Genomic DNA, 115,343 nt, shown 5'->3' on the forward strand with positions numbered 1-115,343 from the left:
CGGGATTGAGTTAAGGACAAATAACTTGACCAGATATCAAGCCAAAATCATTTCTTTTAAAATATTTTGAAATTACAAAAACAATTCATTACATTTGGGCATGACATTCGAAGAAGCCAAAGACAAATTCATTCATACCTGGGGGACACTGGCCACCCAGTGGGGTATCAATCGCTCGATGGCGCAACTTCATGCATTGCTGTTGATTGCGCCTGAAGCTCTGGCAACCGAAGACGTAATGGAACAATTGCAGATTTCGCGGGGGAACGCCAGCATGAACTTACGCGATCTGATGGATTGGGGGTTGATTTATAAACAGCTTAAACCAGGCGAACGTCGCGAGTTTTTCATCGCAGAGAAAGACATCTGGAAAGTAGCCCGGCAAGTGGCTAAAGAACGTCGTCGCCGGGAAATTACGCCTGTTATTGAGGTCTTAAATGAACTGAAATCGATTGACGCCGACACACCAGAAGCACACGAATTCCAGCGTGTTATGGTCGGTTTGAGCGGTGTTGTTGGTTTTGCAGATAATACGCTCAATGCCGTTATTAAAGCGGAGGAAAATTGGTTGATGGGTCAGTTTCTAAAGGTTTTTCGCTGATATTTTTTTGCTAATTAATTTCATTTATTTCTGAAAGTTTAGAATATATAAACTTATGAAAAAACTGATCATTTATGACGAAAGTTGCCCAATGTGTAAACTCTATACAAAAGGCATGGTGGCCGCCGATACCACCGGTTGCTTAGCTCGAATTGGCAGCGGTCAACTTACTCAGGACACAATATCCCGGATAGATCCTCAACGAGCCCGACACGAAATACCGCTGGTTGATCTTGACGGTGGTGAAACATTATATGGCGTGGACACCTGGATCTATGCCTTTGGGCAACGGAACAAACAGATCGAGAATTTATTGTCAATGCGGTGGTTTAAGACTGTTCTGCAGAAACTGTACGCGTTTATTTCCTACAACCGACGTATTATCATAACATCGGCGCCGGGTCGCTGGCAACTATTCGACCTTCAGCCAGAGTTTCGGCTAAGCTACCGTCTTGCTTTTATTCTGGTCGTTTTCGGGATTCTCACCGGCCTCTTCGTAACTGTCAATTTTCCGGTGTGGGCACCGGCAGTTATGATTCTAATCGTTGGTCAACTGATCGTCACCAGCCTGTCTCTTTTTAGTCTGCACGACGACAATTTTCTACCAACACTGCTGGATTATACGGGTCATCTAGGCATGAGTCTGTTGGTAGGCAGCCTAATTAGCGCTGTCGGTTTAACTGCTGGCTGGGCAGCACTCGTCCTAATCGGCAATGCATTAATTATTGGCCAGCACTTCATCCGAACGTATCGGCTCGGTCTCAGTCCCTGGCTGAGTGTTTGTTTCACGGTGTTGTTTTTCCTCTTGCTACGTCCATTATGAAACCTCCCAAAATCATTCTTGCTGGTGGCAGCGGCTTCATCGGTCAACTCCTGATTGAGCATTGGAAAAAGGACAGAATGGAGGCTTACTATGGGCGCATTTTTCCTGCGGATTGAAACCGAGCTGGTACTCAAAAGTCGGAACGAAGTACCACGAAAATTGCTGGATGCTGGCTTTACACTTAATTTCTCAAACGCAAAAGACGCCATTGTCGCGTTGACGTAATCACTTAGTCAAAAATTCCACAACCGCCTTCGCAAATTCGGGCGTACGCATAGCCCCACCATGATCGCCTGGGACGATGACCAGTTTAGAACCCGGCACGGCATCAACCAGAGTCTGCGGATCACCGTTGTCTTTGTCCTGATTTCCATTCACGACCAATACCGGAACCTTAACCTTACCCAGTTCCGCACGAGACGTAACGGGCTGGAACTCCTGCAAGCGAGCTAGTACGACCGTATCGGCGCCAGATTTTTTGGCGTAGTCGATGGCGGGTTGCAACTCGGGATGACTACCGGGTTTGGTCAGGGCTTCGTGGAAATTCTTGCGCCGAAACCAGTTGGGGTCTGAGAAATCGACACTGATCCCACCCATTACGGCCCGGTGCACCTGCTTGTCCATTGTTAGTAATTTTGCCGTCAAAATAGCCCCGCGTGAGTAGCCCACTACGTCGTAATTCGTCAGGCCGAGGTGTTTCATGAGCGCTATTACGTCTTTTAGTTCGGCATTATCCCGATAGGCTTCGGCGGTATGCGGTTTGTCAGACTGACCATTTCCACGCAAATCCAGCATAACCACTTTGAAACCAGCGTCGGCCAGCGCCTGCCGAACGGGTGCCCGTTTCCAGCTTTCGCTATTAGAGATGAAGCCATGTAACAGCACAACGGGCTTTCCTTCGCCCAAAACGTCGTAATGAATTTTGGTTCCGTCAAAGGATGTGAACAACGGCTCACGGGAAGTTTGAGCGCGGCTCAGAAACGAAAGCAACAGGCTGATAACAAATAGAAATAGTTTCATGCAATAGGCAAACTACGGGTAAGGCATATGGTAACCAAATAAGTCTAACCTTTCGGCATTCTACCGGGTTATCTTAGGTATAACGATCAACTCAACGAACATGGCAACGCTAGTAAATCACCAAAGCTCTGAGGATAAAGAGCTAATTGCTTCACCTATGGGGCTGATTGACGCCGAAGACTTCAAAAATCAAAGCACTCCTATAGATGCCCTGTTCCCCGAAAACGGGGACGACGACTCCGATGAAGAGTATATCGAGGAAGAAGACCTGAACGATGAACCCGTAGACGATGATGGTGATCCAACCGGCGAACATGATCATCATCAGGACGATAACTACGCGTTAGGTGGTCACGTAACCCGGTCGGGGTCGTAAATAGACTTGTAAGGTTTTTGACACCTTATAGGCCTGAAGGTTAAGCATTTAAAATAACAATAACATGAATTCTAATAACAATAGTGATTATAATCCAGCCGACGACGATAATCAGGGCGTTGCGCAATTATTAGCCCAGGCGGAAGAATCCAACGCGGGTATACCGCAGGCTACCTACATGAATCCAGTTACAGCGCAGGGCCCGGAGCCTGAAAAAGCCGAGGTTAACGATCATGACGATGTACCGTCAGATGGCACAACAAACGGCGTCAATGATGATATGCTGGAGGAGGAAGATGTAGAAGATGGTGATCTAAGTGAGGAAGAGGAATAGCGTATAATCAAAAATGATGAGTACATTTCGGTGAAGCATTGCCTAGCTTGCCTGACACCGCAGCAATAACCTTATGAATACCAATCAGTTAGCCCAACTTATTTTACGCCTTGGTTTAGGAATCAACATGCTCATGCATGGCCTCGTGCGTATACCGAAACTGGGCGAATTTGTAACCAAAACTGGAGCGGGATTTGCCAATACGATTTTGCCATCAATCCTGACAAAATCGTTCCTATATACGCTTCCATTTGTCGAGTTAGCTAGTGGTATCCTGATTTTGCTGGGCGGTCAGCTAGGTAAGTGGGGTTATTTTTTAGGCGGACTAACCATCGGTGCTCTATTATTCGGTACTACGTTAAAAGAAGATTGGGCTGGCGCAAGTACGCAAATGATATATGTTATAGCCTTTTATCTTGCTCTTCGCGGGCTAAATGAATCTGGGCGGGGCCGCTTTCGCTAAGATTTTTGGCTAGTCTTTGCAACCGTTGAAAACCTGGTGGACTCAATATAGGGAAACCAATCAAGTTAATAATGAGATCAACGTTGTTTTTGACTATCCTTTTCACTGGCAGTTTACTCACGTTTTCCGCTTGCCAACAAGAGAGTGTTCCCTCCCAGCCCGGGCTTCCTTATCAATCCTCCTTTCAACGCGACAGTGATGGATGGGTTGCCGGTATTACCGACTATGGCACGGCCCAGGATAGCATTATGGAATTTAGAGCGGCCTATAAGAGATTGCCCGCTCCATTGGATACAACCCGTAAATCCCTGATGCTGGAGAGCATGAATCGCAGTGACGATGCTTTCATGTTTATCAAAAAGAAAGTGACGGGTCTACAGCCCAACAACGATTATTCACTGCTTTTCGAGATCGAACTGGCGTCAAAATATGGCACTAATTCTATAGGTATCGGCGGTTCGCCTGGCGGAAGTGTTTATCTGAAAGCGGGTGCTTCGGCTGTTGAGCCGGTCAAGGAGTTGAAAGACGGGTTTTATTCGCTCAACGTTGATAAGGGCGCTCAAAATAATGATGGTACAGCGGCTATTCTGCTGGGAAACATTGGCGCCGGTGACGACGTAACAGATTATAAACTCATCACACGCACCAACACCGATAAGCCGTTCACAGCCAGGACGAATGCCCAGGGCGAACTGTGGCTGCTTGTTGGGACCGATTCAGGCTTTGAGGGACTTACGACTTTGTATTACAGCAGCATTAAAGTAACAACGAGAAGTATCAATTAACAGCAGGCTGACTGATTTATTCAACGTAGCGAATGCCATTACTAACGTAGTGGCATTCGTTGTTTACCGCTCGGAACATTTACCCAAAGACGTTACGTTGTTTCGGTCGAGTTGCCAGCAATTGCCGTAGACGTCTGCGTACTGAATCCGCAAATGAAATGATGTATCATCAACAACGGACTCTAGTAATTCTGCTACTCGTTCATTGTGAACAGTTGATAACAGGTTCACACTGTCACCAGATTTTAAGACATTACCTTTTTGCATACTTCCGTACAGGTAGCCATAATTAAACTGCTTACCACTGTCTTTTACAACCTTCAGCAAACGCTCTCGCAGTTGTTGCCTAAACAAAGTATTGTGATTGTCGAATAGCTTCCCCTGGTAATACACCTCTACGTTTTTTATAATGGCAGGCCCTACCCCATCATTCGCCAGGTTGAGAGAAAACTCGTCGTCAACATGGCTTTTTGGCGTCTGTAAATATGGCCACACGGATGCCTGCTGTTGCTCGCGGGCAATCTTCGTCTGAAAAATAGAAACAACGAGTGCGGCCAAACTCAGAAATGTAGCTGAAATACCGAGAAGAAGTTCAATGTTGATGCGTCGCCGAGGCTGGGCCATAAGTAAATAGGCTATACGTAATGAGATACCTGAAATAACGGAAACTTTACGATATTTGTCCAACCTGCCCGGAACGTACACCCCCGGCAGATTGTTAAAAATATATTGCAGCGGTGCGAAAACCACGCAATTAACCGAGACTATGAGTAAGGACGCGGACATTTTAGAAAGCATAACCAACGCCGAATATAAATACGGATTCGAGACGCTGATTGAGGCTGATGAGGCCCCTGTGGGCCTTGATGAAAGCACGATTCGTTTTATTTCCGCCAAGAAAAACGAGCCTGACTGGTTACTTGAAAACCGGTTGAAAGCTTTTCGGATGTGGCAGGAAATGACTGAACCCAAATGGCCGAATGTTAAATACCCCAAGATTGACTATCAGGCCATTAAGTATTATTCGGCTCCGAAACAAAAGAAAACTGTCAACTCGCTCGACGAAATTGATCCTGAACTACTCGATACGTTCAAGAGATTAGGCATTTCACTCAACGAGCAGAAGCGATTAGCAGGTGTCGTTGAGCAGGAAGGCGATCGGCCGCGTGTAGCTGTCGATGCCGTAATGGACTCTGTTTCAGTAGCCACCACGTTCAAAAAAGACCTTGCTGAACGCGGTATTATTTTCTGTTCCATTACCGAAGCCGTTCATGATCATCCCGAGCTGGTGAAGAAATACATGGGCTCGGTAGTACCCGCTAGAGACAATTACTTTGCAGCGTTGAATGCCGCCGTCTTCACCGACGGATCGTTCTGCTACATTCCCAAAGGGGTTCGCTGCCCAATGGAATTATCGACCTACTTCCGCATCAACGCGGCTGGTACGGGACAATTTGAACGGACGCTGATCATTGCCGACGAAGGGTCGTATGTGAGTTACCTTGAAGGGTGCACAGCTCCGATGCGGGATGAGAATCAGCTTCACGCGGCTGTGGTTGAGCTAGTTGCCCATGCCGATGCTGAAATCAAATATTCGACAGTACAAAACTGGTATCCGGGCGACAAAGAAGGCAAAGGTGGCATTTATAACTTCGTAACCAAACGCGGTATTTGCGAAGGTGCCAATTCCAAAATTTCGTGGACGCAAGTTGAAACGGGTTCTGCCATTACGTGGAAATACCCTTCAGTAATCCTGAAAGGCGACAATTCCATTGGTGAGTTCTATTCTGTAGCGGTTACGAACAACATGCAGCAGGCTGATACGGGTACAAAAATGATCCATATCGGCAAGAACACCAAGAGCCGGATCGTATCGAAAGGTATTTCGGCGGGTAAAAGTCAGAATTCCTACCGGGGCTTGGTGCAGGTCTTGAAACGTGCCGAAAACGCGCGCAATTACTCGCAGTGCGACTCGTTGCTGTTGGGCGATAAATGCGGAGCACATACATTTCCGTACCTGGAAGTGAACAATCCCACGGCTACGGTTGAGCATGAAGCGACTACGTCGAAAATTGGTGAAGATCAATTGTTCTACTGCAACCAGCGTGGTATCCCAACCGAGCAGGCGGTAGCGCTCATTATAAATGGGTACGCCAAAGAAGTATTGAACCAGCTGCCGATGGAGTTTGCTGTAGAAGCCCAGAAACTTCTGGCCATCAGCCTGGAAGGAAGCGTTGGCTAATTAACTTTTAAGTTTTTGATATATTGAAGCCTCTGCGGAAACGTGGAGGCTTTTTTCTGCACACTAAGACGATGTAAATTCCGTATTCATTCAAATACCCCACTCACCAATTCACCGATGTCGCTACGTAGTTTCTTACTCTGTTCATTATTTGGCCTACTGGCGTTTACGGCCACTGCCCAATCCCGACGACGGGCTCAGTTGACAACTCCTCAGAACAACGGGCCGGTACCAGTGGTATCCGCTCCGCAGACTCGTTTGCTGGAGAGTATGATGATGAACAGTTCGCTGATGAATCGGGCAATAAAGTATTCGATTTATTTACCACCCGATTATTACACATCAAATCGGCGGTATCCGGTAGTGTATTTGCTGCACGGACTGGGCGATAATGAAGGGAGTTGGATACAGTTTGGTGAAGCAGACCACATTGCCGATGCAGGAATCAGGTCGGGGGAGCTACCGCCGATGATTATTGTCATGCCTGATGCGGGCGTTACTTGGTATGTGAATGATTATCAGAACAAAGTTCGCTACGAAGATATGTTCGTGCAGGAACTGATTCCGCACATTGACTCGACCTTCCGAACCCGTACCCAGCGGGAATTCCGGGCCTTGTCAGGCTTGTCAATGGGTGGATTTGGTTCATTAATGCTGGCCATGCACCACCCGGAATTATTTGGTAGCTGTGCAGCATTAAGCGCAGCCGTCCGCACGGATGAAACCTTTGCGGCCATTCCAGAGGAACGATACAATACCGTTTATGGCCCCATCTTTAGTGGGCCTGCCAAGGGACAGGACAGGTTGACTGTTACCTGGAAACGCAATAGCCCGATTACGCTGGCTAAATCAGCACCAGAAGGTGACCTTGTTAAGGTTCGCTGGTATGTTGATTGTGGGGACGACGATGCGCTGACTGTTGGCAACGCCATGTTGCATCTTGCACTACTTGACCGTAAAATTCCACATGAATACCGCGTTCGCGATGGGGCGCATACGTGGTCATACTGGCGCACCGGCCTTCCGGATGCACTGAAGTTTATTGCCGTAAGCTTTCACCGTTAATTGTTATTACCCCGCTTCTGAATCGGAACAATCGCTTCGGTCTCATCCCACGCCAATGACATATCTATACCATTTGTTGCCGGTCTGAAACTGATATAAAACTGTTCGGCCATTGGACTGTGTTTTTGTGATAGGACCGGCACACGTAGTACGTCTTTCGTCTGGTCGTAATTAGTGCCCCATTGTCCCGTTTCGCTGTTGAATATAACAATCCAACCGTTCTGCGATGGGATAGTCCAAAGGGAATAACTTCCCTCATCTAAAGGTTGTCCGGCCACCACTACGTTCTGGTCGAAGTCAATTACAGTGGCTTCATTGGCGCCCGTACGCCACACTTTCCCGTAGGGCACCAGGCCACCAAAAATTTTACGTCCTTTCTTGTAAGGCTGGCAATAATCGACCTTAACCTTTAAACCATTTTGATCAATCTGCGCAATCGCTTCGGGACTGCTGGATTTGGTCCAGCTACGTAGCGTAAAGAAGCCAACAAGCACCACAGCGGCCAGAATACCGAGGATAATAAGGATGCGTTTCATGGGTATAAAGTGGTTTTAAACGGACAGCCTGCAAGGTAGGAAGATTTTGTAACTTGCAGGCTTTCTTAAGTTGCCCACCGAAGTATAATGTCTCGAATCGACTATCCACTCATTTACCCAGACCTTCGCAAGAACGAAACAGAACCATCTGGTGGCTACGTAGAAATGCACCTAACACACGCATCTCACGAAGCGACCCGAAACATTGAAACTGCAATTATTCTGGCCAGACAAGGTTTCAAGGTACGGCTTTTACCAATTGATAATACACCACATATCAAAAATCCGGACGCTTATTTTATTGATCAGGATATCATAGTAGAGTTTAAGCATAACTATACACCCACTGCTTCAGCGATCGAACGTGAAATACGTAATGCCAAAAAGCAGGCCGATTATATTTTGATCCACATAATGAGCAGTATTACAAAAGGAGAATTGATAAGAGGCCTAAAATTACAAATTCACCGGGCGGAGAATGTAATTGCCGTGTGGATGCTTCTGGAAGAGACATTATATCAATTTACGCCAACTGAAATTCGAGACGGCACGATTGAGTTAAAAATACAATGGGGTGACACGGCCGAACCGCATCACCCCAAGGAGGGGCCTGGGATCTCTCCCTGACCGCTACAAATTTACAATATATCTATAGGTAAAACTAGTGAAACCATATAAAAAATTATATGATTTCACTAGTTTTATGATTACTACGCCGTTTCTTTCTTCAACTTATCGCGCAATTGAAACAGCTCATCGCGAAGGCGGGCGGCTTCCAGGAAGTCGAGATCTTTGGCGGCACGTTCCATTTTGGACTGCGTCTCGTTGATAACTTTTTCCAGATCGCCTTTGCCCATGTATCGCACGACAGGGTCGGCCGCGATGCGAATTTCTTCCGGCTCTACATAGAAATGTTTTGCTTTCGAATCGGCCACTTTGGTCTGTCCCATAATGGATTCGCGCGACTTCAGTACGGTTGTTGGTGTGATGCCATTATCCGTATTGTACTCCAACTGAATAGCCCGACGCCGGTTTGTTTCGTCAATCGCCTTTTCCATCGATCCCGTAATTCGGTCGGCATACATAATCACCTTGCCGTTAACGTTTCGGGCGGCACGGCCAATGGTCTGAATCAAAGACCGGATGTCGCGCAGAAAGCCTTCCTTGTCGGCATCCATAATGGCTACCAGCGATACTTCAGGCAAGTCCAGACCTTCCCGCAGTAGGTTAACGCCCACCAGTACGTCGAAATTACCCAAGCGTAAATCACGCAGAATTTCGACCCGATCAAGCGTTTTCACTTCCGAGTGAATGTACCTTGTTTTGATACCAACCCGGTCCAGATACTTGGTCAGTTCTTCGGCCATTCGCTTGGTTAACGTAGTGACCAGTACCCGTTCGTGGTTCTTGATTCGGGCATCAATGGATTCGAGCAGATCGTCAATTTGGTTCAGGCTCGGGCGTACTTCAATCTCGGGATCAAGCAGCCCCGTTGGCCGAATAAGTTGCTCTACCACAACCCCCTCACTCCGACGAAGTTCATAATCCGACGGCGTGGCCGATACGTAAATCGACTGACCCGACAAGTCCTCAAACTCCTGAAACGTCAGCGGCCGATTATCCATCGCCGATGGCAGTCGGAAACCATAGTCAACAAGAGCGGTTTTTCGGGAGCGGTCACCACCCCACATCGCCCGGATTTGCGGAATCGTGGCGTGGCTTTCATCGACAACCATCAGGTAATCGTCTGGAAAATAATCAAGTAAGCAGAAGGGTCGCTGGCCGGGTTGCCGCTTATCAAAATAGCGCGAATAGTTTTCAATACCTGAGCAATACCCCAGTTCACGCATCATTTCAAGATCAAATTCAGTACGCTCCCGAATACGAGTGGCCTCCTGTTCCCGAAACTCGGACTCAAAGTAACGTACCTGAGCCACCATATCGTCCTGAATCTGATACATGGCACTATTGAGCGTATCACGACCCGTCACGAACAGGTTGGCCGGAAATATGGTGACCATATTCTCGCTGGTGATTTTCTTGCCCGTTGAGGGATCAATCTGCTGAATGGTTTCAATTTCGTCGCCGAAGAAAATAACCCGGTAGGCAAAATCAGCGTATGCTACGTAGAGATCGACGGTATCGCCTTTGACGCGGAAGTTACCGCGTTCAAATTCCCCTTCCGTTCGGCTATACAGAATGCTGACCAGTTGGTGCAGAAAGTTATTACGGCTCATCTGTTCACCAACCGCAATACGCACGACGTTACGTTTGAACTCTTCGGGATTGCCCATGCCGTAAATGCAGGAGACCGATGCGACAACGATAACATCCCGCCGACCGCTCATCAGGGCCGACGTTGCCGCCAGTCGTAGTTTGTCGATCTCTGCGTTGATAGCCAGATCTTTCTCGATATACGTATTGGTCGTGGCAATGAACGCTTCCGGTTGGTAATAGTCGTAGTAGCTAATGAAATACTCGACAGCGTTTTCGGGAAAAAACTGCTTAAACTCACCGTAAAGCTGGGCTGCGAGGGTTTTGTTATGGCTTAAAACGAGCGTTGGCCGGTTGGTTTGGGCAATGAGGTTGGCCACTGTAAATGTCTTTCCGGAACCGGTTACGCCCAATAACACTTGCGCGGGTTCGCCTTCGTTTACGCCCTTGACTAACTTTTCAATTGCCTTAGGCTGATCGCCCGTGGGTTGAAATTCCGAGGTTAATTTGAAGTTCATCGTATCGTTGTGAATCTGGACAATTTACGAAGATTTGGACTGGATTGCAAGAGCGGTTTTTAAAATAAACACAACGTCAACGTCCTCACTTGTTTGTCCAGAAACAGCCCAAATCCTTCCTGTTTTATAAAATCTCGTAAATGTGCCTGTGGCTCCCGAATCACATAATCAGTAAATTGCCTCCCGAATTTGACCTATTCATGGATAATAACTACCAACCTGCTGAGTATGTTGATTATGTGAAGAAGCAGCCCGTCTGGGTGTTTTGTCTGCTTTCGTTTTTCACATTTGGACTTTACACCATTTATTGGTTTTACAAATCCTGGCGCTTCTTTCGAGAGTCATATGGTTGGGACATCTATCCGGTTTGGAGGGCTATTTTCGCGGTGTTTTTTACGCACTCTCTATTAGAAACAATTAATGATCTTGCCATAGAGAAAGGCCACCCTGGCATCAGCAGTAACCCTTACGCAACAGGATACGTAGTAATAGCGATTGTTCAGCGACTATTGGACCAGACTATACCGACCTCCCTGGCACTGCTTCCACTCCTATTGATGCCGTTTTTATTTTTGATACCAACCGTTAAACAACTTAATTACCTCTACGAAAAAACTCATCCGAATGAATACCAGCCGGCATTTAGCCCAGGCGAATTGGTGGCGTTATTGCTTGGTGGTATCGTAATGGGTCTGGGCGTTGCTGGTACGTTACTGGGTGAAGTCTAAAATATACTACCCGATCATCAGATTGCAGCCGCGAACATCCGAATTGTCAAACCGACCAATCACCCGAAAGTTGCCCGGTCCTGATTCGATTGATTCGTCAGCATCGCCAATGTATTGCCCCAAGTCCTGGGTTTCGATAAATGAGCACGAGTCCAGATTGGCTAAATCCACTATGTTGATTCCGCCGGTGCGACGCTCGCCGTCACGGCTATACTCTTCGGGATACAGGAAAAACGGATCATTAATATCGCGCAGAAACACCCGTAGCGTCGAGCTGGGCCGAAACACGCCACTGCCCATCGAATAAGCCTGTGAGAGTAACTCCGTCATGCCATATTCCGAATGAACACTACGTATACCCAGGTGATTGGTCAGTATCTCGTGAACTTCTTCGCGCAGTAATTCCTTCCGCCGACCTTTCATGCCACCGGTTTCCATAACGATCAGATCAGGAAGTTTACCAAGGAACGTCAATTCACGAGTTGACTCTGCCCAATCCAGCAAGCCAAACGTAACCCCGATTAACAGGATCTTTTTCCCGTCGGGCTGCCGGGCGAGCTGTTGTAACCGCTCCGTCAGTTCATCGTAATTATGGAGAAAAAAGCCGCTTGTGAAGGCGTTCTCTGCGGATTTTGTTGCCTGATTTAAACCGGTTTGCTCTATAAATCGCTGAACCATATACACCAGCGATGAGTTATTTCGTTCAAGGTAAGACGGCAACAGAGCCAGGATATGAAAGTTTTGAAGTGGACCATATGTCTGTTCAAAAATCCGGGTACTGATGGCGTCGTACAGGTCCGCATCGGGCACGTAATGACGACTGGTTTGCTCTCCGGTTGTGCCACTACTGGCAAAAGTAAGTGTACTAGTACTGACAGGATTGCTTTCAACGTCTATACCCGTTAAAATGGCATGTTGTTTGAAAAACCCAATCGGCATGAACGGTACCTGGCGCAAGGTCGTGACCTGTTCTGGCTGACAATTCAGGTGACGCAGATAGTTGCTATAAACTGGATTAAAAGCCGCCTGGTACTGAAACACAGTCAATGCCAGCGACTCGAACGTATCGCGGTTGGGTGGACTTGAGCTGAGTGCCAGAATTTGTTGCCGGAGCGATTGGCGCAGTGCCGCTGCTCCGGTCGAGAGTGTTAATGAAAAAGACAAAGTAACAAAAGCGTTTATTGCACAACGAGTACAACAGTATGCGACGGCAACAAATTCAACCGTATCTTTTCGTAGTAGGAATAGCCTTGATTTTATCATCCTGCTTCACCGAGCCTAATTATTCAAACACACCCGAGATCGAATTCAAAGGTCTTTTCCGCTATCCGCTGGCGGCTGGCACCGGTGTTGGTAAACCAAAACGGGATTCTGTTGTGATTACGATTGGCTTTAAAGATGGCGATGGCAACCTGGGTACTAGTGCCTCATCTTACAAAGCCGACTCTATCCGTTACGCATCTAGTGGAAAATGGGGCAATTATGAAATAAAGACGTTTAGACTCGTCAATAAGCAATATGAAGAATATAGTCAGCCAGTTCTTCTGACGCTGATTTTTCCAAATCTGGCCGAAAATAAACCGAGCGGGCCGATTGAAGGCACACTGGATTTCAATCAGATTTTCCCGTATGGAACGAGGAACACAATTTATCCAACCAAATTTCAAATCAGAATTCGGGACCGCGATCTAAACGTAAGTAATGTTATTGAAACAGATACGCTCTGGGTTCCCTATCAGGATAGGTGAGATTCAGTCAACTGGCATTCAATACAATTCGGAACGTAGTACCTTTACCAACTTCCGAGCTTTTAACAAATAGCTTCCCACTGTGGTATTCTTCCACAATGCGTTTGGCCAGCGTCAGCCCTAATCCCCAACCACGTTTTTTGGTGCTAAAACCCGGCGAAAATACTTTCTGCATATTCGCTTTAGAGATTCCTTTCCCCGTATCGGTGATGTCGATAGCCACTTCCTGATGTGGTAAAGCCACTATATTTAGTCGAAGTTCGCCTACGCCTTTCATCGCGTCTACCGCGTTTTTGCAGATATTTTCAATTACCCACTCAAACAGTAACTTATTTATTCTGACCATCTTATCAGGCGGCAACTGGCTGGCAAGCGTCATTTTCACTTTTGTTGAAATGCGCTTTGCGAGGTAATCGGTAAACTGCTGGACAACCTCATTCAGGTTCTCCTCTTTCAGCGTTGGCACCGACCCAATACTTGAAAAACGGGACGTAATGGTTTCTAATCGTTGAACGTCTTTCGCAATTTCGTCGGTTATCGACCCATCAAACTGGTCAGGGTCAGAGCGCATATATTCTACCCACGCCATGAGCGACGACATCGGTGTACCTAACTGGTGGGCAGTTTCTTTTGCTAATCCAACCCAAACACGATTCTGCTCAGCCCGACGCGACGAACTAAAGGCTAGATACGCCAGCACCCCCAAAGCCGCCATGACGGTCAACAATGCATAGGGGAAATAGGCTAATTGACGCAACAGGCTGGAGTTGGCATAATAAACTAAACCCAATTGGCCATCACCCAGATCCACTACCAAGGGTTTATGCTTTTTGCGCATTTCCAGTTTTTTTCTTTGTAAAAATTGGTTTTTCTCTTCGGGCGTCAGCCCATCAGGAATATCATCAATATTTTTGCTAAAGGCCACTGCACCATCAGCATTAACATAAATGGCGGGAATTGTCGTGTTAGCCTGAAGAATCTGGTCGGTTACGAAAGTTAAATCACCAGCATCGGGGTGACTTGATCCGAATAAATAGCCAATCCCATTGGCGTAAAGTTGTACGTACTGTTTCTCCCGATCTTCCAGTTTAGTGATGAGTCGATCGGTGTAGAGCAGTGATCCTGTTCCTACCAACAACAGATTCAGGGCTACTATAATTTTCAGAATGTTATTCTGACTATAAATATCAAATGACTTTAGCATGTCTTCCTGCTGTTTATGCTGGCTATTGGCCGCCGACCCACCGTTGCATAAGAACAGCCTTCGTTATGGTACAAAAATAGGGGCATTGTCGGTTATAAGGTCATGCGTACTTTCGCCTAAACAACGTAGTAAATTGCCCGGTAGTAGAAAACAATCCCGATTACGTTCTATGAACGATAAAAGTGGTTTAAATGTGTAAAATCGAACGTCTACGCAACCATCAGCGTTCTAAATTCGAATAGGATGTAACAAAGAAAGACCTCAACTATTTGGACGTATTCTAAATAGAGAACGGTTTACTGAGCGAGCATGTATGTCCGGCAATTGTACCGTAATTTTGTATAGGCCATTGGCCAATTAGTGCGATTTATACCAATGTTAGACACCTTCAAAACGATTAGTTTATCTCACAAAACTGCACCCCTTCATGTGCGGGAACTAATTGCACTTAACGAAGACGAAGCAAAGCGATTGATGCTGAGGCTACGGGATTTTTTCGGACTGACCGACTTATTGGTTATCTCTACCTGTAACCGCACAGAGGTCTATTATGCTTGTGAACAGAATCTGAATGCCGACATTGCCCGGCTGCTACTGATTGAAAAAGGACTGACCGACACCGACAACTATTTGCCTTATTTCCAGTTTTTTGAGGCACATGACGAAGCCGTTCGGCACCTGTTCGAAGTTTGCGTTGGCTTGCATTCGCAGGTTGTAGGCGACATGCAGATTCCAAACCAGGTAAAGCAGTCATACCAGTGGTCGGCCGATTTAGATATGGCCGGGCCGTTTCTGCACCGGTTAATGCATACCATTTTCTTTACGAATAAGCGGGTAGCGCAGGAAACGCCTTTTCGTGATGGAGCCGCGTCGGTTTCGTATGCAGCCGTAGAGTTGATTGAGGAATTGGTGGGCGAACATCAGAACCCCAGCGTGCTGGTTATCGGCCTGGGTGAAATTGGTACGGATGTTTGCAAGAACCTGGAAGCTCGTAAGCTAACAAATATTACGCTTTGTAACCGGACGCAGGCCAAGGCCGAAGCGCTGGCTAGTCAGCATGGTTTTCGGGTAGCTGATTTTTCTAATTTAACCGATGAAATTCGTCGGGCCGACGTCATCATTTCGTCTGTTCTGCGCGATGATCCACTGATTACCCCCGAACTACTACGTGACGTCAACGTATTGACTTTCAAATATTTCATTGATTTGTCGGTTCCCCGTAGCGTTGATGCGGCCGTTGAGCAGATTCCAGGCGTATTGGTGTATAACATTGATAACATTCGCCACCGCGCCGATGAAGCCCTGAATCAGCGGTTGGCGGCTATTCCGAAGGTCGAAGCCATTGTGACACAGGCCGTAGCCGAATTTGGCGACTGGTCGAAGGAAATGGTTGTATCGCCAACGATCAATAAACTTAAAAATGCGCTGGAGCAGATTCGTCGTGACGAAATTGCCCGGCACATGAAGCACCTGACCTCCGATGAGTCCGAGAAAGTGGACAAAATTACGCGGGGCATTATGCAAAAAATCATTAAGCTTCCCGTATTACAGCTTAAAGCAGCTTGCAAGCGGGGTGAAGCCGAAACGCTCATCGACGTACTGAACGACCTGTTCGATCTAGAGAAGCAAACGACCGAAGAGCCTAAGCATTCATACTAATCAAGATTATCTGATTTCGAAACTCCCAAATTGGCAACGGTTTGGGAGTTTTTTCGTTTTTGTCTTGCTGGAGCATCAGTATAAAAAAGTATGTCCAAACTCATTAACGCCTTATTTCGCCTGTTTATAATAGCTGTGCTGGTGGCAGGATTGATTGCCATCTGGGAGCAAATTCGCGGCAACAGTGTGCTAAGCCGATTCCGGCGGAGCGATAATACTACACAAAGCATTGTTCTGAAGGAGATCACAGCCTTAGGCAAGCTGGAGTTGGTAAAATATACATTCAAAAACATCGTCGAGCACGAGCAGGTCAATACGTTTCTGCCTAATGCCAACGCCGTATTGATTGTAGAAGGGGAAGCCACTGGGTGCATCGACCTGACCCGCATTAGCCCGGCCAATATCACAACCGACGGTGATTCTGTTACGGTGCAACTTCCTAAACCCGAACTGTGCGGCTGGAAAATCAATCACGATCGCTCGCGCGTCTATGATACTCGCTTTTCGTTTCTGGACGACGCCCAATTGGTGAGCGATGCCTATCGTAAGGCCGAGCAGCAGGTTAAACAATCGGCCCTGAACGGTGGTATTCTGGACCAAACCCGTCGTAACGCCGACCGGATGCTACGTCCCTTACTGGAGCGCATATCTGGCAAGAAAATCGGGCTGACGTTTCAGGAATAGAGTTTGAGTTTACTGCCAATCACTAAAAAGAGGTTTGAACACAGAGCCACGGAGTACACAAAGACTATAGAATCGTATGCAATACTTTGTGTACTCCGTGGCTCTGTGTTTAAACCTCTTTATTTATCAAGCTTATACCATTGAACATTTTTCAGGGATTGACGCCGGAACGTATTCGTAGTGGCGGCTGTCTCAGGACCATAGTGCTTTTCGAGGTAATCCAGAACGACTTTTTCTGAGTCGCCTAAATCCCACAGTTTATGGTATTTCTGCATCCACCGGATACGGTCTACCCAGCCCGCCCGCGTGAAACGATGCTGCAAAATAAGCTTTGAGGAATGACAGGCTGTACATTGTGCCTTCACCATCATCAGACTCGGGTCATTGATCAACCCTGTTTCGGCGTCAATTTTCCCCGTATCGGCTACCGTTACTGAAGATACTGATGCTGTAGTCGAATTTTTTACTGGAGCCGTTCGAAAGCTAGCCAAACCGATCAGTATCGCTCCGATAAAAAATATAGTTTTTACTACGTTCATAACGCTAAATGCTAGTTTCTATACAGCCTTCACGGCAATTCGATGACAGGCATTATTGAGGTAACCGCCGGGGTTCCATTGGGGAATCACCATGGGTTGCATAACCCCATTGCTATCCGTAGCCCGCACCCATACTTCATAATAACCCGCCTGCGGGAATGTTACATCAGCCGACCAATTCTGCCAGGCCAGGCGATTTTTGGGGCGTTCTAGTTTGCTCTTTTGCCAGGTAGCGCCGTAGTCAATGGACGTAGACACCTCCGCTACGTTCCGGTCGCCAGCCCAGGCATGACCACGTAACGACAGCGTTTTTTTACCTTCGAGCAAGGCACCCGATTTAGGATACGTAATAAGCGACTTAACTGGCATCGACTCGATGATGCGGAAATTTTGGGGCGTCTCAGCAATTTTTTCACCGGGTTGCACGGGTCGAATCGGCATTCTGTAGCTATGCCCTTCCATTTTCGCACCATCATGCTCTTTGTTTCGTATGGCTATCGTGTGCAGCCATTTACCCGATACAGAGGCAGGCCAACCACCAATTACCAACCGAAGCGGATAACCATGCACCAACGGAATATCCTGACCATTAACGGCCCAGGCAATCAGGGTTTCTTCTTCAAGCGCTTTTTTAATGGGCACTCCACGCGAAATAGCCACTTTTGTAGGGTCCTGACTCAAATGAGGATCTTTGCCGTAATAACCGATATAAACCGCATCGTCTTTCAAGCCCACATCGGCCAGAATATCTTTCAGGCGAACACCCGTCCACTCAGCGCAGCTAACCGCCCCCTGATCCCAGGGATTACCCGTTGTTTGGGGTTCGTAGCCCGCCCGCCCATTGCCTCCACACTCAAGCACAAGCTGGTACGTGTACGGCTTAAATCGTTTTTTTAGCTCAGCCAGGGTATACGTTTTTTCGGCCTTTACCGACTCGCCTTTGATCGTGAGCGTCCACTTTGCCAGATCAATTGGCTCAGTTGGTATCAGACCGTTATTGCGGATAAACATCTTATCGACAGGCGTAATGGCATCGTCTAACAGATGAATGGGCGACTCAACATTCCAGGGTTTATCACCCAACACTTTCATCTCGGTGCTTTTCCCCTTGAGTGGGTCATACTCAGCATTTAAGCCCAATGGCCGATGATACCGAGGCATTTTATCGGCAAAAACGACATCGGTGCCTACCAGCGTGGTTAACGCGGCTAAAGCGCTTTTCTGGAGGAACCCTCGCCGATCATGAAGCCCATTTTTCATCATTCGTATAGTTTTCGTGTTCAGGCAAATTTTGCCACCAACATGACCAGCACATTGATAAATGTCTGTGGGAAAATCGCCCGTAAAAATACATCACAACCTACTTGCCTGCTAGAAAGAGTGGCGTTAATTATACAAACGGAACGAACGTCACTTTATGGCGAACTAGTAAAGCTAACTTAAATCTAGAACTGAATTTTTATAGTGGCTTACCAACTTATTAAACACCTTACTGGCGCCCATACCAGGCCAATCGCCTGGGCACGCATCATTAATTTTAGCGTAGGATAACTTTAGCGCCTGATCGCCGAACCGAATAATGTATTTATGTTTTTTTAAGTCAATATAGCCTGCCCAAAAGGCGTTTGTACCTATACGAGATGTTAACTATACCAATGGCTTATGAATACGACCCCGCCAATCGTCACGAATGGAGATTTATTGATTGCCGAGCCATTCATGGGCGACACAAACTTTGAACGTAGTGTTATTCTGGTTTGTGAACACAGTCCTGCCGGTACGTTCGGCCTGGTGCTGAACCAGCTTACTGATATTCATCTGGGTGATGTGATTGAGGATATTCAGCCCGACTTGCCCCTATTTGTGGGCGGTCCCGTACAACAAAACACGCTTCATTTTATTCACCGTCGCCCTGATCTGATTGATAGTTCGATCCGGTTACGCGAGGGGTTGTATTGGAGTGGTGATTTTGACGAAATCAAGCGAGCGATCAATGTGGGTACATTAAGCGAGCGTGATATTCGCTTCTTTATTGGCTATTCGGGGTGGAGCGAAGGCCAGTTAGATGCTGAGTTAAGCCAGAAAGCCTGGATTATCAGTTCAACGAGTGCCGACTTTCTGTTTGATACGCCAACGAAAGAATTCTGGCGGGGCGTTTTGAAGCGAATGGGCGGTGAGTATAAGTCTATTGCCCATTACCCGGTTGATCCGCGACTCAATTAGCGGTTCAATTCAGCCAGGCAACTAACCTTACCAACAACTTCTTAACATTTTTTAACCAATTTTGTGGGGCCTGGCGAATCGCCGGGCCTTATCTTTCGTGAATCCGTCCTAATCCAGTAGCGAAAGGAAAATTCAATCTGTTAACAGTCTAGTATGCATACGTACCGATTACTCTTTTTTGTTTTTTTCATAAGCGCGCCGTTGTTCGTTCGAGCGCAAAGTAATAATCCCGTTGGTGGTCACTTCGGCATAAAATTCGGTGCTACGTTCACGCAGGTGCATATTACCGGTACCAGTGTCAATATTCCCAAACGGGCGCTGGAACCCCATCTGGGCCTCATGTATCGGTATCGGTTGCATAAATGGGTACTTCAACCGGAGGCTCTGCTTGCCATTAAAGGCGGTACATTTCAACAGGAACAGACCGTTGGCGGCCGAACCACAACGAAAAATCCGTACTATTACGCCAGCCTCCCCATCTTGCTGGGTTACATTCCAACTGAAGGGCTGACCGTACAGGCAGGACCTGAGTTCAGTTATGCGTTAAGCACGGGAGCCATAGGCGGTCCATCTGCCCAAAGCGATGTTGGTCTGGCGGTAGGCGTACACTACGATTTCCTGGATATGCTCTCCAAATGCAGTTTGCATATTCGCTATATCTACGGTTTTACGAACGTATCACCAGAAGCCAGCGCGCTGTATTATAACCGAAACCTTCAGATCTCGCTGGTGTATAACCTGTACAAACCAAGAAAGAAATAAGTTACAGGACCTACGGGTTACAGTGGCTGACGCGAACTTATCATGCGTTGGTCACTGTAACCCAAATACCATAAACCGAACACCGTAAAAACATGCTTTCCGATTTCGGTATTATTCTGCTGTTTATTCTGGCTGCCTTCGCGTTCATTGCGGTGGTGTTATTTGTGGCACGCTTATTACGTCCACACCGGCCAAACATAGAGAAAAACAGTACATACGAATCGGGAGAAGAGCCCGTTGGTAACGCCAATGTTCAGTTTAACATTCGTTTCTACGTAGTGGCGCTGGTATTTGTGTTGTTCGACGTTGAACTGGTTTTCCTGTTTCCGTGGGCAACGGTGTTTGGTCAGGCCGCGCTTATCAAAAGTACCGATGGTTTATGGGGGTGGTTTGCCTTGACCGAAGCCTTTCTCTTTGTGGTCGTTCTGGCACTGGGACTCGCGTATGTCTGGGCAAAAGGCTATCTTGACTGGGTGAAGCCGCAGCCAAAAATTCCAACAATAGAAACGAAAGTCCCCACGCATTTGTATCAGCAAGTAAATGATCGATACAAACGTTGAGCTTATTCCCACTACGTTACTTATGGCTGCTATTGCTACTAAGTACCTCATTGCCAATCCGATTAGTTGCCCAAAAACCCACGTTTAATACGTATCGGATTCGGGTTGTTACGAAAGAGGGTGATCGTTTTAGAGGCCCAATGGACGATATTGACAATTCGTATCTCTATCTTAGAGACGAGCGTATTCCGCTTGCCCGGATTCGTAAGGTGGTCATTCGCAGCAATACGAATAAACCCATGTTGATAACGGGAGCCATTGTGGGAGCGCTGGCTATCGGTTATTTAGCGAATCAATCGTTACGTACCAATCAGACTCGAAGTCCCATAGCGCATGGTCTGACGGTCACATTTGCCGCTGCGGGTGGAGCCGCCGTTGGTTTATTGCTCGGTTCAGCGGCTAGTCGGATCAATCGCAAGGTAATTCGACCGGTGAACCAGGGTTCCCCGGAAACCAGTTTAGTTCGACAACTGGAGCCTTTTACATTACGTTATCAAGAGGACATACTTAACCGTCTGCCTAAAATTATTCAGTAATATGACAACTCAACCCTCCTCTGATAAAACGGGTGAAGCCAGCGTAATTATGCTGCAGTCCGAAGAACTCCTGAACTGGTCGCGGGAGAAGTCGATGTGGCCCCTGAGTTTCGGGCTGGCTTGTTGCGCCATTGAAATGATGCAGGCCTTTGCGGCCAATTATGACCTCGAACGATTTGGTATTTTTCCGCGCCCTTCGCCCCGTCAGGCCGATGTCATGATCGTATCTGGTACGGTCACCTATAAAATGGCCGACCGAATTCGGCGGCTTTATGAGCAGATGCCCGAACCACGCTACGTGATTTCGATGGGTTCTTGCTCGAACTGTGGTGGACCTTACTGGCAGCACGGCTACCACGTAGTGAAAGGAGTGGATCGCATCATTCCGGTAGATGTGTATGTGCCGGGCTGCCCGCCCCGCCCGGAAGCCCTCATTGATGGTTTTTTGAAATTGCAGGAGAAGATTCGAACCGAGCACCCGCTGCTGGGGACGAAAGATGTAGAGACGCAAACCAGCTCATTTTCAGCGGATGCAGCTATTCAATCAGACGATTTGCCAACTCCTTCCTGATGAACAGCCTGTCTCTCGCTTTCTGGCAAACGATTCGTTCAGTCCGGTTGCTGTGGCTGATGTATGGCATCACGCTGGTGCTTGGTTTGCTGGTGGCGCTGCCTTTCTATAACACCCTCAAAATTGAAGATCAGAATTCACTGGCCTTCATGAAGTTGCTGGACGGATTCGACTACACGGTTTATTCGGATTTCATGCAACGTAGCGAACGGGCTATTACCCCGCTCATGAGCGTTGGACGCTGGCTAGGTGTTCTGTACGTGTTCTTGAGCGTATTTTTTGCTGGCGGCATATTGGCTCAATTTGCGCAGTTGTCACAGCCATTCAGTATTGGCCTGTTCTGGCGGGGGTGCAGCCACTATGTTCGGCGTTTTCTGCAATTATTTTTTGTTACGTTGCTCTTTGTGCTGGTTGGCGGAGGACTTTGGCTGGTCATGGGTACACTCGCGGGTATTGCCTTGAGCGGTACGTTAACCGAGCGCGGTCTCTTCTGGATTGGCGCCCTGTTTTTTACTTTATTCGCGATGACGGCTACCTTCCTGCTTTGCGTTGGCGACTATGCTAAAGTGATCATGTTCCGCGAAAATGAGTCGAATGCTTTTCGAGCGTTTGGGCGAGCTGGCCGATTAGTGCTGCGAAACATAGGGAAGACATATGGCCTGTATGTTCTGTTGATTTTGATCGGAACAGCTTTGTTCGGCGTTTATTTTCTGCTCGACGAAGCCATTTTGATGAGTAACTGGTCCACTATTCTGGGTATGTTGATTGTGCAGCAGGGACTGATTTTCGCTCGTGTGGGATTGAAAGTATGGTCATTAGGCATTGCCTATGCCGTTTACGAAAGACTCCCCAAACCTGTTTTACCGCCAGCGCCCGTGGTCGAGCATATTCCTGAAAGTAGGAATGACGATGACCAGATTTTATTGTCAGAATAGCGTCTGCTTACGTTAAATTGCTTCTCCTGATGACAAACCGTAGTAATTTCCTCAAGCAAGCGCCCTTGCTGCTTAGCCTCGTTCTTCTTATGTCGCTGGCGTTTAAACAGGATGTACCACCCCGGTTGCACTTGTTTCTGCTCATTGGTCAGTCGAACATGGCGGGACGGGGTGTTCCCGACGCTGAAGATCAGCAGACTAATCTACGCATCTGGATGCTGACCAAAGAATTGAGCTGGGTTCCGGCCCGCGACCCGATGCATTTCGATAAACCAGCGGTTATCGGCGTTGGACCAGGTTTAACCTTTGCCAGACAATTGGCCAACACGTATCCAACCCTCAATATCGGTCTGATTCCAAGCGCCGTAGGTGGTTCGGGCATTGATGCCTGGAAACCGGGCGCTTACTATGAACCCACAAAATCCTATCCGTACGATGACGCGTTACGTCGGGCAAAAAAAGCGCTCGAAAATGGACAATTAGCCGGTTTTATCTGGCACCAGGGCGAATCGGATTCAACGCCGACCAACGCACCTGCTTATGGCGAAAAACTGACCGAACTGGTTCAACGATTCCGGAAAGACCTGAATGCTCCTCACGTACCGTTTGTCGTTGGGACGCTGGGCGATTTCGTTGTCAAGCGCAATCCAGAAGCGAAAACGATCAACGATGCCCTTCAGCAAGCTCCCAACCACAATCCTGATTTGTATTGTGTCGTCTCGTCGGGCCTGACCGATAAAGGCGATTCAACTCATTTCGACACCGCTTCAGCCCGTACGCTCGGCCGTCGATACGCCGATGTCTTTATCCAAAAGAAACTACTGACCGCCAAGCGTTGATTTTTTCTGTCAGGATTGACAGCCGGGCCTACGTTCGGATGAAAACTAAACATACTGTTTTATCCTCTTGATCCTGTCAGAAAAATGAAAATTCAGACAGGACCCAATCTTCTTTGGTCATTTCGTATTATTGCAGAATCGTTTAGTTTTTTACTCTCTGATTCTGCCTGATGGCTGTTCCTGCTCTTTCTGAAAAACAACAATCTGCCGCTGCCGGACTATTTGGCTTGCCGGTCATCGTGGCCGCATTAGGCTATTTTGTTGACATTTACGACCTACTCCTTTTTGGCATCGTTCGCGTACCAAGCCTAACTGATCTTGGCCTTACGCCAGAACAAATTTCGACCGTTGGTGCCAGCATTATTAACTGGCAAATGGGCGGTTTGCTGCTCGGGGGTATTCTGTGGGGTATTATTGGCGATAAGCAAGGTCGCTTGTCGGTTCTCTTCGGTAGCATCATTACGTATTCAATTGCTAATATCGCCTGCGGATTCATCAAGCACGTTACGTTTATGGACCCGGTCACTTACTATGCACTGATGCGGTTTGTAGCGGGTATCGGACTGGCCGGTGAATTAGGGGCAGGGATTACGCTCGTGAGTGAGATTCTACCGAAAGAAAAACGCGCCATTGGTACATCGCTCGTGGCCGGGATTGGCCTTTCGGGCGCTGTAGTGGCTTATTTCACGGTAAAATATTTCGATTGGCAAACAGCCTTTCTGGTAGGTGGTGGGCTGGGCATTGGACTCCTGTTGCTACGTGTGGGCGTGGTTGAATCGGGCATGTTCAAAAATGTGACGGAGCAGGAAAACGTGAAGCGGGGTGATTTTCTGTCCTTTTTCACCAATGCCGACCGGCTCAGTCGCTACCTCAAATGCATTGGTATTGGCTTGCCCACCTGGTTCGTCATCGGGATTCTGGCCACGTTCAGTAACGAGTTCGGGAAAGCACTGGGCATTGCTGAAGAAATTCAACCGGGCTTGTCTATTATGTGGTGCTACGTTGGACTGGCCGTTGGTGATCTGGTCAGTGGCTTCATCAGTCAATCAATGGCGTCACGCAAAAAAGCGGTGTCCCTGCTCATGGGGATTGCCCTCATATTCGGCTTAGTTTATCTCTATTTCGGGATCAAGAGCGCGACCGTTCTGTATGGGCTTTGCCTGGCCATGGGCTTTGGCATCGGCTACTGGGCCATGTTCGTGACCATCGGGGCTGAGCAATTCGGGACGAACCTCCGGGCGACAGCGGCCACCACGATACCCAATATGGTTCGTGGCCTGGTCATCCCGATGACACTAACGTATCAGGCGCTCAAACCCTCACTGGACATCATCAATGCCGGTGCCGTAGTGGGTTTAATCAGCTTCATTCTCGGCTTTTATGCTATCCTGACCATTCCCGAAACCCACGGTAAGGATTTGAATTATCTGGAAGAATAAAAGAGGATGGAGAGGGATACTAACCTATATTTCTTTCCCTCCTTTATCCCTCTCCCCTTTTTATGCAGACACTCTCCCCCACTTCATCCCGCGTTTCATACCGCCCCTTATTTGCCCTACCGGTGATCGTATCGGCGTTGGGCTTCTTCGTCGATGTGTATGATATGCTGATTTTCAGTATTGTGCGCGTCCCAAGTTTGCAGTCACTGGGCTTGTCAGAAGCCGATGTGTCGAAAGCGGGCACGTTTATTCTGAACTGTCAGCAGGCGGGATTACTGGTAGGTGGTTTTCTGTGGGGCGTCCTAGGCGACAAACGCGGGCGTATGTCTGTGCTCTTTGGCAGTATCATTACGTATTCGCTGACCAACATTGCCTGTGGGTTTGTACAGGACGTAAATACCTACGCTTTTCTTCGGTTTCTGGCTGGCGTTGGTTTGTCCGGTGAAATTGGAGCCGCCATGGTACTCGTTTCCGAGATTTTGCCCAAAGCGATACGTAGTTATGGTTCGTCCATGGTAGCGGGCATCGGCTACCTTGGCGCGGGGGTCGCTTACCTGACTGTCGAATATTTTAACTGGCGAACGGCATTCTGGGTGGGTGGCGGCATGGGCCTCGCTCTGTTACTACTGCGTGTAAGCGTTTTTGAATCGGGATTATTCAACCGGATGAAAACTGACCACAAAAGTGTCAGCCGGGGCAATTTCCTTTACTTTTTCAGTAGTTGGCCACAGGCGATCAAATACCTCCGCTGCGTATCAGTGGGTATTCCGACCTGGTTCATCGTTGGGATTCTGGCTACGTTCGCCAACGAGTTTGGGCAGGAATTGGGTATTGCAGAAGGCATAAAACCCGGCCGGTGCGTCATGATGATTTATGTGGGTCTGGCCGGCGGTGATTTGCTTAGTGGGCCAATAAGTCAGTGGCTGCAATCGCGACTGAAAGCCATTACAGGGCTCTTAATTTTTAGTGCGCTTCTCAGCGGGATTTACCTGTTTGGAGGCATTCACACCGCCAGTGGCATTTATACAGTTTGCCTGTTAGCAGGTTTCTGTACGGGATACATTGCCATGTTCCTGACGATGGTGGCCGAACTATACGGTACGAACCTTCGCAACACCGCTACTACGTCGGTGCCAAGCGTCGTTCGGGGTACACTTATTCCGATGACGTTGCTATTTCAGGCACTTAAACCGTCGATGGGCGCGCTAGTCGCGGCAGGGTTGCTTGGAGCTGTCGTTTATGGACTTTCGTTCTGGTCACTCAGCCAAATGGACGAGACATTTGGCAAAGATTTAGACTTCGTAGAGTGACGTTTAACCGCTCATCCTTTTCTTAAGCCGTTGCTCCCAAACGACAGCGGCTGGCAGTTTCATTGGCATCATTGGTTCGACAATAAAGGTTTTAAACTTAATCTTTTCAGACCAATGAAAACGTCCATCAAACTGATTGCCAGCGCATTACTATTAACAATAAGCCTATCTGTATCATCCTTTGGCAAGGGCCAGGATGACCACTTGACAAAGGCTTTTGTCGCAGCCATGTTTCCCGCGAACAATACGTCCAAGCTATGGCTTTGCCTGGAAAAATATAAGCCCGAAGAGAAAGTTACCCTCGAGGTAGTGAATGAGAAAGGTCAGGTTATGTTTCAGGAAATTGTGTCGGGCAAGAGCCGCAAGAAGAGTGCCATCCGTCAGCAGTTCGACATGAGCGAAATCCCCGACGGTACGTATACATTCCGTGTATCGGCGGAGAGCCAGAAGGAAGAATTTACGTTTAAACTAGCCACACCAAATCTGGAAGTCAATCAACCCATTCGGCTGGTTGCCATCAAGTAATTAGCTTTCCTGCGTACAGAAAAAGGCACGAAGCGAACTTCGTGCCTTTTTCTGTACGCACATTTTTTTGCTAACATTAGCCTGTCAGCCTCTTCAAATAATACTGGATTTGCTAATCTTTAAATGATTTTGCCCTAGACTAAGCCTATTTGGAGAAATAATTGCTTTTTTACAGGCTGATTTAACATAACAATTATAAGACTGTTCCGATGAACCAACTTGCCCTAACCGATTACGTTATTTTCTTCCTGTATTTCATTGGTGTCTCAAGCTATGGCTATTGGATTTATCGACGAAATCAAAAAACAAAGCAAGATACCAAAGACTTTTTCCTGGCAGAAGGCTCGCTAACCTGGTGGGCTATTGGAGCCTCGCTCATTGCCTCAAATATTTCCGCCGAGCAGTTCATTGGCATGTCGGGTGATGGCTATCGTTTTGGGGTGGCTATTGCTGTGTATGAATGGCTGGCGGCCATTTCCCTGATTATTGTAGCAGTGTGGTTCATTCCGATTTACCTCAAGAATCGTATCTACACGATGCCCCAGTTTCTGAGTACGCGCTACAACGAAACGGTGAGTTTGATCATGGCCGTTTTCTGGTTATTTCTCTACGTATTTGTCAACCTGACATCCATTTTATTCCTGGGTGCGCTGGCTATCAGCAGCCTGATAGGGGGAGATAGCTTTCACATCGTTATTATTTGCCTGAGCGTGTTCGCTGTTTTCATTACCCTTGGCGGTATGAATGTAATTGGTTACACGGACGTTATTCAGGTGTTGGTCCTCATCATTGGCGGTTTGGTTACTACCTATCTGGCCCTGCAACAGGTAAGCCTAACGATGGGACTGGACGGAGGCATTGTTTCAGGATTGGGTGCCATGTTTAAAGATGCCGATGACCACTTCCACATGATTTTCGAAAAACCGACTCCCGGTGCTCCCCAGGCCGATATAAAGCGGTATCTGACGTTGCCAGGTATTGCTATGTACCTTGGTGGCATGTGGGTTGTTAACCTCAACTACTGGGGTTGTAATCAATACATCACCCAACGCGCTTTGGGCGCCGACCTGAAAACTGCCCGTACGGGTATCCTCTTTGCGGCCATACTCAAAATTTTCATGCCGATCATTGTGATGCTGCCCGGTATTGCCGCTTACGTAATTCATAAAAACGGTGGACTACAGGGCGAAATGCTCCGTAATGGTGTTGTATCGGGCGATAACGCTTATTCGGCAGTACTCACGTTTTTACCAACAGGTCTGAAAGGGTTATCGGTAGCTGCCCTGACGGCGGCCATTGTGGCTTCGCTGGCGGGTAAGGCCAACTCGATTTCAACCATTTTTACGCTGGATATTTACCAGAAATACATCAATAAAAGCGCCAGTGAATCCCGTTCGCTCTGGATCGGACGAGTCACGATTCTGGTAGCCGTAGCCCTATCCATTGCCTTGGCCTGGGAGGACGCGCTCGGCATTGGTGGCGAAGGTGGTTTTACGTTTATTCAAAAATATACCGGCTACATCAGCCCCGGTATATTTGCCGTCTTTTTGCTGGGCTTCTTCTGGAAACGTACCACCGGTATAGCGGCCATTGCCGGTATTCTGGGTGGCTTCGGCTTTGCCGTACTGTTCAATAACTTTGCCCCCCGCCTGTTTGGTCCTGAAACGATTATGTATACGGCTTTTCTAAACAGTGATGGCGTGTATGAGATCCCGTTCCTGATTGCTATGGGTTGGGCGTTCTTTCTGACAGTTGCCATGATGATACTCATTAGTCTGGCCGGGCCAAAAATAAACCCCAAAGGATTGGCCATCGATGCGTCTATGTTCCGCCTGGCACCAACTAACATGGCTATGGTCGTAGTCATTATCATGCTGGTTTCCATGCTCTATATCCGATTCTGGTAAAAAAGAAATAAAATAAAACGCCGGAAGCAAACCAACAAGCTTTTGAATAAGGGTACGGTTTTCTTCCGGCGTTTCCTATGCGTACCCAATAACTCTCTTCACAATGCCCTCCTCCACTACGTCTGTATCACTACGTCCTTTATTTGCGTTGCCGGTTATTGTGGCCGCATTGGGCTATTTTGTGGATGTATATGACCTGCTTCTGTTCAACATTGTGCGGGTGCCAAGCCTGAAAGATCTGGGTCTTTCCGAAGCTGAAATATCACTGATAGGTGGCCGCATCCTCAATTTCCAGCAGGCCGGTTTATTAGTGGGTGGCATTCTTTGGGGTATTTTAGGCGATAAGCGTGGCCGATTATCCGTGTTATTTGGTAGCATTATTACGTATTCGCTTGCCAATCTGGCCTGCGGTTTTGTGCATGACCCACAGCTCTACGCCTGGCTTCGGTTTGTGGCCGGTTTTGGCCTGGCAGGCGAACTGGGGGCGGGTATTACGCTCGTCAGTGAAATTTTACCTCCGCACCTACGAGGGTATGGCTCCTCGCTGGTAGCCAGCGTCGGCTTGTTTGGCGCCGTCGTAGCGTATTTTACAGTGGCCCTCTTCGATTGGCGCACTACCTATTTGATTGGCGGTGGGCTGGGCTTAGGTTTGCTGTTACTACGTGTCAGCGTGCTCGAATCGGGTATGTTCAAACGCATACAGGGAGTAAACGTGTCGCGGGGTAATTTCTGGGCTTTATTCAAAGACAGGCGCTCTATCTTACGGTACCTCCGCTGCATGGGTATTGCGCTGCCAACCTATCTGGTTATTGGTATTCTGGCGACGTTCAGCAATGAATTCGGCAAAGCCGTTGGTGTGCAGGAAGTTATTCAACCGGGCCGTGGTGTCATGTTCACGTATATTGGCGTCGTAGTGGGCGATTTATTTAGCGGAATCCTCAGTCAATGGCTACAATCGCGCCGAAAAGCGATTGGCCTGATGATGGGCCTGACACTTGTTTTCGTGTCCATTTACCTGTTCGGCGGCATTCAGTCAGCCAGTGCATTTTATGGCGTATGCACGGCGATGGGTTTTGGCATTGGCTACATCGCTATGTTCCTGACGATAACGGCCGAGAGTTTCGGTACCAATCTCCGGGCCACCGCCACTACGTCCGTCGCCAATAACGTTCGGGCCACTACGTTGCTCAGCATTCCTGCGTATCAGGCCATGAAACCGTCCTTGGGTGTCCTTGAGTCAGCCGCCATTGTAGCGCTTGTCTGCTTTGCGCTGGCAGCCTGGTCGCTGGCAACGATGGAAGAGACATACGGCAAAGAGCTGGATTATGCCGATGTGTAGCGACTAGTTTCACTACGGCACAATTACCAATCTTTTCCCATTCGTTTCGCCTTGTTTCCAGGCACGTTCTACGTCTTTTAGGGCTACCGCTTCAGTCTCTACTTTCAGTTTTCCGCTCACGACCAGATCAAAAAGTTGCGGCAATATCTCCGTCGGCACTTTTTGCATAACCTCTTTTGAAATGCTGCCTCCACCAACGCCATACAGTTCAATCGCGGCACTTCGTAACGTAGCCGATGAAAGCTGGATGGTCGGGCCAGCCATTTCGCCCACCGATACGTAGCGTGTCCGATGCGCATCGGCATGTAAATCATTTCCCGTTAATATACCCAGCAAAATTTCGGCGGGGTAGCCCCAGGTATAGTCAATAATGACGTCGAAAGGTGTTTTTTTCTGTTCTGCTTTTAGCGCAGCCTGCAGGTCGGCATCCGATTGAACCAACGAAATAACCGTGTCAGCGCCTAGTTCGGGGAGCGTTGCCAATACGTCTGAATTTCGGCCCGTAACAATTACTTTTCCTGCACCGAAGTATTTGGCCAATTGAACGGCCATTTTACCCGTCGTGCCTGTCGCGCCATTGATCAGCACAGTTTCGCCTAGCTTTAATCCGGCCCGATGATACAGCGAAAACCAGGCCGATAATCCCGGATTGGGTAAAGCAGCGGCTGTTACATCGTCAATACCTTCGGGCAAAAGCACGTAGGCTCCTTGTCGAACCAATGTTTTTTCAGCGAGTGTGCCACCGGCCCGAAACGCATAGATACGGGTGCCATCCGGCAACATGCCGACACCATCGGTTCCCACCACGGCGGGGAGGTTTTTATACCGATCGTAATGCGATCCGTTAGCTTGAGATCGATCAATATTCTTGATTGATGCGGCTTTCACCGACATCACTACGTCGTTTTCTGTATGTGGAATTGGATCAGCAAAGTTCTCATAACGGGGAGTTTCGCCAAATTGATGAATGACTGCGGCTTTCATAGTTATCGTTTTTTGTTTGGACAAAGGTCCGCCAGCCATTGCCGTTGGCGCGATAACAATTGTTAAGAAATACGGGTAGTATTATTTTTTTTCCGCCAGTACCTTATTCCGGATTCGGCTCAGCGAGACGGGCGTAATACCCAGATAAGAAGCAATGTAATGTTGCGGTACGCGCTGGATTATGTGAGGGCTTTCGGCCAGCAGTTCGAGATACCGTTCCTGCGGGTTATTCTTAATATGCGACAGGAAAAGTTTTGAATAGTGGTTTAGGCGCTGAAAAATATGCTCCTGCATAAACGCCTGGTAACCCGGAATTTCCTTCACCATCAACTCCAGATTTGACTTTGAAATCACCAGCAAGGTCGATGGCTCAATACTTTCGATACTAAATAGGCTCGGCTGCCCGGACTTAAAACTTTCTATCGAAGACACGCCCTGATTTTCAAAGAAAAACTGAAACGTAACGTCTTTGCCATTGTTGTTGAACCAGATTCGTAAGCAGCCTTTTTTGATAAAATAGGCATTTTTGGACACCTCGCTCTCTTGCAGCAACGTCGTTTTGGCTGGAACGTTTATCTCCTTAACCAAATGGCGGTAATCGTCCCAATTAAGATCCGATGTAAAGAATTTGTTTGTAGGCTGGTTCGTCATAATGCACATATACTTCACTGGGTTAAAACCCAGCGCAATACATTAATTTTTATCAGTTACATGGCTTTTTCTTTATTAAACGCCAGCAAGTATCACTGCCCCGCGCCCCAGAAAATGGCGTTTCGAAAAACCGTCACAAAAGCATCATTTTTAAACAAATCGGGGTGGTGACCCATGAACATGTACACGTTGCGAGCCTTCATATGCTCATTAGACCAGATAACCGGATGGTCGCCCCCCATTTTCAGGTTTGAATCGGGTGAATAGGTTGACTCATCGACGGTCGCCAGCACGTTCACGTTTGGACGCGGGCTTTTATCGTAGGTGTACCATTCTTCCTTTTCAACGGTAAACGTAGCCGGTACACCTTTCAGGCAAGGATGATTTTCTGCTTCGACACGCACAGTGGCTTTGGCGAACGTAGCGATGTAATTTTTGTAACGAATACCACCCATAAATTCCGAGAACCAGGGCCACATCGGGTACCCATCGAACTCGCCCAGTAACGTAGCGTGATGAAAGCCAACCCACCCACCGCCTTTGCCTTCGATAATGTACTTCTGGAAAGCTGCTTTGGCGGTATCGGTCCACCTATACGGCGGATAATTCAGTTGAATGAACAACTGATAGTGGGCCAGAAACTGGTCGTTTATTGGCTCTGTGTTTTCAATATAATCAATCGTGAAATTAGCTGAAGCCGCTACGTGGGTAAGCCATTTCTTTGCTTCAGCGACGAAAGGGGCATGAACACCTCCCCCTTTTTCGGCAAGAGCCACTACCCTAAATTGAGGCTTTTTCGGTTGAGCAAAGGCCGTTAATCCCAAACCAGCAAATAGAAGTAAAATTTGAAAACTGACGATAAACGTTGCTTCGATCTGCTTTTTCATACCTTCTAGTTGTCGCTCAGTAGATAAGTGCCTAAAGTAAGGTCTACGAGCAAAAATCACGAGAAAAGTTATCAGGATAGTGTCTATAGACAATTAATTGTGGCTTACTCTCAACGAATCAAACTGAGAACCCCCTGCTTCTGACCAGGTGTTACCTGACGCTCCTGCTTCAACTGATACTGAATGCTCCAGCCATAGACGCCAATTTCGCATAGCTCGCCATGATAATATCCATTCCACTGGAATGGAGCCTTATCAGTCTGAAAAATAACCTCGCCCCAACGATTAAAAACTGAGAGCGACGTAATGGTAATATCACCGCAGCCAAACGCCAGAAAAGTATCATTCTGTCCGTCGTCATTGGGAGTAAAACTGGTGGGGGTATACAGAATGCAATCGCAGGCGCCGTAGGAGATTTCGACCGAATCTAAAACGGTCGCACAAGCGTTCTGCACACTTGCCCGATAGACCCCTGAACTGTTTACGGTTCGTGCTACGTCCGCAAATTGATCCTGCCAAGCAAACGTCCCTTCGGCAATAATTGGCTTAATGGTAACCAATTCGGCTCCACAAAGCGCTTTGTCCGGCCCCAATTCTAGTTGAGGGGGGCGAATGTACTTTACCTGAATGGTATCCGACGCCGTACAATTCGCCTGGGTGACCTGAATACTGTACTCACCGGCCTGCTTAACCGTGTAGTTATTTTGCAGCGAACCATCCTGCCAGCGGTACGTGGCAGCCGTATTTACCGGTACGTTCAACGCCAGCGTTTGTCCGTTGCAGAGTGTGGTATCGGCACCCAGATCAAAGTCCAGCGCATAATCAACCTTTATGGAATCAGTCAGCGTTTTACAGGCCGTCACCACCGTTACCGAATACTTGCCGGGTTTGGTCACCAGTAGCGTCGGTTTGCTACTACCGTCATTCCAGTAATAATAACTGGCATTGGGCACTGTTGCGTCAAGCAGACGAGTACTTTTACGGCCGCACAACGTCGTATCTTTTCCCAGATCAAGCTTGACGTGCAAAAGCGAAATATCGTCAATGAACACGTAGTTAAAGCCTAGGAAAGGGGGCGTTTTGAAGAAACTTCCAATCGTTACGTACTCCTCTCCTCCTTTCGCATTAACAAAACCAGCAATTCGTTGCCACGCTAACCGAGGAATGCTGGAGAGCCTATCGAGAACCTGCGGCCCGACTTTGAACATCTCTGTACTTGCAGGGGCTATAATCGGTTGAACAGAAAAAGTTGCCCCTATTGTTTCTGTCTGATATTTGTTGGGCGTATCGGTGGCGATGTACATCTCATAATAGTAGCATTCATTCGCAACCAGCGGCTTCGTCAGACGGACTCCCAGATATTCGCCCCAGCCCTGGTCGAAAAACAGGCGTGCCAACCCCTGGCCCGTGCGGGGTGGCAAGGCCATCTGTCCTGAATTAAAACACGTATGGTAGAAATCAGGAGTAGCTCGATTGGGGTTGTACCAGGGGGTAGCTTCTACCAGAAGATTATCCTGCTGGGGACAGTTTCGATAGGTTTCAAAACTGCCATTCGGAATGAGGTTTTGCCCCATCACGATCTTTGGCAATAACATTACAAGCCAAATCAACAGCCAACTGTATCCTCGTTGCATAGCCCTGAAGCACTCGATCTGGCATCAGGCCCTAATGCCCGAATAACCAAATTAGGGTATCTAAGGTACTGAATTTTTGACCAATACAGTAGTCAGAGCATGCGCCAAACTGCTAATAAACCTAAATTCTTAGGCCGGACTTACTGGCACTTATTAGTTTAGCAAGGCGACTTTTTTGGGTAATGGCTTGCTTGCCGCTCATTATCCAATGGACAGCGAGTTTTTGGTAAGAAGGAGCCTGCTTTCGAAAGAAAGTCCACGCTTTTTCGTTCGCCTTAAATTCAGATTCAAACTCATCTGTCAGGCTTATAGCATCCTGTTCGTAGGCGTAAATTTTCGACTTGTTTTCCTCTCGTTTCTCAAAGGCCGCCAGGCCCGCTGGATGCATTAATTCTTCCCGTATAAGGTTCTCTATTTTCTGAATATTTACCGCGCTCCAGATACTTTTGGGCTTTCTGGGCGTAAACCGGATGCAGTAACTATCCACATCAACTGATCTGCGAACACCATCGATCCAGCCAAAACAAAGGGCCTCGTCCACCGACTGGGACCATGTCATGCTCGGTTTGCCCGAACCGACTTTATAGAAACCAACCAGCAGTTCCGTTTCCTTGTCATGATTTGCCGATAGCCACGTCCGAAAGTCAGCCTGACTGGCAAAGAACATTGGTGTCATTTAATCTGCATTTTATTGAAATCAGCCCAGCGTTTCACACGCAAAGTAATAAATCGTTTTAGATATAACTCATTCACAAATACGTTCGACCAGTCATCAAAGCGTTGACACTGAACACCTAAATAGAAGAAATAAACGCATAACCCCAGCATAGGCAGCAATCGCATTTCTTCATCGCTGATTTTCGAAACCGATTCGTAGCCAGCCAGAAAACTAGCTCGTTTTGCTACGTAGTCTTTCTCGTCGGCTTCTGTACTATGAATCTGCAAAATGTAATAGCCGAGGTCATAACACTGCATAGCGTTCCCACAGAAATCGAAGTCGAAAAGGGTAATTTTATCATTGTCGGCAATGTTCAGATTGTCAAACCAGATGTCCAGATGAACGAGCCCCTGCCGGATTTCTTGGGACTCAATTTTCGCTAATTCGTCCAGCAGAAAGCGTTGCGTGTTGTGCATAAACTGCATTTCTTCTGATTCAGAAGGTAGAAACGGCTTCAGATACTCAAGTGAATCAACGAGCATAATCTGCGGTGTATAGGTGACCCGCTCCAGCGTCAGATTTTGCGTAAGCTGATGAAAGCGGGCCATAATCGTGCCCATTTTGTAATGCAACTCCTCCGAATAGGTGAGTAGCTTTTCGCCTTCGGCAAATGAGAAAAGAACGCCAAATCGTTTTCCTTCGGGCGCCTGCAACTCCTGAATATACGTGCCTGCTACGTCAGCCAGCGGGTAGGACACAGGAATACCGCCTTCGTTGACCTGATTCAATAATCGCAGTTCTTCTTCGATTTCTTTCTTACTACGCCAGTTGAGGCTATAGATACGGAAGATCGATTTGGCCGCACCATTCGTCACCAGATACGAATGATTAACGCCTGCTTTCAACAGACGGCACGTAGCATCGGGGCTTAACTTGTATTTCTCCTGTAGGAATTGAGTAAGATGCGTGGTCGAAAGAATGGAACTGGAAACGGGGAAAGGAGGCATGAGTATGGAGTTAAACCAGCGTAGAAACCATCTACACCCAACAAGCAAGCGGTACGTAACGAATTGATTACCTGGCGGGATCGAACCGTGCGGCATCAATAATGGACCATAAATGGATGATCCATCCCATTAGTATAAACCAAAGGGCCCCAGCCAAAACAAACTGAAAAATAGCCATCAACAAACGGCCCTGTAGAAGCTGACCCAACCCCGGAATGAAGAAACTGCAAAGAGCAGCCAGTACGTTGCCACCCGACCCTTGACCTGCCATAGTGTTGGTTGTTTTTTTATAAAATTGACCTACATCTGGTAGTTTGCAAAATCATTTTTGGGCTTCTGTCAAATTTTGTTGATTAGCGGTCAAAATACGCGATGACTGTTCGAAACGAGTAGCAAGACCTGTTAGCAAAATGTTCATTCATGATAGAACCGGACAGGTTGCATGCTAACTGTACTGACTTTACGCCCGTTTAACTCCCCAGGAAGCCATTGTAACGTACTGTATAAGTTAATGACCCGCAACGCTTCCGCAGTCTTTGCTGGTTCTGCTGACGACTGTACAATGCGAACGGGCCCGAATTTACCGGTTTCGTCAACCAGATAGGCTACGGTGACCATACTTGTCTTACCCAACCCCAGGGGGGTACCTGGAGAACGGAGGTTCGTCATCATGATTCTGACAAGTTGGTTTTTTCCGCCAACGGGTACAGGTGGTTTTGCTAGTGGGGCATACGTAGTGTCAGCGTTAGTAATGATTGTGTATACCTTTTGCAATGAATCGGGCTGGTTGTAAAGAGTCGAGAAGAGAACTTGACGGGTTGTATAATCGAACGTCTGATCCAGCTTTCCCATCATATCATAAAACTCCCACGGCCCAACCCGTTGATCCTGACTATACTCACCTTTTTCGATCAATTTCTCCCCGAAAAATTGCTGATAAGGTCCGTGTCTAGTACGTTTATTAGCTTTCAGCACTGTGTATTTTTCCGAATAATTACCCTTTCGCTCTGTTACTTCTCGGGTTTCCTGAGCGTAGGCTACCGATGACAAAAGCCACGCGATTACCAACAAAACGTGCCTATTTTCCATCATAAGACAGATTTATAACGTAACATGCCCTTGAAATCAGCCTGTTAGTTGATTTCAAGGGCATGTTACGTTTATCTGCTTACAATCCCAGCACCTTTTTATTAAACGCATCGTCGGCACCAGTTCCGGCGAAGTCGTCAAATGCGCGCTCGGTGACGCGGATGATATGACTTTCGATGAACGGTGCACCTTCAGCGGCTCCCTGCTCTGGGTGTTTCAGCGCACATTCCCATTCCAGTACGGCCCAGCGATCATAATCATACTGTGCCAGTTTAGAGAAGATACCTGAAAAATCAACCTGGCCATCGCCCAGTGAACGGAACCGTCCAGCCCGCTCAACCCAGCCCTGATAACCACCATATACGCCCTGTTTGCCGGTTGGGTTAAACTCGGCATCTTTCACATGATACGCATAAATACGATCATGATAGAAATCAATGAATTGCAGGTAATCCAGTTGTTGCAACACAAAGTGGCTCGGGTCATAATTAATACCAGCGCGCGGATGATTGCCTACTTTCTCCAGGAACATCTCGAACGTAATACCGTCGTGTATATCTTCGCCGGGGTGCAGTTCGTAAGCCAGATCGACACCAGCTTCGTCGTAGGCGTTCAGAATGGGCAACCAGCGGTCGGCAAGTTCTTTAAAACCCGTCTCGACTAATCCCGCCGGACGTTGTGGCCATGGGTAGATAAACGGCCACAGCAACGCACCAGAAAACGTCGGGCTAACTTTAAGACCAAGGTTTTTGCTGGCTTTGGCGGTCATCAGCAATTGATCGACGGCCCAGGCCTGCTGGTCTTTGGGCTTGCCCGCCAGTTCGGCAGGTCCGAAGCCGTCGAACATGGGGCCATATGCCGGATGAACAGCCACCAACTGCCCTTGCAGGTGAGTGGCCAGCTCTGTAATTTCTACGCCAATGTCGCTTAGTTTCCCTTTTAGTTCGTCGCAATACGTCTGACTTTCAGCAGCTTTCTTGAGATCAATCATACGCGGGTCCCAGGTTGGAATCTGAACACCCTTGTAGCCTAAATCAGCCATGTATTTGGCAATGGACTCAAGCGAATTAAATGGTTCAGCATCACCCAAGAACTGCGCCAGAAAGATTCCAGGCCCTTTCATTGTCTTCATAAGTTGTATTTGGTTAAGCGTCTATAAAAAGTTTAAACACAGAGAGAACAGAGGCTTCACAGAGCACACAACGTTTTCCCTGACTCTGCGCAAACCTCTGTGCGCTCTGTGTTTTAAAAGTTAAATCTCTACCCAAGCCTGCTTCCGGTTGCTCTCCAGAATTTTTTCGCAGATAAGTAATTCCCGATAACCGTCAGCGAAGGTGGGGTACGTTGGCTTTTCGGGTTGTTTACCGGCGGCAATGGCGTCGTAAACCTCCTTGAACAACTGCTTCGACGTATCAGGGAATCCTTCGTTGTGCCCACCGGGGAAACTGATCACCGACCGGGCTTCGGGGTGAGCCAGCGATGGATCGCGCAGGAACGACTGGTTGGCACCGTCGCGGTTACCGATCCACATTTCGTTCGGTGCTTCGGAGTTCCAGGCATAGGTTTTCTTAGATCCGGCGATTTCCAGTTTCATCTGGTTTTTGCGACCCGCCGACACCTGCGATACCGTAATGACGCCCCGATTGCCGTTGTCGAAACGTAGCAATACGTTGGCATGATCTTCCGTGTTGATGGGGACATCGGCATAATCCTCCGGTTGCAACATCTTCCCTGAATAGGTCTCAACGGGTTTCAATGGCTTCTTACGAAATTTGTGAATCGTATTGAAATCAGCCATAACCGCCACCGTTTTTAGCCCGGTAATGTATTCCAGACTATCCATCAAGTGCGAACCGATGTCGGCAATAGCCCGCGAATCACCCGATTTGTCGGGCTCAAGCCGCCAGTTGTAATCGGTATCGTAGAACAACCAGTCCTGTAGATACGAACCAATGATTGAGTACACTTCGCCCAGATCGTTCTGCTCCCGCATCACCTTCATCTGCCGAACCAGCGGGTAATAGCGTAGATTGAAATGTACTGCATTCACTAAACCCGTTTGCGCGGCCAGTTCAACCAGTTCTTTGGCTTCGTGCAAGTCTTTCGCCAGGGGTTTTTCGCACACGACGTGCTTCCCCGCCAGCAAAGCCGCCTTCGACTGAGCGTAGTGAAGAAAATTAGGCGTACAAATGTGCACTACCTGAATATCATCCTGCTTTAGGAGTTCATCAAAGGTGTAAGACCGTTCGATACCGAGCTGGTCGGCTTTCTGACGGGCGAGTTCAGCCGTCACTTCGCAAAGGGCGACGACATTGGTATTGGGAAGGCGACGCAGGGCTTCGATGTGCGCAGGTCCGATGAATCCGGTGCCAACAACACCGACGTTAATTTTTTGCATTGGTTTGGGGTTAAAAACAGAAACACAGAGCAAACAGAGAAAAGCTTCGTGTCCTCTGTGTTTAATCTCTGTGCTCTCTGTGTTAAAAAATCATTGAACAAACTTGGTCCATTTTGTAGAATCATCTTTACTCGACGCGATGACCGTGTCGATGAACGCTAGTCCGCGAACGCCATCGGCAGCTTTGGGAAAGTCATAAATTGGGTCAAGTTCGCGGCCCTCGATATGCGCCTTGATGGCGTAAGCGAAGTTGCGGTACAGGTTCGCGAATGCTTCGAAGAAACCTTCGGGGTGACCCGCTGGCAAGCGCCAATGAGCCGACGCTGACGCCGACAGACTGCCTACATTCGGGCGAATGATCCGTTGCCCTTCCTGCGTTTTGTATTTCAGCGTATTGGGTTCCATCTGATGCCATTCTAAACCACCCAGTTCGCCCCACACATAAATTTTCAGGGAGTTCTCTTCACCATTGGCAATCTGACTGGCGTGCAAAACGCCTTTGGCACCGCCTTCGAAACGTAGCAATACGTTGCCATCGTCATCGAGTTGACGACCGGGCACAAAGGCGGTCAAGTCGGCACAGAGTTCGCTAATTTGCAGCCCTGTTACGTATTCAGCCAGATTTTCGGCGTGGGTTCCAATGTCGCCCATACAACCAGCAGCCCCTGATCTGGCCGGATCTGTGCGCCAGATGGCCTGCTTGTAGTCATTATGTTCTTCATCTTTCGACAGCCAGCCCTGTGGATACTCAACGACTACTTTCCGAATCTTACCCAGTTTACCGTTCTTAACCATATCGCGGGCTTCTTTCACCATCGGATAGCCCGTATAGTTATGCGTCAGCCCGAATACTAAGCCCGATGCTTCAACGATTTTCGCTAATTCTTTCGCTTCCTCTAAGTTCAGCGTCATGGGTTTGTCGCACATCACGTGAAAGCCATTTTCAAGCGCCATTTTAGCGGGCGGGAAGTGCATATGATTAGGCGTTACGATGGATAAAAAATCCATCCGTTCACCTTCGGGCAGTGCTTTTTCCCGCTCAATCATCTCCTCGTATGACGCGTAAACGCGGTCTTCGGGTAAATACAGGGCGTGACCGGTTGCTTTCGATTTATCGGGCGATGAACTGAAGCAGCCACAAACCAATTCGATTTCACCATCGAAACTAGCGGCCCGGCGGTGGACAGCCCCAATGAAGGCATCGAGACCTCCGCCAACCATACCCATTCGCAATTTTCTGTGCATCTTTATGATAAGTTGAGAGTAAACAAGTTAGAAAAGAGGCTCACGATGGTTGGTTACTGTATTCGATTTACCATTTTAGCGAGGATACGCTAATACCCTGGTTAATAGGATACTACTAAAACTGGCCAATAGAAATCGTTTATCAGCAATAAAGAACCGTAAAAGCCTTCATTTTTGCGGCCGAAAATTAGCTGTTTTCTCTTATTTTTCGGGAAATTTGCATAAAAACAAGCAGGAAACGGGGAGTTTCCTCAGGTTCCTGTCTTTTAATGGACTAACGTACTAATACTTACTAAATCCCTCTCGTAGAAAATGGCCCTAACTATTAATCGTTCGCGACTATTCAACGCCAGTTGCTTTTCGCTCATTACCACCGCTATGGCTTTCGCCATCCGAGCTGGCGTTCTTACTCAGTTGGGAAAAGAGTTTAACCTGACTGCCGAGCAATTGGGCTATGTCAACGCTATGGCTTTTCTGGGTTTTCCAATTGCCATGATTTTTGGCGGTCCACTCTACAACGTAATTGGTCCGAAGCGCATCGTATGGGTAGCTTTTGCCACACACATCCTAGGTTTGGTGATGACTATTTTCGCCGGTGGTTACTGGACGCTACTCTTGTCGACCTTTTTCGTTGGATTTGGCAATGGAACGGTCGAAGCCGCCTGTAACCCCATGATTGCCGATATGTATGATGGCAATGTGAAAATTAAGATGCTTAGCCGCTTTCACATGTGGTTTCCGGGTGGAATCGTACTTGGTACGTTAGTATCGAAATTCATGACCGACGCTGGACTGGGCTGGCAATTGCAAATTGGAGCGATTCTGGTTCCGGCGGTGATTTATGCCTTCATGTTCCTTGGGCAACAATTTCCGGCCAGTAAAGTAGAGGGTGCCGCATCGACGGGAGAGAACCTGAAATCTATGATTTCTCCCCTGTATCTGTTTATGCTTGCTTGCATGGCTCTGACGGCTATTTCGGAGTTTGGTCCTGAGCAGTGGGTAGGCCCCATTTTAGGTAAAGCGGGCGCTAGTCCAATGCTTATTCTGGCACTGGTAACTGGCCTGATGGCCGTTGGTCGCTACTTTGCTGGCCCAGTTGTACATAACCTTAACCCAACCGGCGTACTACTTGGCTCAGCTATTTTTGCGGCCCTGGGCGTTTATCTGATGAGCACTGCAACGGGACCAATGGTTTATGTTTCAGCCGTAATATTTGCTATTGGCGTATGCTATTTCTGGCCAACGATGATTGGCTTCATTGCCGAATACATTCCCCGTTCTGGTGCCTTTGGCATGTCTATCATGGGCGGTATGGGCATGTTCGCCACATCTATATTCCAGCCAATTATTGGTGGCTGGATTGATACAGAAACAGCAGCCGCTAAGAGCAGTGGACTTACTGGCGACGCGATTGAGTTGGCCGCTGGTCAGGCGACGTTGTCGCACATGGTGATTTTTCCGGTTGTTTTGATTTTCGCATTCGGAGGCCTGTACTTCTTTATGCGCAATCGCAAGCATGTTAATGAAACGGTCTCACTGGAGCAACCTCAGCTGTAAAAATACTCACACCTGATATTGAGTATTTTTACAATATGCAAAGTCCTGAAACTGAACGGTTTCGGGACTTTTTTTTGTGACTTTTATATTAAAAGTCAGTTAATTACGATCTAGCCATTAAACCCTATAGGTATATTTATTGTCAGTCAGGAACAAACCGTTAAATCAACAACATCGTGGGGCTACTCGATACGTATACGAAACCGCTAACGGCCGATCAGGTTGCCTATTTGCTCCGGCGGGCAACGTTTGGTCCAACAGCCGATCAGCTAAAAACACTGACCGGGCAAACAGCGGCTCAGATCGTTACGAAACTACTCACCGACCAGCCCACGCCCGCTCCGCCCCTCGACCTGACAACCAGCAAAACGTTTACTGACCGTCCATTCGATTCGGTTAATGCGGGGAAATATAACGTGTATATAAAGCACTGGTGGGCTAATCTAATGCTCAACCAGCCCGTATCGTTACTCGAAAAAATGACGTTATTCTGGTCAAATCATTTCGTAACCAACGATTCGACTGTCAACGATTATCGGTACATGTACCAGTATAACGTATTGCTTCGAAAACACGCGCTGGGCAATTTCAAGGCGTTTACTATAGCCATTACCCAGGACCCGGCCATGCTTCGGTTTTTGAACGGTAATCAGAATGTAGCAGGTACGCCCAATGAAAACTATGCCCGCGAACTTCAGGAACTCTTTACCATTGGCCGCGATGGTGGCTATACAGAAGCCGATGTTCGGGCGGCTGCTAAAGTGCTGACAGGTTGGGCCGACACGGGCTACCGCGATGCGGTCAATACGCCCATCAGCAGCGCATTTCGGCCAACCAAACACGATACAACTGACAAAGTCTTCTCGGCAACGTATCAGAATACCGTGATCAAAGGGCGTACGGGTGCCAATGCGGGTCTGGATGAGTTGAACGATTTGCTGGATATGATTCTGCGTAACGTTGAAACACCCCGCTACATCTGCCGGAAACTTTACCGCTGGTTTGTCAATTCGGACATCCCGGCAACCGTTGAAACAAATTTCATTCAGCCACTCGCCGATCTGTTCCGAAAAGGCAACTTCGAGATCAAGCCGGTATTAACAGCTCTTTTTCAAAGCCAGCACTTCTTCGATGAGTCCATTCGTGGAGCAGTTATTAAATCGCCTACTGATTTAGTTATTGGTACATTCCGGTTCTGGGGATTGCAAGCCCCCGATCCTACGCAGAATATTACGGCCTATTACCAGATTGGCAATTATATCTACGCCCGAATTAAAGAGGAGCAGCAGGATTTGCTGAATCCACCTACCGTATTTGGCTGGACAGCCTATTACCAAACAGGCTATTACCAGCAGTGGATCAATTCGACCACACTGGGTTTGCGTGGCTTTTTCAGCGATTCATTGACAACCAACGCCCTGAAACTAAACGGCAAAGTAGTCATTGACGTACTGGCCTATGTCAAAACGTTGTCAGACCCGACAGACCCGGCCAAACTGGTTAGCGAGCTGACCAGTCAATTACTGGCGATTGCCCCCACGCAGCAACAAAAAGATTTTTTGACCGATACGATTCTGCTCAATTCGATTCCACGCTACGAATGGGGAGCAGAATGGAATGCGTACGTACAGGCCCCAACCGACGCGGCCAAGAAACAGGCTGTTCAGTTAAAATTGACGGCTTTTCTCCAATACGTTTACCGAATGGCCGAGTTCCAGGTTGTTTAATGATTAAAGAGCGAAAGCGTGAATGGTGAAAGAGCGAAAAGCTGGCGCCAACCAATTCACTCTTTCGCTCACCGAAACGTCGGACCGTCACTCTTTTGCTCTTTAAACTTCCTCATGAAACGAAGAAACTTCCTCCAACACGTAGCCTCCTCGCTGTTGCTGCCAGTTTTGATTGATGGCTACGGGGCCAAAGCATTCGCCCGTCCGTCGTCGTTTATCCAGTCGCTGCTCAGCCTGGCTGATCAAAACGACCGCGTACTGGTCATTATTCAGTTGCAGGGCGGCAATGATGGACTGAACATGGTGATTCCACTCGACCAGATGAGTGTATACACGGCTCCAAATTTTCGGGGTAATATTGCGATTCCCGAAGCCAAAGCGCTGAAACTAAAAAACTACGCCGGAACTGGGCTTCACCCAGCCATGACGGGCATGCAGCAGCTTTTCAACGATGGTAAATTAAGCATTGCACAGGGTGTTTCGTATCCAACACCTAACTTCTCGCACTTCCGGGCGAGCGATATCTGGATGACGGCTGTGGACTCCAGCCAAACATCCACCTCAGGCTGGGCGGGTCGTTACCTGGATAAGCGATTTCCTGGTTTTCCGGCCAGCTACCCGACTACGACCATGCCTGATCCACCGGCCATTCAGATTGGTTACGTTACGGCCACAACGCTGCTCAGCCCGACCGATTCGATGGCCATTGTACTTCAGGACCCCGATACGTTTGCCCGCTTAGTTGGCGATAAGCCCAAAGACCCTGTATCATCTGTTCCAGGCTATGCCGGTCAACAGATCGACTATATTCGCCAGCAACAGGCCAGTTCGGTTAGTTATGCCGGACAAATCAAAATAGCGGCTGGTAAGGGGAAGAACCTGGCTACGTATCCTACGTCCAACCCGCTCGCAGACCAGCTCAAAATCATTGCCCGGCTCATCAGTGGCGGCTTGCAGACCAAGGTTTACTACGTAACGCTGGGTGGTTTCGACAACCATGCCGGGCAAGTTGTTGCAACCGACACCACGACAGGCACCCATGCCAACTTACTCAAAACCCTGTCTGACGCGGTTTTAGCCTTTCAAAATGATCTGACACAACTTAAAGTCGATGATCGGGTGGTGGGTATGACATTCTCAGAATTTGGGCGACGGGCTATCTCGAACAGTAGCTACGGCACCGACCACGGCACCTCGGCCCCGATGTTTGTTTTTGGGACAGCGGTCAAATCGCCTATGGTGGGTAAGAATCCGAATCTAAGTGATCTGGATAATAATAACCTGAAGATGCAGACCGACTTCCGGCAGGTATATGCGGCTATCCTGACCGACTGGTTTGGCACCGATGCCAGTACTGAAACGACAACGCTATTTAAGGATTTCCCCGCAGCACCCATATTTCGGCAGATTATCACGGCGGTGGAACCCCTGGCCTCCGACGCACGGCTGTATCCAAATCCAGCCTCAGCCGAGGTTATCCTGGAATCCGATCTACTGACTCAAGGCATAAAATCCATGCAGGTTACCGACATGCAGGGGCGGTTTATGTCGGTGGGCACGTCACGACCCACGCCTAAATCGATTCAATTCAATGTAAATGGTCTACCAACCGGGAGCTACGTAGTAAGCGTCGAAACAGCTCAGGGACTGCTCACGAAGCGAATGGTGGTGTCGCGATAAGTATTTGCTACGTTGTTTCCAGGCTTGAAGAGACCATAGGGCGATTAAGGGCGACTCAATTGCCAAACCGTTCCTCCATGATACGGTCAATTTCTACGACCGAATGCACTCTCGTAGGATTGGAAGCCTTTTGTAATTGTACGTGCGGAGCATCTATCAAACTCGTCCAGAAGAGACCGGCGTCGAGCCCCAACTTTTTGGCTTCGTCGGCGTAGACCATGAAGCCATTCTGCCCATGAACGACGGTCGTTAAATCCCAGACAGCCCTTCCGTTAACAACCCAGAAACAGTCGAGCGCTTCGCCCCACTGATGCCACGAAAATCCGGGAAGCGCATTCGTTACTGGCTCGCCGTGCTGTGGCCCCACATTGTCCAAACAATGCGCCAGAAAGGGAGCACCGTTTGTTTTTAATTCGTTTATCTTTTTCTGAATCACCTCTTTTGTCCTGGATTGTCGCCAGTAGATGGCCTGCAGAAAAGGCGTCCGTAACCCTTCATTAGGTCTCATTTCGATTCCTCTTCTCCTGCAGTTCTGAAGCAGCGTCGTGACTTTCTCTTGAAATTCAGGAATTAACAGATTTAAATTAGCAGCCATGAAAGTAAGGTTTAGATAGACAAAGATTTCTGTCTATTTCGACTTCTACAATGGGAAAAATACCCGTTTCTTTCCCGTAGACTTACGCTTTTTCTGATTTAAGTATTGATTTAAAATTACCGTTTGTCTGGCGGCCGGGTTTTATGTTCTCAGTTGAATTGGCGGGCCATTTGGTAGCAATTCGACGGCTCACAGCCAGGAACCATTGCCTTTCCTGGTAAACACGAGTACCTGCTAAAGACCGGGTTAAACTTTTCCGATAACAACGAGTCTTACAATCAGAACTTACTCATTCTGAAATCATGCGAATTTTCCTGTTCGGCTTGTTGCTTCTGGCTACTGGCTGTCGTCGCCCATCAACCCAATTTGCGGCCATGATGACGCCCACCAACCAGCTACAAATTGCGGACTATACGAACAACCTGAAAGCAGGCGACGACGTCGTAGCGGTGGGCAATGATCCATCGTGGTCGCTGACAATCAATCCATCAAAAGGAACGATGCGTTTTAAAGCCATGAATGGTGATAGCCTCAACACGACTGCGCCCGAACGGCAAAACGACTCTGATGGCACGTTCCGCTACAGCGCTCCCGTGGAAAGCGGTCACATCAATATCCTGTTTCGACCCGATAGCTGTGTCAATAAATTATCCGGCCAACGGTATGATTACCGGGTTGAAGTCGATTACAAAGGCAAGAATTACGTCGGCTGTGGCGTTTCGCTACGTCAACTCGCCCTGTTACAGGACATTTGGGTTCTGACCAGCCTACAGGATCAACCGATCACGGCCAACCGCAACAACAATGAGTTACCAAGGCTGGAAATTTCACTGACTGAGAATCGCGTAACCGGTACGACAGGTTGTAATCGACTCAGCGGACAAATGAAAGCAGATACCCGACAGATTCTTTTTGGGCCACTGGCAACAACGCGGATGGCTTGCCCGGCTGAAGTGGGTGCGCTTGAAAGCAGATTCATCAGTGAACTCAATACAGCGCTAACGTATCAGGTCGCCGAAGGCCGATTAACCTTGCTACGTAGTGGTAAACCGATAATGACCTTCAGGAAAGTAGATTAAGCGATTTTAACCCTTAGTTTAAGCGAATGACTACACGGTAGCATTCGCTTTTTCGTTACTTTTGTTTCTCAGGAAAAGCCAATCGAATCGCAAAATAATTAACCCTTCAACTGGCCCCAGATCTCAACCCAAATAATCTGCATAAATCTCCAATCCTATGAAAAACTTAAAGCTTCACTCCCGCGCGTTGTTGCTGGCGGGCGTGCTGGCAACTTCTGTGTCTGGCATAAGCGTGCCCGGCTGGGCTCAGACGACAGCCAAACGTACTACAGCAACCAAGCCGGCTACCGTTTCGGCTGAAAACCCGAGCGCGCTCAACCGAGTGCTGGTTTTCTCCAGAACGAAAGGATATCGCCATGCCTCGATTCCCGTTGGCAAGCTGGCGATTATGAAACTTGGTCAGGAAAATGGGTTTGGTGTCGATACGACCGAAGACGCTACCAAGATCAACGAAGCTAACCTCAAAAAATACAGCGCCGTAATCTGGCTCAGCACCACTGGCGACGTATTGGACGACACGCAACAAGCTGCTTTTGAGCGCTATATTCAGGCGGGGGGTGGCTACGTCGGTATTCACGCAGCTGCCGATACCGAATATGACTGGCCGTGGTATAATCAGTTGGCGGGTGCCTGGTTCCTGAACCACCCCAAACAGCAGAATGCCGAAATTGAAATAATTGACAAAAATCACCCGTCTACCAAAATGCTCCCCGATCGCTGGAAGCGTTGGGACGAGTGGTATAGCTACAAAAACATCGGAACTGACCTCAAGGTACTGGGCAAGCTCGATGAAAAAACCTACGAAGGCGGCAAAAATGGTGACAATCACCCATTTATATGGCACCATGATTTCGATGGCGGTAAGGCGTTTTATACGGGTGGCGGTCACACGGATGAGTCGTATGCTGACCCATTGTTTTTGCAACATATTCTGGGTGGCATCAAGTCCGTTATGGCGACCAGCCTGAAGTTTGGCCAGGTTAAAACGAAGCCTTTTCCCGAAGAAAACCGCTTCGAGCAGGAGGTTCTGATTCAGGGCATGGATGAACCAACCGAACTGGCGGTGCTGGACAACGGCAAAGTGTTGTATGCGCAGCGCAAAGGCGAATTGACGGTGTATGATCCGAAGAAGAAATCGAAAAAAGTAGTCGCTAACTTTCCGGTTTTCACCAAGTTCGAGTATGGCCTGATGGGTTTGAACATCGACCCGAACTTTAAGCAGAACAAGTATATTTATGCCTACTACTCACCCATAACGGGGAAAACGGTTGCTGACACGGCTCAACACCTCTCGCGTTTTGTGTATGACGATGTCAAGGATACGCTGCTCCTGAGTACCGAAAAAGTCTTATTAACCGTTCCGGTCAAACGCGATGGTTGCTGCCATACGGGTGGCTCCATTGCCTGGGATCGGAAAGGGAACCTGTACCTTTCGACCGGCGATGATACCAATCCTTTTAATTCGGATGGCTTCGCACCGATCGACGAGCGGCCAGGTCGCCGGGGTTGGGATGCGCGCGCGACGTCGAGCAACACGAACGACCTACGCGGTAAAATTATCCGGATTCACCCCGAAGCCGACGGTACGTATACCATTCCGGAAGGTAACCTGTTTCCAAAGGGCAATCCAAAAGCCCGGCCCGAGATTTACGTGATGGGTAACCGTAACCCCTACCGGATTTCGGTCGATCAACGTACTGGTTTTCTGTATTGGGGCGAAGTTGGTCCCGATGCCGGGAATAACAGCGACAAATACGGTCCGCGCGGTCACGACGAAATGAACCAGGCACGGAAAGCCGGTTATTTTGGCTGGCCGCTGTTCGTTGCCGACAACCGCCCTTACCACCAGCGTACGTTTGCAGACAGCACCACGGGTGAGTTGTTCGATCCCATGAAACCGATCAACAACTCACCCAACAATACCGGTCTGACGGAATTACCTCCGGCTCAGAAAGCCTATATTTATTATCCCTACGCCGATTCGCCGGAGTTCGGTGCTATTGTTGGAAAAGGGGGACGTAACGCGATGGGTGGCCCGGTGTATTATTACGACGATTATCCAGAATCGAACGTCAAATTCCCTCGCCATTACGACGGCAAATTCTTTGCTTACGACTGGATTCGGGATTGGATTCACCCGGTAACGATGAAAGAGAATGGTGATTTTGTGAAGATGGAGACGTTCATGCCCAGCGCAAAATTCTCGCACATCATCGACATGCAATTTGCCAATGACGGTTCGCTCTATACGATTGAGTACGGCCAGAAATGGTTTGGTGCAAACGCCGACGCTCGTTTGGCACGCGTTACCTACAATGCCGGTAACCGCAAACCTGTAGCGATTGCCAGTGCCAACAAAACCGTCGGTGCTGCTCCCCTAGCCGTGAAATTTGACTCGAAAGGGTCAATGGATTATGATGGTGATGTACTTAAATACGAATGGTCGTTTGGCAAAGGCATGCCCAAGCAAACGACAGCCAACCCGACGGTTACGTTCACGAAACCCGGCATTTACCCCACTACGCTGACGGTGACGGATGCCGCCGGAAACGTAGCAACGAAAACAATGGAGATTAAAGTCGGTAACGATGAACCTAAAGTGGAAGTAGCGGTGGCCGGCAATAAAACGTTTTACTTTCCTGACAAGCCCGTTAAATACGCCGTTAAAGTCGTTGATAAAGAAGATGGTACGTTGCAGAAAGGTATAAACGCCGACGACGTAACCATGACGATTGATTACCTCGAAGGGTTCGATAAAACGATGCTGGCACAAGGTCACCAGGCTAATACGGGCTTCTCGACAGGCAAACGCCTGATTGATCTGAGCGATTGCAAAGCTTGCCATACCATTGACCAGAAATCGATTGGACCCGCCTACATCGAAGTAGCCAGAAAATATAAAGGTGCTCAGGCTGAGAGTAAATTGGTTCGTAAAGTAATTACGGGCGGTGGTGGTGTTTGGGGCGAACAGGCCATGAGCGCCCACCCCCAGTTGAAAGAAAGTGAAGTGACCGACATGGTTCGTTATATCCTATCGCTGGCCGACGATAAAGCAGCCAATCGTAAGCCAATCGCGGGCGACTACGTACCCGCTCAGCAGAAAAAAGACGGTTCTTACGTACTGACCGCTACGTATACCGACCGGGGCAATGGCACAATCGGCCCGCTGACCGGCTCAACATCGCTGGCGCTACGTTCTCCCATGATGAAAGCCGTTTCGGCCGATGTGAAACGGGATATTTTCGAGTATGATGTTCCAAAGATGGGCTTATCGGCAATCGGTCTCAAATCGGGTAGCTACCTGGAATTCACCGATATTGATTTGACGGGTATTCAAGGCATTACAGCCTCAGTATTTGCCTCAAACGATCAGGTTGCGGGTGGTAAGCTCGAAGCTCGGCTAGATTCTCCAACCGGTACACTGCTGGGTGATGTCGAAGCCAAGATAGGATCAACGGGTATGGTTAGTCTGCCGTTCCGGCAACCGGTTACGGGTGTGCATAAACTCTACTTTGTTTTCGTAAATCCAAGTGCCGGACAAAAACCTTTGTTTGCCGTCGATAAAGTGCAGTTCTCTACGCAGGGAATGTAAAAGGATTTCATACATCATATAAGAAAGCCCCGGTCATTATTGATCGGGGCTTTTTGCTGGAGCGACTTGTATAAATACAAAGAGCTTACCTACCGGCTGCTAAGAAATCCACTAATTAAGTTAACTTTATTTCTTTCTTGCTACGTAGTATAGGCGATTTATTTATCAAACTCGACTATAGATAAATACACTGAAGCTATGAGAGAATTTAAACTTTTCTTTTCGGTAATAAGCTTACTCCTTGCCTTCTCCGGTTGGGCACAAAATACAGTGAACGGTTCAGGCAATATCACCTCGGGAGGGCGCGTCCGTACGTTCTCGTACCATTTGCCAGCGAGCGCTCCAGCCGCCAATTTGCCCTTAATGATTGCCTTTCACGGCGATGGTGGAACGGGTGCTGGTTTTCAATCGTATGCCGGACTGGACGCGGTGGCTAATACGCAAAACTTCATCGTAGTTTATCCTAATGCCGTTTCTGTAGGCGGCAGCATTCAATTCAATAAATACGCAGACACAGCCCCTGGCTTCGGTTCAGTGGGCGATACCGGTGGGCCAAATCCTGCCGATCCGAACGCACCTGATGATGTACTTTTCACATCGGATCTGATCAATTACTTTACGCAGACGTACCAGATCAATCCGAATCGGGTCTACATCACCGGGCACTCGGGCGGTGGATTTATGTGCTATTTTCTGAGCATGGCTCTGCCCAATAAAATCGCGGCTTTTGCTCCAGTGGCCGCCAGTTTATGGGTCAACAATACGTACTCAAATGCCTACTTTACAGCGGCTAACTATAAACCGGTCCCCATTCTGCACATCCACAGCGCAGGCGACCCGACGGTAGAACCACCCATCAAACCGTATCCCAAAACGCCCGCTTATGCCTGGCCGTTATCGACATTTGCGGGCATGAACTGCAACAATTGGGGTACGTATTCAACAACCGCACTCGCGCCTAATAATCCAAACGTCGATTCATTAACCTTTTGTAGCTCAGGCAAGAAAGTAGTGCTTCTGATGACGAAAGACGCCAACCACGGCTGGAGTTCGTTATTCAATGTTCCGCAAACTATCTGGAATTTCGTTAAAAATTATCAGTTGGCTATCGTTACTCAACCGGTCGTTACGATCGACAATCACTTGAAAATTGATCAGTTCGGCTACCTGCCGATGGCGAAAAAGATTGCCGTCATCAGCAATCCGCAAACGGGTTATAATGCAACCGAAGCCTTTACGCCATCCAGTACGTATCAGATCCGAAAAACGGCCAACGATGCGGTCGTCTTTCAGGGAGCACCCGTAGCCTGGAATAGTGGAGCGACGCATACGCAGTCGGGGGATAAAGTGTGGTGGTTCGATTTTTCATCAGTACAGGATGCGGGCAGTTATTACGTATTTGATGCCGTCCAGCAAAAGCGATCCTATGCCTTTGCCATCAGTAACACAGTGTACAATAACGTACTGAAACAGGCCACCCGCGTCTTTTTTTATCAACGTAGCGGTTTTGCGAAACAAACGCCTTATGCACAAAGTCCCTGGACGGATGGAGCCGCCTTTCTGGGTGCTCAACAGGATACCGACTGCCGGCTGGTCACCAACACGTCGGCCACTACGTCTCAAAATCTGCAGGGTGGTTGGTTCGATGCAGGCGATTACAACAAATATGTTCCGTTTACGTACGGACCGCTGATGGACATGCTGCTGGCGTATCAGGAGAATCCGGCGGCCTGGACCGACGACTTCAACATTCCCGAATCAGGCAATGGTGTTCCGGATTTGCTGGACGAGGTGAAATGGGAACTCGACTGGCTGCGACGCATGCAGCAGCCTAATGGCTCGTTACTCCACAAAGTGTCGGTAACAGATTTTAGTGCTACGTCGCCACCCAGCGCCGATACGCACCCACGTCGGTATGGAGCCGCCAGCACGGATGCGACCGCTACGGGTGCGGCCGTTTTTGCACTAGCCGCCATTCAGTTTAAATCGCTCATTGATCCGCAAATGCAGGCGTATGGAAACACATTACAAACAGCGGCCATCAGTGCGTTTAACTGGACAACGAGTAATCCAGGTGTGGTTTTCAACAATACAGGTTTTAGTAGCGTCGCAGCAACTTACACCGAAAATGACCGCCTGGCCCGACGCGTGGCGGCCGCTGCTTTTCTTTACGGCTTAACCGGCGATGCGTCGTACCGGACTTTTTTTGATGCGAATTACGCCCAGGTTCACCTGATGCAATGGGGGTTTGCGTATCCGTTCGAAGCAACGTATCAGGATGCACTTCTGTATTATACTCGATTATCAGGGGCTACAACCAGCGTTAAGAATGCTATTTTATCGACTTATACAGCCAGTCTGAAAACCAATAACAGCGATAATCTCCCCGCCTATCTGAATCAATCCGACGCTTATAGGGCGTTTCTGAAAGATGGTAATTACACCTGGGGAAGCAACGAAACCAAGGCGCATCAGGGAAATATGTTTTTCTCAATGAACACCTATAATCAGGATGCTGCGAATAAAGCCAACTATCGGGATGCAGGCATGGGCTTCATTCATTACCTGCACGGTGTGAACCCAACCGCCTATTGTTACCTGACCAACATGAGTGGGTATGGTGGCGAATTTTCGGCTCCGACCATGTACCATTCCTGGTTTGGCGACGGTACGGTTTTCGATACCAACCCGCCACCCGGCTACCTGGTGGGTGGTGCAAATCCTACCTACACGCCCGATGCTGCCTACGCAGGCCCCGTCATTAGCCCACCACAAAACCAGCCGGTTCAGAAATCGTATAAAGCCTGGAATACCAGTTACCCCGAAAATTCATGGGAACTCAACGAACCGGCCATCTATTCGCAGGGAGCTTATTTGCGGTTATTGGCTCAGTCTCTGTGTTATACGAACGTAGTAACCAGCGTAAAATCGGGCAACTGGAACGACCCGACGACCTGGGCGTGCGGACGTGTTCCCACGCTCTCCGATCGGGTGGTCATTCGGCCAGCTCATGTCGTTTCAATTGGCGCGGCTGTCAACGCAAAAGCCATGGAGTTGAATGGGAAAGTGACGTATATTAATGGAGGAAAACTGACATTGGGAAATTGAGCTTATTGTCAATACCGAACTCCACCCCAACCATAAGGATTTCGGTGTGCTGTTATATTCTCTTCAATCCGTTGCTTGATCAGCGCATCATAGTCGGCATCCGTGATTTTCTTGCCTTTCTGTTTCGGCAATTTCAGGTCGTCGGGAGTTAGGGGTTTGAATGTTACGTTAGTGGCTTCAATTACGGCGTCGCCATCGTTGATGTCCAGTTCCAGAATCAGGCCTGGCAACCCATTCAACCGTTCTGGACCAGCCGGGACGGGAATATCCTGTGCAAACCAGGCTGTAATCTTTTGCTTTTTTATTGGGTCCTGAGTTTCGGCTTTCATGCAGATGTACCCCGCTACGTCTTTAATCTGATTGCCAATTTTCCAGACCGGGGCATGCAGTGAATCGTCAATAATGTATGTTTTGCCGAGCATTTCGATAATGTCCGTCTTTTTATCTTTCTCAAAATTACGATACAGTAAAAATTCTGATTTGCGCCACGAATACCCACCTTCTTCGGGTTCATCGCTGAAATAAGTATACAGACTTTCGTTCGGACTGAACGCAAGTTTCATCTTGATACCTTTATCGTTCTCCTCAAAGTTCTTAAAGGTCTGCGATTCGCGATCTTTCTGTTCCTGGCTCAGAAACGGCAGCCGGTTAATGATCTTAAACCAATGCTCTTTCCGAACATACGTAACAACGCCATCGGTTTTCTGAGCCATCGCCACCGGACCGATCAGCAGGCCTAGGATTATAAGTAATTTCTTCATGGTAGGAAAGGAAATTTAAACAGCGATTATTAATAGCCATCCCGGCGCATTTTATCCTGCACACCGCGCATGTTATACGTAAAACTCAATAAAAAATAACGGGCTAACGATTGAATCCGCTCGGTATTCGTGTAATTCTGCCCGGCATACTGTGAAACCACTACGTTCCGATTGAGCAAATCATAGGCTGAGAGTCGAATTTCGGCTTTTTTCGCTTTTCCTAAAATATGATAAAGCGACGAATTCAGAATTGGAATCTGCTGATTAAAACCCAGCTTTTCGTTTTTATAAACGCTATAATTAAGTGACGTATTCAGGTAGATACTACCCGGCAATTTCAGATTCAGATCGCCCCGAAAGCTGTTATTATAGATGGTTTGATTCTGCGTCGTATTGATTGAATAGCGGGTGTTTCCAACGCTAACGTTGGCGTTTCCGTAAAACGTAAACCAGTCTTTGGGTGTTAATTCGAGCCGCGCGCCCACCGTATAATTCTCATTGTTGGTTTCATTCAATATCTTATTGATACGTGTCAGATTGTGACCAAAGTTTAGTTGCGTATTCAGGTTGAGGGTAGCTTTTGTTTTTTTGAGCGGAAAACCAAAATACAGATATGTCCCCAGATTACGGCCACCCGTCAGGTTCTCAGGCATTGTGGTCTGAATGAGCGTCTGCGGATCATAGGTTTGGCTGTATACGATCTGGTTGACGTAGTAGGTGCCGTAGATGTTGGACCAGAAGGTGATAAAACTACCGGGATTGAAGTAATTAAAGCTGAGGTTAATGTTATGATTTAGCTGGGGTAGCAAATCGGGATTACCCTGTGTGATATACAGTGGATTTGTGTTCGTCGACACTGGCTGCAAATCCCGCGATGACGGAATCTGCACACCCACATTATAGCCTGCTCCGAGCGACCGGTTATTTTTCATTGAATAATTCAGGCCAATATTCGGAATCACCGTTGTATATGTCCGCCGGATCGACTGGAGAGGTTGTGTCTGATCGCGGGCAAACTTTCCATCAAGCTGGAACTGCTGCCCGGCTAATCCCGCCGATATGTTTAGCCCTTTGAATGAATAGCGGATGCTGCTCCCCAGGCGGTTAAACAGGTAATTATTCTTGTAGTATAAACTCAGTGAGTCAATCTGCCGACGGCTATCGTCAAGGTTTGCCACGTCGCGGTCCACTTCATCATAGCGGAGATTGAAGTTATAGAATGTTTCCCAGAAGAATTTTTTGGCAAATGGTTCGGCATAAAGCAGGTTCGCCTTGTACTGGTTACTCAGCGAGTTTGTTCCCTGGTCCTGATTCAGCACCCGTAACATGTCATTGACGTTTGTAGCCTGAAAGAATTCGTTGCGGGCTTTCAGGAGTAAATCACCATCGTTCTTGTTGATCTGATACGTAGCACTGGCGCCAAAACTGCGACCTTTCTTCTTGAATTTCAGCCGGTACAGCAAGGTATTGGCCATGTTAAACTGATTCGCTGAACTGTTATTCAATGTCCGGCTCAACGTAGTTGGCACCTCATTGGTAGCGGCTACATTTTGAAAAACCCGTTGTGTACTTTGCAGATCACTGCTACTGAATCCGAACCGGCCGTTACTGATCACGATCAATGTCTGTAATGAGTCGAGTTGTTTTTCAAAGCGTAAACTCACCCGGTGATTGGTATTAAGGTTGGCCTGATTACTGGTGTCCGTTGTGCTCAATACGGTCGATCCGGGCAAATAGCGCTTATTATTACGAAGGGCGTCTAATTGTAGCCGTGTTTGGTTAAAATAGTAACTAGTGCTCAGTTTAGTCGTCTTGGTATCATAATTGTAATTAAGCCCCCCCGCCATATTTCGGGAAAAACCACGTCCATTCCCGCCACTAATCGGAATTGTCAGGCTCTCATTGTCATCACCGAAACTGATGTATTGCGTATACCCGCTGAACCCGAAGTCGGCATTGTCATTCCAGTTGAAGGAATTACTTCCCCTAAAATCCTGATAATCATTAAAAGACAAGCCCTGCTGATTACTATTGTTGCCCAGTAATAAAGCCGAAAACTGCCGTTTGCTATTGAATTTATTATAACTGCCTTTGCCTTCATAACGGGTCGATACGTTATTGGAAGCGGGCCCTGCACCAGCCGTAACTTTCCCGAAGCCCCCTTTCTTGAATTCTTCTTTCAGCTCCAGATTAACGGTCTTTTCTTTCTTTCCATCATCAATACCCGTTAGCTTAGCCTGCTCGGTTTTATCGTTAAAGACCTGAACCTTAGTGATGGCTTCGGCCTGTATGTTTTTGGTCGCTAACTTTGGGTCGTCGCCAAAAAAACTTTTTCCGTCAACGGTCACCTTCTTTACCTCCTGGCCCTGGGCTCGAATATTACCATCCTGATCGACTTGAACACCCGGTAGTTTACGTAGCAAATCCTCGACGGTTGAACCGGGCGGCACTTTAAACGAGCTGGCATTATACTCAATCGTATCGCCCTTAATCGTCAACGGCGCCTTTGCTGTTCTAACCACAACTTCCATTAATTCCCTTGTTATGGGTTTCATCTTCAGTTCACCAAGATCTACAACGGCATCACCCGTCGGCTTAATTACCTGATTGTAAGGAATAAACCCCACAAATGAGATTTTCAGTACGTAGTTGCCCGCTTTGATATTTTTGAATGAAAAGGTGCCGGTGTCATTTGTACGTGTGAAATTTACCAGTGATGAATCTTTGGCACTCAGCAACATAACGGTCGATGAAGCCAGGGGTGCGGACGCCGTATCAACGGCGCGGCCTTGCAGTGTGAATCGGGTTAATGGAGGGTTTTGTGCGCAGAGTGCCGCCGAAAACAGACATAATACGACCAGCAGGAAAAGGTTTTTCATGGAGCATCAGGAATGAAGTTGAACAGGATGGAAGCAAAGCTACACGAACAGATTTTAGTTGGTTACTCCGTTAACGTTTTTTAACTAAATTTATAGTAGTTAATTTCGTAAACGGCCAACGCACTCACAATGAGCGATTTTCAGCCACGATCGTTGTAAGCTTTATCCCTTAAGAGAAAAAGTAGAGAGAAATTCCATAAAGAAGAGTTTACTTTTTTAATCAGGGGTTTACCGAGCCCAATTAGAGGTAATTAACGTAGTCCTCTTTACTATTGACCAGCGACTGACGACTAGTGGCTGTTCTCCAACACCTCCCGAATGGCTCGGGCTTTCAGCAGACACTCCTCCCATTCCTGCGCGGGGTCAGCATCGTACGTAATGGCACTCCCGACCGAGAATGACGCATACTGACGTTGGGCATCATATAGCAGCGTCCGAATGACTACGTTGAAATCGAAATCACCGTCGGGCGTGATGAAGCCAATCGCCCCTGAATACACGCCCCGCCGACTAACTTCCAGCTCATCAATTAACTCCATTGCCCTGATTTTTGGCGCACCCGTCATACTGCCCATTGGAAAGGCATTTCGAATGGCTTCGGCCCATGTTACGTTCTCGCGCAGTGTTGCGGAAACAGTCGAGATCATTTGGTAGACCTGCTGAAACCCGTAGATGCCAAACAGTTCGTCAACCTGAACAGAGCCCGTTACGGCGCTACGCGCCAGATCGTTACGTACCAGATCGACAATCATCAGGTTTTCGGCCCGCTCTTTTTCGGAGTTTAGTAGTTGGTCACGTAGCAGCACATCTTCGTCTGGCGTTATTCCTCGTCGGACAGTTCCTTTAATGGGTTGGGATAGAATTTTCTGGCCTTCTTTCTTCAGGAATCGCTCCGGCGAGGCACCCATTACGTACTTATCGCCGATTTTCAGAAAGCTTGAAAAGGGCATGGGTGAACGTTCAGTCAACGCACGATACATTGCCAGCGGATCGAGCGTTGCTTTCTCACTAAAAAATTCAATGCAGTAATTTAATTCATATACATCGCCTGCCAGAATATGCTCCTGTGTTCGGCGAACGGTATCCTGATACGTTTCGGGCGTAACCCGACACTGGATGTTGCGTTGCGCAGGGGGCCTGGGACGGGGGGCGTTAGGTTGGGGGTATGTCAGTAACTGGTTCAGCAATTCGTTTGCATCGCCGTCGCCCCTAATCACTACGTTACTTTCTGAAACGGTAGAATTTTCAAAATCAATTACCCACTCAGGTTCAACGAAATAAGCTTCCGGAAAACCCAGTCTATTGGGATGACAACTGGCTAAGGCTTCGAGCTGGTTCTTTAGGTCATAACCCCAATAGCCTACCAGAAACGACGGACGTTCGCTATGGGCTTTGTAGACGATCTCAAATGCGTCTGTACCAGCCGTATTCTCACCTGAAAACGGAATGACCCGTTTCGCCCCAACAAAGAGTCGGTTTGGAAACGGGTCATTAGGATATTCAATACGATTATTAGTCAGAAAAGCGACAAAACCCTCTGCGTACGTCTGCTGCGCCAGTGCCCAGGCCAATGCCTGCCACCGAAACGCGGAGATGTCGGTAACGGCCGCACGCAGGACATCCATACTATGGCCGTAACAACCGTACGTCTACGGCAATATCCTTACCTTCAGCATTTTGACCAAGCGTAAATTCTACTTCGTCATCTACCTGCAGCTCATTGAAATCAGTATCTATTAGACTTGTGTAATGGAAAAACAGATTATTAGGCGGGTAATTCACAAAGCCATAGCCCGTCTTTAAACTACGAATCGTACTGATTTTACGTCCTTCCGGATCATCGTCCACCACATCGGTATCGGCAACGTTGTAGTTTGGCTCATCCGATGGCAGGTATCCTTCATACGCATCGCCCGTATCGACACCGTGACTGAAACTATTTGTATTGCTATAAGTGCTGCCGTTGGCCGGTACGGCCGTAAATGTAGGGCGGGTCTGCGCTTTCACGAAAAGATTCTGAATAACGGTATCGTTCCGGCGGCTCCGATCATCAATCAAGCCATGCATGCCAACCGGATAAGAAACTTCTTCCAGCAAATCCTGTGAGGTGCGTGTTACTTGTTTTTCACCCTGCTCATTCAGGAATTCAAAATCCCAGCTTAGCACCATAATACGTGAACCAAGCGTATTCAGTTTACGAATAAGCGGCACATAATCCCCGTCGGATGTAATGAGTACCACTACGTCGAATTTCTTATATTGAGCCAGTTCGAAGGCTTCGAGTGCCAGCCAAACATCGATACCCTTTTCCTGCCGGTAACCCTGATACGTTTTCACGGGCAAATAGTGCGTTACGACGCCTTCCGACATAAGAATATCGTCGAACAAGCGATCATAGAACAGTTGATTACCGCGCTGATTGGCTTCGTGCGCATTCAATCGTCCCCGAAAATAGTGAGCATCAACAATCTGGCACAATCGTTCATTAACCCCCTCTTCTTCGGCTACCTGACGCCGAATAAACGCGTGTAAACCTGAGATACTGATGCGACTGCGTCGTTCGTGGGAGTAGTTATAATAGTTACTTACATGTAAGAAATAATTACCGTCATAGAAAACCCCGATTCGGGTTAGTCTGGATGAAATTGTCGGCATGTTTTACCTAAGTGTTTACAAATTTATAAGATAATGTATTTAAATTTTTTATTGGCTAGGCTGTTTTTATAGAGATTATAAGTATACGGAAAAGCTATTTTGACAACTGTCTATGACTCATTCGTACCAATAAGACTGTAAAAGCAACTCAGTAACAGGTATACTATAAGTTGTAAGAATCTGGCTATGTCTATATGACCAACCTTATTGCTGTTAGCCAGACAGCGTATAAAACTTACGGCTTATAAGGATAAAATAACGAGTGCGGATATAACTATAGGACCGATATAAGAACTATACTGCAAACATAGACATTTTCTCAAGCAACGCCAAGAGGCTGTATCTTTGTGCGCTAATTCCCGCTTATTTCTATGCAAAAAGTTCTGTTCATTGATCGCGATGGTACACTCATTATCGAGCCGCAACCCGATCAACAGGTTGATTCATTCGCCAAGCTTGACTATGTTCCTAAAGCCATTTCAGCGATGCGTAAAATCGCCGAAGAAACTAATTATGAACTGGTAATGGTGACAAACCAGGATGGTCTTGGTACCAATTCATTCCCTGAAGATACCTTCTGGCCCGCTCATAATAAGATGCTCGCTACGTTCGCAGGCGAAAATATTCACTTCTCGGCAGTCCATATTGACCGTCATTTCCCGCGTGATAATTCTTCGACACGCAAACCTGGCATCGGTATGCTGACCAATTATTTTTCGGATAACTACGATCTGGCGAACAGCTATGTAATCGGCGACCGACTGACTGACGTACAACTCGCCATTAACCTCGGAGCAAAAGCCATTCTGTTTGTGCCTCCCAACGGTCTGCCGACGGTTCAGCAGGCTGATGTAACTGGCCTGACCACGGATATGCAAAACGCAATTGCGTTCACTACCGACGACTGGGATGAGATTTATGAATTTCTGCGCTTACCAGCCCGTACGGCTCTGGTTGAACGTAGTACGAAGGAAACTCAAATTCGGGTAGAACTAAACCTAGATGGAAAAGGCCGGGCTGATATACATACAGGACTTGGCTTTTTCGATCACATGCTCGATCAGGTAGCCAAACATTCGGGAGGTGACCTGACCATTCAGGTCAACGGCGATTTGCACATCGACGAGCATCATACCATTGAAGACACGGCGCTGGCACTGGGTGAAGCGTACCGACGGGCCCTCGGCGACAAACGCGGTATTAGCCGCTACGGTTTTTTATTACCCATGGATGAGGCTCTTGCCCAGGTTGGCATTGATTTCTCAGGTCGTCCCTGGCTCGTGTGGGATGCCGAATTCCGGCGCGAGAAAATTGGTGATATGCCTACCGAGATGTTCTACCATTTCTTCAAATCTTTTTCCGACACAGCTCTTTGCAACCTGAATATTAAGGTAGAAGGAGACAACGAACATCATAAAATAGAAGCCATTTTCAAGGCCTTTGCTAAAGCCATTAAAATGGCTGTCCGGCGTGATATCAAGGAGTTGGACAACCTTCCAAGCACAAAGGGGGTTTTGTAAGCCAATAGTCATCATAAGGACGCCCGAGCGGTCGCTAGTGAGCAGTTGTTAGGTACTAGTTGATCATGTCTACTTATTTTCCTATTGACTAACGATTGATAGCTAGCGACTATTAGCGCTTTCTGTTTACTTTTGCATCAGAATTCAACTGATAACGACATGGATTTATCAACCCCTTTGACACTTCTGTTCTACGCGGTATTGCTAGTATCGGCATTCATAACTGGCCGTTGGTTAGAACGTAACGATCGGAAGTATTAATTTTGCCGGGCAGTCAATAGTCGATAGTCAACAGTTACTGTAGACTGTTGACTATCGACTATTGACTGATTATTATGCTGGGTGCTATTACCCGTTGGTTATTTAAAATTTGGGGCTGGCGCGTAGCTGGACCTATTCCCACCGTACCGAAAGCGATTTGGGTGGTAGCCCCGCACTCAACCAACTGGGATTTTCTAATTGGCTTGGGCATTCGGCCAACAATCCATATCTGGATTCAGTATTTAGCTAAAAGCTCCCTGTTTACATGGTATTCTGGCTGGTTATTTCGCGCTCTAGGCGGTAAGCCAGTCTACCGGAACAAGTCGAATAATTTAGTGGACGCTATGGTTGATGTTTTCAACCAAAATGACCAGCTACACATCTGTATCGCCCCCGAAGGCACCCGAAGCAATGTTTCAAAACTAAAAACAGGCTTCTATTACATTGCGCTCAAGGCGAACGTTCCTCTCATTCTTGTCGGCTTCGACTGGCCCCGCAAATTAGTTCCTCTGAGCAAACCGCTCTACGTGACGGGCGATTACAAAAAGGACATGCTTCCTTTCTACGAGTTTTTTTCACAGGTGCAGGGCGTCAAAAAAGACTGGCTGAAACAGTGGGAAGATACGGGTATAATTGAATGAGTCGAATCTGATTTTTGAACATAGCACACCTAAAGTCAATTCCTATGAACGGAAAATCCATCTATTCTTACCTGGCTATTCTCCTGTTCCTTGGCGTAGTCGTTTCCTGTAAAAAAACGGAGAATGATATCCTGTACGCCCCTTCATTAAATTGTTCAACCGTAGCGCTTAGTACGTCGGCATTCACGAACAACGGCTCGGCGCAGAGTACAACGCTGTCCATTGGCCTGAATAACGCTGTGGCAGGTTCCATTACGTTTGCGATTATCAGTGCTGATTTCACACCCAACACCTACACAACGACCGTGAAAGACGGACAAACTTCGGTAGCCGTTCCTCTTACATTCGACGGTACAACGAGTTTTACTTCTGAGACAATTACAGTATCGGCTACTTCCTATGGAGTCGGCACCTGCGTAACCACAGCCACTATTTCGGCTGGCTCTTCCACGACAACATCACCCGATTGCAGCACCGCGACTACCCAAACGGCCAGAGTCGTTTGTGCCGCAGAAGCCTTCATGGCTACCCTAACGACCGCTCAAAAAGCAGCGCTGGTGCTTGATTATACCAAAGCCAATGCCATCAAATGGTCAAATCTTCCTTGTGGCTCAGCTTGCCGCAATGGTCTGTCATTCAGCACACTAACGACGGATCAGGTAACGGCTGCCCTGGCCGTTGTGGCAGCAGCAACGAGTACAACCGCCAATGAGGGTTACAGTGAAATTACCCAGATCAGGGCGGCAGACGATATATTGAATCTGACAAGCAACAGTAGTTCATATTCATCGGGCCTTTACTTTATCGCTTTCCTGGGTACGCCATCCACAACCGGTACCTGGCAACTTCAGTACGGCGGTCACCATCTGGCCATAAACACTACGTATAATGGAGGTGCCGTGAAAAGCGCGACGCCACTCTTTGAAGGCGTTGAACCCAGAAGCTGGACGGCTATAAATGGGACCGGTACCGTTTACGCGCCACTCGCCGGTGAGCAGTCGGCAATGGCAGCCATGCTGGCTTCATTAAGCACCGACCAACTGGCAAATGCCAAACTGAACAGCACGTTCAGCGACGTAGTACTTGGCCCGGATAACGATGGAAAATTCCCAGCCACAAAAGTGGGGATCAAGGCCAGCACCTTAACCGCCGATCAGCAGGCTTTGGTGCTGGCCGCCATGAAACCCTGGCTGCAGGATACAGATGACGCTACGGCCACTAGTTTACTGGCTACTTACAAAAATGAACTGGACAATACATACATCGCCTATTCCGGAAATACTACGTTGACCGCCAACGCCGATTATGTGCGCATTGACGGCCCCAGTGTCTGGATCGAATTTGTCTGTCAGACGGGCGTAGTTTATCCGAATCAAATCCACTACCACAGCGTCTGGCGTGACCATAGCCGCGATTACGGAGGCAATTTCACGTTTTAAACAGCATTTGCCGGGCCCACGTCAATTGCAACATTATTGCAAAAAGATTCTCACTTTTAGAGGTAGATAAGTCTATTTTCTTATTTTTGCAACATCGTTGCGTGAAATTCAATTTTACGTAACGATGTCATCAGGAATAAGTAATAGAATGCAATCAGGGCCATTCACCCAGCGTACGTACAGAAAACTTACCAGCCACTGCATTTGCCTATGGCTGGTTTTATGCATTACACGCTTTGGCTGGGGCCAGAATTCGACCGTATGCACTGACTCATTGACCGGGCAAATTCAGGGTCAGGATACTCGGCAACGGAGTGAGAAGCTAGCTTTAGTGGGTGCAACAGTTTATGTGCGGGAAGTCGGGAAAGGAGCCGTTGCCGATTCTAACGGATATTTCCGGCTAACGGGATTATGTCCAGGTACCTACACTCTCGACTATCAGTTTATTGGTTATAAAAAGCAGACACGTAGCATTCGCCTTCCGCTAGCTGACCCAACAAGCTCGTCGGTAACGCTGCTATCCGAAAACGTTACGTTGAATGAAGTGACTGTAACGGAACACCGATCCGAAGCCCAGCAACTTCTCCAGACACAGGTCAGCTTATCGGGTGCGGCTCTCGACCAAACGCGCGGCCAGTCGCTGGGCGAAAGCCTTAAATCGCTGGCTGGACTATATTCCATTCAAACCGGACCCAGTATTTCCAAGCCGGTTATTCACGGCTTATACAGCAACCGAATTATCATTCTCAATAACGGCATCCGGCAGGAAGATCAGCAATGGGGCACCGAACATGCGCCACAAGTCGATCAGTTTCTGGCATCGCGTCTTACCGTGATCAAGGGCGCAGCCAGTATTCGGTACGGGTCCGATGCCATCGGTGGGGTAATTTTAGTGGAGCCTAAAGCCATGCCAACGCAGCCGGGCATTGGTGGTGAAGTGAACGTAGTGGGGGCTACAAATGGTGGCATGGGTGTGGCATCGGGTATGCTGGAAGGAGCATTCAGCCGAACGCGGCCCGGCAAGAAATTGACGGGGTTAAGCTGGCGTCTTCAAGGTACGATTAAACGGTCTGGCTATGTCAGGACGCCCTATTATTTCCTGGAAAACACTAGTTATCACGAGAACAATTTCTCAGGTGACATTCACTACGATCACAAGAATTGGGGGGCCGAGGTGTTTTACAGCCAGTTTGATACAAAAATTGGGCTGTTTACGGGTGCCCAGGTTGGTAGTTTAGCCGATCTTTATGCCGCCATCAGCCGCCCTGAACCGCTGGCCCAACCGGGCTTTTCCTATGCGCTCAATCGTCCGTATCAGGACGTACAGCATGATTTACTCAAAATTCGTACTTACTGGCGATTCAAAAATGAAAGTACCTTAACAGCCACCTTTGCCCGACAAAAGAATACGCGTCGCGAATATGATTTCATATCGTTTAGTGGCGCGTTGAATCCTGAATTATACCTCAGGTTAATCACGCATACTACCGATTTAATCTGGGAGCATCGGGACATAAAAACCACGAACAGCGGACAGTGGTCGGGCAGTGTTGGATTCAATGGAATCACGCAGGGCAACGTGCGTCAATACTTATTTCTGATTCCTAACTTCCGTAATTATGGCGCGGGCTTGTTTGGTATTGAACGCTATGCTGTTGGCCGGTGGACATTAGAAGCTGGTCTGCGCTATGACTATCGCTGGTTGCGGGCGTATTTCCTCAACGAAGCCACCACTCAAACGTACTTCACAACCCACAACTGGCAGAACGCCAATGGCTCGCTGGGCGCGGCCTATCAATTACGGCCTGACTTAACACTAACAGCGAATGTCAGCACTGCCTGGCGCGCGCCGAACGTAGCAGATCTGTATTCCAATGGGTTACATCAAAGCGCGGTTGCCTATGAACGTGGCAATCCGAATCTACAGCCCGAACAAGCCTATAATGGAAACCTTGTACTGGCATACACCGGCCATCGACTAAGTGGCGAAGTTGGCATCTATAACAACCTCATTCACAATTATATCTACCTCAAACCCGACTCTGTGCCGGTTATCCGCCAGCGGGGCGCGTTTCCTTCATACAGTTATGCACAGGTACAAGCAAGATTTCGGGGAATTGATGCGACACTTACTTATAAGCTGACCAGTCAATTAACGCTGACGACCAAAAATTCGCTGCTGTTCGCCTATAACCAGACGGATCGTGATTACCTCGTTTTCATTCCACCCAATCGGTCCGACAACAGCCTCCGTTACGATTGGGCGCGGTTAGGGCGACTTTCAAACCTGTACGTTTCGGTGAGTGGCTTATACGTAGCGCGGCAGAATCGGGCACCCGCCGTAACAAGTCGGCAGGAAAACGGGGACGTCATCTTTACAGGCGATTTTGCTCCTCCCCCACCCGCTTATTTCCTACTGGGTGCCGAACTGGGTTTTGCGGCCAAAGTCGGTAGGCAGTCGATGAGTGTGATTTTGACCGGCAGCAATCTGGCGAACGTAGACTACCGCGATTATCTGAACCGCTTCCGTTATTTCGCCGATGAACCGGGACGGAACATTAGCCTGAAAGTACGTGTCCCATTTTAAATGGACTATCTAGTTTCTGACTGATTATCAGCAATATAAGAAGAACTAATTAGAAATCACAGCAATAACGGACTCGCAGTTAACAATCCTCAACATATAATTTCACTTTTTAACGACCTGAGTCATGCAATCAATAAGAACAGCCCTATGGACCGTACTAGCCGTTTCATTTCTGGCCGGTGCCTGTAAAAACGACGAGCAGAACGTAGCACCAACAGACGATAATGAAGCCCTCACAACGGCCATTCTATCGTTGACCAACACCGCTAATGCTCAGGACGTAGTAACAGCTACGATTGAAAACCTGAACACAACGGCTGATTTTACAAAGGCAACCCTGAATCTGAAAGCAAATGCAACCTATTCGGGAGCGGTTCAGCTTTACGACAAAACTCAAACGCCTACACTAGATGCGACAACTGAAATCAGAGAGAAAGCGAACGAACATCTGTTTGTCTATACGCCTTCGGCAGCTAATCTGTTAACCGTAACAATTACGGATAAAGACTCAAATCCAACACCGGGGCCTTATCCAATTGGGCTGGCGTTTACGCTGAAAGCCGGAGTAGCCGCAATGGGAAAACTGAAGGTTCAGCTACGTCACCAGCCGAACGCCAAAAATGGGACAAGCGCCCCCGGATCGGATGACTTGAACGTCGATTTTCCTGTGACTATCATTTAATTCGCTCACCTCTTCAGTAAGCCGGGTCAAATGGCACTAGCCGTTTTGCCCGGCTTTTTGTCTTATTCGCCGGTTTAAAATAGTAATGGTCGACCGATGCCGTTGTAAGACGATGCATATTTTAATCTATTCCATTGCACTAAACCAATAAATTTCACTCCAAATCATAATTTATTTCACTATTTCAAGAATTTAAACATTTGTTTAAAAAAACCATTTGAATGATTTGGTTGTTTGTTAAGGACAACATACTTTTGATACGTTAAATGAAAAAGTCCATGGATTGTAGCGTACTGCCGTCAAAGTCAACCGAAGAGCGCATTCGGGAAGCTGCCAAGCGGGTATTCCTGGAGAAGGGATTTGATGGGGCTACGTCACGGGATATAGCCGATGCTGCTGGTATCAATATAGCCTTAACGAATTATTATTTCCGTAGTAAAGAGAAGCTGTTTATAAGCATCTTCGAAGAAATGATTCAGTTGTTCTTCAACGGAATGGTTGATATTATGAATAAACCAATCAGCCTGCGCGAAAAGATTGCTGAGTTGATTAGGCATGACTTTCAATTAATGAAGGAGAATCCAAGCCTGTCGCTCTTCGTCATGAACGAAGTCCATCGCAATCCAGAGCGTATGGTCAACAGCATTGGTGTTATGAAACAAATTCATCACTCCATGTTTGAAGAGCAATTACAACAGGAAGTGAAGCAGGGAACTGTCCGAGCGATCAATGCCATTCACCTGCTTCCAATGATCTTTTGTAATATCCAATTCCTGTTTATCGGGAAAGCTATGCATATGAAAATGTGGCAAATGGACGAAGCTGGCTTCGATAAATTTGCGGATAATCACAAACAGCTAGTCATAGACATGATTACGAACTACTTGTTTGAGTTTGAAAAAGTCTGATATTTTTTTGCCCACCATTTAAACAAATATTTAAAATTCTTGATTAATCACCATGTTTAAAACAAATTATTCAACACCAACCATGAAAACCATTCGATGGTTCCTCTCCACTACGCTGCTACTCACTGGGGCATTGGCACAAGCCCAGGATTACACGCTCGATCAATTGATCAATAAAGCCCTGACTAACAACTTCAATGTGCAGACAGCCCGGCTTGATGAGATCAAAACCGAGGCTCAGATTGCCGAGGTAAGAGCGAGCGCCCGTCCACAAGTGAATCTATCCGGCGATTACCGACGCTACCTCAAAATTCCGGGTCAGGTTATCCCCGCATCGGTCTTTGGCGGTCCCGAAGGAAGCTATTCGGCGGTTGCATTCGGGCTTCCATACAATCTATCGACCAGTGTGCAGGCCACTCAACAATTGTATAACCAGTCGCTGATGATTGCGACTAAAGCAGCTAAAGCCAGCCGGAATTTATCGGCGCTGCAAACGCAGAAAGTGAAAGAAGATGTCGCCTACAACGTATCGGCAACGTATTACAATCTGCAAACGACCGCCCAACAGATCGCCTTTTTACGCACTAACCTGGCATCCACCGAGCGATTGATTCGGATCACGGATTTGCGTCGCCAAAACCAGCTAGCCCAAGGCATTGACGTTGATCGACTGCAACTCAGTAAAACCTCCTCGCAAACGCAGATCGAATCGCTCCAGGCTACGTATAACCAGTTACTCAATGCGCTGAAATACCTGACTGGTACGCCCCAGACGGATTCGCTACAGGTTCGGACAGCGATTGAAGAAACGATTCCAGTTGCTCCGAGCAGCGAGTACACTATCAACCGCACGGATATACAGTTGCTCGATCAGCAAAAGGAAATTAACGGGCTGGAGCAACGAAACGTAAAAGCGGGCTTCGTGCCGACGGTATCGGCCTATGGCGTAGCCAACAGTTCGGTATATGCCATTGGTGGCGACAATTCCTATATCAAAAACTTACCGGGTTACTGGCTCGGGCTTCAACTGAACTGGAACGTATTCGACGGTCTGGCTCGTAAAGCCAAACTCAGCCAGAAGCGAATTGATGATCAGCGATTAGACGTACAGCTTCGGCAAACCCGCGAGTCGATTTCGATGGACATTGCCAATTCACGCAACAAATTTCTGGTCGAACAACAAAATCTCTCAACCAACCGGGGGCAGGTTGCTCTGGCGGAAAAAGTCTACACCCAAACTCAACTTCAATTCAAGGAAGGTACGGTTGACATCACTGATGTTGTTCAGGCCGAAACCTCACTACGTGACGCGCAGAACAACTACCTCACTACGTTGGTCAACCTTCGCACTGCCGAACTCGACTGGAAAAAAGCAACCGGTAGCTTAGTTAACCGCTAAATCGCCCCCATTAACACAACCATTAATCTCCGAAAAGCAAAATTTATGAAACGCATTATCACTGTACTCGCATTGGTTGCCCTGATAGGTCTGACGGCCTGGACGCTGGTCAACAACAAAAAAGAAGTAGAAGCAAAAATTTACAAGCCGGATGCCGACAAGAAAGTGGGCGTACGGACCGCTGTTGCCGAACTGCGCAATCTGTCGCAGGAAACCGAATTTTTAGGTTCATTCTCGCCAAATCGGGAAATCGAAATTCGCCCACAAGCGGGTGGTCAAATTGTGGCCTTACCTATTGAAGAAGGCCAAACGGTTGGCGCAGGCCGGTTAGTTGCCAAGCTTGACGACGAACAACTTCATTATCAGATAGAAGCATTACAGGTAACACTGGAAGGGTATCAGAATGACCTCAAACGCTATGAGAATCTGGTGAAAGGCGATGCTACACCCGCCGTCAATCTGGAGCGTACGCAACTGAGCATCCGCTCGACACAGGCGCAGATTAAACAGATTCAAAAGCAAATTGCGAACACGACCATCACGACGCCTTTCTCGGGCATTATCACGGAGAAAATGGTTGAAAAAGGTTCTGTTGTATCCGTTGGAGCACCAATTGCTAAAGTGACCGATATTTCGATACTGAAACTGGTCGTTCAGGTGCCAGAAAAAGCGATCAATCAATTTCACGTCGGTCAGTCCCTACCGATTGTCACCGAGGTTTATCCGGATGCTCACTTTACAGGCCGCATTTCGATGATTGCCGCTCAGGGCGATGCCGCTCACAACTACCCGGTTGAAATTACGGTGCACAACTCAACCGCTAATCCGCTACGTGCCGGTATGTATGGCTCCATTGCCAACACGAACAAACTGAAACGCCAAACGCTGTCCGTACCTCGTCAGGCGATCATTGGGTCGGCCAAAGAACCCCAGCTCTACGTCATCGAAAATGGGAAAGCCGTTCTGAAATCGGTCGCCATTGGCACGACAACCAATGAATATTACGAAATCACGAAAGGGGTAAAATCTGGTGATCAGGTAGTTATCAGCGGTCAGATCAATCTACAAAACGGTACGCTGGTTAGCGCTCAATAACATAAACACCCCCAACCCCCTAACCGGTGGAATTAGCCCCCTTTAGGGGGTTGGGGATTCTCTATAAAAATCACGACTATGAAATTTGTCGAAACCATAATCAAACGCCCCTCCTTCATTATCGTGCTTTTTGCGATCTTGACGATTGGAGGCCTGTTTTCGTACCGCTTGTTGAGTTACGAGTTGTTGCCCGAATTCTCGACGCCGGTCATCACCATCACTACGTTGTATCCCGGTGCGGCTCCTTCGGAAGTTGAAACGGAAGTCAGTAAAAAAATTGAGGATGCTGTCTCAGGGCTAGATAACCTCGACGATGTGAAAGCCAATTCGTTTGAGAACGCGTCGGTGCTTGTCGTGCAGTTCAAACCGGGTACCGACATCGATTTAGCCTTGCAGGATGCGCAACGGGAAATCGACAAAATGGTCAGCGATTTGCCTGATGACGCCGAGCAGCCTTCTTTGTCGAAAATATCGCCCAGCGATCAGCCGATTATGCAGTTGCTGGCGACATCGACGCTGCCCAACGAAGTATTCTATCAGCAGGTGGAAGATAAGTACCTTCCTGTTCTTCAGCAGATTAAGGGCGTCGCTGACATCACGATGGTGGGTGGCGACAAACGCGAAATCCGGATAAACGTCGATGATGATAAACTGAACTACTACGGTTTGTCGCTGCTTCAGGTAACGCAGGCCATCGGTCAGGCGAACCTCGATTTCCCGACCGGGAAAGTGAAAAGTACGACCGAAAACATGACGCTACGTCTCGCCGGGAAATTTACCTCGCTCGACGATATTCGGAAGCTAGTCGTCGCTACCCCGCCAAATGGCAGCCCGATACGTATCGGCGACGTAGCGAACGTGACCGACGGCATTACCGATCCAAGCAGCATCAGTCGCTATAACGGCCAGAATGGTATTGGTCTGTTTATCAAGAAACAATCCGACGCCAATGCGGTCGAAATCAGCCGATTGGTGCAGGAGAAACTGGCCACTGTTGAGAAAGAAAACGCGAAAGACAAAGTCCACTTCGCCATTGCCTACGACAGCAGCATTTTCACGCTGGCATCGGTCGAAGCCGTTACGCACGATTTGATTCTGGCCGTTGGCCTGGTGGCGCTTGTGATGTTGTTGTTCCTGCACAGCCTCCGTAATGCGTTCATCGTCATGGTGTCGGTACCAGCTTCGCTGATTTCGGCCTTCCTGTTCATGTATGTGATGGGTTACTCGCTCAACCTGATGACGCTGCTGGCGCTCTCGCTGGTAATCGGGATTCTGGTCGATGACTCAATTGTGGTGCTCGAAAACATCCAGCGACACCTTGAAATGGGCAAAAATCGCTGGCAGGCGACGCTCGATGGTGTCAGTGAGATTGGCTTCGCGGCCGTTGCCATTACGTTGGTAATTGTGGTGGTTTTCGTTCCGATTACGTTTGTGGATGCCGTTATCGCCGATTTGCTCCGTCAATTCTCACTGACAGTTGCCTTCGCTACCCTGGTTAGCTTGTTAGTGAGCTTTACGCTGACGCCGTGGCTGACGTCGATGCTCGCCAAATTGGAGCATCTGAATCCGAAGAACCCGTTCCAGGCATTCCTGATCTGGTTTGAAAAAGGATTGACAGCCCTGACGAACGGATATCACTCCAGCTTAGGCTGGGTGCTGAGCCACAAACTGGCGTTCACCGGAATTCTGATCGCAATTTTCGTCTTTACAGGTTGGGTAATGAGCTTGGGGGTCATTGGTTCGGAGTTCGTGGCACAGGGTGATCAGGGCAAATTTCTGCTGACGATGAAACTCGACAAGAGCGTTTCGTTGCAACAGAATAACCTCACATCCAGAAACATAGAAAATTACTTACGTAGCAAACCCGAAGTTGAAACCATATTTGCTAACGTAGGCGGTGCCAGTACGGGTGTCAACAGTACCGGTCAGGGAGCCGTCAACCGGACGGAGCTAACCGTTGAATTAGCCCCAGCCAACGAGCGGCCTGGGCATCTGCCAACGGAGTCGTATATGATGGTGGTCCGCAAAGAGCTGGAAGAACGCTTTCCAGCCATCGAATTCGGGTCGTCCATTATTGGTATCGTTAATTCGGGTCAGGCACCCATCGAGGTTTTCCTGAGTGGCGATAATGTAGACCAGAACCTAGCTGCAGCGGCAGATCTGGCCAACCGAATCCGTAAGACGCCCGGCGCCAACGACGTGAACGTATCCGTAGAAGCGGGCAACCCCGAAGTGCGCGTAGAAATCGACCGGGAGAAGATGGCCAAACTGGGTCTGAACATTCAAACCGTGGGCGGTACGTTGCAAAACGCCTTCGCCGGTAACGACGATTCTAAATTCCGGGATGGTGGCGAAGATTATGACATCCGTGTGATGCTTGATGCCTTCGATCGCAAAAATCCTGACGATGTTAAGAATATTAATTTCTTTAGCCCATCGACCAACCGCGCGGTACGTCTGGCAGAGTTTGCCAACGTATCACTCAGCAACGGGCCATCGCTGTTGGAACGCAAAAACCGTCGCTCGTCGGTTACGGTTACGGCCAATACGTTAGGAACGGGTTCTGGTACGTTAACGGCTGTGATTCAGGCCGATCTGGTAAAGAATCCGCTTCCTGCTGGCGTAACTGTCAGCTGGGGCGGTGATTTCAAAAACCAAAGCGAAGGCTTCGGTTCGCTGGGTATCGCCATGCTGGCCGGTCTGATGCTGGTGTACTTCATCATGGTGTTGCTCTACGACAGTTTCGTTTATCCGTTCGTCGTGTTATTTTCAGTTCCGGTAGCGATCATTGGTGCGTTGCTGGCCCTGGCGCTGACATCTTCCAACATTGGTATTTTCGCCATGCTGGGTATGTTGATGCTGATTGGTCTGGTGGTAAAAAACGCTATTCTGATCGTTGACTTTGCCAATCAGCAGAAAGCGCAGGGTGTTCCCTTCCGGCAGGCGATTCTGCACGCTGGCGAAGAACGGTTGCGACCGATTCTGATGACGACCATCGCGATGGTGATTGGTATGATTCCCATTGCCACCGCGAGCGGTGCCGGTGCCGAATGGAAAAACTCGCTGGCCTGGGTACTGATCGGTGGACTGAGCAGTTCGATGATCCTGACCATTTACCTGGTGCCAATGATGTACTACCTCGTTGACCGGCTCCAGGAGTGGTTTGGTAATCGCTTTAGCAAAACAAAAGTGGAAGAAGCCGTACCCGAACCTGTCTGACCTGCCTCGCTAACCTCCCGAAAGCGTCAAACTTTCGGGAGATTTAACTACAACAAACCAAAAACTCTTGAAACCATGACAGCCTCACAAATAAATAATCGCTTACAGGGCATTCTTACCAACATCGGTATCAGCCTAACGGCTCTCACTGATCAGGCAAACTTCGCCCGCGACCTGGGCCTTGATTCATTGGACGTAACAGATTTGCTGATACAGGTTGAAGCAAGTTTTGGCATTCGCATTCCTGACGAAGACTGGGGAAAGCTACAAACCGTTGGTCAGGTGAAAGACTATATCGCGAATGAAACGATTTTCGACAGTGGCCAGTCAGCCTAACGAAATTACTAGGGCTGGACACCGGATTTTGTACCGCTTGTCCAGGTGAATACCTTACAATTGGCTCATATGAGCCAGGACAATCATACTGATAACGCCAGCCGGAGAGCGCCCGAACGTAGCAATACCAACGGCACCCGGCTTGACGTGTTTTACCTCAAAAGAGCGATAACCTACCAACGTCTACCTATACGACTCGTTTCATGAGGTTACCCTCAAACGAGAGTGTCAACGTCCTCCTGTAGCCGGACAATCCTGGTCCAGCCTGTACATTCTGGATCTGCTCAACATCAGCGCGATTATTACCAGCCAGATGCCTACTTTTCAGCACTCGTTCCACGAACTACGAATGCGTAGCTGTTGTTAAAAAAGAAGGACTTTCTTCGAATTATCGTAAGAATCTGTTTTTACGTACGCCGGTGGCCCGTTCACCTACAGATGCGTAGCAGATTGCCGATTCGCTCCTATAACAGACAGATAGCCAAACGTTTGGGATATAATCCTACGAATAAAATTTACATTGCCATCACGAATACACCGATATGGAAACACTTTACAAACTTCCGAAACCGGACGAGTTACCGCTCCAGTTTCGGCTGTCGTTTCGACCCTTTGTCGCCTACCTGAAAGCCCAGCAGCAGGCATTTGACGCGGCTCACGGGTTGAATGAATTATACAATTTCTTAATTGCTCAATTCACCGAAGCAATTGCGCTGACCGAAGAATCGGATCAACCGATTGATGAGACCCGACTGGCCGAACTTTTTCAATTAGCCACCGTGGCCGTCCTGCCGCTTACCCAAACCAGCCGCGACATTCCGTACGCGTTTGGCTTGCCCATTCCGATGACGGTATTTCAGTATTCATCGGCATTCAGGGATTTACAGAAGGAATTTCCAGAATTCATGGCCGACATTCCGAGCCAAATTGGGATGGAGTCACGAAAACGCTTTATTTATCAACTCATTCTGGAGAAATGCTATGGTGTTGAAACAGCGAAGTCGAAGCCGTCTTTCCAGTTTCAGAAACATAAAAAAGGGCAGACGAAGTATTTCCGGATCGACATTAACATTTCCTTTGTTGAGCCTTGTATAAAAGGCACATTGCCTCCTCTGCAACCGGCCTGGATCGATTTCGCCAGCGGCTCGGCGCCCCTGCCGGATACCATTGCCCTGCTACCGCTGGACCAGTTTACATTTGACGGTTTCTGCTTTTTTCAACTGGAAGACGTAACAGAAACTGAAACCATTCAGCAGTTGCAGGATACGTTTGCCCATCTCCAGTCGGATAGTGAACCAATTATCTACCAGCGGTTTGAGTCTGCTCTGAGAAACTTATACAGCCAGCCCGATCTTCAACTGAGTATCATTCCGCTACCTCAGGTGAATGGCCATTTTGTGTACACGCCTGACACTAATGCCCGGAGCATTTTTTTGCGTCATATGGGCATCAACCTGAACGTGTATAATGACCAGGTAGCGCAGAAAATAGTACAAAAAATCTCACAGCATCCAATGCCCTACCTCTTTCCTACGCTGGACGGTTTCCCGGAAGCAGAGAGGCAGTCACTCAAGGAAAGAGGCATTGGTAGCTTTCTGATGTACCCGATCACAACGGCCACTGAAGTGCTGGGAATTCTGGAAATGGGAAGTTCCCAATCGGGTGCCTTTGACGAGAGTGTATTGACAAAAATCGAACGTATCCTGCCCCTCGTTCAGGAACTGCTACGTTACCAGCTGAATCATTTTAACGACCAAATCGAACAGCTTATAAAGAAACGCTTTACATCTCTACAACCCTCGGTCGAATGGAAATTTTATGAAGCGGCCTGGGAAGAATTGCGGTTGGGTCAGAACAAAAACGCCGAAAGTCGGCCGATTCCAGTACGTTTCCCGCAGGTGTTTCCATTGTATGGGGCCGTTGATATTCGTAATTCATCGGCAGAGCGCCACAAAGCCGTTCAGCAGGATATGGCCAATCAGCTGGCGGCAATTGAAGCGATTTTTGCCCATCCTGATTTTCCGGCCGACTGGGCCAGATCAGACGAGCTTAGAACACAGAGTTTCCAGTGTCAACATCGACTAATTGCCGGGCTGAATCCGGAAGATAAGCTGGAATATGCGCGTTTTCTGTCACAGGAAGTAAATCCCTATTTCCGCTTGTTACTGCCACATCAGCCCACTCTGGAAGGCGTTCTTGCTCAGTATCTGTCGCAAACGAGTGAGACAAGCGGGCTATTTAATCAGGCGCTCAGGCAATATGAACGGAGCATGGACTGGCTTAACTCAACGGTGAACGAGTACATCAATCAGGAAGAAAAACGGCTGCAAACCATTTATCCGCACTATTTCGAACGGTATCGAACCGATGGCACCGAGTACACCATCTACGTTGGCCAGTCGATTTCGCCCGATAAACCGTTCTCGCTGGATGTGGGTCGGGACCTGTTCCGGTGGCAGTTGACGTCAATGATCGAAATGGCTCAGCTCACCCATCGGCTGTTGCCTCATCTGCCGTTGCCCCTGCAAACGACTCAGTTGATTCTGGCCCACACCAACACGGTTGACATCAGTTTCCGGCAGGACGAGCGCCGATTCGACGTGGAGGGATCGTACAGCATTCGCTACGAAGTACTCAAGAAACGGATCGACAAAGCCTATATTCTGGGAACGCAGGAACGATTGACACAACCCGACACTATCGCCTTAGTCTATAGCCATACGGCCGAAGCGGCTGACTATTTACCGTTTATTACTAGTTTGCAAAAAAATGGACAATTGAAGCCTGGTATCGAGTATATGGACCTGGAGCCCATGCAGGGAATTGCCAACCTGAGAGCGTTACGTGTCCACATCAACTACACCGACGACCAAACCGAGCCTGAAAAATGAGGAAAATTTTACCGGAAACAGGCCGTTGGGTAGCGGTTCTGTTGAGTACTTTTTGCACATTGACAACGGCCTTCCCGCAGTCTGTTCCGGCAGATTCCGTTCGGCATCGCGTTGTTCTGATTGGTGACGCCGGGCGATTGCGAAATGGAAAAAATCCGGTGGTCGATGCTGTTAGTGCCCGGTATGATTTCAACAACAAGCGGACGACGCTTCTGTATCTAGGCGACAACGTGTATCCGCATGGCTTATCGGAAGAAGGCAGCAAAGATTATGACTCGTTGACGGCGGTACTACGTTATCAGGCCCGGCCCGGATTGGCCCGGCCTGGACTAACCAATTCAGGCCAGGGAAAAGAATCGCAGGTATTATTTATTCCGGGAAATCACGACTGGGCCAAGAGTCACCCCGATGGATGGGAACGTATCAAACGCCAGGGACAGTGGCTCGATAGCCTCAAATCACCCAATATCAAGCTGTTACCCACCGACGGTTGCCCCGGCCCCGAAGAGATTCACCTGAACGACAAGCTCGTGCTGATCATCATTGATACGCAGTGGTGGTTGCACCAATACGCCAAGCCCGGCCCCGATTCAGACTGCGCCTGCAAGAACGAAGAGGAAGTAATTGCCCGGCTGTCGGACATTGTTTTTCGAAACAAAGACAAAGGCATCATTCTGGCGACGCACCATCCCTTTCGTAGCTACGGTATTCACGGTGGCTATTATACAATCAAACAACATATTTTCCCCCTGACCGAATTTTCGTCCGGGCTGTATATTCCGTTGCCCATTATAGGGTCGTTATATCCGCTCGTGCGGGGCGTGTTTGGCAACATTCAGGATTTACCCAATCCAACCTATCGGCACATGGTTCAGGTGATGGAGAAAGCCATGACCCCGGCTCCGAACGTCGTGTTTGTATCGGGCCACGACCATGCCATTCAGCATATCGTCGACGGTTCCCGCAACTACATTGTTAGCGGATCAGGCATCAACCGGGAGCGGGTAAAGAACGGCAAACTGGCAAAATTTGTGAGCGGTGAATGGGGATACGTAATGCTCGACGAATTGACGAACGGTAAGGTAAACGCTACGTTCTACACCGTCGATGAAGCGGCTAACGCTACCGAAGCCCATTCAGCCACGTTGTTCACGATTCCGCCTACTGCTAATCAGTCAGGCAATGGACCAACGCGAACTGCCTGGCCTGACAGCATCACAGTCGCCATTGCACCAGACTACGAGCGGGCGGGTTCTTTTCAGCGGTTGATGCTGGGGAACAATTACCGCCGGGAGTGGGCCACACCCGTTAAATTGCCTGTTTTCGATCTGGCCCGCACCAACGGCGGCTTTAAAATTCTGCAACGGGGCGGTGGTATGCAAACTAAATCGCTACGTATCGAAGACAGTCAGGGCAAGGAGTGGGTGCTGCGCAGTATTCAGAAAGATCCGGCCAATGCCCTGCCTGATGCCCTGAAGGAAACGATTGCCAAAGATGTATTGCAGGACGAAATTTCAGCGGGCTACCCCTACGCACCCCTGGTCGTACCTACGCTGGCGAAGGCCGCCGGAGTGCCCCACGCCAGTCCCAAAATCGTTTACCTCCCCGATGATCCGGCTTTAGGTATTTATCAGGCTGATTTCGGGAAAGGCGTTTTTCTGTTCGAAGAACGTAGTCCGGGTGATGGCAAGTCGATCAGTACCCTAAAACTGATCGACGCTCTCGAAGATGACAACGACAACAGCGTTGATCAGAAAGCCGTGCTACGTGCCCGAATGCTCGATTTGTTCATGGGCGACTGGGACCGCCACGAAGACCAGTGGCGCTGGGGAAGCCGCAAAACCAAAGCTGGCAAAGAGTATTTCCCGATTCCACGCGACCGCGATCAGGTTTTTTTCAGGGCTGGGGGCATCTTGCCCGGCATTGCCGCTTTGCCCTGGCTACAACCTAAATTTCAGGGATTTACGGATAAACTTTCCAACGTAAATGGCTTGATGTTCAACGCCCGATATGTTGACCGACTGTTTTTGCAGGGGCTGGATGCGAAAGACTGGATGACTGTTATCACCAGTCTGCGCGATTCGCTAACGGACGACGTACTGCAACGGGCCATCAGCCAATTACCCGATACAATCCGAAATGAATCGGGTAATCGAATCCTGGAAACGCTTAAAGTTCGTCGGGGCTGGTTGCTGGAGAAAGGGCTGGAATATTATCGTTTTTTAGCTAAATCGGTGGACATTCCCGGCTCAGACAAAACCGAATTGTTTCGGATTGAGCACCAGAATGACGACCAGATAGCGGTTTTGGTCTTTAAAATTGCCAAAGATGGCTCAATAGCACAACGCCTGTATAACCGCGTGTTCGACGCAGAAGTCACGGACGAAATCCGGCTGTATGGCCAGAAGGGCAATGACCGATTTGAGGTCAGTGGGGCTGAATCGGCCCATATTAAAGTTCGGCTTATCGGTGGCAAGGGCAATGATGTTTTCGCCGTAACAGGCGATCCCGGCAAGCCTATTATCTACGACCTGAGTACCGAGGCCAATACGTTGCCCGCCCGAAATTTGGCAACGTTTCGCCTGTCTACTGATAAGGCTGTCAATGCGTTTGATCCGCACGCCTTCAAGTACGACAGGCTGGTTCCGCTGGCAACGGCAGGCTTCAATCTGGACGATGGAATACTATTAGGCGTTGGTGCTCAGTTGATAAAGCAGGGATTTCGAAAGTCGCCCTATGCCTCCATGAATCGCCTGATGGTCACGCGGGCGCTGGCTACCGAGGCCATGTCATTTCGATATGATGGGATTTTCACTCATCTGATTGGCAAAAACGACCTGTGGATCAATGCCTTCGCACGAGCCCCCGATAACGTAACGAACTTCTTTGGGCCGGGCAACGAATCGGATTACGAAAAAGGCAGGGGCATTCGCTACTATCGAACCCGTTACAATGTCATTAACGTAGCAGCGTTGCTGAAACGAAAAATGGGTGAGCACATGGAGGTAGCTGTGGGACCAATCTTCCAGCATTTCACGCTTGATCCAACAGACAATGTCGGGCGATTTATTGAAACGTATTTGAATGAGTTACCGACACCCGAACGTTTTTTGCGTCGGGAAAGCTACGGAGGGTTGCAAGCCGGTTTGACTATCGATGGTCGCAATCATCCGGTGCAACCGTCCAGAGGATTGTACTGGACCACTACGTTGCTAGGGCTTCAGGGGTTCGATGAGCGGCCCAACAACCTGATCCAACTCCGATCGGACATGACCATTTACACCAGCTTCAGCCAGTCGGCGCGGTTTGTGCTGGTAAACCGAATCGGTGGCGGGCTGACGTATGGCAATCCGGCCTTTTTTCAGTTGCTCTACCTGGGTGGTCAAACGAACCTGCGCGGCTTCAGAACGTATCGGTTTGCGGGAAATCACGTGGTTTATCACAACATCGAAGCGCGATTAAAATTATTTAACTTCCGGTCCTTTCTTTTTCCGGGGAGCGTCGGATTGATTGCGTTCAATGATCTTGGACGCGTATGGCTCGACGGCGAAAAGTCAAAACGCTGGCATGATGGCTATGGCGGAGGGCTGTTCGTTACACCCGCCGAATTGCTCACCGTAACGGCATCGGTTGGGTTTTCAGACGAGGGCGCCTTGCCGTACGTATCGCTTGGCTTCCGGTTTTGATCTAATCAACAGGAAAAATCCACCGTTACCTCGTAAATTCGGAGCGATTCACTACTCTCTTTCAACCTTTACGCCAGCTACCATGAGCCATTCGCTCTTATCGCACATTGAAACGCACATTGTCAAGTTTTTCGACCAACATCCTAAACCGGACCTGCTGTACCATAATCTGAAACATACTCAGGAAGTGGTTCAGGCAACGGAGCAAATGGCGAAGCACTACCAGTTGGCTGAAACCGATTTCCTGTCGGTAATGGCGGCAGCGTGGTTTCACGATTTGGGACACTTGACCGGCCCGCCCGAAGAGCATGAGGAACGTAGCGCCGATCTGGCAGCCGATTATCTAAAGAAAGAAAAGCAGGAATCGCCTTTCATAAAAACGGTGAAGCATTGCATTCGGGCGACGAAGATGCCGCAATCGCCCAGGAATCTTTTGGAGCAGATTATTTGTGATGCTGATCTATTTCATCTGGGCAGTGATGATTACAAGACCAAACAGAAACTTCTCAGAAAAGAGCAGGAGAAACTGACCGGAACCGACATTTCGGGCAGCGACTGGCGGCAGGAAAACATTGCCCTACTCGAAACGCATCGCTATTTCACGGATTACGCCCAGACACTACTAGGCCAAAGTCAGGCAGAGAACCTACGTCACCAGAAGGACAAACAAGCCGAAAAAGGGGAAGAAGGCAAGCCCGAACAGGTTGCGGAGCCGACGCCTGCCGGGCAATCCGCAACGGCAGAAGCCCCTCCGATCGAGGATAAGAAAAAGAATAAAGACAACAAGACTGAACGGGGTATTGAGACCATGTTTCGGACTACCTCGACAAATCACCTTCGGCTGAGTGAGATTGCCGATAGCAAGGCCAACATCATGATTTCGGTCAATTCGATTATGGTGTCGGTGATTGTGTCGATTTTGCCGCGCCGGATTGAAGAAAACCCGAGTCTGATGGTGCCGACCGCCATGTTTTTGACTACGGCGCTGTTGACTATCGTTTTTGCGATACTGGCCACCCGCCCGAACGTAACGCAGGGTACATTTACGCACGAAGACATTGAGCAGAAGAAGGGAAACTTGCTGTTCTTCGGCAACTTCCATAGCATGAGCATGGACGAATATCAATGGGGCATTAGCGAATTGATGCGGGATAGCAGTTATCTCTACGCTACCATGACCCGCGACATTTATTACTTAGGACGGGTGCTGGCGAAAAAATACAAGCTACTACGTATTGCCTACAGCGTCTTCATGTTCGGCTTTGTTACGTCCATTATGGGCTTCCTGATCGTCTTTCTATTTTTCACAAAGTGATTAATTATCGTCGACGGCGTCGTGCCATGTCAGTACGTCAATTCTATTTAGACGAATCAAGTTGAGCATTAGCAAGAGCAACGTTACCCGAAATCAGCCTTCATGTTCAACTGGCTATTACTTATTTATCGCTACGTTCACAACGATGGCTTCATACTCAAAAGAAATCAATAAGTAGAATTGAGCACCGATACGCTTTTAGGTGAGGTTTCCAAACTATACCCGATTCATCATCAGTAACCGAATTCATCGGATCGTACCGATTATTTTACCTCACTCAATTATGCAAGACGTTGTAAACAGAAGACAGTTTCTAACAACTGCCGGATTGTCAACGCTGGCACTTACGGCCGGAGTCAACCAACTAGTTGCCGGGCTACCGAAAAAGTTAAACCTTAAAATCGCCTACTCATCCATTACCTGGGGCGGCAACGATGCGCAGGCTATTGCCGACCTGGCAGCTCTTGGCTATCGAGGTATTCAGATCAGAGCCAATACGTTCGGGCCATACCGCGCCAAACCTTCCGAATTGAAAGCGTTGCTTGATCAGCATAAGCTAACGTTGGCTATGTTTTCGAGCGGCAACGTTGAGATTGACCCAGCTAAAGAGCAGAGTACCATCGACATGCACGTAGCGCACGCCAGTTTTGTGAAAGCGCTCGGCGGATCGGCTATTCAATTAACCAATTCGGCCCGCCCGAAAGATCGACTCCCAACGACCGACGAATTGAAGCGACTGGCAACCGTTATGAATGAGATCGGGAAACAAACCGCTGACTTAGGGGTTCAGGCCACGTACCACAATCATATGAGCCAACTTGGCGAAACACCCGAAGAAGTCGACGTGATTGTGCAGGCCATGAACCCTAACTACATGAAGCTGGAACTCGACATTGCTCACTACAAGCAAGGAGGTGGGCAACCCGAAAAGGCCGTGAAGCAGTACAAAGACCTCATTTATGCGCTGCATTTGAAAGACACGATGTCGCCCCGGCCCGATAAACCCGACGATCCCAAAGCCTACAAGTTTGTTGAATTAGGTCGGGGAAATGTTAATGTTCCGGCCGTTATAAAAGCGCTGGACGATATTAATTTTAGCGGCTGGGGAATTATTGAACTGGATGGTGTTCCGGAAACAGACAAAACCCCTGCCCAGTGTGCGCAGATTAACAAGGATTACATCACAAAAACGCTCAAGCTTAATTTGTGAACGAGCGAAAGCATGAAAGAGCGAAAGTTTTAAGATAGGTTTCGCTCTTTCATGCTTTCGCTCATTCATTCTTTCACTATGAAACAATTAATTCTATCAGGTTTATTACTCGGCTTGCTGGCTTTTGAAAACCCGCAGACGCCCAACACGCTCACGGCTAAAGAGAAAAGCGACGGCTGGAAATTGCTGTTTGATGGCAAAACGACCAGCGGCTGGCGCGGGGCCTATAAAGACAAGTTTCCCGAAAAAGGATGGAACGTAGCGAATGGGTTGCTAACTATTCAGCAGTCCGATGGTTCAGAGTCGCAAAGCTTCGGCGACATCGTTACAGACGGCGAATACAGCGATTTCGATCTGATGTTCGATTTCAAGCTGACCGAAGGTGCCAACAGTGGTGTTAAATATTTTGTAGTTGAGCATTCGCCAAAACCCAAAGGATCGGCGTTCGGACTGGAGTTTCAGGTATTGGACGACGACAAACACCCCGATGCCAAACTGGGACGTAACGGCAACCGCACCGTCGGTTCGTTGTACGACCTGATTCCGGCCACCAGCAAACAGGCTCATCCCATTGGCGAATGGAATACCGGCCGGGTCCTTTCGAAAGGCAAGCACGTTGAACATTGGCTAAACGGGAAAAAAGTAGTTGAATACGAACGGGGTAGCGAAAAATTCCGCGAATTGGTGGCCATGAGCAAATACAAAGCGCCGGAATACAACGCGAACGGGCGTTTTGGCGAAGCTACGAAGGGGCATATTCTCCTTCAGGATCATGGCAATCTGGTGTCCTACCGAAACATGAAAATTAAAACTCTCTAAAAGATACTGACAATCAGACGTTAGACTTTTGGATCAAGTGCCTTTGGTAGATAGCCGTGCCACGCTTCTAAACGGTGGCACGGCTATCGACTAAAGACAAAGACATATATACTGGATCACATATTTTCAACACCTTAGCATATTCTATGGAAAATCGTCGTGAGTTTATAAAGAAATCTGCACTCGCCGGACTTGGTATGAGTTTTTCGGCAAGCAGTTATGCCCGCATCCTTGGCTCGAACGACCGCGTTCGGGTAGGCATCATTGGTTTCTCGGACCGCTTCCGGCAGTCGCTGGCCCCCGCCTTTGCTGAACACGCCAAAAACCAGAATTTTGCCTTCGTGGGCGTCTCAGACATCTGGAACCGCCGTCGGGAAGAGGCCGAACAGTTCTTGAAAGGAAAAGGCCTGAACGACAGTACGTTCTTCAAAGCCCGCAATAACGACGAACTCCTCGATCGCAAAGATGTTGACGCCGTTATTATCAGCACCGCCGACTTCCAGCACGCCCTGCATTGCGCAGCCGCCGTTGAATCGGGACGCGATGTGTATTGCGAAAAGCCCTTTGCCGAGTCGCTGGAAGATGCCCGCAAAGCGCTTAAAGCAGTCGAAGCCTCAAAGAAAATTGTGCAGGTTGGTTCACAACGACGTAGTGCGCCCAACTATCACCAGGCAAATGAGTTCATCCGATCAGGGAAGTTTGGCGATATTACGATGGTCGAAATGACCTGGAACGTCAACCAACCCGGTCGCTGGCGCCGGCCTAAACTGGTGGCTGAAATTAAGAAAGAAGACACCGACTGGGATCGTTACCAACTGAATCGTCCGAAAACAGCCTGGGACCCACGCAAGTACCTTGAATTCCGGTTATTTTACCCGTATTCGTCGGGTATTCCGGGGCAGTGGATGTCGCACCAGATCGACACAGTTCACTGGTTCAGTGGCTTAGACCATCCACGCTCCGTGGTTGCTAACGGTGGCATTTACGTCTGGAAAGATGGCCGTACGAACGCCGACACGTTCACCGCGGTATTCGATTACGGCCCAGACAACGATAAAACCAAAGGTTTCCAGGTCTTGTATTCGTCACGCATGAACAACGAAGCGGGCGGAGTAAAAGAGTACTACTACTCGAACGGTGGTATGATCAACCTCGATACGAACAAGATTTCGCCGGAGGGTGGCCTGGAAGAAAAATACGCCAAAGAAATGAATATGAAGGCGAATCTGCTGCCTACCATGTCGCTTGGAGAAGCCGCCAAAATGGCCACTTCAGCGAATACAGGTGGCGATCCAATGACTTCTTTACACATGCAAAACTGGATGGAGTGTGTTCGTAGCCGCAAGGAGCCAAACGCACCGGCTCGGGTTGGTTTCAATCACTCGGTTGCTAACATCATGGCTACCATGTCCCTGCATACGGGCAAGCGTGTAACCTGGGATGCCACTAAACAGGACGTAGTAGTAAGTTAATGATGAATGATGAATGATGAATGATGAATGATGAATGATTTGCAAAAAAATAACTCATCATTTATCATTCATCATTTTTTTATAAGTGCTGCGCCGATCTGACAGCTCAGGCATTTTTTGACAGCGCAAAATTCATTATGTAATTCAATAGCCGCCTGCGAATCGAAGGCCGTGCGGATACCCAAACCAAGGGTATCCCATCCTTCGGTCAGGCGGTTTTTTTCGGCTGGTAATTGCTCCAGTAAGTTAATAGCTCGGTCAATGTAAGCCGGTTCTCCCCGGTGATGGGCATAAGCAGCCAGGAGTGGCACAACCGTATTGATCACAATCGTTGCTGCCGAATCAGGTCCAAGTGTGGGCACTATTCTTTCGGTAATTTTCCCAAATCGATAATGCGACTGCCAATAATCCGACGGGGTTAGCTGTAGTGATTTCAGTAACGCTTCGGCATTATTTGCACCCACAAAAAGCGAAAATAAACTGGCATGTCGCGTTAGTAAGCGCGCTAGTTGGGCAAGCCGCAAAGTCGGAAAATTAGCGGGGCGCAATCGCCCCCATTTCCAGGCATGCGCTTCCACCTGTTTATCGGCAAGTTGATATTTTGCAGACAGAAATCGGTACTCACGCTGGAGAGTCGTTACGTAGTCGTCAGGTTGCTCAACAGTTAGCAAGCCAGCTGCGCCAAATAGCATGGCTTCAGCCTGTAACAGTACGTCACGATGTTTCAGGATTGCTTTCAACGGCACTGCCCGACTAAGTTGCGCCATCGGATCAGCATTGATTTTAAACCCCATGTTTATGGCGAGTAGTCGATAAGCCGTTTCCTCCCAATCGCCACTCGTCTGTTCAAAAAGTGCCCGGACACCCGCGGCTTTTCGCTCCAATCGCTGGAACATAGCCTTATCCAGCATCGATGTTATGCGCAACGGCGACACCGATCGAAATTGATCAGCACAGGGAATACTCGCTGGCGAATCACTTAGATTATTATAACGCTCCAGCAGAGCGGGGGCAACAAGTAAACTTAGTTCAAGCGTGGGTAACGGCGTCCCATTTGCCCGGTTAACTTGCCGTCCGCTTATCACGCGGTCGTCCTGCCACACGACATGAAGAATTACGTTTTCATAAGCTCGGTCATGCTGATGACGATGTGTCAGCCAGTCAGATGTTCGAGTATGCATCTCGACCGTACCGACCCACTCTACGTCGTTGATCAGCAACCGGGCATTCGTAAAATCGGGTCCGGCATCGTGATTCCGAAAACCAGGGCGTAACACCTGCACTACGTCACCATCGGTAGTGATGAGCTTCGTTGTTGTGAAATACTGATATTGCCAGACAAAATAAAGAAAGACTTCGGGCACAGGTCGGTGAACAGTTAGCGGTGAACAGTAGACACTGCTTCAGACGCTGAAACACCTGTTTGGTAGCATTTTACTTAGAAATATGTTTATCGGATATGCGCTAACTGCCGGGCCATTTCTGTTTGCAAAGCTTTAGCTTCTGCGCGCGCCTTTTCGGCAAAATCCAGACCGTCAGATGCGTATAAAATACTCCTTGATGCATTCACCAGAAGTCCACCCTTTGCCGTTAATCCAAGACGCGAAACTTCTTCTAAATTTCCACCCTGCGCGCCAACACCCGGCACAAGTAAAAAATTATCGGGAGCCATTTCCCGAATCCGACTAAATTCATCGACCTGGGTTGCTCCAACCACAAACATGAGTTGATCAGGACTAGCCCAGGTTCGCGCCGTTTCAATCACCATCTCAAACAATTCCTGATCGCCAACCAGTTGACGCTGAAAATCAGCGCTGCCAATGTTCGAAGTCAGGGCTAGTAGAATGACCCATTTGCCTTCATAAGCCAGAAAAGGCGTAACCGAATCACGTCCCATGTAGGGCGCCACAGTAACGGAGTCGAACGCCAATCCAGCAGCGGTCGGATCAAAAAACGCTCGGGCGTATAAATCCGACGTATTACCAATATCACCCCGTTTGGCATCAGCGATAGTGAAGCAATCGTTAGGAATGTAATCGAGTGTTTTTTGCAGACTTTCCCAACCGCGTGGACCCTGCGCTTCGTAAAAGGCAATATTGGGTTTATAGGCCACAGTGAGGTCATGCGTAGCGTCTATAATGGCTTTGTTAAACGCAAAGACCGGATCGGACTCGGTCAGGAGGTGGCGGGGAAGTTTGCGCGGGTCGGTATCCAGACCAATGCATAAATAAGACTGTTTCTGAAAAATCTGTGCACTTAATTCCGAATAAGTCATACTGATTAAGGGAATCACTACGTAAAATGATTCGGCCCAAAAGTACGACTTACGGCGGCAGTTTCATAAATTTGCCAATAAGACCAACTATCTATACGTAACGACCTTATTTATGCAAGTCCGCCAAACAGCCATCGAAGGCCTGGTTGAACTAATTCCACGTGTGTTTGAAGACGAACGAGGTTTTTTTTTCGAGTCCTACAACAAGCCGCTTTTTGCGTCATTAGGCCTGCCAATGGAGTTCGTGCAGGACAACCAGTCATTTTCGGTAAAAGGTGTGCTGCGCGGGTTGCACATGCAGAATGAGCCGTTTGCACAAGGAAAACTGGTGCGCGTTATTACTGGCCAGGTGCTGGACGTAGCGGTCGATTTACGGCCCGATTCGCCCACATTTGGGCAATATGAAACGTTTTTACTGGATGCCCGTCTTTCCAACATGGCCTATATTCCGCAGGGATTCGCGCATGGCTTCGTAGCCCTGGAAGACAGCGTATTCAGTTACAAATGCACCAACATTTACAATAAAGCAGCCGAATCGGGCATTCGCTGGGACGATCCCGATCTGAATATCAACTGGGGGGTCAGCGATCCTATTATTTCAGATAAAGATCAGGAATTGAAACTGTTGCGGGAAGTATTTCCGCAAGCAGTGGTATAAAAAATGATGAAAAGTAATGATGAATGATTCTATGCAAAATCATTCATCATTACTTTTCATACATTTCTTCCAATACTTTACGGCCAACTTTTCGGGCAGAAAGGGGATTCTGGCCCGTAACTAAGCGCTCGTCAACTTCGATGAAAGGCAAGAAGGGAATCAACCCTTTACTGTAAAGCGCATTTTTCTCTCGCAACGCATCTTCGAGCAGAAATGGCACTTCATCATCCAGCCGAACGAGCTTTTCTTCCATATTTGAGAAACCCGTTATCTGCCGATTCTGGATCAGAAGCGAGCCGTCCGATAACATCACGTTCAGTAATCCACTGACGCCGTGCCCAACGGCCGCCACCATACCACCGCTTTCATAGATTTGGCGCGTAATCCGCTGTATTGCCGAATTCGTTGGAAAGTCCCACAGTGTACCGTGCCCCCCGGCAAAGAAAATAATCTGGTATTTTGCTGGGTTCACGTCATCCAGGCGAAGGGAGTTTTCCAGCTTATCTCGAAACGTTACGTCATGATACCATTTTTCGTTGATAGTATCCCGCCGATCAATGCTCTTTTCATCGATGGGAACTAACCCACCAGCAGGGCTGGCAATATCGTAAGGCAATTTTCGACCCGCTAATTCATCATAAAAGTGCGTAGCCTCGTTTAGCCACAAGCCCGTTTTATGTGATTTAGTCTGGTAGTCGGTGTGATTTGTACAGACGATGAGGGCACGGTAGGTAGGGTCCATAAGCAAGAGGGAACGTTCGGCGTTTGAAGTTCGATGTTTAGCGTCAAACTTCAAACGTTGACCCAAAGGTTCTTCCACAGGGCCGAATCCGAGGTTCGTGATTTTCTTAGATATATACTATACGGTAGTATTAAACTTAACCCGTACACTGCTTGTCTAATCGTCGGAAGAAAAGCTTTTATTCCGACGATTATTTGTCATAAAAAGTAATTGACAATTGAATCATTTGTAATTATATTTGTTTGCAAACCTTACCGTACGATCTCATGAAAACTGTCAACTATGAATCGTTACAAGCTGAACAAGCCTGGATGATTGTATCCGACCAGCTTCAGCAACGTAACAATGTGCTGGCCAAGAGTATTTCGCACATGGAACGTAACCCAACCGATCTGCCAATGGCCAGTCGGCTGATCATATTGCGCTACCATCTCAAGATGAGTGTACGGCAGTTAACGAAGGATGCACGTCAGAAACTTCATACAAAACAATCGGCTGATCGGCTGGCCGAACAATGGCGGCATGTGCATCAACTGCTTTTTTTACTCCGTCAGATAGATATGGAGCTTGGCCGGGCTACCGACGAAAATAATACGCTACGTGTATGGCTGGAATCACTCGACGGGCGCGTTTACCGTTCCGCGTTAGTACATCTAAATTAGTTAAATCGCGGTCTGTCGTTGGTATAAACGATTTAGGCATAAAAAAGGCCGATTCTCGCAGAAAAAACAACTACGAGAATCGGCCTTATTGACAACAGTCTTCACAATCGGACTACCACTTCGTCGATTTGACCAGCACAGCATCCGTTACGTTGCCCGATTGGATCAACAGGCGGTAACGAAACGTAACATCTTTTCCCGCTGGCAGTGTATAATTTAGAGCCGGAGCTTTGCCTTCGCTTAAAACAGACTGCCCCAGTGTATTAGCGGCAAATAGACCATATCCGCGAGCATGCCAATAGGTTGGATAGCCAACGTTTTTGGGATTATCCATCATAACGATCGAAACAGGTTCATTTCCCAGCGTTCCCGTTAGTTTTACCCAGGGTGCACGAGTTCCCCAGACGGCATCGCCCTCCACACCCTCACTGCTCTTATAGTGTCCCGTTACACCTTCGTTATTCATCGCTGGCACTTTGGTGGCTACGCCCTGTGCATCCGTAAACACCTCCGGTTTGGTTGAAGGCTGCTCTAACTGGCGAGCCACGCGCAAAGCGATCATCCCTTCTTTGTTGTCTTTAAACATGACATCTTTACCAGCGGCTTTCAGCGTCGTATTGCGGTCAATCGTGCGACTGTCAGCATTGGCGTGAAACACATAGGTCGTTGTTTCCTGCAGCATAACCTTGCTGTCTTTGTCCAGCCAGTCAGCCGTAACGACCAGTTCAGCTTCACCGTTGCCACTTTTCATCGATTTAACGCCCGTATGAACAATCGTTCCAAACGGACCTTTGTGCTCCGGCCCAATCTCGGTTGAGTTATTCCAGAAATCATGACCATTCACATCACCATAATTGAACCACATGCCAACGTGGTGTGGATGGTCGATACGTTCGCCGGGGCGCGGGTCAAGCGGCCAGCCTCGGGTAATGAAATTGCCGCCTGCCGAGAGGATGGGATACAACACCGGCTTTTTCAGAACCGTCGGCCCTGGATAGATGTAGGCCGTGAATGGTTTTCCATCGACCGTAACGGTCACTTGTTTTTTAGCGTCGTCGTGCGTTAGCTGGATACGATTGGTTTGAGCCCGAACCGACAGCATAGAAGCCGCTACTAAAAAGGCAATAAAGAAATGGCGCATTGGATGGTTGGTTAATCAAATTTGAAAATCGCGTTTTCAAGGGACAAAACAAACCGCCCCGACCTAAAAAAGCTGGGGCAGTTGAAATGCTACTGGTTAGTCAACTCTCATTACTCTATATTCAAGTCTTATCAAACCATGCAGGTCTTACAAACGTGTATGGTTTGGCGCTAATTACCCAACAATATTTTGTTCGTTACGTCCTGATCTATTGTGATATAGCCAGGATAATTAACCTGTTTACCCAGTAAATCCAGCGTTGGTTTAATTTTTATTGTCAGTTTAGATGGCTGTGTTCCTGCTGAACCCGACAGATTCTGCACCAATTGTGTAAAGGCATCGCGCGTTTTAGGATCCGTAAACAATTGATACGCATTCGTATTAAGCCGGACCGGAACGAGAGTGGTACCGCCACCGGGTTGTACTTCGATACGTTGGTTCAGAAATCCATTGAATAATTCCTGGCCGGCCAGCAGAATCCGATACTCCAGTTGATTGATACCCGCCAGTTTATTGGTTGGATTTGTAATATTAATGTTGAGCCGGGCGTCGAGTGGTACGTTCCGCGTCAGCAACCCCGTTGCCAGCCGGGGGTAACGGGCTGGATTAATGTCTTCTATCTTGCGCAGTTGCCGAACATCGATTCCCGCCAGATAAATACTATCGGCGGATGCAATCGTATAGCGACACTCTCCCAGGGCTTTTGCCTGCGAAAGCTGGTTGTTAACAGCGCATTGATTAAACAACAGTGGCAGCGCCACCAATACTAAAATAAGGCCTTTTTTCATGATTGATTGTAAATCGTTCTTATGTAAACGTTCGACAGTAGGCAAAGGGTTTGGTTTAACCCATATGAAAGCTAAGTTTCTTTGTATTCTTCTGCACAAGCACATCTGCCACCGACTTGATGTATAGACGCTGAATCCTACTAAGGGTCATTTCTGGTTCATTACGTTCGATCCCCCGCTATATGATTCTGAAAAAATTCGTTCAACTGAACAAAAATGAGAAGCCTGTTTCCCCTCCAACATTAGATTGCGACTAACCAGCACGCAGAAGCCAGTACGTAAAATACCGTTCACTCAAAAGATACTGGGAAATACAGCGTCAGTTCTTTACTTATCACACGAAACACCCTTTCTAAATTTACCTTTTACGTATGAAAAAAATAGCTTTACGAATCCATCTGTTTACCATTGGATTTCTCCTCAACTTAATCGTGCCAACCTATCTGTTGGCGCAATTACCGATTAAAATTACCAACACGCCAACCACCGGAAGTGATCCATATGGTTTTGTGACGTATAAAGGTCGGCTTTATTTTTCGGCGAGTTCTTCGACCGATGGACCAGAGATTTATTCGACCGATGGAACGCCCGGCGGAACAGTTTTACTCAAGAACATCAATACGTTACCTGGCAAAGGATCTGAGGTTGGTAGTTTAGTAATTTACAATGATAAACTCTATTTCGGCGCCACCAGTGCCACAGGAGGTGGTTTATGGGTTACTGACGGAACGACAGCCGGGACGACCCTTGTCAAGGATCTTTCTTCAGTCCAATTTAGTAATCCTATTTTATTGGCCGTTGCTAATAACAAGCTGTTTTTTGTTGATAAGTTTTCGCCATCCGGCGACAATAAACTTTGGATAAGCGACGGAACAACTGCCGGAACGAAGCTTTTATCTGAAGCACTTGGGGGTCTAGATGTAGGCAGGGGGCCTTCCTCAATGAGAGCCATAAATAACCGGCTTTTCTACGCCACAGGTAATACAAATGACCTATGGGTGACGGATGGAACGGTAGCGGGAACTCATTTTGTAAAAGGTGGAGAAGTTATGGATGGCGGCTTCGGCAGCCGTTTTTTTAACTTCATTGGTCAGCTTACTCAATTTGAAGATAAACTAATGTTCAGGGGTTACGACCAGAGTAAAACTGGCGACGAACCGTGGATTAGTGATGGAACACCAGAAGGTACTTATTCGCTGGATCTGACGCCTGGTGCTGGTGTGTCTCTTATCGGGACCTATCGTTATTACAATGGCAAGATGTATTTTTATTTCCCATCAGCGGGTCTCTGGTCAACAGACGGCACTCAAGCAGGATCGAAACAGGTAAAGAACGTACCGTCCGCCGAACGATTCACGGTGTTTAACGACAAACTCTATTTCGTATCCAATACAAATGAACTCTGGATGAGCGATGGCACTGAGGCCGGGACAGTATTGGTCAAAAAGCTTACTTCAGGGCTAGTCAGTCAAATGATTGTGTCGGGTAACCTGCTATATTTTTCGGCTCGTACATCCAGTAACAATAGTGATTTAGAACTCTGGCGAAGTGATGGTACCGATGCGGGTACCTGGAAAGTGTCGCTATTTAGTCCCGACGCAACGGATATACTGGGAAAAGTAAAAACTTTAGTCGACGCCAATGGCCAGTTGTATTTTACAGCCCAACCTACTGGCTTATCATCGCCGGAACTGTACTATTTACGGCCGAATCAGGCACCTGTTGCACCCGTCATTGCGAACGCGACAGGCACCGTAGGGCAACCTTTTTTCCAGGCAATTCCGTCGTTTACTGATCCAGAAGGCCTACCACTTTTTTACAGCGTCTCTGGTTTACCGGCCAATCTTACGTTCAGTGGGGGCGGTGGGGGAATCATTGCCGGCACCCCCACTGCGTCGGGAATCTTTACCATTACGGTATCGGCCCGTGATATTAATGGATTGACCACCAGCACTACGTATATCCTCAGCATTAATCCAGCCGGTGGCAGCGCGTTTGCTCTACAGGCACCTACCTACAACTGCGCGACGGGGGCCATTACGTTCAATACCAGCGGGGGTGATGGCTCGCCCATCGAATACCAGGCAGCGGGCATTACCAACTGGACGACCAATCCATATCAGTCGGTCGATCATGATCTTATTACGGCTAATGACGTACAACCGATTACCTTGCAGGCTCGTCAGCATGGGGTAGTCGTTACGTACGTCTGGGATTTGAAGGCCTATTGCACCAATCCGCCAACACCACAACCGCCCCTGCCTGGTGCCTTTACCCTTATGGCACCCACCTACAACTGTTCGACAGGGGCTATTACGTTCAACACCAGCGGGGGTGATGGCTCACCTATCGAATATCAGGCAGCGGGTATTACGAGTTGGACGACAAACCCCACCCGATTTGTGGATCAGGAACTACGCACAGCCAATGATACAAAACCACTTACGTTGCAGGCTCGGCAAAATGGAAAAATGGTCAGTTACGTTTGGGACCTGAGAGCCTCCTGTAGTGGAGCACGCCTTGCCGCGGAAGAAACAACAACTCTCTCAGTACGTGTTCTGGGCAACCCGGTTGCGGGAGAGACGGCTGCGGTAGAAATCAGCGGAGCCGCCGGACAATCCCTACAGTTTGTTGTGAGCGATATGCAGGGCCGTCAGATTAGTAAAGATCGTATCGAGCAGGCCAGCGTCATTCAGAAACATGATGTTCGAATCAGCCGGGCACCGGGCGTTTATTTACTCAAGGTGAGCACCCCAACCCAAACCGGAACGGCCAGACTTGTTCGACAGTGATACGTTCGGATGGCCGTGCTAGGATTCGCAGTGTAGCACGGCCATCCGGCTTTCCTAATTTTTCACGAACACCATCTGCGCCCGATCAGCTTTGGCCACTTTCTTTCGAAAGTCTACCCATTCGGCATAGGCTGTAGCTGGAAACCGCCCCCGGTGCATGGTTACCTTCCGGATGTACGTGATTTGTCCACCGTCAACAGCAAACTTGGCGGAATAACGGCCAAACTTTGACTCAATCGTCATGGGCTCAATCTGATATTCTGGTGAGTAGCCCTTGGGAAGCTGATACGTAATGGTATCACTGTCCTCATAATCATAACTTGAGCCTAAATCAACCGGGGCTTTGCGCGGCTGAGTAAGCGGTGTTGCCTGCCCCAGAGCTGACATCAGATTGAGCGGCAGAAATAATCGTGTTCCGCTGGTTGTCGCCCAACGACGCACCGTCAGGTCCAGATTTTCGGTAACGGACGGAATGGCTCCCGGCAGTTCTTTATAAGCAAATTTATTTAACTCAAACGCTGGAATACGGATGCGTTTCAGCAACCAGCTACGTTGATCATCGCGGTTCAGCCGATGGAGTGCACTGGCATAAACGTCCTGCTGTAGACCCGTATAGCGTGTCAGAACATCGGCGGTAGCATCACCCTGTTCGGTCACTTTGACGGTGATGCGTCGTTGCTGGAGATTGTCAATCGGGCGATAGGCGGGCGTTTTTACTAATCGGCTCCCCTCCGGCAGGATAAGCAGAACATGACGGTTTCCCGTGAAATCACTGACGTATCCGGCTGGATTATGCCCATCGGTACATTCCAGGAACAGCGTATCACGCCCGTCGGGAACGCACAAAATAATGTGGTTAAACTGAAAACTTGGGAAGTCCGTCAAGGCATCCGGCTCGTTATCACCCGCCCGAACCAACGCCGGGTGGGCCGTCACACCAGCGGCTTTCAACAGGGCTTTCGTGTAATTGGTCAGCGCCTTGCAATCGCCATATTTACTAACGGCAACTTTCTCGGCCTCAATGGTTTGCCAGCCACCAATCCCTAACTGAACACTAACGTAACGCGTCTGCTCCTGTAAGAACTGATAGAGTTTTTTTACCTTTCCGGACGTAGTGGTTTCGTTTTTTGTTAACTCGATTACCCGTTGACGAAGATCGTCGGGAATGCGATCACGGCCGTCGTTCAGGATGTGGTAGAACCGGCCTACATCACTCCAGCTTGTGATTTTTCCCTTGTAGTCCTGCACCTCAAATTCTGTCGGAGCAGTATAGACAATGGGCAATTGCTCGCGTGCCGGGGGCGACAGCGGTTCAAATTCTACCGCCGGAATATTCGCCAGTTTCCAGACATAGGTTTTCCCTCCGTTGGCAGCCGCTTCTTCAGCAACAGGCGTCGGAATGTTCATTTGCTTGTAGCGCAACCCAAGACCCGCTGGCATATTTACCGTAAACATGGCCTGCTCAATCGATAAGTGCTGCTCATCCTGAGGTATCCAGGTTGGGTAAGCCATCAGATTACGCTCAGTCGTCTCAACAATAAACTCAACCGTATACGGATAGGTAGGCTGCTTCGGAAATGTCGCCGATTTAAACCGATTATCGTCGAAGAGATTATAATCCGAATAACTACTATAATCCTCAATATCAGTCTTTTTTAGCTTCTTAATCAGCTTACCATTGCCGTCATACAAAGCCCCTTCAAAATTGATTACCTTAGATAGCTTGTCGTACCAAACCTGCTTTTTGGCGTGATCGTCGCCCTGTTCGTCCAACACCGTCACCACACTACGTATGCGTAAATGCCCCTCTCCTGCCGACTTAACGGTGAAGACTGTTTCGTGCCGACGAACGACAGCGTGTGCGTTCTCTTTCAGATCTGCCGAAAGGATACCAGCCTGATAGTCGACCTGCGCCCAGGCCGCCTGACTGACCAGGGAAATCAGTAAAAGAAGTTTTTTCATAATGGATTTATTTCTTCTCGGCTACGGTCCCACGTTTCAGGACAACCTGTTCGGCATGTTTAGCCACAATCCGGTTGAATAGTTCCCGTAAAGGCCCATACTCACCCGCAAAATATATAGGGCGACGTAGTAAAATCCGGCTGACCACCTGAAGCTGATTCTCGTTGGTAACGGATACCTGGTACAAGAACCGCCCGCCCTCTTCGGGCAACACCATAGACACTGTTTTTGGCAGTTCTTCCACCTGAAATCCTTTGGGCAGCGTATAAGTCGCCATAAATGTTTCATCGGTAGAAACGCCAAAATCCACAGGAAAGAGTCGCTCGGCCTCCTTAAACGGATTACTGCCGTGTGCTTCCGTCAGCATGGGGCGGAGGTACAGTCGATCGCCTGCCCTACCACAGGCTTCGGGAATAGTAATTGTATAATCTTCATTAAACGCGCTACTTTTCAGATCCGCTCCCGAAAAGTCAGCCTTTTCAATCTGCCAGGCCGGGCGTTTTTTCTGAATGCCCTCCAGGAATTTTTTCTTTCCGTCAAGTGCAAATTGTTTACGGGTATTCCAGGCACTATACCCTCCGTGCGAATGAAGCAGTGTACCCGTCACCTCACCATCGTCGGTAAGCGTGAATTTACCCGTATGTACCTCCGCGTCACGGTCTGTTGGAGTCAGCGATATAAATCGGGGCTTCGTTGGGTGGACCAGCCTTCCTGTTCCATTCAGGCAATGGAGGGGTAGCATACCAGGTATCAGGTAGGGATCGGTTGCATCCAGCAGCATGTCTTTTCCACCCACCGAAACCTGGGCAACAACATAGTTGAATTTCTTCAGCAAGGCATATACTTCATTAACGTGCCCATGCGATCGGGTGCTGAGGATCACCGGATTTGCTTCAATATCCATTTCACGTAACAGCGCAATCAGCAGCAGATTAATGTCGGCAGCATCTCCTTTTTTATCTTCGAATACTTTTTTGATACTACTCGACCAGAGCGCGGCTCCCTCATTCCATTTGATCGTCTGGCGCACGAAATCATAAGCTGCCTTCACGCGACTCAGCGTATCGGGATGCTGGCTAAGTAATGATTTGGCCGTTTCACGCAGGAAACCCGTCCGTTTGATCTGCCCACCGAAATTGGCGTCATCAAGGAGGGTTCTGTCCATGGCATCCCACCCAACGGCTATATCCTTTTTTAACATACCCGTTACCCCAGGCACCTGATAGCTAGCCAGTTCAAATTCAATCTTCGATACGTAGTCATCGGCCGTCGTTATATAAGCCTCATCGTGGAAAGCCGGAACATCTTTCATGGCAAACCGATACGCTGATGCTGATACACCATGATGACCCGGAAATATATCAGGTCCAACAGTCGATTTATTTTCATTGATGGCCATTGTTAAATAGCCGGTCTGCATAATTTTATAATAAAAGTAATCAGGAATAGTAATACGGAATTCACTCCAGTTAACCGGCACTTCCTGCTGGAATCGCCACGTACGAGGATTATAACCAATACTAAAAGGGGTTCGAAGGGTGTATTGATAATCAATAATTGAGCCTTCCCGGACATTAGGCAGCGTGTATTTCTCAAGCCACACCTGATCCGAGGCTTTTTCGGTAAAGTGACCTGCTTTGGTCAATGGATCGATTGATACGTTCCCATCGACTAGGTTATACGTATAGCCATCAAAGTCGGAAACCATCTCATGCTGGCCTGATTTACCCCGACGGGTAGAGAGCTGAATAGTCGCCCGGTCGTAGGCAGATTTCTTACGAATTTGTATACGAACATGGTAATTACTATTCATCCATAGTTCGCCCGCATTATTATCAAACGTTACCTCACCAAAGTCATACAGGACGATGGCTTCGGCGGTCGAATCCGCAACAGAATTTGTAAATTGACTGGGTGTTATTTTACCAAATTTGATGGTAGGCGCTGGATCAGCGGCTTTTTGCGCCAATGCTATATCCGTGCATAGCAAAGCATACATAGTCAACAGCAGCAGGTGCCGGACAAACGGGAAAGGGAACATGGATGGTGGGTACTAATCGGTTACTTAACGTTGCAATATATCAGTTTGGTTACATATACACAAGCCATTTATCTACTTCATGTGCACCGAATTTTCTATCTTTGTCGGGCAACACTTCCACGATTTTCATGGATAAGTTAACCGCCGACGACCTGATTTATGGGTATATCAACGGCATTTTTCCAATGGCCGACACCGACGGTACGCTATACTGGTACGCACCCGACCCGCGTGCCGTTATCCCCATCGATATCTATAAACCGGCGAAATCACTACGTCCGGTTCTTAACCGAAATCAATTCGAAATTCGGATCAATACGGCCTTTACCGACGTCATGCGAGCCTGCTCAAGTCCCCGTTCCGAAGACGATAGTGTCTGGATTTCAGACGAAATAATTGACGCCTACACCGAACTGCACCAGATGGGGCTGGCCCATAGCGTTGAGACGTATATAGACGACTGTTTGGTAGGTGGCCTGTATGGAGTAAGCTTAGGCGCGGCTTTTTTTGGCGAGTCGATGTTCCATCATACCAGCAATGCGTCGAAAGTGGCGTTTCATTATCTCATTGAAATTCTTCGTCAACAGCAGTACACACTGCTTGATACACAGTTCATTAACGACAATGTCCGGCGATATGGAGCCATTGAAATTCCGAAGGCCGACTATCTGAAGCAACTCAAAGCGGCTCTTCGCAAAAAAGCCCGTTTCACCGAACCTGTACTGTAGCTGCTGCATTACTGGTTATCTTTGCCGCATGTCTAAACCCATTCTCGTACTCAAATTCGGTACGGCTTCCATTACAAAACCAACTGGTGAACCAAACGAACCAGTTATGGTAGACATCGCCCGACAAGTGGCGGAACTACATCCCCATTATCGCATCGTACTGGTTTCGTCGGGAGCGGTGGGTGCCGGGAAAGCCCTTATCCATGACTACCGGGGCGACATTACCCAACGCAAAGCCGCGGCAGCTGTGGGCAATTTGCTGCTGCTGAATCAATACTCCCGCTTCTTTTCGATTTATGGCATTTCGATTGCGCAAAGCCTGTGCGAACGCCATCATTTTGCGAATCGTGACCAGTTTCTGCAACTGAAACAAACCTACGAAGAGCTTTGGTCCAACGGCATTATTCCCATTGCCAACGAAAATGACGTAGTGAGCAACCGTGAACTGAAGTTTTCGGACAACGACGAGCTTGCCACGCTCATTGCTGTAGGTTTCGGGGCTGAAGCACTCATGCTCTGTACCTCAGTGGGCGGATTGCTGGATGCCAACGGCCAGATCATGCGTCAGATTATCGATTTTGACGAACGGGTTTTTGGTGTGGTACGAACAGAGAAATCATCACTGGGCTTAGGCGGTATGGCGTCTAAACTAACCTTTGCAAAACTAGCTACGCGTATGGGCATCCGGGTTGTCATTTTCGGACTCAAAGAGCCAGGAAGTATCAGCCGGGCACTCCGTAGCGAAATCGGAACCGAATTTATTCCGCAACCCTCTGCCCTCTCGGCCCGGAACCGGTGGCTTGGTAGCGGCAGTCTGGCCGTCGGGCGGGTTCAGGTCGATGCCGGTGCGGTGAAAGCCCTTCAGAAACGGCGAAGTTTGCTGGCGGTGGGCATTCGGGCGATACTGGGCGAATTTGCCACCGGTGAAATGATTGAAATTTTGGATGAAGACCAAACCACAGTAGCCGTAGCCCGCGCCCGCATTTCGTCTGAAACGTTAGCGCAACAGCTTAATCAGCAAAACGTTGACGTAGCAAATGCAAACGATATTGTACTTTTATAACTATGACACCCATTACACCGCTTCTCCAGGCAACCCAGCAGGCCGCAGCCTCCGTTCGGCGGCTTAGCCCTGCTACAAAAACGGATTTGCTCAATCGGTTAGCCGACGTACTGACGACCCATACGGCTGAGATTGTGGCTGAAAATCAGAAAGATCTAGACCGGATGCCCACCACCGATCCTAAATATGACCGGCTGAAGCTAACCGAAACCCGTGTCGCTGATCTGTCTAAAAGTTTGCGTGAAGTAGCTGTTTTGCCTGATCCAGCGGGTGAGGTTATTCTGGAACGTACCATCGAGCAAGGTCTGAAGCTCAAAAAAATTGCCGTTCCGCTGGGCGTTGTGGGTGTTATTTATGAAGCTCGCCCGAACGTAACAGTCGACGTAGCATCGCTTTGTCTGCGATCGGGTAATGCCTGTGTGCTGAAAGGAGGCAAAGAAGCGGACTTCTCCAATCGTTATCTGATCAGCCTGATTCAAAGCGTATTGGTTGAATTTGGTGTACCGAAAGCCGCCGTTACGTTGCTACCCCCCGATCGGGCCGTTGTGAACGAATTGCTGACGGCAACCCGCTACGTAGATATCATTATTCCCCGTGGCTCAGACTCGCTGATTCAGTTCGTACGCAAAAACTCACTGGTGCCAACCATCGAAACGGGTGCGGGCGTTTGTCATGCATATGTAGAGGTAAGCGCTGATTTAGAGAAAGCCGTTGCTATTGTCGTTAATGCGCGAGTTTCACGGCCATCAGTCTGCAATTCACTCGATTGTGTGCTGGTTGATGAAACCATTGCCGATACATTCCTGCCCATGCTGACAGCTGATTTCAACAAATGGAATGTGGAAGTGTTCGCCGATGAAACGTCCTACGCTATTTTCGAGAAAGCGGGCTATACAAACCTGCAACACGCTCAATCACAGGACTTTGGCCGGGAATTTTTAGATTACAAATGTGCCGTGAAAGTCGTGAACGGGATAGACGAAGCCTTATCACATATTCAAACGTATTCGTCGCGACATTCTGAAGCGATTCTGTCTCAGAATCAGCCGATTATTGATCAGTTTCTACGCGAAGTAGATGCGGCTGCCGTTTACGCCAATGCCTCTACCCGTTTCACCGACGGAGCCGTGTTTGGTTTAGGTGCCGAAATCGGCATCTCGACCCAGAAACTCCACGCCCGAGGCCCGTTTGCGCTCGAAAAATTAGTGACCGAAAAATGGATCGTTGTAGGTGATGGGCAGGTGCGGTGGTAGTAGTTGAACGCTAATACCCGTACCACTCCCCCCACCATTTCTGCAAACTCCGGCGGATTTCGGCCTCACGGGCATTATTACCGGGTTCGTAAAGCTTGTGACCTTTCAGATCGTCGGGCAGGAAATTCTGTTGAGCGAAATTGCCTTCGTGGGCGTGCGCATACTGGTATTCGTTCCCGTAGCCAATTTGCTTCATCAGTTTCGTGGGCGCATTACGTAGATGCAGGGGCACAGGCAGGTGTGCGGTCTGTTCGGCTAGGGCGATCGCACCATCAATCGCTACGTAACTCGCATTGCTTTTAGGTGAGGTTGCCAGATAGACCGCCACTTGCGACAGAATAATCCGGCCTTCGGGCATACCGATAGCGCGAATGGCCTGTACAGCTTCTGAAGCCATAATCATGGCCGTTGGGTTCGCGTTGCCAATGTCTTCCGAAGCCATGATCAGCATCCGGCGGGCAATGAAAATAGGATCTTCACCCGCCACAATCATGCGTGCCATCCAATACAGAGCTGCATTTGGATCAGAACCACGTAGCGATTTGATAAAGGCCGATATAATATCATAATGCTGCTCCCCCGACTTGTCGTACCGGGCAATGTTCTGCTGCGCAACGGTCGTAACACCCTCATCGGTAATAATCAGCGGATCGGATGAAATGTGCGCCGAGGCTACCAGTTCCAGCAAATTCAACAGTTTTCGCCCATCCCCACCCGAGAGACGCAGTAAGGCGTCGTATGATTCGACCGTTATGGTCCTGGATTGAAGAAATGGATCGTGTGCAATCGCCCGGTCCACAACCTGAATTAACTCGTCGCGGCTGAGTGTTTCCAGGATATAGACCTGACAACGAGAGAGTAACGCGCTATTTACCTCGAATGAGGGATTTTCAGTGGTGGCACCAATAAGCGTAATCTGGCCCTTTTCAACAGCGCCTAGCAACGCGTCCTGCTGGCTTTTGTTGAAGCGATGTATCTCGTCGATGAACACCACCGGCGGAAACATGCCGCTCGGCCGACCCAAAACGTCGCGAATTTCTTTAACGCCAGAATTAATAGCGCTCAAAGCAATAAATGGTCGTTTGACAGCTTCAGCTAACAGTAAGGCCAATGTAGTTTTGCCAACGCCGGGTGGTCCCCACAAAATCATGGACGGCAGGCGACCGGAGTCAATAGCCCGACGTAGGGCGCCGGCGGGGCCAATCAGTTTCCGTTGACCAATTACATCATTGAGGGTGCGGGGGCGAACCCGTTCAGGAAGGGGCGTTGAGTCCGTATTCATTCAGCGAAGTTACCCCGAACGCCCTATACAAACAAAAACCCGGTACACGATCAGGTGTACCGGGCTGAGTTAGATTAAGGCTTAGGAATAGTCGGAATTAGAAAGAAACAGTTTCCGGTGTCACATACCGCTTGAGGTTGCTCATGGCACCGAAAATAAGATTGTAAACAGATTGAATATTGATTTGCATGAGGGCAGAAATCTCTTCGTTACTCATGTTCTGAAAGTACCGCAGGTGAACCGCTTCACGCTGACGACGGGGAAGTTTTTCGAGCGCCTGATGCAGACAATCGTTCATAAAAGTATCTTCCTCATGGGCAATAAGCAGGTTCTCGTGCGATGGATCAGCGCCGGGTAACGTATCGCCTACGCGCCGACCATTTGTAATATCATCCTGGCTGATTAATTTCTGTTCAGCGGTTAAATGGCGGACAAGTTTACGTTTGATGGAGGCCATCAGATAAAACCGCACTGAGGTGGTTGGTCCGATGGTGGTACGGTGTTTCCAGAGTTCGACAAACAGGTCGTGGATGCAATCTTTAATCAGCGCACGGTCGGTAGCAAAGTGCGCACAGTAATGGTAGAGAGTTTGAACATAGTTCTGGTACAACCGGGCAAACGCGTTTTCATCGCCACTGCGAAACAAATTCCAAAGGGTTTCGTCGTCGGGGCCGATTTGTGTACGAGAGCGAGCCATAGTAGAGAGGGAATAAGTAGAGGTTAGGAATAGCCTTGTGGTCTGTAAACATACCGATAAAAAATAGAATTAAAAAAGGCAACTAAATAAATTTTTTTTAAAACTCTATTTCACTATTTGAAGCGGTACAAATGAGAACGTTTTACCATCGAACAATCCCTGGTCACTCAGTTTCAGATCAGGAATTACTAATAAGGCCATAAACGACAACGTCATGAAAGGAGCAGCTAACGTACTCCCCAACTCCTGTTTCGCAAACTGATCCAGTGTCGTGTATCGAGCCGCTACGTCGTAGCCATCTTCATCCGTCATTAAACCGGCAACTGGTAGAGGAAGAAGCATGGGGTGCGGGGTATGGGGCGCGGGGTCAGCAATTGGTCCATCTACATCCTGCTCCTTACTCCCTGCCCCGTGCCCCCTGCTCCATGCCGATAATCCCCCCTGAGCCTCGATAACGAGGTTAATAGCCTGGCAAATACTCTCATCATCGCAACCAACAGCCGTAATGTTATGTGAGTCGTGGCCGACTGATGAAGCAATGGCTCCATGTTTCAACCCAAAGTTCCTGATAAATGCTATAGCGGGTGGAGCGTCCTGATACCGGTTAACAACGACTAATTTCAGCATGTCGCGCTCAATGTCCGGCACGAGTTGATTGTTCTCAATACGTGGCTCAAGATGCAGTTCATTGGTAATAAGCTGTCCATCAAGCGCTTCAATTACCCGAATGTGTGTAACATTGGGAATCGCCATCACCGCAAAATCTTCTGTCGTTTTAGGTGAGCAATTAAAGTGATTGACCGGCTCACTACGCAAATCTGGCATGTTCGACTGGCCATTTTCGGCCACAACTTCACCGTTGATTACGGTTTGCTGCACCCGAAAACTGGCTAAATTATCAACTACGATATAATCAGCGGGGTCGCCTTCGCGCAACAGGCCAACGGGCAAACGGTAATGCAATACAGGATTCAGACAGGCGGCTCTCAATACGTTCCAGACGGAATGCCCTTTCTCCAGCGCCCGCACGACCAGTTGATTGATATGTCCCTCTGCTAACGTATCAGGATGCTTGTCGTCGGAACAGAACATGATTTGTTTCGGAAATTCAGCCAGCAACGGAATCAATGCCTCGAAGTTACGGGCAGCACTTCCTTCGCGAATCAGAATCTGCATACCACGTTTGGCTTTATCCAGTCCTTCTTCGTAGGTAAAACATTCATGGTCGGTGCTGATGCCCGCATCAATATAGCGTTGGGCGTCATCCCCCATCAGGCCGGGAGCATGGCCATCAACGGGCTTATTAAAGGCTTTCGCCAACGCGATTTTGGCCAGTACATCAGCATCCTGATTTAGTACGCCCGGAAAATTCATCATCTCGGCCAGGTAGCCAATTTCTTTTAGTGCTAATAGCTCCCGAACATCCTGAACATCAATCGTAGCGCCGGCCATCTCGAAAGTTGTTGCCGGAACGCAGGAGGGGGCACCAAACATAAACTTAAACGGCACCCGTTTCCCCTCCTCAATCATGTAGTGTACGCCTTTCACGCCCAGTACATTACCAATCTCGTGGGGGTCCGACACCGTTGCTACGGTACCATGCACCACGGCCAGACGTGCAAACTGCGGGGGCGTCAACAGGGAACTCTCGATATGAACATGCGCATCTACAAAGCCGGGCAATATATACGGTTCACCAGCCCGCTCGTTACCCAATCGATTAATTCGGGTAATGCGACCGTTGTCAATGGTAATCGAACCGTAAAAAATAGTTTGATCGAAGAGATTCAGAATGTTCGCCGTGGGCATAAAATTAAATCCGGATAAAAAGTTTTCGGTTGTACATCCACCGAAGAATAAGGTAAAAAACGCCCAGCGTCACGATGCCAATGAGCAACTGCTCATAAGCCGGGCCAAGTACTTGAAAAGGGCCGTGGCCAAAATGAGTATAAAGAGACGTAACAATGAAACGATCAATAAGATGCACCAGACAATAGATTGCGATGGAATTCATCCCGACAACGACCAGCGGAAATGCCCAGCCACGTCGCCCCGTTACGTCGACAACGTAGTAAAAAAAAGCGAGCAGCCAGAAACACCAGCCTCCACTGAACAGCACCCAGGCCGGTGTCCAGATACGTTTGACTACGGGACAAATCCCTGAAACATGAAGCAAAACACCACTGGCCAGCCCAATGGCTCCTGCAACTAGAAACCAGGTCAACATCGCCCGATGTGTCTCTCCGGAACGTAGCACCCGACCCGCCTGCAAGCCTAAAAGCATGGTTCCCAACGTAGGAATGAAACTAAGCGTCGTGTAGCCGCCCCCATTAAACAGGAACGGCTTGGTGCGTGGAAACAGGTTCAGGAACCACGTATCGAATGCCCAGGCGAGGTTGCTGTTTTTATTAAAATGCGCCATTAAGCCGGTATACATCTCAGGCCAGTCAGCCGGAACATTCACCGCGCTGTAGTCAAAATCGAGTCCTGGAGTCGGATAGAGCACGAACGCCAGCCAATACACGAACAGGATCAGCCCGAACGCAATCCAGGTGGTTCGGGGCTTCGTTTGCCCTATCAAAAACAGGAATGGATAACCCAGACCAATTTGGGTGAGTGTATCCTCAAAGGTAAAGTTCGTTTGCTCAGCGTGGGTGGAACGGAGAAAAATACCGAGCAAAATCAGAATCAGCGACCGGCGAAGTGCCCGGCCAAACTGTTGTCCGAAGGAGTGACCCAGCGTTACCCGGCTAGCCATTGAATAGGGCAACGCTACGCCGACCAGAAACGAAAACGATGGCTGAATCAGGTCATGTAACGAGCAGCCCGCCCAGGCAACGTGGCTCTGGTGGTGAGCCAGAAATGCCCAGAATCCACTGTCCGGGAAAGACTCGTGCAAATGATCAAACTGTAGAATCTCGGCCGCCATCAAAAACATGACGAAGCCCCGGTAGACGTCCACAGACATCAATCGTCCGGCGGGAAAGCCGGTTTGGTTAGCGGACAACGGTGGAGGCATGAGCAGGGTAGGAATTGGAACTTCAAAACTTGGAATTGGCGGTCACATTCGCAACAGAGCGGGGTAAAGTTTTTTAAGAAAGGGTGGTATATTTCGGCCTGATGCTTTCTTTAGTACTTAAACAACCCATTCACTGATGGCTGCCCGTGTGTTAAAAGTTCATCCTGCCGATAACGTCATTGTTGCCCTTCGCAACCTGTCGGCGGGGGAGCGGATTGAGTTTGAGAATGATACCTACGAGTTGCCCTACGCCGTTGGGGCCAAGCATAAATTCGTGACCGAAGACCGCCAGCCCGGCGATCCAATTACCATGTACGGGGTACTGGTTGGCAAAGCTACCCAGCCCATTCGCCGGGGGGAACCTATCACTACGTTTAATTTGAAGCATGACGCAGACCGCTACGGTCTGGATAAAAAACAGCCGTATTCCTGGCAACCGCCCGACGTTTCGCTCTGGCAGAACCGCACATTTATGGGCTTTCACCGCGCGGATGGCAGCGTGGGAACCCGGAATTACTGGCTCGTTGTACCGCTGGTTTTCTGCGAAAATCGGAACGTACTGATTTTGAAAGATGCCTTTGAGCGCGAACTCGGCTACTCGCAACCCGAAACCTATCGCGAGCAGGTTCATGAATTGCTAAGTCTATATAAGGCAGGTGACATGACCCACATCAAAAAGATGCAGCCGTTTGTCGATGAGTCACAGAATCAAACCCTGACGCACCTAAATCAATCGGCGAACCGACCTTTTAAGAATATAGACGGTATCAAGTTTTTGACCCACGAGATGGGCTGTGGTGGCACTCGTCAGGACTCGGCTTATCTGGGCTCATTGCTGGCCGGATTTATCAATAACCCGAACGTAGCGGGAGCAACGGTATTGAGTCTGGGTTGTCAGCACTTGCAGGCCGATACAATAGCCACTGAAATTAAACGGCAAAATCCAAAGTTCGATAAACCACTTCTGATATTTGAGCAGCAAGCTGGCACCGAATATGCGCTGATGGCGCAGGCAGTGAAAGAAACGTTTTTAGGCTTAATTGAGATCAATAAACTCGAACGCCGACCGGCTCCGCTAAGTGCCTTAACTGTTGGTCTGAAGTGCGGGGGTTCCGATGGATTTTCGGGCATTTCGGCCAATCCCGTTCTGGGCCATTTGTCAGACACGATCGTTACATTAGGTGGCAAGACCGTACTGGCGGAATTCCCCGAACTTAATGGCGTAGAGCAGGAACTCATTAACCGCACCGCCGATACGGCCAAAGCGCAGAAATTTATTACGTTGATGAGTGATTATTCGGCGCAGGCTGAAGCGGCTGGCTCGGGCTTCGACATGAATCCGTCGCCGGGCAACATCAAAGACGGCCTCATTACCGATGCCATTAAATCGGCAGGAGCGGCTAAAAAAGGTGGCACAGCACCCGTTGCCGACGTACTGGATTACGCTGAACCTGCCGTTACGCCCGGATTAAGCCTGTTATGCACGCCTGGCAACGACGTCGAAGCGACAACGGGTATGGCAGGTTCGGGTACCAATGTGATTCTGTTCACCACCGGCCTGGGTACGCCCACCGGAAATCCCGTTAGCCCGGTCGTTAAAGTATCGACAAACACAATCCTTAAAAACCGAATGCCCGACGTAATCGACTTCGACAGTGGCCCGATCATCGACGGCGAACAAAGCATCGAACAAAACGCCGACGCCCTGCTGGAATACATCATCAAGCTGGCATCGGGCGACGTAATAACCCAGGCCGAACGGCTAGGACAGGACGATTTCATTCCCTGGAAACGGGGTGTTTCTCTTTAAAATGGCGAAAGAGCGAAAGAGTGCAAGAGCGAATATTGACGCACCGGCCACTCATTCGCTCTTGCACTCTTTCACTCTTTATGTTCTCACTCAAAAACAAAACGGCCCTCGTCACCGGGGGAGCCAGCGGCATCGGGCTGGCAATTACAAAGGCGTTCGCACAGGCAGGGGCATCAGTCCATATTCTTGACCTCAACAGTGAGCAGGCCGAGCAGGCTGCCGATGGCATCAACCAGTCGGGCGGCCAGGCCACGGGCCACGCGGTCGACGTATCCAATCAGGAGCAGACGATAGCCGTTATCAACCAGATTGCCGCTTCGGGACCCATTCACATTTTGGTGAACAACGCGGGGGTATCGCACATTGGCACGGTCGAGACCACAACCGAAGCCGACTTCGACCGGATTTTCCGGATCAACGTAAAAGGAGTTTACAACTGTCTGTACGCGACGATTCCCCACTTGAAAGCCAACGGCGGGGGCGTCATTCTCAACATGGCCTCCGTGGCCGCTACGTTGGGCCTCTCCGATCGCTTTGCTTATTCGATGAGCAAAGGGGCTGTGCTAACCATGACACTGTCGGTAGCGAAGGATTATCTGAAAGACAAGATACGCTGCAATTGTATCTCGCCTGCTCGGGTGCATACGCCCTTCGTGGACGGATTTCTGGCCAAAAATTATCCAGGTAAAGAAGCCGAAATGTTCGAGAAACTGTCAAAAACTCAACCCATTGGTCGTATGGCCGAGCCGGAAGAAGTTGGCGCGCTGGCTCTCTATCTCTGCTCCGACGAAGCCGGATTCGTTACCGGCTGCGACTACCCGCTGGATGGCGGCTTCACAAGACTGAACGCGTAAGTTTTACTCGATTTGAACGGGCCACGGTTTTCAATCGTGGCCCCATTTTATGTTGAAACTTACTCCTCAAAAACAGCTTTCACCCCAATTCTAAACCCTGCAATCACCTCAGATTCCAGCGTACCATCTTTCAATTTCTGAGCCAGAACAAAAATATTACCTTCTAATAAATACTGCTCAATTGTTTCGTGCTCGGTATCGACAATCCGATACTCCCGAATACCGTGCAGGGCATAATCCGTCATTTTAATGCCTACCGGGCTGGCGATCCAGTCACGCTCTCTTGTACTTTCGGATAAGATTTCTACGGCAAAACAGGGAGGTGGAAACGCGGATTGCTTTTGCCCAAACTTAGCGGCTGTTTCAGCATCCCAGAAGCAAATGTCTGGCTCGTAGTCATTACGGGTTAAGCGAACCATTACTTTTTCGTATCCAACTTCACCTAATTTGTTATCATAAACGAAGGGGATCAAATATCGAATGATGCGGGTTGAAGCCTTCCACTGACGGCCGTATACCGGAGAATGGTAAATCACTTCCCCAGAATAAATTCAGCTTTTATACCTTCATCAGCATCCGCCCAGAATTCATGGCGACGACGCTGTTTATCTTTCCATGCCTGTTCAAGCTTGTCTAATAACTCGCGGAAGATTAGGAGCCTGGCGAAGTTCCTCAAGAGCTGTCATTTGATGATACGCATGTTGGAATAAGCAAGTATGCCAAACCCGACCGGTTAACGAAACCAATCAGGTTTGGCATGGTAAGCGAAACATTCTCTTATTTACAACTTTCAGCAGCATTGGGCAGTTTGATAGAATTGGCCGCGAAAATCTGCATGGCCTTTTTCGCAATAGGATCGGGACCTATCAAGTCAGCGCCCGTATTTGTTGAATAAAAAGACAGGACAGACGTAGCGTTACTATAAAGAATGTATAATCAGATTTGTATTTTCCTGCAGTGATTCCTACGAGCCCATCCGCTTACATTTGCCATAGAATGGTTAAACTTGCGCCCTAGTCTGCTTTTCTTTCAAAGTCTAGCTAGTTCCGCATGAAACTATTTCGATTCGGCTCCCCCGACCATGAACATCCCGGCGTAGTATTACCCACCGGCCAACACATCGACGTAACACACTTTGGTGAGGATTACGATGAATCATTTTTTGCCAGCAATGGCACCGAGCGGCTGGCGCACTGGCTCACGGCCCATGCCCACACCTGCCCCGAAGTTTCGGCAGACGAACGCTTCGGTCCCTGCGTCAAACGGCCATCTAAACTCATATGCATTGGTCTGAACTACGCCAAACACGCGGCCGAAACCGGAGCCGCATCGCCCGCCGAACCGATTCTGTTTTTCAAAGCGACCACGGCACTCTGTGGACCCAACGACAACGTAGTAATTCCGAAACGTTCCGAAAAAACGGATTGGGAAGTTGAGTTGGCGATCATCATCGGGAAGAAGGCCAGTTACGTTGAACTGGATCAGGCGATGGACCATATCGCCGGATATGCCCTGCATAATGATTACAGCGAACGGGCCTGGCAGTTAGAGCGGGGCGGTCAGTGGGTGAAAGGTAAAAGTGCCGATACGTTCGCGCCATTGGGGCCCTATCTGGTCACGAAAGACGACGTACCGAACCCTAACTCACTGAACCTCTGGCTCAACATCAACGGCGAAGCGCTTCAGAATTCCAATACCGACGATATGATTTTCGATGTGCCGACCATCGTCAGTTACATCAGCCAGTTCATGACCCTGTTACCCGGCGACGTGATTTCTACCGGCACTCCAGCGGGCGTCGGCATGGGCCTGAAACCACAACGTTTCCTCAAGCCCGGCGACGTAGTAGAACTCGGCATCGAGGGCTTAGGCGAACAGAAACAGACGGCCGTTTCTTTTAATTAAGAATGAAAATTGCAGAGTGAAGAATAAGGTTGGCACAAAAACTATTCTTCACTCTGCAATTTTCACTCAAAAAATTATGACCATCGACGCACACCAACATTTCTGGCACTTTGATCCCGTTCGTGATAGCTGGATTACGGACGATATGGCCATCATCCGACGCGACTTTTTACCCGCCGATCTGGAGCCCGTTCTGGTCGAAAACGGTATAGACGGCTGTGTGGCGGTGCAGGCTTCGCAGTCGGAAGAAGAAACGTTGTTCCTGATGAATATGGCCCGAACCTACGACATTATCAAAGGCGTGGTGGGCTGGGTCGATTTGCAATCCGCTACGTTAGCTGAACGGCTGGAATTCTTCTCTCAATATCCCGACATTAAGGGATATCGACACGTAGCGCAGGGCGAACCCGACGATTTCCTGACACGTCCTGCGGTTGTGGAAGGTATTCGCACGTTGGCCGATTTTGGTTTGACATACGACATTCTGATCTATCCTAGCCAGCTCAAGGCCGCGCTGCATCTGGTACGCGCTGTGCCCGAAGTTAACTTCGTGATCGACCATTTGGCTAAGCCGTATATCAAGAAACAGGAAATCAGCCGGTGGTCGAATTTCATGGTCGAGATCGCCAAACAACCTAACGTATCGTGCAAACTCTCCGGCATGGTTACCGAGGCCGACTGGGAGAACTGGAGCAAAAAGGATTTCTTCCCGTATCTGGACGTAGTATTCGAGAGTTTCGGTCCAGATCGGCTTATGTTCGGCTCCGACTGGCCCGTTTGCCTGGTGGCTGCGGATTATACACAGGTCAAAACACTGGTTGAAGAATACGTTGCTCCCTGGGGTGACGAGGTTCGAGCGAAGGTATTCGGTGAAAACGCTGTGACATTTTATGGATTGTAACACAGAGGTCGCACAAAGATTCACAGAGATTTTATTTCTCCTCTGTGCACCTTCGTGTACTCTGTGTTACAATTCCTTTTTACGTCTAATTCTATGAATTGTTTCGTTGGCGTTGATGTCGGCACGACCAACGTAAAAGCCCTGGCTATGCCAGACGATTTAAGTGAGATTCTGGCCCATGCATCCGCTCCGGTTACGACCCTCAATCCTGAACCAGGCTACGCCGAACAGGACCCGGCAGAAATCTGGCTGGCCTTTGTGCAGGTCATGGCCGAAGTAAACCGCGAACTGACCAACGCCGGGCATACCATCACGCACGTAGCGTTCTGCACGGCCATGCACAGCCTACTGCCCATGAACGCAGATGGAACGCCACTTGGCAACGCCATTCTGTGGTCCGACAATCGCGCCGAAGCCGAGGCAAATAACCTCCGCACTAAGCAGGCTGATTTGGGGAAAGCCATTTACAAAGAAACCGGCACACCCCTCCACCCCATGATCCCGCTTTGCAAATTGGCCTGGATGCGCGAACACGACCCACGCTTACTACGTCGAACGGCTTACTTTGGGTCCATTAAGGAGTATTTGTGGCATAAACTCACCGGCGAATTCGAGATTGATTACTCCATTGCCACCGCAACAGGGCTATTTAACGAGAGTAAGCGTCAGTGGAGCAAACTGGCTATGGACTATGCCGGTGTCCGTCCCAATCAACTGTCAACACCCGTTCCTACAACGTACCAGCGACCTTACAAACCTCGTTCCGAAGCAGCTGGAACCGGCTTACCGGCAGGCGTGTCGCTGGTCATTGGTGCATCAGATGGCTGTCTGGCTAACCTCGGTGCGGGGGCTATCAAACCCGGTACGGCTACGTTGACGATCGGCACAAGTGGTGCCATTCGGCAAACCGTCCGAAAACCGCTACGCGATGCACAGGTACGGCTTTTCTGCTATTTTCTGGATGAAGGCTACTACGTTGTGGGCGGCCCAACCAACAATGGCGGCAATGTACTGGAATGGGTTTCTGAAAAACTAACCCAACAGGATACCGAAACCGTATTAACCGAAGCCGCTACCATTCCGCCCGGCTCCGACGGATTATTGTTCCTTCCCTATCTTCAGGGCGAACGCGCCCCTTTGTGGGATGCCTCCGTGCGTGGCGCTTACCTACACGTAGACTGGCAGCACACGCGGGCGCACTTCGTACGGGCCGCTTTAGAAGGCGTCTTGTTTAACCTGCTTAGTATCAATGGGCTCTTGACTGAACACACAGGCCCGGCACGGGTAATTCATGCCAATGGCGGCTTTGCTCAATCGACCTTCTGGGTGCAGATGCTGGCCGATATGGCCGGCATTCCGGTACGTCTCAACGCGAGTAACGAAAGCGGTTCAATGGGTGCTATTTTGCTGACGATGAAAGCGGCAGGCATTGTAAAAACACTGGACGAAGCCGCCGAACGCGTCAAATTTGGTGATACGTTCGAGCCCGATCTGACACGTTACAAGACGTACCAACAGGCCTTTAAGCAATGGGAGGATGGATTAAAAAAGTTATAAGCTGAACAGCAATCCGTTCAACTGGCAGCTATCGACCGACGACTACCGACTACCTCATCGTATTAATAATACCGCCCCGGTACGAACCGTTTTCTGACCGGTCGTGTCCTTTAGTTCGATTCGATACATATACTGCCCTAAACTCGCCGGTTGGCCATTGATTGTGCCATCCCAGCCCTTTGTTTTGTCGGTCGTACTGTAAACGACCTCCCCCCAACGGCTGTAGATATTCATCAGAAACTGATCATCCGTAACACCTTTTGGAAAAAACACGTCATTTACCTGATCGCCGTTGGGTGTAAACGCATCGGGTATAAAAACTTTGGAGTCCCGATGAAGCGTGTAAAAGTTCGAGTAACTGATTTTACCACCCGACGTAGCAATGATTCGATACGTAGCACTTTGCGCATTTGGATCGTTTGCAGGCGGGTCATAATGGGTACTGGTACCGAGCGGAATTTTCTGGCTAGTACCATTCAGCGAGTCGGTCACCTCCACCGTATAATCGGAAACGGGTCCCGGCACAAAGGGCGATTCGGATGTCCAGTCAAGGCTGGTTTTTTCTTTTGAGTTGAGGAAAACCGTGCAGACAGGTTTTGATGGCGGCAACGTCAACCCACATACGCCTTGGTACGTTATCTGATAGCAGTAAGAACCAGCCGAAGGGTTAGCGCTATTGTCAATAAATATGCTGTCATTCGGCACGGTGCCAATCGGATTAAACGTGCCTGATGACCCATCGGCACGGGCAATGGCCAGGGTATAACTGGACAGGGTGCCGGTGGCTGGCTTCGGCAGCGTTGCGGTTAATCTTGGTCGATTGTTCTCAATCGAAACCACTATGTTATCCAGGTTATCGGGTAGGTCACCATTGACACCCGTCACACAAACAGAGGCTGACGTGATTTCGGTTTGAGCAACTCCATCAATGGTGGCCACAATGCTGTAACAGTATTGCGTACCACAAACGATGTTATTGTCGTCGGTATACGTAGTGATATTTTTGTTAACAATGGTACCCCCTACTGGTGCATTGTTGCGCAGCATCCGGTAATACCGAAA

At 48.7% G+C, this 115,343-nt stretch carries 97 protein-coding genes (2 of these 97 running past the window's edge); 60 read left to right on the top strand and 37 right to left on the bottom strand.

Going from position 1 to position 115,343, the window contains the following annotated elements:
* From BM202_RS13885 to BM202_RS13900, 4 genes are all read left to right on the top strand, one after another.
* A protein-coding gene (locus BM202_RS13885; RefSeq protein ID WP_093826984.1) for a peptidoglycan DD-metalloendopeptidase family protein crosses the window boundary here: on the top strand, positions 1 to 14 show its end. It extends 652 nt beyond the left edge of the window; only the last 14 of its 666 coding nucleotides appear in the window; its start codon lies off the left edge, out of view; it ends in the stop codon at positions 12 to 14.
* 86 nt (positions 15 to 100) lie between these two features.
* The gene (locus tag BM202_RS13890; RefSeq protein ID WP_093826986.1) at positions 101 to 601 is read left to right on the top strand and encodes a GbsR/MarR family transcriptional regulator; all 501 of its coding nucleotides are present in this window, start codon (positions 101 to 103) and stop codon (positions 599 to 601) included.
* Between the two features lie 55 nt (positions 602 to 656).
* Positions 657 to 1,424, top strand: coding sequence for a hypothetical protein (locus BM202_RS13895; protein ID WP_093826988.1), 768 nt, complete (start codon positions 657 to 659; stop codon positions 1,422 to 1,424).
* A gap of 90 nt (positions 1,425 to 1,514) precedes the next feature.
* Entirely contained in the window at positions 1,515 to 1,649 is a 135-nt protein-coding gene (locus BM202_RS13900) for a DUF1731 domain-containing protein (RefSeq protein WP_093826990.1), read from the top strand.
* On the opposite strand, the gene BM202_RS13905 is transcribed toward BM202_RS13900, so the two are convergent.
* On the bottom strand, positions 1,650 to 2,444 hold the full coding sequence (locus BM202_RS13905) for an alpha/beta fold hydrolase (RefSeq protein ID WP_093826992.1): 795 nt from the start codon (positions 2,442 to 2,444) through the stop codon (positions 1,650 to 1,652).
* A 100-nt stretch (positions 2,445 to 2,544) separates the two neighbouring features.
* On the opposite strand from BM202_RS13905, the gene BM202_RS13910 reads away from it, so the two are divergent.
* The 4 genes from BM202_RS13910 (at position 2,545) to BM202_RS13925 (ending at position 4,402) form a co-directional block, all read left to right on the top strand.
* Positions 2,545 to 2,820: a hypothetical protein gene (locus BM202_RS13910; protein ID WP_093826994.1), complete on the top strand. Its 276-nt coding sequence runs from the start codon at positions 2,545 to 2,547 to the stop codon at positions 2,818 to 2,820.
* Between the two features lie 64 nt (positions 2,821 to 2,884).
* Positions 2,885 to 3,154 (top strand): hypothetical protein, encoded by a 270-nt coding sequence (locus BM202_RS13915; protein ID WP_093826996.1) that lies wholly within the window; start codon positions 2,885 to 2,887, stop codon positions 3,152 to 3,154.
* Between the two features lie 73 nt (positions 3,155 to 3,227).
* On the top strand, positions 3,228 to 3,617 hold the full coding sequence (locus BM202_RS13920; protein ID WP_093826998.1) for a DoxX family protein: 390 nt from the start codon (positions 3,228 to 3,230) through the stop codon (positions 3,615 to 3,617).
* An 89-nt stretch (positions 3,618 to 3,706) separates the two neighbouring features.
* Positions 3,707 to 4,402, top strand: coding sequence for a hypothetical protein (locus tag BM202_RS13925; RefSeq protein WP_245776661.1), 696 nt, complete (start codon positions 3,707 to 3,709; stop codon positions 4,400 to 4,402).
* Positions 4,403 to 4,465: 63 nt separating this feature from the next.
* Here BM202_RS13925 and BM202_RS13930 read toward each other — a convergent pair whose 3' ends face one another.
* A complete protein-coding gene (locus BM202_RS13930) occupies positions 4,466 to 5,026 on the bottom strand; it encodes a hypothetical protein (protein ID WP_143100689.1) in 561 nt (186 codons plus the stop codon).
* Between the two features lie 142 nt (positions 5,027 to 5,168).
* Between BM202_RS13930 and sufB the strand changes: the two genes are divergently transcribed.
* Together sufB and BM202_RS13940 are read left to right on the top strand one after the other, a co-directional pair.
* Entirely contained in the window at positions 5,169 to 6,644 is a 1,476-nt protein-coding gene (gene sufB / locus BM202_RS13935) for a Fe-S cluster assembly protein SufB (RefSeq protein WP_093827003.1), read from the top strand.
* A 117-nt stretch (positions 6,645 to 6,761) separates the two neighbouring features.
* A complete protein-coding gene (locus BM202_RS13940; protein WP_093827005.1) occupies positions 6,762 to 7,709 on the top strand; it encodes an alpha/beta hydrolase in 948 nt (315 codons plus the stop codon).
* Here the strand turns inward: BM202_RS13940 and BM202_RS13945 are convergent.
* Positions 7,706 to 8,245, bottom strand: a complete 540-nt coding sequence (locus BM202_RS13945) for a DUF2911 domain-containing protein (RefSeq protein WP_093827007.1) — start codon at positions 8,243 to 8,245, stop codon at positions 7,706 to 7,708. The two genes, BM202_RS13940 and BM202_RS13945, sit on opposite strands and share 4 nt — an antisense overlap.
* An 87-nt stretch (positions 8,246 to 8,332) precedes the next feature.
* On the opposite strand from BM202_RS13945, the gene BM202_RS13950 reads away from it, so the two are divergent.
* The gene (locus BM202_RS13950; RefSeq protein WP_093827009.1) at positions 8,333 to 8,872 is read left to right on the top strand and encodes a hypothetical protein; all 540 of its coding nucleotides are present in this window, start codon (positions 8,333 to 8,335) and stop codon (positions 8,870 to 8,872) included.
* A gap of 83 nt (positions 8,873 to 8,955) precedes the next feature.
* On the opposite strand, the gene uvrB is transcribed toward BM202_RS13950, so the two are convergent.
* Positions 8,956 to 10,977, bottom strand: a complete 2,022-nt coding sequence (gene uvrB / locus BM202_RS13955) for an excinuclease ABC subunit UvrB (RefSeq protein ID WP_093827010.1) — start codon at positions 10,975 to 10,977, stop codon at positions 8,956 to 8,958.
* A 200-nt stretch (positions 10,978 to 11,177) separates the two neighbouring features.
* Between uvrB and BM202_RS13960 the strand changes: the two genes are divergently transcribed.
* The gene (locus BM202_RS13960) at positions 11,178 to 11,705 is read left to right on the top strand and encodes a DUF4234 domain-containing protein (protein ID WP_143100690.1); all 528 of its coding nucleotides are present in this window, start codon (positions 11,178 to 11,180) and stop codon (positions 11,703 to 11,705) included.
* Between the two features lie 6 nt (positions 11,706 to 11,711).
* Here the strand turns inward: BM202_RS13960 and BM202_RS13965 are convergent, their stop codons facing one another.
* Positions 11,712 to 12,869 (bottom strand): acyl transferase, encoded by a 1,158-nt coding sequence (locus BM202_RS13965; protein WP_093827014.1) that lies wholly within the window; start codon positions 12,867 to 12,869, stop codon positions 11,712 to 11,714.
* 38 nt (positions 12,870 to 12,907) lie between these two features.
* On the opposite strand from BM202_RS13965, the gene BM202_RS13970 reads away from it, so the two are divergent.
* A complete protein-coding gene (locus tag BM202_RS13970; RefSeq protein WP_093827016.1) occupies positions 12,908 to 13,453 on the top strand; it encodes a hypothetical protein in 546 nt (181 codons plus the stop codon).
* Positions 13,454 to 13,460: 7 nt separating this feature from the next.
* Here the strand turns inward: BM202_RS13970 and BM202_RS13975 are convergent, their stop codons facing one another.
* Positions 13,461 to 14,657, bottom strand: coding sequence for a sensor histidine kinase (locus tag BM202_RS13975; protein ID WP_093827018.1), 1,197 nt, complete (start codon positions 14,655 to 14,657; stop codon positions 13,461 to 13,463).
* A 375-nt stretch (positions 14,658 to 15,032) separates the two neighbouring features.
* On the opposite strand from BM202_RS13975, the gene hemA reads away from it, so the two are divergent.
* Both hemA and BM202_RS13985 read left to right on the top strand, forming a co-directional pair.
* Complete coding sequence (hemA, locus tag BM202_RS13980; protein WP_093827020.1) at positions 15,033 to 16,316, top strand: glutamyl-tRNA reductase; 1,284 nt, start codon at positions 15,033 to 15,035, stop codon at positions 16,314 to 16,316.
* A gap of 90 nt (positions 16,317 to 16,406) precedes the next feature.
* On the top strand, positions 16,407 to 17,000 hold the full coding sequence (locus tag BM202_RS13985; RefSeq protein ID WP_093827022.1) for a DUF4230 domain-containing protein: 594 nt from the start codon (positions 16,407 to 16,409) through the stop codon (positions 16,998 to 17,000).
* A gap of 119 nt (positions 17,001 to 17,119) precedes the next feature.
* On the opposite strand, the gene BM202_RS13990 is transcribed toward BM202_RS13985, so the two are convergent.
* Both BM202_RS13990 and BM202_RS13995 read right to left on the bottom strand, forming a co-directional pair.
* Positions 17,120 to 17,539 carry a hypothetical protein gene (locus BM202_RS13990; RefSeq protein WP_093827024.1) on the bottom strand — a complete coding sequence of 140 codons (420 nt, stop codon included), beginning with the start codon at positions 17,537 to 17,539 and terminating at the stop codon, positions 17,120 to 17,122.
* Positions 17,540 to 17,557: 18 nt separating this feature from the next.
* Entirely contained in the window at positions 17,558 to 18,799 is a 1,242-nt protein-coding gene (locus BM202_RS13995) for a sulfite oxidase (protein WP_093827282.1), read from the bottom strand.
* A gap of 402 nt (positions 18,800 to 19,201) precedes the next feature.
* Here BM202_RS13995 and BM202_RS14000 point away from each other — a divergent pair, with 402 nt between their 5' ends.
* From BM202_RS14000 to BM202_RS14055, 12 genes are all read left to right on the top strand, one after another.
* A complete protein-coding gene (locus tag BM202_RS14000) occupies positions 19,202 to 19,762 on the top strand; it encodes a YqgE/AlgH family protein (RefSeq protein WP_093827026.1) in 561 nt (186 codons plus the stop codon).
* Between the two features lie 153 nt (positions 19,763 to 19,915).
* Positions 19,916 to 20,524, top strand: a complete 609-nt coding sequence (locus BM202_RS14005) for an outer membrane beta-barrel protein (RefSeq protein WP_093827028.1) — start codon at positions 19,916 to 19,918, stop codon at positions 20,522 to 20,524.
* A gap of 92 nt (positions 20,525 to 20,616) precedes the next feature.
* Positions 20,617 to 21,084 carry an NADH-quinone oxidoreductase subunit A gene (locus BM202_RS14010; protein ID WP_093827030.1) on the top strand — a complete coding sequence of 156 codons (468 nt, stop codon included), beginning with the start codon at positions 20,617 to 20,619 and terminating at the stop codon, positions 21,082 to 21,084.
* A 50-nt stretch (positions 21,085 to 21,134) separates the two neighbouring features.
* On the top strand, positions 21,135 to 21,620 hold the full coding sequence (locus BM202_RS14015) for a hypothetical protein (RefSeq protein WP_245776662.1): 486 nt from the start codon (positions 21,135 to 21,137) through the stop codon (positions 21,618 to 21,620).
* 1 nt (position 21,621) lies between these two features.
* Positions 21,622 to 22,191 carry an NADH-quinone oxidoreductase subunit B gene (locus tag BM202_RS14020; RefSeq protein ID WP_245776663.1) on the top strand — a complete coding sequence of 190 codons (570 nt, stop codon included), beginning with the start codon at positions 21,622 to 21,624 and terminating at the stop codon, positions 22,189 to 22,191.
* Complete coding sequence (locus tag BM202_RS14025; protein WP_093827032.1) at positions 22,191 to 23,126, top strand: hypothetical protein; 936 nt, start codon at positions 22,191 to 22,193, stop codon at positions 23,124 to 23,126. Before BM202_RS14020 ends, BM202_RS14025 begins: the two co-directional genes overlap by 1 nt.
* Before the next feature lie 29 nt (positions 23,127 to 23,155).
* Positions 23,156 to 23,965: a sialate O-acetylesterase gene (locus tag BM202_RS14030; RefSeq protein WP_093827034.1), complete on the top strand. Its 810-nt coding sequence runs from the start codon at positions 23,156 to 23,158 to the stop codon at positions 23,963 to 23,965.
* Positions 23,966 to 24,135: 170 nt separating this feature from the next.
* Positions 24,136 to 25,404, top strand: a complete 1,269-nt coding sequence (locus BM202_RS14035) for an MFS transporter (RefSeq protein ID WP_093827036.1) — start codon at positions 24,136 to 24,138, stop codon at positions 25,402 to 25,404.
* Between the two features lie 62 nt (positions 25,405 to 25,466).
* Positions 25,467 to 26,714 carry an MFS transporter gene (locus BM202_RS14040; RefSeq protein ID WP_093827038.1) on the top strand — a complete coding sequence of 416 codons (1,248 nt, stop codon included), beginning with the start codon at positions 25,467 to 25,469 and terminating at the stop codon, positions 26,712 to 26,714.
* Positions 26,715 to 26,828: 114 nt separating this feature from the next.
* Positions 26,829 to 27,239, top strand: a complete 411-nt coding sequence (locus BM202_RS14045; protein WP_093827286.1) for a flagellar hook assembly protein FlgD — start codon at positions 26,829 to 26,831, stop codon at positions 27,237 to 27,239.
* Between the two features lie 209 nt (positions 27,240 to 27,448).
* Positions 27,449 to 29,146 carry a sodium:solute symporter family transporter gene (locus BM202_RS14050; protein WP_093827040.1) on the top strand — a complete coding sequence of 566 codons (1,698 nt, stop codon included), beginning with the start codon at positions 27,449 to 27,451 and terminating at the stop codon, positions 29,144 to 29,146.
* Between the two features lie 103 nt (positions 29,147 to 29,249).
* The gene (locus BM202_RS14055) at positions 29,250 to 30,485 is read left to right on the top strand and encodes an MFS transporter (RefSeq protein WP_093827042.1); all 1,236 of its coding nucleotides are present in this window, start codon (positions 29,250 to 29,252) and stop codon (positions 30,483 to 30,485) included.
* A 12-nt stretch (positions 30,486 to 30,497) separates the two neighbouring features.
* On the opposite strand, the gene BM202_RS14060 is transcribed toward BM202_RS14055, so the two are convergent.
* From BM202_RS14060 to BM202_RS14110, 11 genes are all read right to left on the bottom strand, one after another.
* Entirely contained in the window at positions 30,498 to 31,469 is a 972-nt protein-coding gene (locus BM202_RS14060; RefSeq protein WP_093827288.1) for a quinone oxidoreductase family protein, read from the bottom strand.
* 81 nt (positions 31,470 to 31,550) lie between these two features.
* Positions 31,551 to 32,129, bottom strand: a complete 579-nt coding sequence (locus BM202_RS14065; protein ID WP_245776664.1) for a Crp/Fnr family transcriptional regulator — start codon at positions 32,127 to 32,129, stop codon at positions 31,551 to 31,553.
* Between the two features lie 83 nt (positions 32,130 to 32,212).
* Positions 32,213 to 33,007, bottom strand: a complete 795-nt coding sequence (locus BM202_RS14070; RefSeq protein WP_093827046.1) for a ThuA domain-containing protein — start codon at positions 33,005 to 33,007, stop codon at positions 32,213 to 32,215.
* Positions 33,008 to 33,117: 110 nt separating this feature from the next.
* Positions 33,118 to 34,581 (bottom strand): T9SS type B sorting domain-containing protein, encoded by a 1,464-nt coding sequence (locus BM202_RS14075; RefSeq protein ID WP_245776665.1) that lies wholly within the window; start codon positions 34,579 to 34,581, stop codon positions 33,118 to 33,120.
* A gap of 181 nt (positions 34,582 to 34,762) precedes the next feature.
* Complete coding sequence (locus tag BM202_RS14080; protein ID WP_093827050.1) at positions 34,763 to 35,317, bottom strand: YdeI/OmpD-associated family protein; 555 nt, start codon at positions 35,315 to 35,317, stop codon at positions 34,763 to 34,765.
* The gene (locus tag BM202_RS14085; RefSeq protein WP_093827052.1) at positions 35,314 to 36,306 is read right to left on the bottom strand and encodes a phosphotransferase enzyme family protein; all 993 of its coding nucleotides are present in this window, start codon (positions 36,304 to 36,306) and stop codon (positions 35,314 to 35,316) included. The genes BM202_RS14080 and BM202_RS14085 overlap by 4 nt, the downstream gene beginning before the upstream one ends.
* Positions 36,307 to 36,373: 67 nt before the next feature.
* Entirely contained in the window at positions 36,374 to 36,577 is a 204-nt protein-coding gene (locus tag BM202_RS14090) for a hypothetical protein (protein WP_093827054.1), read from the bottom strand.
* 143 nt (positions 36,578 to 36,720) lie between these two features.
* Positions 36,721 to 37,398, bottom strand: coding sequence for an energy transducer TonB (locus BM202_RS14095; protein WP_143100691.1), 678 nt, complete (start codon positions 37,396 to 37,398; stop codon positions 36,721 to 36,723).
* 76 nt (positions 37,399 to 37,474) lie between these two features.
* Entirely contained in the window at positions 37,475 to 38,527 is a 1,053-nt protein-coding gene (locus tag BM202_RS14100) for a sugar phosphate isomerase/epimerase family protein (RefSeq protein WP_093827058.1), read from the bottom strand.
* 120 nt (positions 38,528 to 38,647) lie between these two features.
* Positions 38,648 to 39,793, bottom strand: coding sequence for a Gfo/Idh/MocA family protein (locus BM202_RS14105; protein ID WP_093827060.1), 1,146 nt, complete (start codon positions 39,791 to 39,793; stop codon positions 38,648 to 38,650).
* Positions 39,794 to 39,883: 90 nt separating this feature from the next.
* Entirely contained in the window at positions 39,884 to 41,020 is a 1,137-nt protein-coding gene (locus tag BM202_RS14110; RefSeq protein ID WP_093827061.1) for a Gfo/Idh/MocA family protein, read from the bottom strand.
* Positions 41,021 to 41,350: 330 nt separating this feature from the next.
* Here BM202_RS14110 and BM202_RS14115 point away from each other — a divergent pair, with 330 nt between their 5' ends.
* The 3 genes from BM202_RS14115 to BM202_RS14125 all read left to right on the top strand — a co-directional run bounded on the left by BM202_RS14115 (position 41,351) and on the right by BM202_RS14125 (position 46,002).
* A complete protein-coding gene (locus tag BM202_RS14115; protein WP_093827063.1) occupies positions 41,351 to 42,595 on the top strand; it encodes an MFS transporter in 1,245 nt (414 codons plus the stop codon).
* Positions 42,596 to 42,771: 176 nt separating this feature from the next.
* Complete coding sequence (locus tag BM202_RS14120) at positions 42,772 to 44,322, top strand: DUF1800 domain-containing protein (RefSeq protein WP_093827065.1); 1,551 nt, start codon at positions 42,772 to 42,774, stop codon at positions 44,320 to 44,322.
* Positions 44,323 to 44,436: 114 nt separating this feature from the next.
* Positions 44,437 to 46,002, top strand: coding sequence for a DUF1501 domain-containing protein (locus BM202_RS14125; RefSeq protein ID WP_093827067.1), 1,566 nt, complete (start codon positions 44,437 to 44,439; stop codon positions 46,000 to 46,002).
* A 55-nt stretch (positions 46,003 to 46,057) separates the two neighbouring features.
* Here the strand turns inward: BM202_RS14125 and BM202_RS14130 are convergent, their stop codons facing one another.
* Positions 46,058 to 46,597: a M15 family metallopeptidase gene (locus BM202_RS14130; RefSeq protein WP_093827069.1), complete on the bottom strand. Its 540-nt coding sequence runs from the start codon at positions 46,595 to 46,597 to the stop codon at positions 46,058 to 46,060.
* Between the two features lie 302 nt (positions 46,598 to 46,899).
* Between BM202_RS14130 and BM202_RS14135 the strand changes: the two genes are divergently transcribed.
* From BM202_RS14135 to BM202_RS14145, 3 genes are all read left to right on the top strand, one after another.
* On the top strand, positions 46,900 to 47,676 hold the full coding sequence (locus BM202_RS14135) for an META domain-containing protein (protein WP_093827071.1): 777 nt from the start codon (positions 46,900 to 46,902) through the stop codon (positions 47,674 to 47,676).
* 157 nt (positions 47,677 to 47,833) lie between these two features.
* Positions 47,834 to 51,268, top strand: a complete 3,435-nt coding sequence (locus tag BM202_RS14140) for a ThuA domain-containing protein (protein WP_093827073.1) — start codon at positions 47,834 to 47,836, stop codon at positions 51,266 to 51,268.
* A 198-nt stretch (positions 51,269 to 51,466) separates the two neighbouring features.
* Complete coding sequence (locus tag BM202_RS14145; protein WP_093827075.1) at positions 51,467 to 54,376, top strand: glycoside hydrolase family 9 protein; 2,910 nt, start codon at positions 51,467 to 51,469, stop codon at positions 54,374 to 54,376.
* Between the two features lie 8 nt (positions 54,377 to 54,384).
* Here the strand turns inward: BM202_RS14145 and BM202_RS14150 are convergent, their stop codons facing one another.
* The 4 genes from BM202_RS14150 to BM202_RS14165 all read right to left on the bottom strand — a co-directional run bounded on the left by BM202_RS14150 (position 54,385) and on the right by BM202_RS14165 (position 60,671).
* A complete protein-coding gene (locus BM202_RS14150; RefSeq protein ID WP_093827077.1) occupies positions 54,385 to 55,137 on the bottom strand; it encodes a GLPGLI family protein in 753 nt (250 codons plus the stop codon).
* Between the two features lie 29 nt (positions 55,138 to 55,166).
* Positions 55,167 to 58,016, bottom strand: coding sequence for a TonB-dependent receptor domain-containing protein (locus BM202_RS14155; protein ID WP_093827079.1), 2,850 nt, complete (start codon positions 58,014 to 58,016; stop codon positions 55,167 to 55,169).
* Positions 58,017 to 58,306: 290 nt separating this feature from the next.
* Positions 58,307 to 59,641 carry an aminodeoxychorismate synthase component I gene (pabB, locus tag BM202_RS14160; protein ID WP_093827081.1) on the bottom strand — a complete coding sequence of 445 codons (1,335 nt, stop codon included), beginning with the start codon at positions 59,639 to 59,641 and terminating at the stop codon, positions 58,307 to 58,309.
* A 1-nt stretch (position 59,642) separates the two neighbouring features.
* Entirely contained in the window at positions 59,643 to 60,671 is a 1,029-nt protein-coding gene (locus BM202_RS14165; RefSeq protein WP_093827083.1) for an NYN domain-containing protein, read from the bottom strand.
* Positions 60,672 to 61,042: 371 nt separating this feature from the next.
* On the opposite strand from BM202_RS14165, the gene hisB reads away from it, so the two are divergent.
* The 16 genes from hisB to BM202_RS14245 all read left to right on the top strand — a co-directional run bounded on the left by hisB (position 61,043) and on the right by BM202_RS14245 (position 86,151).
* Positions 61,043 to 62,191 carry a bifunctional histidinol-phosphatase/imidazoleglycerol-phosphate dehydratase HisB gene (gene hisB / locus BM202_RS14170; RefSeq protein WP_093827085.1) on the top strand — a complete coding sequence of 383 codons (1,149 nt, stop codon included), beginning with the start codon at positions 61,043 to 61,045 and terminating at the stop codon, positions 62,189 to 62,191.
* A gap of 335 nt (positions 62,192 to 62,526) precedes the next feature.
* Entirely contained in the window at positions 62,527 to 63,093 is a 567-nt protein-coding gene (locus BM202_RS14175; RefSeq protein ID WP_093827087.1) for a 1-acyl-sn-glycerol-3-phosphate acyltransferase, read from the top strand.
* A 44-nt stretch (positions 63,094 to 63,137) separates the two neighbouring features.
* The gene (locus BM202_RS14180) at positions 63,138 to 64,532 is read left to right on the top strand and encodes a DUF3500 domain-containing protein (protein WP_093827089.1); all 1,395 of its coding nucleotides are present in this window, start codon (positions 63,138 to 63,140) and stop codon (positions 64,530 to 64,532) included.
* A 148-nt stretch (positions 64,533 to 64,680) separates the two neighbouring features.
* Positions 64,681 to 67,119, top strand: coding sequence for a TonB-dependent receptor (locus BM202_RS14185; protein ID WP_093827091.1), 2,439 nt, complete (start codon positions 64,681 to 64,683; stop codon positions 67,117 to 67,119).
* A 124-nt stretch (positions 67,120 to 67,243) separates the two neighbouring features.
* Complete coding sequence (locus tag BM202_RS14190) at positions 67,244 to 67,801, top strand: hypothetical protein (protein ID WP_093827093.1); 558 nt, start codon at positions 67,244 to 67,246, stop codon at positions 67,799 to 67,801.
* Between the two features lie 278 nt (positions 67,802 to 68,079).
* The gene (locus BM202_RS14195) at positions 68,080 to 68,709 is read left to right on the top strand and encodes a TetR/AcrR family transcriptional regulator (RefSeq protein ID WP_245776666.1); all 630 of its coding nucleotides are present in this window, start codon (positions 68,080 to 68,082) and stop codon (positions 68,707 to 68,709) included.
* 82 nt (positions 68,710 to 68,791) lie between these two features.
* Complete coding sequence (locus BM202_RS14200; RefSeq protein ID WP_093827290.1) at positions 68,792 to 70,108, top strand: TolC family protein; 1,317 nt, start codon at positions 68,792 to 68,794, stop codon at positions 70,106 to 70,108.
* A gap of 45 nt (positions 70,109 to 70,153) precedes the next feature.
* Positions 70,154 to 71,203, top strand: a complete 1,050-nt coding sequence (locus BM202_RS14205; protein ID WP_093827097.1) for an efflux RND transporter periplasmic adaptor subunit — start codon at positions 70,154 to 70,156, stop codon at positions 71,201 to 71,203.
* A 78-nt stretch (positions 71,204 to 71,281) separates the two neighbouring features.
* Entirely contained in the window at positions 71,282 to 74,422 is a 3,141-nt protein-coding gene (locus BM202_RS14210) for an efflux RND transporter permease subunit (protein WP_093827099.1), read from the top strand.
* Between the two features lie 75 nt (positions 74,423 to 74,497).
* Positions 74,498 to 74,758, top strand: coding sequence for an acyl carrier protein (locus tag BM202_RS14215; RefSeq protein ID WP_093827101.1), 261 nt, complete (start codon positions 74,498 to 74,500; stop codon positions 74,756 to 74,758).
* 542 nt (positions 74,759 to 75,300) lie between these two features.
* Positions 75,301 to 77,649, top strand: coding sequence for a GAF domain-containing protein (locus BM202_RS14220; protein WP_093827103.1), 2,349 nt, complete (start codon positions 75,301 to 75,303; stop codon positions 77,647 to 77,649).
* A complete protein-coding gene (locus BM202_RS14225) occupies positions 77,646 to 81,335 on the top strand; it encodes a BamA/TamA family outer membrane protein (protein ID WP_093827104.1) in 3,690 nt (1,229 codons plus the stop codon). The genes BM202_RS14220 and BM202_RS14225 overlap by 4 nt, the downstream gene beginning before the upstream one ends.
* A gap of 82 nt (positions 81,336 to 81,417) precedes the next feature.
* Positions 81,418 to 82,650: a Pycsar system effector family protein gene (locus tag BM202_RS14230; RefSeq protein WP_093827106.1), complete on the top strand. Its 1,233-nt coding sequence runs from the start codon at positions 81,418 to 81,420 to the stop codon at positions 82,648 to 82,650.
* A gap of 283 nt (positions 82,651 to 82,933) precedes the next feature.
* Entirely contained in the window at positions 82,934 to 83,860 is a 927-nt protein-coding gene (locus BM202_RS14235) for a sugar phosphate isomerase/epimerase family protein (protein ID WP_093827108.1), read from the top strand.
* Positions 83,861 to 83,938: 78 nt separating this feature from the next.
* Positions 83,939 to 84,679 carry a 3-keto-disaccharide hydrolase gene (locus tag BM202_RS14240; protein ID WP_093827292.1) on the top strand — a complete coding sequence of 247 codons (741 nt, stop codon included), beginning with the start codon at positions 83,939 to 83,941 and terminating at the stop codon, positions 84,677 to 84,679.
* A gap of 146 nt (positions 84,680 to 84,825) precedes the next feature.
* Entirely contained in the window at positions 84,826 to 86,151 is a 1,326-nt protein-coding gene (locus BM202_RS14245; RefSeq protein WP_093827110.1) for a Gfo/Idh/MocA family protein, read from the top strand.
* Positions 86,152 to 86,222: 71 nt separating this feature from the next.
* On the opposite strand, the gene BM202_RS14250 is transcribed toward BM202_RS14245, so the two are convergent.
* Together BM202_RS14250 and pyrF are read right to left on the bottom strand one after the other, a co-directional pair.
* Positions 86,223 to 87,515, bottom strand: a complete 1,293-nt coding sequence (locus BM202_RS14250; protein WP_093827112.1) for a DUF2851 family protein — start codon at positions 87,513 to 87,515, stop codon at positions 86,223 to 86,225.
* 86 nt (positions 87,516 to 87,601) lie between these two features.
* A complete protein-coding gene (gene pyrF / locus BM202_RS14255) occupies positions 87,602 to 88,426 on the bottom strand; it encodes an orotidine-5'-phosphate decarboxylase (protein WP_093827114.1) in 825 nt (274 codons plus the stop codon).
* 112 nt (positions 88,427 to 88,538) lie between these two features.
* On the opposite strand from pyrF, the gene rfbC reads away from it, so the two are divergent.
* Positions 88,539 to 89,084: a dTDP-4-dehydrorhamnose 3,5-epimerase gene (gene rfbC, locus BM202_RS14260; protein WP_093827116.1), complete on the top strand. Its 546-nt coding sequence runs from the start codon at positions 88,539 to 88,541 to the stop codon at positions 89,082 to 89,084.
* A 49-nt stretch (positions 89,085 to 89,133) separates the two neighbouring features.
* Here rfbC and BM202_RS14265 read toward each other — a convergent pair whose 3' ends face one another.
* Complete coding sequence (locus BM202_RS14265; protein WP_093827118.1) at positions 89,134 to 89,826, bottom strand: type 1 glutamine amidotransferase domain-containing protein; 693 nt, start codon at positions 89,824 to 89,826, stop codon at positions 89,134 to 89,136.
* A 266-nt stretch (positions 89,827 to 90,092) separates the two neighbouring features.
* Between BM202_RS14265 and BM202_RS14270 the strand changes: the two genes are divergently transcribed.
* Positions 90,093 to 90,488 (top strand): hypothetical protein, encoded by a 396-nt coding sequence (locus BM202_RS14270; RefSeq protein WP_093827120.1) that lies wholly within the window; start codon positions 90,093 to 90,095, stop codon positions 90,486 to 90,488.
* A 112-nt stretch (positions 90,489 to 90,600) separates the two neighbouring features.
* Here BM202_RS14270 and BM202_RS14275 read toward each other — a convergent pair whose 3' ends face one another.
* Together BM202_RS14275 and BM202_RS14280 are read right to left on the bottom strand one after the other, a co-directional pair.
* Entirely contained in the window at positions 90,601 to 91,629 is a 1,029-nt protein-coding gene (locus tag BM202_RS14275) for a DUF6807 domain-containing protein (RefSeq protein ID WP_093827122.1), read from the bottom strand.
* 170 nt (positions 91,630 to 91,799) lie between these two features.
* Entirely contained in the window at positions 91,800 to 92,417 is a 618-nt protein-coding gene (locus BM202_RS14280) for an LEA/WHy family protein (protein ID WP_093827124.1), read from the bottom strand.
* A gap of 371 nt (positions 92,418 to 92,788) precedes the next feature.
* On the opposite strand from BM202_RS14280, the gene BM202_RS14285 reads away from it, so the two are divergent.
* A complete protein-coding gene (locus BM202_RS14285; protein ID WP_093827126.1) occupies positions 92,789 to 95,209 on the top strand; it encodes a putative Ig domain-containing protein in 2,421 nt (806 codons plus the stop codon).
* Positions 95,210 to 95,263: 54 nt separating this feature from the next.
* Here the strand turns inward: BM202_RS14285 and BM202_RS14290 are convergent, their stop codons facing one another.
* Both BM202_RS14290 and BM202_RS14295 read right to left on the bottom strand, forming a co-directional pair.
* Positions 95,264 to 97,171: a DUF3857 domain-containing protein gene (locus BM202_RS14290; protein WP_093827128.1), complete on the bottom strand. Its 1,908-nt coding sequence runs from the start codon at positions 97,169 to 97,171 to the stop codon at positions 95,264 to 95,266.
* A gap of 7 nt (positions 97,172 to 97,178) precedes the next feature.
* A complete protein-coding gene (locus BM202_RS14295) occupies positions 97,179 to 99,212 on the bottom strand; it encodes a transglutaminase family protein (protein ID WP_093827130.1) in 2,034 nt (677 codons plus the stop codon).
* A 128-nt stretch (positions 99,213 to 99,340) separates the two neighbouring features.
* Between BM202_RS14295 and aat the strand changes: the two genes are divergently transcribed.
* From aat to BM202_RS14310, 3 genes are read left to right on the top strand one after another with little or no spacing between them, the layout of a single operon-like run.
* The gene (gene aat / locus BM202_RS14300; protein WP_093827132.1) at positions 99,341 to 99,940 is read left to right on the top strand and encodes a leucyl/phenylalanyl-tRNA--protein transferase; all 600 of its coding nucleotides are present in this window, start codon (positions 99,341 to 99,343) and stop codon (positions 99,938 to 99,940) included.
* A 28-nt stretch (positions 99,941 to 99,968) separates the two neighbouring features.
* On the top strand, positions 99,969 to 101,003 hold the full coding sequence (proB, locus tag BM202_RS14305) for a glutamate 5-kinase (RefSeq protein ID WP_093827134.1): 1,035 nt from the start codon (positions 99,969 to 99,971) through the stop codon (positions 101,001 to 101,003).
* A 2-nt stretch (positions 101,004 to 101,005) separates the two neighbouring features.
* Positions 101,006 to 102,256 carry a glutamate-5-semialdehyde dehydrogenase gene (locus tag BM202_RS14310; protein ID WP_093827136.1) on the top strand — a complete coding sequence of 417 codons (1,251 nt, stop codon included), beginning with the start codon at positions 101,006 to 101,008 and terminating at the stop codon, positions 102,254 to 102,256.
* 10 nt (positions 102,257 to 102,266) lie between these two features.
* On the opposite strand, the gene BM202_RS14315 is transcribed toward BM202_RS14310, so the two are convergent.
* The 4 genes from BM202_RS14315 to BM202_RS37230 form a co-directional block, all read right to left on the bottom strand.
* A complete protein-coding gene (locus BM202_RS14315) occupies positions 102,267 to 103,538 on the bottom strand; it encodes a replication-associated recombination protein A (RefSeq protein WP_093827138.1) in 1,272 nt (423 codons plus the stop codon).
* Positions 103,539 to 103,635: 97 nt separating this feature from the next.
* Entirely contained in the window at positions 103,636 to 104,235 is a 600-nt protein-coding gene (locus BM202_RS14320) for an RNA polymerase sigma factor (RefSeq protein WP_093827140.1), read from the bottom strand.
* 105 nt (positions 104,236 to 104,340) lie between these two features.
* Positions 104,341 to 106,044: an adenine deaminase gene (gene ade, locus BM202_RS14325; protein WP_093827143.1), complete on the bottom strand. Its 1,704-nt coding sequence runs from the start codon at positions 106,042 to 106,044 to the stop codon at positions 104,341 to 104,343.
* A 4-nt stretch (positions 106,045 to 106,048) separates the two neighbouring features.
* On the bottom strand, positions 106,049 to 107,254 hold the full coding sequence (locus tag BM202_RS37230) for an acyltransferase family protein (protein WP_245776667.1): 1,206 nt from the start codon (positions 107,252 to 107,254) through the stop codon (positions 106,049 to 106,051).
* Positions 107,255 to 107,390: 136 nt separating this feature from the next.
* Between BM202_RS37230 and BM202_RS14335 the strand changes: the two genes are divergently transcribed.
* Together BM202_RS14335 and BM202_RS14340 are read left to right on the top strand one after the other, a co-directional pair.
* Positions 107,391 to 109,064: a UxaA family hydrolase gene (locus tag BM202_RS14335; protein ID WP_093827145.1), complete on the top strand. Its 1,674-nt coding sequence runs from the start codon at positions 107,391 to 107,393 to the stop codon at positions 109,062 to 109,064.
* Positions 109,065 to 109,144: 80 nt separating this feature from the next.
* The gene (locus tag BM202_RS14340; RefSeq protein WP_093827147.1) at positions 109,145 to 109,918 is read left to right on the top strand and encodes an SDR family NAD(P)-dependent oxidoreductase; all 774 of its coding nucleotides are present in this window, start codon (positions 109,145 to 109,147) and stop codon (positions 109,916 to 109,918) included.
* A 59-nt stretch (positions 109,919 to 109,977) separates the two neighbouring features.
* Here the strand turns inward: BM202_RS14340 and BM202_RS14345 are convergent, their stop codons facing one another.
* Positions 109,978 to 110,454 carry a Uma2 family endonuclease gene (locus BM202_RS14345; protein ID WP_177236582.1) on the bottom strand — a complete coding sequence of 159 codons (477 nt, stop codon included), beginning with the start codon at positions 110,452 to 110,454 and terminating at the stop codon, positions 109,978 to 109,980.
* A 514-nt stretch (positions 110,455 to 110,968) separates the two neighbouring features.
* On the opposite strand from BM202_RS14345, the gene BM202_RS14350 reads away from it, so the two are divergent.
* The 3 genes from BM202_RS14350 to BM202_RS14360 all read left to right on the top strand — a co-directional run bounded on the left by BM202_RS14350 (position 110,969) and on the right by BM202_RS14360 (position 114,281).
* Entirely contained in the window at positions 110,969 to 111,823 is an 855-nt protein-coding gene (locus BM202_RS14350; protein WP_093827151.1) for a fumarylacetoacetate hydrolase family protein, read from the top strand.
* Positions 111,824 to 111,899: 76 nt separating this feature from the next.
* Positions 111,900 to 112,724, top strand: a complete 825-nt coding sequence (locus tag BM202_RS14355; protein ID WP_093827153.1) for an amidohydrolase family protein — start codon at positions 111,900 to 111,902, stop codon at positions 112,722 to 112,724.
* 93 nt (positions 112,725 to 112,817) lie between these two features.
* Entirely contained in the window at positions 112,818 to 114,281 is a 1,464-nt protein-coding gene (locus tag BM202_RS14360) for a gluconokinase (protein WP_093827155.1), read from the top strand.
* 54 nt (positions 114,282 to 114,335) lie between these two features.
* On the opposite strand, the gene BM202_RS14365 is transcribed toward BM202_RS14360, so the two are convergent.
* Positions 114,336 to 115,343, bottom strand: the end of a protein-coding gene (locus BM202_RS14365; protein ID WP_143100692.1) for a T9SS type B sorting domain-containing protein. The gene runs 1,008 nt beyond the window's last position; the window shows 1,008 of its 2,016 coding nt (coding positions 1,009-2,016); the start codon falls outside the window, past its right edge — the gene reads right to left on this strand; its stop codon occupies positions 114,336 to 114,338.

Origin of the sequence: Spirosoma endophyticum, from assembly GCF_900112365.1 — a bacterium.
In the GTDB taxonomy this organism is placed as follows: domain Bacteria; phylum Bacteroidota; class Bacteroidia; order Cytophagales; family Spirosomataceae; genus Spirosoma; species Spirosoma endophyticum.

Coding starts and splice junctions, on each gene's coding strand:
- BM202_RS13990 (WP_093827024.1), bottom strand. CDS start 17,539: ATGAACGTAGTAAAAACTATATTTTTTATCGGAGCGATACTGATCGGT.
- hemA (WP_093827020.1), top strand. CDS start 15,033: ATGTTAGACACCTTCAAAACGATTAGTTTATCTCACAAAACTGCACCC.
- BM202_RS14220 (WP_093827103.1), top strand. CDS start 75,301: ATGGAAACACTTTACAAACTTCCGAAACCGGACGAGTTACCGCTCCAG.
- pyrF (WP_093827114.1), bottom strand. CDS start 88,426: ATGACTTATTCGGAATTAAGTGCACAGATTTTTCAGAAACAGTCTTAT.
- BM202_RS14205 (WP_093827097.1), top strand. CDS start 70,154: ATGAAACGCATTATCACTGTACTCGCATTGGTTGCCCTGATAGGTCTG.
- BM202_RS14030 (WP_093827034.1), top strand. CDS start 23,156: ATGACAAACCGTAGTAATTTCCTCAAGCAAGCGCCCTTGCTGCTTAGC.
- ade (WP_093827143.1), bottom strand. CDS start 106,044: ATGCCCACGGCGAACATTCTGAATCTCTTCGATCAAACTATTTTTTAC.
- BM202_RS13995 (WP_093827282.1), bottom strand. CDS start 18,799: ATGAAAAATGGGCTTCATGATCGGCGAGGGTTCCTCCAGAAAAGCGCT.
- pabB (WP_093827081.1), bottom strand. CDS start 59,641: ATGGATGTCCTGCGTGCGGCCGTTACCGACATCTCCGCGTTTCGGTGG.
- BM202_RS14155 (WP_093827079.1), bottom strand. CDS start 58,016: ATGAAAAACCTTTTCCTGCTGGTCGTATTATGTCTGTTTTCGGCGGCA.
- BM202_RS14105 (WP_093827060.1), bottom strand. CDS start 39,793: ATGCAAAAAATTAACGTCGGTGTTGTTGGCACCGGATTCATCGGACCT.
- BM202_RS14290 (WP_093827128.1), bottom strand. CDS start 97,171: ATGAAAAAACTTCTTTTACTGATTTCCCTGGTCAGTCAGGCGGCCTGG.
- BM202_RS14010 (WP_093827030.1), top strand. CDS start 20,617: ATGCTTTCCGATTTCGGTATTATTCTGCTGTTTATTCTGGCTGCCTTC.
- BM202_RS14275 (WP_093827122.1), bottom strand. CDS start 91,629: ATGCGCCATTTCTTTATTGCCTTTTTAGTAGCGGCTTCTATGCTGTCG.
- BM202_RS14355 (WP_093827153.1), top strand. CDS start 111,900: ATGACCATCGACGCACACCAACATTTCTGGCACTTTGATCCCGTTCGT.
- BM202_RS14060 (WP_093827288.1), bottom strand. CDS start 31,469: ATGAAAGCCGCAGTCATTCATCAATTTGGCGAAACTCCCCGTTATGAG.
- BM202_RS14085 (WP_093827052.1), bottom strand. CDS start 36,306: ATGCCTCCTTTCCCCGTTTCCAGTTCCATTCTTTCGACCACGCATCTT.
- BM202_RS14210 (WP_093827099.1), top strand. CDS start 71,282: ATGAAATTTGTCGAAACCATAATCAAACGCCCCTCCTTCATTATCGTG.
- BM202_RS14230 (WP_093827106.1), top strand. CDS start 81,418: ATGAGCCATTCGCTCTTATCGCACATTGAAACGCACATTGTCAAGTTT.
- BM202_RS14265 (WP_093827118.1), bottom strand. CDS start 89,826: ATGGACCCTACCTACCGTGCCCTCATCGTCTGTACAAATCACACCGAC.
- BM202_RS14040 (WP_093827038.1), top strand. CDS start 25,467: ATGCAGACACTCTCCCCCACTTCATCCCGCGTTTCATACCGCCCCTTA.
- BM202_RS13950 (WP_093827009.1), top strand. CDS start 8,333: ATGTCTCGAATCGACTATCCACTCATTTACCCAGACCTTCGCAAGAAC.
- BM202_RS14110 (WP_093827061.1), bottom strand. CDS start 41,020: ATGGGTATGGTTGGCGGAGGTCTCGATGCCTTCATTGGGGCTGTCCAC.
- hisB (WP_093827085.1), top strand. CDS start 61,043: ATGCAAAAAGTTCTGTTCATTGATCGCGATGGTACACTCATTATCGAG.
- BM202_RS13945 (WP_093827007.1), bottom strand. CDS start 8,245: ATGAAACGCATCCTTATTATCCTCGGTATTCTGGCCGCTGTGGTGCTT.
- BM202_RS14095 (WP_143100691.1), bottom strand. CDS start 37,398: ATGATGGAAAATAGGCACGTTTTGTTGGTAATCGCGTGGCTTTTGTCA.
- proB (WP_093827134.1), top strand. CDS start 99,969: ATGTCTAAACCCATTCTCGTACTCAAATTCGGTACGGCTTCCATTACA.
- BM202_RS13890 (WP_093826986.1), top strand. CDS start 101: ATGACATTCGAAGAAGCCAAAGACAAATTCATTCATACCTGGGGGACA.
- BM202_RS14145 (WP_093827075.1), top strand. CDS start 51,467: ATGAGAGAATTTAAACTTTTCTTTTCGGTAATAAGCTTACTCCTTGCC.
- BM202_RS14240 (WP_093827292.1), top strand. CDS start 83,939: ATGAAACAATTAATTCTATCAGGTTTATTACTCGGCTTGCTGGCTTTT.
- BM202_RS14140 (WP_093827073.1), top strand. CDS start 47,834: ATGAAAAACTTAAAGCTTCACTCCCGCGCGTTGTTGCTGGCGGGCGTG.
- BM202_RS14025 (WP_093827032.1), top strand. CDS start 22,191: ATGAACAGCCTGTCTCTCGCTTTCTGGCAAACGATTCGTTCAGTCCGG.
- BM202_RS14310 (WP_093827136.1), top strand. CDS start 101,006: ATGACACCCATTACACCGCTTCTCCAGGCAACCCAGCAGGCCGCAGCC.
- BM202_RS13905 (WP_093826992.1), bottom strand. CDS start 2,444: ATGAAACTATTTCTATTTGTTATCAGCCTGTTGCTTTCGTTTCTGAGC.
- BM202_RS14115 (WP_093827063.1), top strand. CDS start 41,351: ATGGCCCTAACTATTAATCGTTCGCGACTATTCAACGCCAGTTGCTTT.
- BM202_RS14150 (WP_093827077.1), bottom strand. CDS start 55,137: ATGAAGAAATTACTTATAATCCTAGGCCTGCTGATCGGTCCGGTGGCG.
- uvrB (WP_093827010.1), bottom strand. CDS start 10,977: ATGAACTTCAAATTAACCTCGGAATTTCAACCCACGGGCGATCAGCCT.
- BM202_RS14225 (WP_093827104.1), top strand. CDS start 77,646: ATGAGGAAAATTTTACCGGAAACAGGCCGTTGGGTAGCGGTTCTGTTG.
- BM202_RS14005 (WP_093827028.1), top strand. CDS start 19,916: ATGCATACGTACCGATTACTCTTTTTTGTTTTTTTCATAAGCGCGCCG.
- BM202_RS14195 (WP_245776666.1), top strand. CDS start 68,080: ATGGATTGTAGCGTACTGCCGTCAAAGTCAACCGAAGAGCGCATTCGG.
- BM202_RS14340 (WP_093827147.1), top strand. CDS start 109,145: ATGTTCTCACTCAAAAACAAAACGGCCCTCGTCACCGGGGGAGCCAGC.
- BM202_RS14130 (WP_093827069.1), bottom strand. CDS start 46,597: ATGGCTGCTAATTTAAATCTGTTAATTCCTGAATTTCAAGAGAAAGTC.
- BM202_RS13895 (WP_093826988.1), top strand. CDS start 657: ATGAAAAAACTGATCATTTATGACGAAAGTTGCCCAATGTGTAAACTC.
- BM202_RS14200 (WP_093827290.1), top strand. CDS start 68,792: ATGAAAACCATTCGATGGTTCCTCTCCACTACGCTGCTACTCACTGGG.
- BM202_RS14050 (WP_093827040.1), top strand. CDS start 27,449: ATGAACCAACTTGCCCTAACCGATTACGTTATTTTCTTCCTGTATTTC.
- BM202_RS37230 (WP_245776667.1), bottom strand. CDS start 107,254: ATGCCTCCACCGTTGTCCGCTAACCAAACCGGCTTTCCCGCCGGACGA.
- BM202_RS13985 (WP_093827022.1), top strand. CDS start 16,407: ATGTCCAAACTCATTAACGCCTTATTTCGCCTGTTTATAATAGCTGTG.
- BM202_RS14285 (WP_093827126.1), top strand. CDS start 92,789: ATGAAAAAAATAGCTTTACGAATCCATCTGTTTACCATTGGATTTCTC.
- BM202_RS14315 (WP_093827138.1), bottom strand. CDS start 103,538: ATGAATACGGACTCAACGCCCCTTCCTGAACGGGTTCGCCCCCGCACC.
- BM202_RS14280 (WP_093827124.1), bottom strand. CDS start 92,417: ATGAAAAAAGGCCTTATTTTAGTATTGGTGGCGCTGCCACTGTTGTTT.
- BM202_RS13915 (WP_093826996.1), top strand. CDS start 2,885: ATGAATTCTAATAACAATAGTGATTATAATCCAGCCGACGACGATAAT.
- BM202_RS14270 (WP_093827120.1), top strand. CDS start 90,093: ATGAAAACTGTCAACTATGAATCGTTACAAGCTGAACAAGCCTGGATG.
- BM202_RS14235 (WP_093827108.1), top strand. CDS start 82,934: ATGCAAGACGTTGTAAACAGAAGACAGTTTCTAACAACTGCCGGATTG.
- BM202_RS13940 (WP_093827005.1), top strand. CDS start 6,762: ATGTCGCTACGTAGTTTCTTACTCTGTTCATTATTTGGCCTACTGGCG.
- sufB (WP_093827003.1), top strand. CDS start 5,169: ATGAGTAAGGACGCGGACATTTTAGAAAGCATAACCAACGCCGAATAT.
- BM202_RS14000 (WP_093827026.1), top strand. CDS start 19,202: ATGAATACGACCCCGCCAATCGTCACGAATGGAGATTTATTGATTGCC.
- aat (WP_093827132.1), top strand. CDS start 99,341: ATGGATAAGTTAACCGCCGACGACCTGATTTATGGGTATATCAACGGC.
- BM202_RS13960 (WP_143100690.1), top strand. CDS start 11,178: ATGGATAATAACTACCAACCTGCTGAGTATGTTGATTATGTGAAGAAG.
- BM202_RS14100 (WP_093827058.1), bottom strand. CDS start 38,527: ATGAAGACAATGAAAGGGCCTGGAATCTTTCTGGCGCAGTTCTTGGGT.
- BM202_RS14035 (WP_093827036.1), top strand. CDS start 24,136: ATGGCTGTTCCTGCTCTTTCTGAAAAACAACAATCTGCCGCTGCCGGA.
- BM202_RS14360 (WP_093827155.1), top strand. CDS start 112,818: ATGAATTGTTTCGTTGGCGTTGATGTCGGCACGACCAACGTAAAAGCC.
- BM202_RS14065 (WP_245776664.1), bottom strand. CDS start 32,129: ATGTGCATTATGACGAACCAGCCTACAAACAAATTCTTTACATCGGAT.
- BM202_RS14175 (WP_093827087.1), top strand. CDS start 62,527: ATGCTGGGTGCTATTACCCGTTGGTTATTTAAAATTTGGGGCTGGCGC.
- rfbC (WP_093827116.1), top strand. CDS start 88,539: ATGCAAGTCCGCCAAACAGCCATCGAAGGCCTGGTTGAACTAATTCCA.
- BM202_RS13975 (WP_093827018.1), bottom strand. CDS start 14,657: ATGCTAAAGTCATTTGATATTTATAGTCAGAATAACATTCTGAAAATT.
- BM202_RS14075 (WP_245776665.1), bottom strand. CDS start 34,581: ATGGGGCAAAACCTCATTCCGAATGGCAGTTTTGAAACCTATCGAAAC.
- BM202_RS14215 (WP_093827101.1), top strand. CDS start 74,498: ATGACAGCCTCACAAATAAATAATCGCTTACAGGGCATTCTTACCAAC.
- BM202_RS14335 (WP_093827145.1), top strand. CDS start 107,391: ATGGCTGCCCGTGTGTTAAAAGTTCATCCTGCCGATAACGTCATTGTT.
- BM202_RS14080 (WP_093827050.1), bottom strand. CDS start 35,317: ATGACACCAATGTTCTTTGCCAGTCAGGCTGACTTTCGGACGTGGCTA.
- BM202_RS14125 (WP_093827067.1), top strand. CDS start 44,437: ATGAAACGAAGAAACTTCCTCCAACACGTAGCCTCCTCGCTGTTGCTG.
- BM202_RS14350 (WP_093827151.1), top strand. CDS start 110,969: ATGAAACTATTTCGATTCGGCTCCCCCGACCATGAACATCCCGGCGTA.
- BM202_RS14055 (WP_093827042.1), top strand. CDS start 29,250: ATGCCCTCCTCCACTACGTCTGTATCACTACGTCCTTTATTTGCGTTG.
- BM202_RS13920 (WP_093826998.1), top strand. CDS start 3,228: ATGAATACCAATCAGTTAGCCCAACTTATTTTACGCCTTGGTTTAGGA.
- BM202_RS14245 (WP_093827110.1), top strand. CDS start 84,826: ATGGAAAATCGTCGTGAGTTTATAAAGAAATCTGCACTCGCCGGACTT.
- BM202_RS13910 (WP_093826994.1), top strand. CDS start 2,545: ATGGCAACGCTAGTAAATCACCAAAGCTCTGAGGATAAAGAGCTAATT.
- BM202_RS14070 (WP_093827046.1), bottom strand. CDS start 33,007: ATGAAAAAGCAGATCGAAGCAACGTTTATCGTCAGTTTTCAAATTTTA.
- BM202_RS13930 (WP_143100689.1), bottom strand. CDS start 5,026: ATGGCCCAGCCTCGGCGACGCATCAACATTGAACTTCTTCTCGGTATT.
- BM202_RS14045 (WP_093827286.1), top strand. CDS start 26,829: ATGAAAACGTCCATCAAACTGATTGCCAGCGCATTACTATTAACAATA.
- BM202_RS14020 (WP_245776663.1), top strand. CDS start 21,622: ATGACAACTCAACCCTCCTCTGATAAAACGGGTGAAGCCAGCGTAATT.
- BM202_RS14190 (WP_093827093.1), top strand. CDS start 67,244: ATGCAATCAATAAGAACAGCCCTATGGACCGTACTAGCCGTTTCATTT.
- BM202_RS14320 (WP_093827140.1), bottom strand. CDS start 104,235: ATGGCTCGCTCTCGTACACAAATCGGCCCCGACGACGAAACCCTTTGG.
- BM202_RS14295 (WP_093827130.1), bottom strand. CDS start 99,212: ATGTTCCCTTTCCCGTTTGTCCGGCACCTGCTGCTGTTGACTATGTAT.
- BM202_RS14135 (WP_093827071.1), top strand. CDS start 46,900: ATGCGAATTTTCCTGTTCGGCTTGTTGCTTCTGGCTACTGGCTGTCGT.
- BM202_RS14090 (WP_093827054.1), bottom strand. CDS start 36,577: ATGGCAGGTCAAGGGTCGGGTGGCAACGTACTGGCTGCTCTTTGCAGT.
- BM202_RS14180 (WP_093827089.1), top strand. CDS start 63,138: ATGAACGGAAAATCCATCTATTCTTACCTGGCTATTCTCCTGTTCCTT.
- BM202_RS13900 (WP_093826990.1), top strand. CDS start 1,515: ATGGGCGCATTTTTCCTGCGGATTGAAACCGAGCTGGTACTCAAAAGT.
- BM202_RS13970 (WP_093827016.1), top strand. CDS start 12,908: ATGCGACGGCAACAAATTCAACCGTATCTTTTCGTAGTAGGAATAGCC.
- BM202_RS14165 (WP_093827083.1), bottom strand. CDS start 60,671: ATGCCGACAATTTCATCCAGACTAACCCGAATCGGGGTTTTCTATGAC.
- BM202_RS14185 (WP_093827091.1), top strand. CDS start 64,681: ATGCAATCAGGGCCATTCACCCAGCGTACGTACAGAAAACTTACCAGC.